The sequence below is a fragment of the Paracoccus sp. JM45 genome, assembly GCF_003590715.1.
Taxonomy (GTDB): Bacteria; Pseudomonadota; Alphaproteobacteria; order Rhodobacterales; family Rhodobacteraceae; genus Paracoccus.
In genome coordinates this window covers 57672-173014 of record NZ_QQVY01000004.1, presented here as the reverse complement: position 1 = coordinate 173014, position 115343 = coordinate 57672, and the positions used below count along the sequence as shown (strand labels likewise).

Below are 115343 nucleotides of genomic sequence, written 5' to 3'. Positions count from 1 at the left end.
CCGCCCATGCCGCCCATGCCACCCATGTCGGGCATGCCGCCGCCGCCGCCTTGGCCTTTCGGCTCGGGCTTTTCGACGATCATGGCTTCCGTGGTGATCAGCAGGCCGGCAACCGAAGCTGCGTCTTCCAGCGCGGTGCGGACGACCTTTGCGGGGTCAATCACGCCGAACTTGAACATGTCGCCATATTCTTCGGTCTGCGCGTTGAAGCCGAAGGCTTTGTCGGTCGATTCACGGACCTTGCCCGCAACAACCGCACCGTCAACACCAGCGTTTTCAGCGATCTGGCGCATCGGCGCTTCCAGCGCGCGACGAACGATCGAGATACCGGCGTCCTGATCCGAGTTTGCACCCGACAGACCTTCCAGAACCTTGCCACCCTGAACCAGGGCAACACCGCCACCGACAACAACGCCCTCTTGGACAGCTGCGCGGGTTGCGTTCAGGGCGTCATCGACGCGGTCTTTACGCTCTTTCACTTCGATTTCGCTCATGCCGCCGACGCGGATGACTGCAACGCCGCCTGCCAGTTTGGCAACGCGTTCCTGCAGCTTCTCTTTGTCATAGTCCGAAGTGGTTTCTTCGATCTGCTGACGGATCTGGGCGACACGTGCTTCGATCTCGGACTTTTCACCAACGCCATCAATGATGGTGGTGTTGTCTTTGCTGATCGTGACTTTCTTGGCGCGGCCAAGCATGTCGATCGTGACGTTTTCCAGCTTCATGCCCAGATCTTCGCTGATGACCTGACCACCGGTCAGGATAGCAAGGTCCTGCAGCATGGCTTTGCGGCGATCGCCGAAGCCCGGTGCTTTGACAGCAGCAATTTTCAGGCCGCCGCGCAGTTTGTTGACAACCAGCGTTGCCAAGGCTTCGCCTTCGACGTCTTCGGACACGATAACCAACGGCTTGCCCGACTGGATCACGGCTTCCAACAGCGGAACCATCGGCTGCAAGGACGACAGTTTCTTCTCGTGCAGCAGGATATAGGCGTCTTCCATATCCGCGATCATCTTGTCGGGATTGGTGACGAAGTAGGGCGACAGGTAGCCGCGGTCGAACTGCATGCCTTCGACGACTTCGACTTCGGTTTCCATGCCTTTGTTTTCTTCGACGGTGATAACACCTTCGTTTCCAACTTTCTGCATGGCGTCAGCAATCTGACGACCGATCGAGGCTTCGCCATTGGCCGAAATGGTGCCGACCTGGGCAACTTCGTCGCTGTCGTTAACGGGACGCGAAGCAGCTTTGATGGCTTCCACAACTTTGGTGGTGGCCAGATCGATGCCGCGCTTCAGGTCCATCGGGTTCATGCCAGCTGCAACGGCTTTCATGCCCTCTTTGACGATGGCTTGTGCCAGAACCGTCGCGGTGGTGGTGCCGTCGCCAGCTTCGTCATTGGTGCGCGAAGCAACTTCGCGGACCATCTGTGCGCCCATGTTTTCGAACTTGTCGGACAGTTCGATTTCCTTGGCAACCGACACACCGTCTTTGGTGATGCGCGGGGCGCCGAAGGATTTTTCGATCACCACGTTGCGGCCTTTGGGGCCTAGGGTGACTTTCACGGCGTCTGCAAGGATGTTCACGCCTTTCAGCATGCGATCGCGTGCGTCGGTGCCGAATTTGACTTCTTTAGCTGCCATTGTAATCTCCTGAAGTTGAGTGGAAGGTAAGGATCTATCCGGGTGATCAGCTGATCACGCCCAGGATGTCGCTTTCCTTCATGATCAGCAGCTCTTCGCCGTCGATCGTGACTTCGGTGCCGGACCATTTGCCGAACAGAACGCGGTCGCCGGCGTTAACCGAGGGAGCGATCAGCTCGCCCGAGTCCTTGCGTGCGCCTTCACCAACCGAGACGACTTCGCCTTCTGCCGGCTTTTCTTTTGCGTTGTCGGGGATGATCAGACCGCCCTTGGTCTTTTCTTCCGACTGGACGCGGCGGACCAGAACGCGGTCTTGCAGCGGTTTAAATGCCATGTGAACACTCCGATATTTCAGGTTACAGTGTTGCGTTGTTGGCACTCACCGGGTGCGAGTGCCAATGCCCGAAGATTTAGGCACGCCACACGACACTGTCAACGGGTTTGATTGCAGATTTTTCATGCCGCTCTGGAACAGAATGGCCTTTTGTGACACCCTGCGCCCATACGCTCCGGGAATAAAGAAAACACCTTATGCGACATGCCCTCAAAGCCGCCGCAGTGGCCCTGTTCAGCCTGTCCTCGGGGGCGGTCGCGCAATCTTGTGACGGGGAAAACCTGTTCAAAACGATGCCACAGGATCAGGTCGCCCGAATCGAGGCTGCTGTTCAGGGTGTTCCTTTCCGCAACGGCCTGTTGTTTCAGGCCACCCGCGATGACCGGCAGATTACTTTGGTCGGGACGTATCACTTCGGGGATGAACGCCATGCACCGATGGTTGACCGGATGCGTCCTTTTATTCGCAATGCCGCCGCGCTTTATGTTGAAGCCGGTCCCGAAGAAGAATCCCGCCTGACCGAGGCTTTGACCACGGACCCCAGCCTGATGGTGGATGCAGAAGGTCCGACATTGCCAGAACGATTGTCTTCTGACGAATGGCAGGTGCTGTCGCAGGCCATGTCCGACCGTGGGTCACCTGCGGTCATCACCTCGCGGTTGCGGCCTTGGTATGTGTCGATGATGTTGGGCATTTCGCCATGCATGATTGATGCGATGGCCAGTGGTGATGGCAAGACCGGCGGTCTGGATCATCTGATGGTACAGGAAGCACAGGCCGCTGACACCCCCATCAAAGCGTTGGAACCTTGGGATACGATCTTCGGCCTTTATGCCGATCTGTCACCGCAGGAAGAACTGGATATGATCCGCGCGGCCCTGCCTGCGGCTTCTTACGCCGATGATTATGCGGTGACGCTGACGGACGCCTATTTTAACGGTGATGTCTGGAAAATCTGGGAATTCGGACGCTTCGACGCCTATCAGAACTCGGGGTTGGATCGAGCAGAGGTGGACCGCCAGATGGTTCTGGCCCAGACGCGGCTGATGGATGACCGCAACCGGAACTGGATCGCGCCTTTGACCAAGGGGGCCACCCAAGCGGCAAAGGAAGGCAAAGGGATTGTCGCGGCCTTCGGTGCGCTGCATTTGCCGGGAAAAGCTGGTGTGCTGAACCTTTTGCAGGAACAGGGCTATACCATCCGCCGGATGGACGACTGATCCCGCGCGTTGCCGCGCGGGCGGGGGATATTATTGGCCGTTCAGAATACCCAACGCATAGGCTTTTCCGCCTTTTTGATAGGTAATACGGCTGTCGCCAATGGCTGAAATCGTGCCGCCGTTGATACGGTCACCGATCCGCAGGGTCAGCACGCGACCATTCGACAGGCGCACCAAAGCACGGCTGGCCTGACCGGCGCCAATGGTGCCAATGATCTGTGTGCTGTTCAAGCGGATGCCGTCCTTGACGGTCGCGCTGCTGGCTGCCGTGCCGCTAGAGCCTTGGGGAATTGCCGCAACAACATCCGGTTCGGCGTCGACTTCCGGCGGCTGGTAACGCTGGTTGCGACTGGCCGCGGCGCGGGCCTCGGCCTCGGCCTGTGCACGGGCGCGGGCTTCGGCAGCGGCACGGGCCTGCGCCTCGGCACGGGCGTCGGCTGCGGCCATATTGCGGGCACGGGCTTCGGCTTGGGCTTGCAGTTCATCATCCTGACGACGCTGCTCGGCTTGGGCGGCGGCAGCGGCCTGTTCGGCAGCTGCCGCACGCTGATCTGCGGCAGCAGGGGCAATCGCTGCTGCAACCGGTGCTGCAGTCGCAACCATCGCGTTCGAGGTGGCGGCCGCGACGGCACGGGCCGACCTGCGCGGTGGTGTTGCCGATGACCGCAGTGACGTCAGCGCCACAGACCCCGCGGCAGGGGCCGTGTCGATGGCAGAGGCGACAGCGCGATCAACCGCAGCCGAAGAAAGACTTGCGGACGCCGCATTGCGCGGCTTGGCATCCGGTCGTGCCGATCGGCTGATTGCACCGGACGAGGTGGCTTGCACGGCGGGCTTGGGAACGGTTTTCGTTTCGGGGCGACCGCTTCCAACAGCCTCGGCCACGGCGGATTGGACTGCTTGCTGGGACGGCCCGCGCACCGACATCGGTTTGCGGGTCGGGCGGGCGTCAGCCAATTGGAACACCAAACCGCGTTCGGCGGGCGTAAAGCCGCTTTGTCCGGCTTGCGCCGTCCGAAGGTCACGCAGTTGCTGTTCCAGCAGATGACGTTCGGCTTGGGTCAACTGGACCGGAGCATCATCCTCGGAGGCGCTGCCTTCTTCCAGCAATGACAGATCCTGCGGACGTGACGGCGGTCGGCTTGTGGTCGAAGGCGCAACGCTGCTTTGTGCAGGCGCGGGTGCAGCAGCCGGTGCTTCGCTGGTTGCGGGACGCGTGGTGCTGGGCGGGCGGCTGCTGCCCACGGTCGGACTGGTCGTTGCCGTCGGGGCCGCCGGCCGTGCCGCAGGTGCTGCCGATGGTCGGGCAGCGCGCGCCGCTGCAGGTTGGCGCGCGGGCGCTTCGCTGCGCGATGCCGTCTGGGTCGGGCGATCCGGAGGACGGATCGACGTCACACGTGGCGCGGCCGATCTGGTAGAATCCTCGAACGGCAAGGGATTGGTGGGCACGCGCGGTTTGTTTTCCGGCGCAGCGGGGGCCGAGGCACGTGCAGGCGTTGTCCGTGGCGGACGGGCCGAACTGTCCAGATTGACCCTGCGGTTAACCGGCGCCGGCTGTGCCCGTGGCGTAGCAGCGGGTGCGGTTGCCGTTACGGCAGGCGCTGGTGTCAACGGCGCAGGTGTCGCTTCGACCGCCGCAGGTGGTGTCTGGACCGGCAGTTGACGTTGCACCAAGGTGGCCGCTGCAATTTGCTGGGGCGTCGGCTGCGGGGCGCTGACAGGCGTTTCGGGTTCAGGGTTCGCTGCGACCGCCTCGGCCAAGGCGCGGGTCAGGGGATCAAGCTCTTCCTCGGCCGTTTCGGGCGCGGGCGCTTCGACGACAGGCAGTTCTGTGGTTGGCGTTTCAGCCTCTGCCTCGGGGGCGTCTGCTTGTTCTTGAACGACGCCTTCACCGATCGGGGCGGGCATTTCGATCGGGGGCAATGCGTTCGGCAAAGTTGCTTCGGGTTCGGGCGTTGGCTCGACCACTTGTGGCGCTGGTTCGATGACGGGATCGGGGGTCAGCGCGGCTGTTTCCACCTTGGGCTGTGTTTCCGTCTGTGGCTCACCACCCAAAAACAGCAGGACCAAGGCCAGCATAACTGCCAAACCACCCACAAGAACCGGCAAGCGCGCCAGATCCAGCTTGGCCAGACGCGCCATCAGCGCCGTGCGGGTGGCACCGGCCTCTGGTTCGGGATGGGGGCGGTTGGCGCGGGCAGCTGCGGCGCGGTTATGCACCGCCTCGGCCCGGGGAGACAGGCGTTGGGCGGTCAACGGTGCGACCTGCCCATGCCGGATCACTGGCGAAGCAGCGTCGACCGCGGTTGCTGCCAAAGGGGGGCGGGCAACGGGATCGGCAGATGCTGCCGCTTGGGGTTCGACCACATGCGCGGTGATCCGTGATACCGTAACAGCAGCGGGTGCTTGCACGGTTGCCGCGACCTCCGGTTCGATAAACGGTGCAGTGACCCGCGCCTGCGACAGATCTGGATCGCTGAAGGGACGCCGGTCGAATTGTTCCTGCGCCAGACGTGATGTGCCAAAATCGGGCTGGCCGTCAAAACGGTCGTCATTCGGGCGGGCCTGAAAGCCGGATGGCCGGAACCCTTGGGCACGGGCAAAATCCTCGGCCTCTTGCAGGGTGCGGCGGGCAACGGCGGCCACACGCAGGGTTTCGATGTCGCCATTGACGGCCGGACACCAGTCAAAGGTAAGATCCTGGGCGCGATAAGGGGTCGATGCCTCAAGCGCGCGGGCAATGGTGGCGGGGGTGTCCGATCCGAAGGGCACTGTCAGCGTGGTGTACAGCACCTGATCGTCGGGAATAACCAGAACGGTATCCAGTTCCCCCCATTTCCCACCGGCCTGATCGCGCAACGCGCTAAGGACCGAGGCCAGATCGTCGCCCGAAAATCGGGCCTGTCCCAAGGACCGCCATTCAGGACCGTCGCGACGTTCCAACTGGACGGCTTCCTGGGTGAAGCTCATGGCGAATTCTGGAGGCGCGGCATGCTGGTTCATCTGTGTGGTTCGCTGCTCGATTTGCACCATGCATTTTAAGCCGCATGATGTCGTTGACCTTACTTATCACTACCGCAAATTGTGCGACGTTAAAAGAAGAACTGGCAGATCTGTGATCTGTTTCGATCCTGCCGGGGCTATGAAACCCGGATCGGCGCGCGCATGAATGGGACAGTGAAGACGCGATCAAAGAGGATTATTGATGTCCCCGACCTTTCACCTTGTAAATCCACGCCGTATGGCACTGACCGTGGCTGCGTTGGCGATGGTTTCTGCCCCTGCAATGGCCGCTGATAACAACTCGGCATGCGGACACATGGCAGAAATGTCACACCTGTCTGTTTCGGGGGATGGTCTTGCCCGCATTGCACCCGACATGGCAACCATCCAGTTGGGTGTGACCGGTCAGGCCGACAGCGCCAATGCGGCAATGGACCAGAATTCCACGCAGCAGGCTGCTGTCATCAAGGCCCTGACAGATACCGGTATCGAGCAGGCGCAGATCCAGACATCCGGTCTGAACCTGAGCCCGTTGATGAAATATGACGAAGACCGCGCGCCAAGCGTCACAGGCTATCAGGCCAGCAACATTGTCACGGTTCGTGTCGCCGATCTTACCCGTCTGGGCGAGGTTCTGGACGCCATCGTCAATGCCGGCGCCAACGAGATCAGCGGCATTACCTTTGCCCGTGAAGACGGTGCCGACGCGCAGGACGACGCCCGCCGTCAGGCCGTGACCGATGCCCGCAGAAAGGCGCAGGTTCTGGCCGAGGCTGCCGGATTGACCCTTGGCCCTGTTCTGACCATCCGCGACAGCCAGTCTGGTGGCAGCACCCCGCGTCCCATGATGCGGATGGAGGCGGCCATGGCGGATTCCGTTCCGGTTCAGGCAGGGCAGATGGAAATGTCGGCACAGGTCGATATTGAATACGCGCTGGTGGGCGACGGGTCGTGCAGTCCCGTCAAAGGCGGCGACGTTCCCTTGCCGGGTGACGGCGCACCCGCGCCTGACGAACCGATCGCCCCCGGCATCGTGGAACCCCTGCCGGACATGGAAGAACCGGCCAACTGAATGGATCGGGGGCCGTCGCGGCCCCCGGTTCTATCAAGCCGTTGCTTTGGCCAGTGCCTGATCCAGATCGGCGATCAGATCATCAGCGTCCTCGATACCCACGGACAGACGGACAATTTCAGGTCCGGCACCGGCGGCGCGTTGCTGGTCTTCGGTCAGCTGGCGGTGGGTGGTCGATGCCGAATGGATCACCAAGGATCGCGCGTCGCCAAGGTTCGCCACATGGCTGAACAGATCCAGTCCGCCGACCAGTTTAACCGCAGATTCGTATCCGCCCTTGATGGCAAAGGTGAAAAGACCGCCAACACCTTTGGGATACAGCCGGTCCGCCGTCGCTTTCCAAGGCGAACTGTCCAGCCCCGCATAGGTGACTGTTTCGACCCGCGGATCTTTTTCCAGCCATTTCGCAACCTTCAGCGCGTTTTCACAATGGCGCTGCATGCGAAGGCCAAGCGTCTCGATCCCCATCAGGGTGTAATGTGCGCCCTGCGGGTTCATCGTCATCCCAAGATCGCGCAGACCGATGGCGATGCCGTGGAAGGTAAAAGCCAGATTGCCGAAGGTCTCGTGGAATTTCAGCCCGTGATAGGCGGGTTCGCGGGCTGACAGGCTGGGGAATTTGTCGCTGGCCGACCAGTCGAACTTGCCGCTGTCAACCACCACGCCGCCGGTGACGGTGCCATTTCCGGTCATGTATTTGGTCAGGCTGTGGACCACCAAGGTCGCACCCATTTCAATGGGGCGGCACAGATAGGGGGTGGCCAGCGTGTTATCGACGATCAGCGGCAGGCCCGCGTCATCGGCAATCGCGGCCACGGCGGGGATATCGGTGACATAGCCGCCCGGATTGCTGATCGATTCGCAAAAGATCGCGCGGGTGTTGTCATCGATGGCATCGCGCAACGCTTGCGGGTCGTCGAAATCGACAAATGTCGCGGACCAGCCGAAACGGCGGATCGTGTGGCTGAACTGGGTGACCGAGCCGCCATACAAACGGGTCGAGGCGACGATATTGCGCCCCGGCTCCATCAGCGGGAACAGCGCCAGAATTTGTGCGGCATGACCTGACGAACAGCAGACAGCGCCAGCGCCACCCTCAAGTGCTGCCACGCGCGACTGCAATGCGGCGACGGTGGGGTTGGTCAGGCGGGAATAGATATAGCCGACCTCTTGCAGGTTGAACAACGCCGCCGCGTGATCTGCGTCGCGAAAGGCATAGGCCGTCGTCTGGTAAATCGGCACCTGCAAAGCGCCCGTTGCCGGATCGGCGGATGCGCCTGCGTGAATGGCGGTGGTGTCAAAGCCTTGGGTCATGGAAACCTCCCGTTTTCGGTTGCGGCGCCAGCCTAGGCGGGGCAGGGGCTGCGCCGCAATCCGAAACGTCAGCGTTGTCGGCGCGCCATAAAGGCCAGCTTTTCGAACAGCGTGATGTCCTGTTCGTTTTTCACCAGTGCCCCGTGCAGGCGTGGCAACATGGACCCCGGGTCGCGCTTCAGATCCTCGGGCTGAAGATCTTCGGCCAGTATCAGTTTCAGCCAATCCAGAAATTCGCTGGTCGAGGGTTTTTTCTTCATGCCCGGCACATCGCGCAATTCGACGAATTGCGACAAAGCCTCATCCAGCAGGCGGGGTTTCAGATTTGGATAATGGACATTCACGATCGCCTTCAGCGTTTCGGCATCGGGAAAGCGGATATAATGGAAAAAGCAGCGGCGCAGAAATGCATCCGGCAGTTCTTTTTCATTGTTCGAGGTAATGATTACCACCGGCCTTTGCGCCGCCTTAACCGTCTGTCCGGTTTCATAGACGTGGAACTCCATCCGGTCCAGTTCCTGCAGCAGATCGTTCGGGAATTCGATGTCGGCCTTATCCACCTCGTCGATCAACAAGACGACGCGGGACGGGGCTTCGAAGGCCTGCCACAGTTTGCCCTTGCGGATGTAATTGCCGACATCGTTGACGCGGGCATCGCCCAACTGGCTGTCACGCAACCGGCTGACGGCGTCATATTCATACAGACCCTGCTGGGCTTTGGTTGTCGATTTTACATGCCATTCGATGATCGGCATGCCAAGGCTGGCCGCGACCTGACGGGCCAGTTCGGTTTTGCCGGTTCCGGGTTCACCTTTCACCAGCAAGGGGCGTTCCAGCGTCACGGCGGAATTGACGGCAACGGCCAGATCAGGCGGCGCGACATAGCGGTCGGTCCCGGTGAATTGCATAAAAACTCTCCTTCAGGGTGAACGGCTTGGCAAAAAACGCCGGATAGGGTGTGGCATGATTTAGGTAAGACACGATTACCTTGATCAAACATAGTGACAAGCAGGCAGTCATACTTTAATGGGGCGCGCAAGGTGCCGGAAATTTTTGCTCCGCCCGGCGCCGCCGGAGGACGTAATGAAAGCCCAGACCTTCCTTCCCAAGGATTATCGTCCCGCCGAGGATGAACCCTTTATGAACGAGCTTCAGCTCGAATATTTCCGTCAAAAACTTGAAGCCTGGAAACAGGAATTGCTGGACCAATCGGCGGAAACGCTTGAAGGTTTGCTGGAAAGTGCACGCAGCGTGCCCGATCTGGCCGACCGCGCAAGCGAGGAAACCGATCGTTCGCTGGAATTGCGCACGCGTGATCGTCAGCGCAAACTGGTCAGCAAGATCGATGCGGCCCTTCGCCGGATCGATACTGGTGATTTCGGGTATTGCGCCATGACCGGCGAGCAGATCAGCCTGAAACGTCTGGATGCCCGCCCCATCGCGACGCTGTCTCTGGAAGCCCAGGAACGGCACGAGCGTAAAGAGCGTGTCCACCGCGACGATTGACGTCGTGGTTTAAAGACAAATTGCCCCGCCGGTGCAGGTCATCAGCGGGGTCTTTTCATTTCGTTATTTCGGGTGTTTCGCCATGGCAGCTGCATTACAGGGCCGTCCCGTGTCCATCATTGGCGGTGGTATCGGCGGACTGACAGCGGCCCTTGCCTTGGCGCAGCGCGGGGCAAGCGTCACCCTGTATGAACAGGCCGCCGAACTGGCCGAGGTGGGCGCAGGCATCCAGCTGTCGGCGAATGTGGTGCGGGTTCTGGATGCGCTTGGACTGGGTCCGGCCATCGCGCCCCATGCCTTGCGTAATACTGCTGTGCATCTGCATGACGCGGCGGGCAGGGCTGTGATGCAGATGGATCTGCTGGCCCACCGCCCGCAGGCCCGCTTTCTGATTATCCACCGTGCGCGACTGATTGCTGTTCTGGCTGCCGCTGCCGCTGCGGCTGGCGTCGATATCCAGCTGGGCACACGGATCGACGCGCCGCCGCAAGGCGGGTTGGTGATCGGGGCTGACGGGCTGAAAAGCCCGATCCGGCAGGTGCTGAACGGTCAGCAGGTTCCTTTCTTCACCGGACAAACGGCGTGGCGGGCGATTATTCCCGATGCCCCTGCACAATCCGCCACAGCACAGGTTTTTATGGGCGCGGGCCAGCATCTGGTCAGCTATCCCTTGGCGCATGGCCAGCGCAATATCGTGGCGGTGGTCGAACGGCATGACTGGCAGGACGAAGGATGGTCGCTGCTTGATGACCCCGACAACCTGCGGCGCGCCTTTTCATCCTTCGGCGGTCCAGTTCCCGAATGGCTGGCCGCAGTGACCGCCACTAATATCTGGGGGCTGTTCAGGCATCCGGTCGCGGAACAATGGCACAATGACCATATCGCCATTCTGGGCGACGCTGCCCACCCGACCTTGCCGTTTCTGGCCCAAGGTGCCGGCATGGCGATCGAGGATGCATGGATCCTGACCGCCTGTCTTGATGCCGAAACCGACCAGCCGACCGCCCTTGCGCGGTATCAGGCGTTGCGCCAGCCAAGGGTCACGCGGATCGTCGAGGCTGCGAATGCCAACGCGCGGAATTACCACCTAAGAGGGCCGAAGCGTCATGCGGCCCATGCGATCCTGCGTATGGCAAACCGCTTTGCGCCAAAGGTCATGCCGTCGAAATTCGACTGGCTATATGACTATGACCCGTTGCAGGCCGTGAAAACCCGAGGGCGTTGAACCGCCCCCGGGTTCCAGGTCATGCGGCGCGTTCAACGGCTGCAACGATGCCGTCCACAACCTCGGTCAGGACAGCTTCATCCTGTGCTTCTGCCATGACACGGATCAGAGGCTCGGTGCCCGATTTGCGGATCAGAACGCGACCAGATCCGGCAAGACGCGTTTCGGCATCCGCAATGACGCGTTTGACGGCGTCCTGCCCCAATGGGTCCGCGCCATTGGCATAGCGCACGTTCTTTAACAGCTGTGGCACGGGCTGGAATTGCGACACCAGTTCGCTGGAGGTCTGGCCGGTTTCGGCCATCGCCGCCAGAACCTGCATCGCTGCGACCAGACCGTCGCCCGTGGTGGCGTAATCGGTCATCACGATATGGCCCGATTGTTCGCCTCCAAGATTAAAGCCACCCTCGCGCATACGTTCCACGACATAGCGGTCACCGACCTGCGTGCGTTCCAGTCGCAGGTTGCGCGCCTGCAGGAAATGTTCCAGCCCAAGGTTCGACATGACGGTCGCAACCAATGCGCCACCCGCCAGACGCCCCTGTTCGGCCCAACGCGCCGCCAGCAGTGCCATGATCTGGTCGCCATCGGCCACTTTACCGTTCTGGTCGACAATCACCACACGGTCCGCATCACCGTCCAGACTGATACCCAGATGGGCGCCATGTTCCAGAACGGCTTTGGCGCACGCCTCGGGGTGGGTGCTGCCCACGCCGTCATTGATGTTGAAACCGTCGGGCTTGACCCCCAGCGGGATCACATCTGCACCCAGTTCCCACAGCACACCAGGTGCCGCGCGATAGGCTGCACCATTGGCGCAATCCAGCACAACCTTCAGCCCGTCCAGCCGCAGGCCCGAAGGCAAAGTGGTCTTGGCATATTCCATATAACGCCCGCGCCCGTCGTCGATACGCTTTGCGCGCCCGATATTACGGGGCTGGGCGGGTTCGATCTCACCCGCGACGATGGCCTCGATTTCCGCTTCGGCTTCGTCGGACAGCTTGAAGCCGTCGGGGCCGAAGAACTTGATACCGTTGTCTTCGGCGGGGTTGTGGCTGGCCGAGATCATGATTCCCAGATCCGCGCGCATTGACCGCGTCAGAAACCCCACCGCAGGTGTCGGCACGGGCCCCAGCAGCAGCACGTTCATGCCTGTACTGGTCAAACCCGCGGTCAAAGCGTTTTCCAGCATATAGCCCGACAGGCGTGTGTCCTTGCCGATCACGACGCGGTGGCGGTTGCGCCCGTCGCGGCGGAAATAGCGACCTGCGGCGGCGCCAAGGCGCAGCGCCATTTCAGCAGTCATGGGATAGGTGTTGGCGCGTCCGCGCACACCGTCGGTTCCGAAAAACTTCCTGCTCATATCCCTGTCTTTCCGTTCTCGTTGAGGGCGGCGATCATGCGCAGCCCTTGTGCGTGTTCCGCGACATCATGGACGCGGTGGATCTGGATGCCCTGCGCCACGGCGGCAAGTGTCAGCGCCAAAGTGCCTGCGACGCGGTCTTCGGGGGCGGGGGCTTTGCCGATCTCTCCGATAAAGCGTTTGCGCGAAACGCCCAGAAGGATCGGACATCCCAGCCCGTGATACAACGAAATGCGTCGCAGAATTGCCAAATTATGCGCCTGTGTCTTGCCGAATCCGATCCCCGGATCGATCACAATCCGGTCTGCGCGAATTCCAGCCGCTTTGGCCCGTGCGATCCTGTCATGCAGCGCATCATAAACGTCCAGAACGACATCGTCATAGCGCGGGTCGTCCTGCATATCATGGGGCAGACCCTGTGCATGCATCAGACATACCGGCAGGCCGCTTTTGGCGACAAGCGCGGGCATGTCGGGGTCGAAATCAAAGCCCGACACATCATTGACCATACCCGCACCCGCATTCACCGTGACGCTTGCCACGGCGGCCTTGCGGGTATCGACCGATATCGGGGCCTGACCGGCCATCGCGGTGATGGCTGGCAGGATGCGGGCGGTTTCTTCGGCGATCGACACCTCGGATGCGCCGGGGCGGGTGGATTCGCCGCCGATGTCCAGAATGTCGGCACCACTTTGGATCAGCATCTGTGCCTGCGTCGCGGCATCATAGGTGCCGCCATCCGAAAAGCTGTCCGGCGTGGCATTCACGATGCCCATCAGGCGTGGCTGATCCAGCGACAGACCCATCAGATCGGCGCGCGGGGCTGTCAGCGCATGCAGCACATCGTCAGGTGCATTATCAACGATTTCTGGCGCGTGCCCCCGCTGCAATCTTTCGAACTGTGTGAACCCTGTCCAGCCGCCGGCCAAACGCCAACGTCCGCCGGTGGCCTGCGGGATCGGGTGATAATATATCCGGTCAGCTGCCATAGACTGCCCCATGCTTCCTATTGCGGGGAAATGCGGCCGATTGCGGCGGCCAAGTCTTCTGGGGGAACAGGCAGCGGGGCATCGGGGCCCAGCACAAAATCGATCCGCGTGGCCTGCAAGCGGGACCCCAGCCAGAAGCCAAGGGTGTCAGGGGTTTGACCCGCCTTTGCATCATCTGCGGCCAGACGTGTCGGGGCCCAGACCACAGGTTGTTGCATCTGGATGGCAGCGTCCAGTTCGGTGCGCGTTTCCGCAACCTCAAGATCCAATGCGGCGGAAAGCGCCCAGGCCGCCTGATCCATCGCCAAAAGCGCGATGCGGCGATGATGTCCGCCTTGCGGCAGCGGCAGGTCGGGGGCCTGAGGAATAATGACCGTTGCGCCCGCAGGACGTGGGGCACCATCGGCATAAACCATGATCACGGCATCGGCCTGCACACCTGTCGCTTGGGTCCGCGCGGCATGGCGGGCGATCGATACCCCAAGCGCCCCCGGCCCGCGATCCAGCTTTTCGACGCTGACGGCAACCTGTTCGGCGCGGGGATGGGCCAAAACCTCGGCCGCGATTTTTTCGGCCAGTGTTTCCACCAGATTATACCGCTGATCCGCCAATGCAGTCGTGACAGCCTGTGTCAGCACATCATAGGACAGGATGTGATCGACGTGGTCATCCGCACCCGCCACACTGTGGCGCAGATCCACGGTCACATTAAAGCGCAGACGTTGATCCAATCCTCTTTCGGACTGGAATGCGCCTATTTCGGCGGACAGCACGTAATCGCGCAAGAAGATACGGTCAGGTTGTTCCATATGCGCCATTCACAGGAATTTGGCGGCGTGGACAAGCCCCACTGGTGCATGGGCGCTTAGTTCGACGCGACGCGCTGTCCGGTGCGATAGAAGATATGGCTGCCGATCTGTACGGTTTTCTGGAACCGGCGGGCCCATGCGGGACGGACCGAGGGGGTGTGGAAATAAGTGGCACCACCGGTCAATTGGCGCGGCGCACCACTTAGCGCATTTTCAGCGATGTCCTTGGCACGCAGATAGGCGGCCTTGTTGCGGATCGGTTTGCGACCCCCAATCGTATAGCTGAACTGGCTTGGCTGGCGAATCACGCCACAGACCGTCGTCGGGAAAGAACGGCTGTCGACACGGTTCAGAATCACCTCGGCGACGGCGCGCTGGCCTTGGGCGCCTTCGCCACGGGCCTCGTGGTAAAGCGCTTCGGCAAGGCAGTTCAAATCTTCGTTTGAATACCGCGTGTTAGCACTGGCCAGATGAAGTTGTTCAATTGGTGCGTCAGGTGCAATTTGCACCTTCACAGGTTCGGCATCCGTGTATAGAAGCGGCGTAGGACGGGGCATATTTGCCGCGGCCTGCAGAGACCCGAAAAAGCCGGCCTCGGACGAAAACAGCGATCCGCTTCCACCCGCGAAGGCGCCGGTCGTGATAAGGGGTATGGCAGTGGCAGCACAAATACAGACGTGCGCCAGCCGTGTAAGCAGCATGGGCATGTGAAGTCCTATACAAGGAACCCGTTGAGAGGGCGTTAATGCGCGGACTTTCAGGGCAGACTGAAAGGGACGCGCTGTCTGACGACGTGCTTAGGTTTTTCCCGACCCGGTTTTCTATCCCACAAGGTCGTGAAAGCTGGAACAGGGCCGGATTCGTGCAATATGGGCAGGTTTCCGCCACCCGCATTTTCGGGTTCCGGCAAGATTCAGCGTAATTGCAAATGTATGCTCATGACGCCACGATCTGGCGGCGCAACTTTACGTTGCAGAATCAAGCCGGTTCGTCGGTCTTTCGACTGCGAATTGCGGATTGCGCGGCGGCAAGTCGTGCGACGGGAACCCTGAATGGCGAACAGGACACGTAATCAACGCCTGCGTCGTGGCAGAAGGCGATGGATTCGGGATTGCCGCCATGTTCACCACAGACCGAAATGGTGATGTCGGGGGACTGGCGGCGGGCGCGTTGAACGCCCGTCAGGATCAATTCACCCACGCCTTCTTCGTCCAGCACATGGAAGGGGTCTTCATCATAGACGCCCTGATTGACATAAATCCCCATGAACCGTCCGGCATCATCGCGTGACAACCCATAGGTCATCTGGGTCAGGTCGTTGGTCCCGAATGACAGAAAGGCCGAATGTGCGGCAATATCCCCCGCCCGCAGCGCGGCACGGGGTGTTTCGACCATGACGCCCAGACGATAGGTGAAATCGGTGCGACGTTCGTTGCGAACGGCGGCGGCAACGGCATCGATACGGGTTTTCACCAGCTCGACCTCGCGCATTGCGCTGACCAGCGGGATCATGATTTCCGGCACCACAGGATCGCCCTTGCGGCTTGCCTCGACCGTTGCCTCGAAAATGGCGCGGGCCTGCATGTCATAGATTTCGGGGACAGTAATCCCCAAGCGCACGCCCCGCATGCCCAGCATGGGATTGAACTCGGTCAAGGCCTCGACCCGCCGGATGACGTCCGACAGGGGCAGGTCCAACGATTCAGCCAATTCGCGCATGCCTTCGCGTTCATGCGGCAGGAATTCATGCAGGGGCGGATCGAACAGTCGGATGGTGACGGGCAGACCTGCCATAATCTCGAACAGGCTGGTAAAGTCGCGGCGCTGCATGGGCAGGACTCGTTCCAGCGACAGCTTGCGGTCTTCGGGACTGTCGGCAAAAATCATCTCGCGCATGGCGGGCAGGCGTTCGGCGTCAAAGAACATATGTTCGGTCCGGCAAAGACCGATGCCCTGTGCCTGAAAGCGGCGGGCCGTCTTTGCGTCTTCGGGCGTATCGGCATTCGCACGGACCTTCAGGCCACCGGCATCTGTTGCCCAATCCATCAGCTGGGTAAATGCATCATCCAGCGCGGGGGGCAAAAGGACCGCGCTGCCCGCCAGCACCTCGCCCGAGCTGCCGTCGATGGTGATCATGTCACCGGCCTTCAGAACGCGATTGCCCGCGCGCAGGGTCTTGTTGCGGGGATCGATGCTGATGCCGCCAGCGCCGACAATACAGGGCAGGCCAAGGCCACGGGCAATCACCGCGGCATGGCTGCTGGTGCCACCGCGTTCTGTCAGCACCCCGACCGAGGCATGCATGCCGCGAATATCCTCGGGCGCGGTTTCGCGCCGGACCAGAACGCAAGCCTCGCCCCGTGCATTGGCGGCCTGCGCCTCGCTTGCGGTGAAAACGATGTAACCCGTAGCGGCCCCGGGACTGGCGTCGATGCCACGGGTAATCAGGTCGCGCGGGGCACGCGGATCAACCTGATGGTGCAGCAGATCGGCCAGGGCGCGGGGTTCGACGCGCATCAAAGCCTCCTCATGCGGAATGATGCCATCGCGGGCCAGACTGACGGCAATGCGGACACTCGCCCGTGAACTGCGTCCGACGCGGACGGCATCAATGACGGATAATTCACCACCCGTCACCACGAATTCGATCTGCATCTCCTCGCGCAGGCGCTTGCGAGCGGCAGCGCCGAAATCACACAGGCGTTCAAACACATCAGGGGCGGTGTCTTCCAGCGCGGGGCCGCGTTCGTCACAGGTCAGATACAGCGTTTCGGCCCCTTCGCCGATGGCGGCGCCGTGATGCTGGCCGCGAAAGCGCCCTGTAACGCGAGGGGTGCCGGTAACGGGGTCGATGCACTGGATGCTGCCCGACCCGCAAAGACCCGGCCCAAGGGCTAGCGCCATTTCCTGTACGACCAGGCCCAAAGGTGCATCGGCAGGCGCACCTTTGGCCTGTCGCAGCAGACGGGCGGTTGGACCATCCCATGCCCGTGCCATGGACCGCAGCACCTGCGACAGCTGTTCGCTGGCATCCTGCGGGAAGGGGGTGTCCATTTCATCCTGATAGCAGCGCAAAGCTTGCGCCAAGGCATCCGGACCGTCCTGAGTGAACATATCGGGATCAAGACGGGCGATATGGATCGCATAGCTTTGGATAAAGGACAGATAGACGGCATCGGCATTCGCCGCGCCTATCTGACCGGTCAATCGCGCATGCAGGTCGTCGTTAATGCCGACATTCAGAACCGTGCCGGGGCCGCCCCATTCAGGCATGACTGCGGAAGGACGCACGCTGACCAGACCGCTGCCTGACAGGATGTTCTGCAGGACATCGGGTTGCAATCTGCGGCCTTGGGCAATCAAACGAACGGTATTGCAGCAAATGGCAAAGCTGCGCGGCACGGGAAGGTCCATACGGACCAGTCTTTGCAGGCATTTCGCCCGCCATCCATGTCGTCCACGATCAATCCGCCCCGATGGGGTGATCAACGTCGCTTCGCTTGGGTTTTGCATATCCATAGTTCGACAGCATGGCCCCGCCATGGCGGTGCTGCAAGTGCGAAAAAGGGGGCCGGAGCCCCCTTTTCAGATCATGTTACGCGTCGTCGCCTTCAGCTTCGGCAATCGTGACGGTCATCATGTAATCGGGTTCGGAAACCGAACCGTTTGCGGCGGAATCGCCCAGCTTGATAGCGTCCAGAACATCCCATCCTTCGACCAGTTGACCGACGATGGTATATTCGCCGTCAAGGAAGGGGGCCGGTGCCAGATCGATGAAGAACTGGCTGTTCGCGCTGTTGGGGTCCATCGAACGCGCCATGCCGACGGTGCCACGATCAAAGGTGGCATCGCTGAATTCGGCGGCCAGATCAGGCTTGTCCGAACCGCCCATTCCGGCTTCAGAGGTGTCTTCACCTTGCTTGCCGTTCTGCACGTCACCGGTCTGGACCATAAAGCCCTCGATCACGCGGTGAAAAACCACACCGTCATATGCGCCTTCTTTGGTCAGCTCGACCAAACGTGCGACATGTTCGGGGGCCAGATCTTCGCGCAGGTCCAGAACTATGGTGCCTTTGGACTCGCCAGCAGCATCAGCGACTTCGATGACCATGTTCGGGCCATCGGTGTCTTCGACCGTCGGATTGGCAGCTTGCGCCAGCGCCGAGGTTGCGCCAAGCGCGATGAAGGCGGGAATAAGGGCCAGATTACGCATCAGCGGCCACCTTGACCGAGATCATGCGGTCGGGGTTCACTGGCGGCTCGCCGCGCTGGATTTTGTCGACATGTTCCATACCCGACACCACGCGGCCATAGACCGTGTACTGACCGTTCAGGAAATGGTTGTCACCAAAGTTGATGAAAAACTGGCTGTTCGCGCTGTTCGGGCTGGCCGAACGTGCTGCACCGATGGTGCCACGGTCATGCGGCAGCTTGGAGAATTCGGCCTCAAGATCGGGCTTGTCCGAACCGCCAGTGCCTGCGCGGCCGGGGTTATAGTCTTTTTCCATGTTCGCGTTCTGGACATCGCCAGTTTGCGCCATAAAGCCGTCGATCACGCGGTGGAACGCGACGTTGTCATAGGCACCGGCGCGGGCCAGTTCCTTCATACGCTCGACATGCTTGGGGGCAACATCGTTCAGCAGTTCGATGACGACGGGGCCGTCCTTCAGCGTGATGATGATGGTATTCTCGGGATCTTTATAGTCAGCCATAAGGCCCTCCTGTGGCATGTTCATTGTCTGATTTAGGGATTGTCAGGCCCAAGGGCAACGCGCGAAACCGTGACGCGTGTTTTGAGTTGGTAAACAGGCAGGAAGATGCGCACCGGTGGTCATTGCCACAGTTGACGTCACCCGCGCCATCGGGGACAAGCCAAAGCAACGCCTCATAGCCCGAAAGGACGCGATATGGCCAAATTCAATACAATCGACGACATGGATATTGACGGAAAGATCGTGTTGACCCGCGTTGATATCAACGTGCCGGTCGAAAACGGTCAGGTGACCGACACGACGCGCATCGACAAGATCGTGCCGACCATCAAGGATATTCAGGCCAAGGGCGGTATTCCGGTTCTTCTGGCACATTTCGACCGCCCCAAAGGCAAGCGCGTCGAAGGCATGAGCCTGAAGCAGGTTGTTCCCGCGCTGGAAGCCGCCTTGGAACAGCCGGTGGTTTTCGCGGAAGACTGCATTGGCGGTCCGGCCAAGCGCGCGGTTGCAGCGCTTGAGGCAGGTCAGGTCGCGCTGTTGGAAAACACCCGCTTTCACGAAGGGGAAGAGGCCAATGATCCGGTCTTTGCCGCATCGCTGGCGGCCCTCGGCGGTGTCTATATCAACGATGCGTTTTCCGCATCACACCGCGCCCATGCCTCAACCGAAGGTCTGGCCAAGCTGCTGCATGCTGCTGCCGGTCGCCTGATGGAGGCTGAACTTCTGGCACTGGACGCCGCCCTTGGTGATCCGCAGCGTCCGGTGATGGCCGTTGTGGGGGGCGCGAAAGTGTCGTCCAAGCTGGATCTGCTGATGAACCTGATCGAGAAAGTCGATCATCTGGTCATTGGCGGCGGTATGGCGAACACCTTCCTTGTTGCCCAAGGCACTGAAGTTGGGAAATCTTTGGCCGAACGCGATATGGCTGAAACCGCCGTCGCTATTATGGAAAAGGCCAAGGCAACGGGCTGCAATATCCACTTGCCGGTCGATATTGTCGTGGCACGTGAATTCAAGGCCGGTGCCGCCAGCGAAACGCTGCCCGTGGGTGAATGCCCCGCAGATGCGATGATCCTTGACGCCGGTCCCGATACGGTAGAGGCCTTGCGTCAGGCAATGACCGCCTGCAAGACGTTGATCTGGAACGGACCGCTTGGCGCATTCGAGATCGAGCCTTTCGACGCGGCCACGAATGCTGCGGCCCAGGCTGCAGCCGAATTGACCCGTCAGGGACACCTTGTGTCCGTGGCTGGCGGTGGCGATACCGTCTCGGCGCTGAACAAGGCCGGCGCATCGGATGATTTTACCTTCATCTCGACCGCTGGCGGTGCCTTCCTTGAATGGATGGAAGGCAAGGAATTGCCTGGCGTTTCGGCGCTTGAAGCGGCCAAGCACTAACAACGAAACAACAATTATACACGGGGCCACCAATATGGTCCCGTGTCTATGTCGGCAATCCTACCAGCGCAGCAGAAGCCCAAGCAAACCACGAGAGTTGCTTGCACCGGTTTGCTGGCTTACTGGTGTCGCTGCCATCGCCGTCGGCTCAGCGACCTTTGCAGCCGGTTCAACGTCCGGCTGTGATGCCGCCGCGACAGGTTCGTCCACCGGTTGCGAAGCAGGCAAAACTCGATCCGGAACAGTCTGTACCGGCGTTGCCACTGTACGTTCCTCAGCGGGTTCACTTACGGCTGGTGCCGCGTTCTGGTTTGCCGGTGAAGTCGCCGCGCTGCGATAGGTTTCCGTCTTGCGCAACCACTCGGACGATTCCTCTGGATTGGCGATGGCTTTGCTCTGATCGGCTGATTGGACAGTATCGGCTTGGGCAAGGGTAACGGGGCGGTCAAAGATATCGCGTTGATCTGCAGTAATATCGGCTGCCGAGGTCGCGCGAACGCTGAATAATGCCAGATGCTGGCTATTGAGAGAGATGCTCATATAGATGCCTTTTGACGACAATGGTTAAAAACCTTCGTCTACTTCGCAGGCTGGCAGTGACGCCAATGAGGGTTTGTTAAGATTTTATAAACCAGTTTCGGGACTGGTGACAAAACAGGGCTGATTTGCAAATACAATCAGTGTTTTATGGATGATTTTATCCGTTTTCAGACCGATAAAATCTTACTTACTTCATCGCCATCTGCATATTCGTTATATTGAAACGGGGGCCAGAACGGCCCCCGTTGTGATCAGACTTCCTCGATGCGCAATTCGACCGGATCGCTGACCAGCACGCCGGTTCGTGGCAGGGTCTCGATGGCGAAGTCGATGGCTTCGGGTGTTGTTTTATGCGTGACGACAAGCACCGGCACGCTGGCAGGCGTGTGCTGGCCATACTGGCGCATCCGGTCGATCGAAATACCGGCATCACCCAGCACTGTCGCCACTTTGGCAAGCGCGCCGGGTTTATCCTGCAATTCCAGACGGATGTAATAGGCGGCGGGAACTGCCGTGCGCGCGGGCAGGGCAGCGGTCAGACCTTCGGCAGGCTGGCCGAAGACAGGCAAACGCACGCCGCGGGCAATTTCGACCACATCGGACAGGACAGCGCTTGCGGTCGGGCCTTCGCCTGCACCGGCACCGCGCAGAACGATCTGGCCGACGGCGTCGCCCTCGATCACGACCATATTCGTGCCACCAACCAATTGGCCCAAGGCGCTGTCCGCCGGCACAAGGCAGGGCGACATGCGCTGTTCCAGACCGCGGGCCGTCATCTGGGCGATACCCAGCAGTTTGATGCGATAGCCCATATCCGAGGCGCGACGGATATCGTCGATGCTGACGCGTTCGATGCCCTCGATCTCGACATCGGCAAAGCTGACCTGCGTGCCGAAGGCGATCGAGGACAGGATTGCCAGCTTGTGACCGGCATCGATACCGCCAACATCCAGCGTCGGATCAGCCTCGAGATAGCCCAGCTGGCGAGCTTCTTCAAAGACAGCCTCATACGGCAAGCCGGCGCTTTCCATGCGGGTCAGGATATAGTTGCAGGTGCCGTTCATCACGCCCATGACGCGGGTGATGCTGTTGCCCGCCATGGATTCCGTCATGGTCTTGATGACCGGAATACCGCCTGCGACAGCCGCCTCGAACCGGATGACGCGGCCAAGGCTTTCGGCCAGTCGGGCCAGTTCATGGCCGTGGATGGCCAGTAATGCCTTATTAGCGGTGACAACGTCCTTACCGGCGTGCAGCGCGGCCTCGATCGTGTCGCGTGCCACGCCTTCGTCGCCGCCGACCAGTTCGATGAAGACATCGACATCCTCGGCGGTGGCAACCGCCATCGGATCGGTTTCCCACCGATAGGTGGACAGGTCCGCGTCACGGTTTTTCATCCGGTCGCGTGCCGAAACAGCGGTAATGCAGACATCACGGCCAGACCGCTTGGACAGCAGGTCGGCATGCTTCTGAATGATCTTGACGACACCGATCCCGACGGTGCCAAGCCCGGCGATGCCAAGGCGGAGGGGGGACGACATATGTGCCTCGCGTCTTTGAGTTGGCAGGTGTTAGCCTGTGCGCCCCTGATCTGCAACGCGCGAAACCGCCCGCCGCCAAGTTCCTGTCAGATCCAGCGGCGGGTGCGTGTGGAAAATGCCGCGAATTGGGCCGGAAAGGCGGTTTCCAGACGGGTTTCTTCGGGGCGGATAAAGCGGGTAGTTATAATATAGACAAATCCCAAGACCAGAAATGGCGTTACCGGCCATGCCCCGAACCACAGACAGGCCCCCGTCAGGATCAGGGCATCCCCCAGATAGATCGGGTTGCGTGACCAGTGAAACGGCCCTGTGGTGACAAGGGCAGTCGGGTTGCCATGCGGATCGACTGTTGTGCGGTGACGCAGCATAAAGATTGCCGCCCAAGCCATCATTGCAAATCCGGCGATGCACAGGATTGTACCTGTCACCGGCCAGCTGGACAGCGGCAGGATACGCCCCGCCATCCACGCCAAGCCCAGACTGCCGGCCAGCCAGACGGGCGGATAATCTGCGGTCAGCCGCATGGTCTAAATCTCCACATCCGACATGCCGGCCCATTGGCCCTCGATTCCGGTCGCGCGCATGATCGATACGACGCGCCGTGCCGCCAGCAAGGTGTCTTCGCGCACGGCATCCACATCACTGGCGGCCATATCGTCGGGGTGACGTTCGCCGCGTGTGTTGATGAAGGTCGGATGCCACATGCCCTGTGTGGCGCCGGGTCGCCATGAGGCGTGGCACAGCAAATTCCGCAGCACCCGCAGCTTTTGCAGATCCTTGGACAGCTGCCCGATGTCCTGCGCCCCCTTGGCCGAGGCGACAAAGCTGTTGATCAGCGTGCCAAGGGTGTCATCGGCCACATCCTCCATCCGGTGCAGCCATGCCTGCAGGGCGTCATCATCGGCGTCTTTCCCCAGCCCCTTACGGGTCAGGGAAAAGATGGCGCGCTTCAAGGCCTCTTCTAGAAAGCCGAAGGCGGCGACGGCGTGCCCGATGGCCAAGGCCATATCGTCGGGCAGGCGGTCAGGGGCGCGGGGCAGACCCATCAGTCACTCGCGCCACAATTTCGCCACCCAAGAGGTCGGGCGGACATAATGGCGGATATGTTTGGTAAATTTCTCGCGCCGGTTGGGGGCAAAGGCGGCTTTGATATGTTCGGACGGGGTGCGAACGGGGTCAGCCTCATCCCAGCGACCGGCGATGGCGTCGGGCGGGTTCAGGTTGCCGGGGAACATCACAATGCGGGTATTCTTCGGAATGCAGGGTTCCTTGAAGTAGTTCATCGGGAAGTTCGGAATGCAATGGAACCGGAAATGCGCCAGCCAGCCTTTGGGCCAGAATTTGACCCCGCCCGGTGCATTGCGGGTCACAAACCGTTGTTCATATTTATACTGGTCTGCAATCCCCTGTGGATCGGCGCGGAAAATCTGCTGCAAGGGTGCCAGATTGCCCACGGTCATCCGGTAAACCGAAGTCTGACCCATCTTTTCCAACGGAGTATTCGGATTGCGGCCCAAAATCGTATCGTTCGGATCGCCGAATTCAAAGAACGGGTCCAGATTTCCAGTAACAATCACGTCCAGATCCAGAAACAGGACCACGCCCGTTACATCGCCCAGATCGCCCCACAGGCGCGACTTGGGCCATTTTCCACGCGTCCGTACCGGCGCGTCATAGGCAAATTCCGGCAAAGGACGCACCGCCACGTTAGGATGCAAACCCGTCCCGTCATCGGTAAAACAGAACAGCCGGAAAGGCGGTGTGATATTGCGCGCCACCATCGCATGCAGGCGGTTGACATATTCGGGGCCGAATTTCGCGCCCCATTTGATGCAGATGATCTGTTTGATCGCCCCGTTGCGTCCGTCGCTCATGTTACATCCTTGCCATTTGACCTTAGGGTTTCACACGACCGCGCCCAAGACAACGCCTAGGGCATTGCCTTGGGTTAAATATCACGCGAGCGTTCAGGGCCGTGTCGCGCGGATCAGCGACAGGATATCGGCGGCGGCTGACGGGATGTTGGTGCCCGGACCAAAGATCGCCTTAACCCCTGCATTTTTCAGGAATTCGTAATCCTGCTGGGGAATGACGCCCCCGCAGATGACCAGAATGTCGCCCGCACCCTGTGCTTTTAGTGCGGCAATCAGCTTGGGGGCCAGCGTTTTATGGCCCGCCGCTTGCGAGCTGATGCCGACGACATGCACGTCGTTGTCCACGGCATCCTGTGCTGCCTCTTCCGGTGTCTGGAACAGCGGGCCGACATCGACGTCGAAACCGATATCGGCAAAGGCGGTGGCGATTACTTTGGCACCACGGTCATGGCCGTCCTGACCCATTTTCACGACCAGCATACGGGGGCGGCGGCCTTCCTCGGTCGCGAAAGTTTCAACGTCGCGCTGGATCTGGGCAAAGCCCTCGTCGGCTTCATATGCAGCACCGTATACACCGGCCAGCGTCTTGACTTCGGCGCGGTGGCGGCCGAATTTTTCTTCCATCGCCATGCTGATTTCCCCTACGGTTGCGCGGGCGCGGGCAGCCTCGACTGCGGCCTGTAAAAGATTGCCGCCCTCATGTGTGCGGCGGGACAGTTCGGCAAGGGCGGCGTCACAGGCCGCCTGATCGCGGGTGGCGCGGATCTGTGCCAGTCGGGCGACCTGACCGTCACGGACCTTGACGTTGTCGATGTCCAGAATGTCGATCGGGTCCTCTTTGTCCTTGCGGTATTTGTTGACGCCAACGATCACCTCATCGCCGCGGTCGATCAGGGCCTGACGACGGGCGGCGGTTTCTTCGATCCGCAGCTTGGGCATGCCGCTGGCGACGGCTTTGGTCATGCCGCCCATCTCCTCGACCTCGGTGATCAGGGCCCATGCCTTATCGGCCAGTTCTGCGGTCAGGCTTTCAATGTAATAGGACCCTGCCAAGGGATCGACGACATTGGTGATGCCGGTTTCTTCCTGCAGGATTAGCTGGGTGTTGCGCGCGATGCGGGCGCTGAAATCGGTGGGCAGGGCGATGGCTTCGTCCAGCGCGTTGGTGTGCAGCGACTGCGTGCCACCAAGCGCTGCCGACATCGCCTCATATGCGGTGCGGACCACGTTGTTATAGGGATCCTGTTCCTGCAGGCTGACGCCGGATGTCTGGCAATGCGTCCGCAGCATCAGGCTGCCAGGCTTCTTGGCGCCGAATTCGGTCATGATACGGTGCCACAGCAAACGCGCGGCGCGCAGCTTGGCGATCTCCATAAAGAAATTCATGCCGATTGCGAAAAAGAATGACAAGCGGCCCGCAAAGGCATCCACATCCATGCCCGCCGCAATCGCCGCGCGCACATATTCGCGCCCGTCTGCCAGCGTATAGGCCAGTTCCTGCACCAAATTCGCGCCAGCTTCCTGCATGTGATAGCCGGAGATCGAGATGCTGTTGAAACGCGGCATCTCATCGCTGGTATATTGGATAATATCGCTGATGATCCGCATGCTGGGTTCGGGCGGATAGATATAGGTGTTCCGCACCATGAACTCTTTCAGGATATCGTTCTGAATGGTGCCCGACAGAACGGCGCGGTCATGGCCCTGCTCTTCACCCGTGACGATGAAGCTGGCCAGAATAGGGATCACGGCGCCGTTCATGGTCATGCTGACGCTGACCTTGTCCAGCGGGATGCCGTCGAACAGGATCTTCATATCCTCGACGCTGTCGATGGCGACGCCTGCCTTGCCGACATCACCCTCGACACGGGGATGGTCACTGTCATAGCCGCGATGGGTGGCCAGATCGAAGGCTACCGAGACGCCCTGCTGCCCCGCATCCAACGCACGGCGATAAAAGGCGTTTGATTCTTCGGCGGTGGAAAAGCCCGCATATTGCCGGATTGTCCAAGGACGGCCTGCATACATTGTCGCACGCGGACCACGGGTAAAGGGACCAATGCCGGGCAGGCCGTCCAGATGGTCAAGATCATTGATATCATCCTGTGTATACAATGGCTTGACAGGAATACCTTCAAGCGTATCCCAGACAAGGCTGTCCGGATCACGACCCTTGAGTTCCTTTTGCGCAAGGCTCCGCCAGTCCCGCAGCGTTGGTTTTGTCATGATCCATCCTTTCCCGCAGCACGTTCCACCCTATATTCAAAGGATGACGAGGTGCCGATGAAGTTGAAATTTCTGTGTTTTGTAATGGCCCTGTCAGCCATGGGTCCTGCGCGTGATGCACCGCCCCCTGATGCTGATGCCCCGGCGGTTGACCAACCCGATAAGGTTCGGCGCAATCCGGCACGGCTTCCGCCCATTGCGCAAAGCAGCATCGAGGCGGATGATCCGGTCGAACCCGCAGCGCCCGAGGCGCGGTTTCTGGCGGCCGCCGACGTCGCGCCCGATGACTTCCTGTGGTCGAAACGGCCCGTCGTGGTCTTTGCCGATACCGAAGGCGATCCCGCATTTGCCGAACAAATCGACGCATTGCAACGCGGGGCAGCTGCCTTGGACGCCCGCGACGCCGTTGTGGTCATCGACACCGATCCGGCGGCCAACAGCATCTGGCGCCAGCAGTTCCATCCGCGTGGCTTTTCCTTGCTGCTGATCGACAAGGACGGGCAGGTCAAGATCCGTAGACCCTCACCTTGGGATGTCCGTGAAATCGGACGCGCCATCGACCGCCTGCCTCTGCGGCGGCAAGAGATCGGGCGCGGCAGCAGATTAAGATAGCCCAAGCTGCGAAACTTGTGGAATTGCGGCGCGTTTCTTATATTGTAATGGGTAACGGGCAGGTCATCTGCCTGAAAATGGGGGTATAACATGCCACAGCCACGCAAAGACCAAAGCATTCCGAACATCGCGAAGTCGCAGCCTGCGCCCGAACGCCGTCCCGAACAAAGCGCCCGCCCCGAGGCGAAGAAGCCCGTGCTGAGCCGTGCCAATGAAATTGTGCGTGCCATCGGCCTGCGCCCCATCACCGGCCTCTCGGGTCCGAAGATCGGCTATTGATCGCATCCAGCTGATCCTGCATCTGTTCCAGATCATCTGGAAGCTGCCGGTTCATCATGGCTATGGCCGCAGCTTCATCGTCATCCAGCATCTTTTCGACAGCCTCGGCCCCGCCACGCAGGCATTCCGTCAGGACACGGATGGCCTGAATGCCGCTGTTATAGGTTTCATCCATCAGTGACAGATAATCCGCCATCATCTGCGCGGCCCGTTCACGGCCATCGGCGGGAATATTGCGCAGGTCGGTAGCCAATGCGCCCATGATCGACAAAAGCCGGTAATAAATCACGATCGGGTCGATGACCGGTGCGGGCAGGATGTGCAACTCGCTGATCACCGCCCCGAAAATCCGGTCATTGGCCTGTTGGGGCAAGGTCGGGACGAAATCTCCCGAATGGATGCGGGCAATCAAATCCTCGGCGTCGGCAGGTGACGGGCTTTGCTGTTCCAGCGACACGACATGGGCCCGTATTTCAGCCAACAGCGCACGTTGGATATCTGCCTCACGCTCTTGGCGGATGCGGGCGTCGCGGCGGCGGGTCTGCCATGCGACAACCACCCAGCCAAAGGATAGAAACAGACCGGCGATCATCGCCTGCTGTGATTGCGGGCTTAAATAGGCATCAAGCGGCGGCATCGCAGCCTCGGGGGTGGAAAGGGGAACCCTTACGGTTGTTCAGGCGTAATCTTGCAGAGCCACAGGAGAAATCGATGAAACAGGCCTGCCTGACCGCGCTGCTTCTGGCGTCTGCACCGACCATGCTGCCTGCTGACACTTTGCGCAGTGGATCGTCCACCTTACGCATCATGCCGATGCAGACCGACACGTTGGATAACTTGCAATGGCAAGCGCGCCCCGTCGTCGTGCTTGGCACCGGCCCCGAGGTCGAAGCGCAGCTGGACGCCCTGCGAACCGAGACCACCGAACTGGTCAAACGCCAAGTCGTCGTCCTGACAGAAGGCCCGGGTGCGGCAGACTTGCGCGACCGTGTCGGATCAGGGTTTGCTGTCTTGCTGATTGGCAAGGACGGGTCGGTCAAGCTGTCGCAAACGACGCTGGTTGATCCGTCACAAATCATCGGTTTGATCGACACTATGCCGATGCGCCAGCGCGAAACAGGGTCGTGATCCCTGCCCGAACGGCCCCGTTGCGCGCAAAACTGCACGACGGACGACCATATGAAGGGCAGGGCGGGTATCATTCGAATTCCATGATAATATCATCAACCCGCAGGCTTTCGCCCGCCGCGGCATTCACCGCTTTCACCACGCCTTTGCGTTCTGCCCGTAAGATGTTTTCCATCTTCATCGCTTCGACAGTGGCCAATGCCTGACCTTCCTGCACCTCGTCGCCTTGCGCCACATTAATTTTTACGACCAGACCCGGCATCGGGCACAGCAGGAACTTCGATGTGTCGGGCGGTAGTTTTTCCAGCATCAAACGCGCCAACTCAGCCGCGCGGGGACGCCGGACATAGACTTTAAGGTCGGCACCACGACTGCGTAGACGGAAACCTGCAGCGATTTTATCGACCTTCAGAACCAGCTTCTGTCCCTCAACTTCTAGTCGCGCCAAGGATTGTCCGGGCAGCCATTCGCTTTCAACGCGGATGTTACGGTCGTTCAGGTGGACATCCGCGCCGTCGTTATCAGCCTCGACCCGGACCTTCCATTCACGGCCTGCTGTGAAAACCACCCAATGCTCGCCAACGCGGCGTTCATGGTTGCCAAGGCGACCGGTGATGCGGGTATCGCGGATTTCCGCGACCCGGTGCATGGCTGCCGCCGCCGCTGCGATACGTTCCATCGCATCATCTTCCAGCGATGCGCCCTGAAACCCGTCCGGATATTCTTCGGCAATGAACGCCGTGGTGATATTGCCCGCGGCGAATTTTGGGTGATCCATCACCGCTGACAGGAAGGGCAGGTTGTGACCGATGCCCTCGACCTCGAATTCGTCCAAGGCGACGCGCATGCCCTGGATCGCCTCGGCGCGGGTGGGGCCCCATGTGCACAGCTTGGCGATCATCGGGTCATAGAACATGCTGATTTCGCCGCCTTCGAATACGCCGGTGTCATTGCGGACCGCCGTGCTGCCATGCGCGATGCCTTGGGCCAGCCACTTGCCGGATGTCAGCATCGGACCTGCCGCAACCTCGGACGGGGGGCGATAGCGTGACAGCCGCCCGATGGACGGCAGAAAATTGCGATAGGGGTCTTCGGCGTAAAGGCGGCTTTCCATCGCCCAGCCGTTAATCTTCAGGTCGGACTGTTCGAAGGGCAGCGGATCGCCCGCCGCGACGCGGATCATCTGTTCGACCAGATCGACGCCGGTGATCAGCTCGGTCACCGGATGTTCGACCTGAAGGCGTGTGTTCATTTCAAGAAAATAGAAGTTGCGGTCGCCGTCGACGATAAATTCGACAGTGCCCGCGCTGGTGTAATCGACCGCTTTGGCAAGCGCCACGGCCTGTTCGCCCATCGCGCGGCGGGTCGCCTCGTCAAGGAAGGGCGAGGGGGCTTCCTCGATGACCTTCTGGTTGCGGCGCTGGATCGAGCATTCGCGTTCGTGCAGATAAATTGCATTGCCGTGGCTGTCGGCCAGCACCTGAATTTCGATATGGCGGGGTTGGGTGACGAATTTTTCAATAAAAATCCGGTCATCGCCAAAGCTGCTGGCCGCCTCGGATTTTGAACTCTCAAATCCTTCGCGCGCTTCATCGGCATCCCATGCGATCCGCATGCCTTTACCGCCGCCGCCCGCACTGGCTTTGATCATGACCGGATAGCCGATCTGGTCGCTGATCTTTGCGGCCTCATCCGCATCGGCAATCAGACCCATATAGCCGGGGACCGTGCTGACCCCGGCTTCCTGCGCCAGCTTTTTCGAGGTAATCTTGTCACCCATCGATTCAATTGCGCCCGAAGGCGGGCCGATAAAGACGATGCCTTCAGCCTCTAGCGCCTCGGCGAACTTGCGGTTTTCGGACAGGAAGCCATAGCCAGGGTGAACAGCTTCGGCCCCCGATTGGCGGATGGCATCCATGATCTTATCGATGACGATGTAAGACTGGTTGGCGGGGGCGGGGCCGATGTGAATCGCCTCATCCGCCATTTTGACGTGCAGGGCGTTGCGGTCCGCGTCCGAGTAGACCGCGACTGTGGCGATGCCCATCTTGCGCGCGGTCTTGATGACGCGGCATGCGATCTCGCCCCGATTGGCGATCAGGATCTTTTTAAACATGGGCCTCCCCCGGGGCGAAACATAAAAAAACCGCCCGAAGCATGGTGCTTCGGACGGTATTCAGAACCGGTCGCGCCTTTGCGCGGATCAGGTGCTTATTGGCAAAGGCGAACGTCGTCGCACAATGCGCCGGCTGCGCCGCCGATGGCTGCGCCTTTGATGACATTAGTGCCACCAACGCTTGCGACGGTCGCGCCGACGCCTGCACCGATAAGGGCGCGGTCAGTGTCGGTCGGGTTGATACCCTGCGTGCACCCGGCGATTGCTGTGGTGCCGACCAATGCTGCGATAGCAAGGAATTTGGACATGGTGAAAACCCTTTTGATTGGTTGGCCGGCGCATGGGATGCGTCCGGCCCGAACGGTATAAAAAGACCGCAGAACTTAGTAGCGGCGCTGGCAAACGCCCGCGTCGTCACAAAGTGCGCCAGCTGCGCCACCCAAGGCCGCGCCGGTTGCGATGTCTTCGTCAAGTGCTTTTGCGATGACTGCACCTGCAACAGCGCCGCCAGCAGCGCGCTGTGCGTCGGGCGAAAGGCCGGTCTGCATGCTGGAATCACAAGCTGCCAGGCCCAGAACCAAGGCCGAGACACCGCCGATACGAAGGATGATGGATTTTTGCATGAGAGACTGCCTGTCTTAAGAGGCCGATTTACGGCCGGTTGTAGATTTAACCCGATTATCCCACACTGGACCCCCACGTCAAACTGACATGCATGTGACTTCAAGGGGTTCAGCGTCAAATCGCGCATTAGTCGTCGATCCCGTCCCCGTCTTCGTCCCCGTCGTCCCAATCCATGTCGTCCCAATCGAATGCGGGCGGCGCGTCTTTGGCGAAAAGTTCGGGGAACGAGGCTTCGGCCAGTTCCATATCGATCTGCAGCAACTGGTCGTAATCGGCGGGATCGAATTCACCCACCGGCTTGACTTCGCGGTTGATCAGCCATGACAGGCGTCCCGCGTCCAGATTGCCGCGTTCGAAGGGCTGGTCGCCAAAATGGGAGATCAGTGCCGAAAGAAACCCCGCATCGGCACGACGGTCGGGCGCACGGCGGTCGCGGAACCGCTCTCTCTCGGTGATGGGGGTGGCACCTTTCTTGCGGTTTTCCCGCCGGATGGTGAACTGGTGGTCGGATCCGGGCAAACGCCCCGGAAAGCCGCGATGCTTTAGCATGGCATGGCCCCTTTGCTGTGATGCACGGGGGCGGCGGCTGCGCGCGGGCAGGCAAACCGCCCGCGCACGATGGTCGGACGGTTCGTCTTAGCCGAATTTGCCCTGATAGACAGGCTCGGTCGTGACGGGGTTTGCAACTGGTGCTGCGGGCGCGGTCGGAACATAGACGTCAGCAGGCTGCTGGCGCTGGCAAGCGGCGAATGCGGAAACCAGCACGAGGCCGAGGATGATTTTTTTGGACATGGAGAAACGCTCCTGTAAAGCGGACGCTGATGCGACCTTCTGCTCGGGTTACGGCCCGCTTGTTTGGTGGCGGACCTGCGCGCGATGATACAATCGGCGCGGTGGTTCAGACAGGTATCGGCCATCGGCGAACCGAAACTGGGCGCGCCCTGTGGCCTTGCTGCATCATTCACGCGTTTGTGCATCACCGCTTGATCCCCGTTCCTTACAGCGGAATGTTGTCGTGTTTTTTCCACGGGTTGGTCAGTTTCTTGCTACGAAGGCTAGCAAAAGCCCGTGCAATACGCCGACGGGTGGAGCGTGGCTGGATCACCTCGTCGATGAAGCCTTTTTCTGCGGCGACGAAGGGATTGGCGAAGCGATCCTCGTAATCCTTGGTGCGGGCCGCAATTTTTTCAGGCTGCCCCAATTCGCTGCGATACAGAATCTCGACCGCGCCCTTGGCCCCCATCACAGCAATTTCCGCCGTGGGCCAAGCATAGTTGAAATCGCCGCGCAGGTGTTTCGAGGACATCACGTCATAAGCGCCGCCATAGGCCTTGCGGGTGATAACAGTAACCTTGGGCACCGTCGCCTCGCCATAGGCGAACAGCAGTTTCGCGCCATGCTTGATGACCCCGCCATATTCCTGACTGGTGCCGGGCAAAAAGCCCGGAACATCGACCAGCGTCAGGATCGGAATTTCGAATGCGTCGCAAAAACGGACAAAACGCGCGGCCTTGCGGCTGCTGTCGATGTCCAGACAGCCCGCCAGCACCATGGGCTGGTTGGCGACGACACCGACGCTTTGCCCCTCGATCCGGATAAAGCCGATCAGGATATTGGCGGCAAAATCTTTCTGGACTTCGTAGAAATCACCCTCATCCGCGATCTTGGCGATCAGCTCTTTCATGTCATAGGGCTGGTTCGGATTGTCCGGGATCAGCGTGTCGAGGCTGGGCTCGATACGCGCGGGATCATCGAAGAAGGGGCGGGTGGGCGCACGCTCGCGGTTGTTCAGTGGCAGAAAATCGAACAGGCGGCGGATTTCGGTCAGGGCCTCGACGTCATCCTCGAATGCGCCATCGGCGACGGATGATTTCTTTGTATGGGTGCTTGCACCGCCCAGTTGTTCCGCGGTCACGACTTCGTTCGTGACGGTCTTGACCACATCCGGGCCGGTCACGAACATATAGGACGTGTCCTTCACCATGAAGATAAAGTCGGTCATTGCGGGTGAATAAACAGCACCGCCCGCGCATGGCCCCATGATGACGCTGATCTGCGGCACCACGCCCGATGCCATGACGTTGCGCTGGAAAACCTCGGCATAGCCCGCAAGGCTGGCGACACCTTCCTGAATGCGCGCGCCGCCCGAATCATTCAGACCAATGACCGGCGCGCCGTTCTGCATCGCCATATCCATGACCTTGCATATTTTCTGGGCATGGGTTTCGGACAGGCTGCCGCCGAATACGGTAAAATCCTGGCTATAGACATAGACCATCCGACCGTTGATCGTGCCCCAGCCCGTGACCACGCCATCACCATAAGGTCGGTCAGCCTCCATCCCGAAATCGGTGGATCGATGGGCAACAAACATATCGAATTCTTCAAAGCTGTCTTCATCGACCAGCAGATCGATGCGTTCACGTGCTGTCAGCTTGCCGCGCGCGTGCTGTGCATCGATGCGGCGTTGACCGCCACCAAGGCGCGCTTCTGTACGCCTACGCTCAAGCTCTTGCAGAATGTCGGTCATGGTCGCCCCTTGATAACATCCGACCACGCTAGCCGGTCATAATCACGCCGCAAAGGAAAATCGGGAATATTTGCAAACGATCGATCATAAGGTGAATGCAAATTGCGAAATTGCAAAACGCGCCAACCTCTTGACCTTATGCGGGCGGAAAGGCACTTCATCCGGCATGGGTTTGCACATCGATATTTCGGCCATTACGGCCAATTGGAACGCGCTTGCGGCGAAAGCCCCCGGCGCGCGGGTCGCAGCGGTCGTCAAGGCCGATGCATATGGATTGGGTGCCGCACGGGTCGTTCCGGCGCTGTATCAGGCGGGGGCGCGTGATTTTTTCGTGGCGCTGGCATCCGAAGGGCGGGCGATCCGGCCTTTGCTGCCTGCCGATGCAACGATCAACGTCCTGTCCGGCCATATGGAGGGTGAAGATCTGACGGGTCTGGTGCCTGTCCTGAACAGCCCTGCACAGTATTTCCGTGATCGCGCCATGCGGCCAGGCCAGCCCTTTGCTATCCAGCTGGACACCGGCATGAACCGTCTGGGGATGGAGGCCGCCGAATGGGCCGCCGTCCGCGCCGAGGTTCTGGCCGAAGGTCCCGCCTTTATCATGTCGCATCTGGCCTGCGCGGATGAACCCGACCACCCTGCGAATGCCGCGCAATTGGCTGCGTTCCGCAAGATGACCGAAAGATGCAATGTCCCGCGGTCGCTGGCCGCGACGGGTGGCATCCTGTTGGGGCCGGATTACCATTTCGAGATGGTGCGTGCGGGTATCGGCATGTACGGCGGCCTGCCGTTTGCAGATGCACGTCCCGCAGTCGATCTATCCTTGCGCGTGATCCAGACCCGCGACGTGAAGGCGGGCGAGATGGTCGGCTATGGCGCCACATGGCACGCGGAACGTGACACGCGGATCGCAACCGTCGATGCGGGCTATGCCGATGGTATCCTGCGGGCGCTTTCCAGCAGCGGTGCCAAGATGTTTGCAGGCGGGGTCGGCTATCCGATCGTCGGGCGCGTCTCGATGGATCTGATCACTGTGGATGTGACGGAGCTGGATGTCGTGCCCGACCGGATGCATCTGATCTGTGACCAGCAGCCCATCGACCGTTTGGCCGATCTGGCAGGCACCATCGGATACGAGATTCTGACCGCCCTTCGCCAGCGTTACCAGCGGACCTATCGGTGACCCCAATCCGGTCTGTCGGTCGGGTTGCCCTGCGGCTGGTGCGCGGGATTGGCGCGGTGGCGATCTTTGCCGCCAAGGGATTGGGCGGTCTGCGCCCGTTTCCGGCCCGCGCGCTGATGATCCAGTTGATACAGATCGGCTGGCTGTCTTTGCCCGTGGTCGGGCTGACGGCGCTGTTTACCGGTGCGGCCCTTGCCCTGCAGATCCATTCGGGCGGCGAACGCTTTCAGGCGGGCGATGTGGTTCCGGCCATTGTCGCCATCGGCATGGTCCGCGAACTGGGGCCGGTTCTGGGTGGCCTGATGGTCGCGGCACGGGTCGCCAGCAGCATAGCCGCCGAAATCGGTACCATGCGGGTGACAGAACAGATCGACGCTTTGGTCACCCTGTCCACCGATCCGGTTCGCTGGCTAGTGACCCCACGCCTATGGGCCGCAATCCTGTCCTTGCCTGTGCTGGTCGCTGTCGGTGATATCATCGGCATCATGGGCGGCTGGATGGTGGGAACCGGATCGCTGGGGTTCAATTCGGTCACCTATATCGCCAACAGCTGGGCCTATCTGGAGTTTTGGGACGTTGCCTCTGGCCTTATCAAGGGGGCGGTGTTCGGGTTGATCGTAGCCACCTCAGGGTGCTGGTTCGGGATGCATTCATCACGCGGTGCCGCAGGGGTAGGGCGGGCCACGACCGGTGCGGTGGTTGCTGCTGCCGTCGGTATTCTGGCCGCAAATTTTGCCCTGACCGGATTGTTTTTCAAATGATCACCATCCATGACCTGTATAAATCCTTTGGCACCAAGCAGGTTCTGTCCGGCGTCGATCTGCAGGTGGAACAGGGCGAGAGCCTTTGCGTGATCGGACAATCTGGAACAGGCAAATCGGTACTTCTGAAATGCATCCTTGGCCTGACGACACCTGATCGCGGGCGTATCACGTGGCAGGGTCAGCCGTTGGACCGTAAGGCGTTCATGGCAGGCTTCGGAATGCTGTTCCAAGGGGCCGCGTTGTTTGACAGCATGTCCGTCTGGCAGAACGTCGCCTTTCGCCTGCGCCAGCGTATGTCCGATGCCAAAGCCCGCAACATTGCACTGGATAAACTGGCGCGTGTTGGTCTAGACGCGGGCGTGGCCGATCTGATGCCTGCCGAATTGTCCGGCGGCATGGCCAAGCGCGTTGGCCTTGCACGGGCAATTGCGGATGATCCGTCGGTGATTTTCTTTGACGAACCGACAACAGGGCTGGACCCGATCCGTGCCCGCGCAATCAACACCCTGATCCGCAGCATCGTTACCGAAACGGGTGCCATGGCAATTACGATTACCCATGATATGGAATCGGTCCGCGCGATCGGCGACAGGGTCGCATTATTGCAGAATGGCCGGATTATCCACGACGGCCCCGTCGCAGAAATGGATCACGCGACGGCCCTTGCGGATTTTCTGGGCGGTGGGGTGGCGAAATAGCTGATGAATGCCAATATCAGATGCAACTTTTGCGCACCTTGGCCAGTTTTGCATGAATCGACAGCAGATTTGCCGCTGGTGCGCCCAACATCGACTTGTGCGAATCCCCGCGGCTCGCCACCATGAAACCAGCCGTCTGAGCAGGAGAAGAATTTGGGTCTTTCCCCAACGCCCCCCGTCACTGCCCCCAAAGCCGAAACCTTGCTGGAATTTCCAGACAACCGGCTTTTAATCGATCTTTGCGGCGCGAATGATCAGCATCTTGCACGCGTCGAGGAATCCCTTGGTGTGCATATCCTGCGACGTGGGAACCAGCTGGCAATCGTCGGCGGTCCCGAAGCACAGGCCGAAGCTGCCCAGATCCTGAACGGTCTTTACGCACGGCTGGAACAGAACCGCCCCGTCACCTCGGCCGAGGTGGATGCAGCCTTGCGCATGGGCATCGACCCCGAAACCGATGTCACAACGGTCGAACAGATTGAAATGTTCGCAAAGGGCAAATACGAACTGCGGACCCGTAAAAAATCGGTCGAACCGCGCACCGATGCCCAGAAAGCCTATGTCCGTGCCCTGTTCGAAAACGAACTGGCCTTCGGTATCGGCCCTGCAGGCACCGGCAAAACCTATCTGGCGGTTGCGGTCGGTGTTACCATGCTGATTCAGGGTGAGGTTGATAAGATTATCCTGTCGCGGCCCGCGGTCGAGGCAGGCGAACGTCTGGGCTTTCTGCCCGGCGATCTGAAGGAAAAAGTCGACCCCTATATGCAGCCACTCTATGATGCGCTGAACGACTTTTTGCCCGGCAAACAGATGCAGAAACTGGTCGAGGAAAAGCGGATCGAGATTGCGCCGCTGGCCTTTATGCGGGGCCGTACCCTATCGCGCGCTTTCGTGGTGCTGGACGAGGCACAGAACGCCAGTTCCATGCAGATGAAGATGTTCCTGACCCGTCTGGGCGAAGGGTCGCGCATGGTCATCACCGGTGACCGCACGCAGATCGACCTTCCGCGCGGGATGCAATCGGGACTGGTTGACGCTGAAAAGATCCTGAACAACGTCAAGGGGATCAGCTTCAGCTACTTCACAGCCGATGATGTTGTGCGCCACCCGCTTGTCGCGCGGATCATCAAAGCGTATGACGCCGAGGAAATCGCGGCAGTCTCGCGTGGCAATTCAGAGGAAGCGCGGGGGCAATATGTTCCCCGCCGGGCAACAAGACACGATGTCTGACGAAATAACCGTCGACTGCGTCATAGAAGACGACAGATGGACCGCCGCCGATCTGGAAGGATTGGCGGCAAAGGCAATCACAGCAACGCTGGAATGGCTGGAAGCAGCCGGCGAGGTTGTGGTCATGGGCTGTGACGACGCTCGAATTTCGGCGTTGAACGCGGATTTTCGCGGTAAACCCAAAGCGACAAATGTGTTATCATGGCCATCAATGGAACATGAACCGCATGAACCGGGTGAACGCCCCGATTTGCCGGATGATGAGGAATTAGGCGATATCGCCATCGCCTTCGAGACCTGTCAGGCCGAAGCCGTGGCGCAGTCCAAACCCTTTGACCATCACGTCATCCATTTGCTGGTCCATGCGACTTTGCATCTGATGGGTTATGACCATCTGAACGATCCTGATGCCGAACTGATGGAAGCATCAGAGCGTTCGATCCTTGCAACCATTGATATTCCAGACCCCTACCGGGAGACAGCCTGATGAGCTCCGAAGCCCGATTACCCGACTATTCCGTCGAGGATTCACAGCAATCGCTGCTGGACCTGACGGAAGCCGAAGAACGCGATACGCCTAATCGCGGATTTTTCGGACGGGTGTTCCACGCGCTGACAAATTCGGAAAGTCAGGAAGAAGAGGAAGAGGACGAGGATGCCCACCATTCGGGCAAGCCGGGCCTTCTGAACCTGCGGCGGATGCGCGTCGATGACGTCGCCATTCCCAAGGTCGAAATCATTGCCGCCCCCGCGAACATCACGCTGCCCGATCTGGTCGAGATGTTTCGCGAACACGGTTTTTCCCGTATTCCGGTCTTTCGCGGTACGTTGGACAGCCCGCTTGGCCTGATCCACCTGAAGGATTTGGCCTTGAAGCACGGATTTGGCGAAGGCGGTAAATTTACCCTGCGCCCGATGCTGCGGCCTTTGCTCTATGTCCCCCCCTCGATGCCGATCGGTGTGCTGCTGCAACAGATGCAGCAAAAGCGGACGCATATGGCCTTGGTGATTGACGAATATGGCGGGGCGGACGGCTTGGTGACCATCGAGGACCTGATCGAACAGGTTATCGGGGAAATCGAGGACGAACACGACGAAGTCGAAGGTGGCCTTTGGGTTCACGAAAAGCCCGGCCAGTGGTTCATTCAGGCCCGCGCCAGCCTTGCCGATATCGAAGCGGAAACCGGCCTGCATCTGCTTGATGCCGAGGTCGACGAAGAGGTTGATACCCTTGGTGGCCTGATCTTTATGCTGGCCGGTCGTGTTCCCTTGCGGGGCGAGGTGATCAGCCACCCCTCGGGTGCCGAGTTCGAAGTGGTCGAGGCTGATCCACGCCGCCTGAAGCGCATCCGTTTGCGGATGCCCAGTGTCGCCACGCCGTCGAACCTGCCGGTCGGAAAGCGCAACGATTCCAACCGCGAGGATTAACTGGCGTGGGCCCTGAAATGGGCCAGCGTTGCTTTAAAAAACTGTTCGCGAAGATCCGGTGTTTCCAGCATAACCTCATGCTTGGCACCGGAAACCATCATCAGCTCGGCGTTAGGCCATTTCGCCACGCGATCATGGATCGCCTGCGGTTGGACAATCTTTTCCTCGCTGCCCAAGGTCACTAGCGCGGGCAGGTCTGGCGACCCAAGACGCTCGATTCGCGCGCATTCGGTCAGCGCCTCGCCGACCCAATGAAAGCTGGCACCGCCGATGGTCAGTTCGGGCCAATGGGCAGCTTCGCGGGCAAGACGGGCCCATTCGTCGATGTCATGCGTCAGAAGATTGGTGTTGAAACCTTCATCCAGCGCATAGGTCGACATGGCACTGCCACTGCCGGGCACGGCCAACCCGCCACGCCCCACGCGGCTTGCCAAATATGACAGGCTAAGTGCCGGCCCGCGACTGAACCTGTGCAGATTGATGCCCCACATCGGCGCCGAGAAGACCGCGCTTGTCACCGGCAACCCGTGATGGAGTGCCGCCAATCCGATACAACCGCCCATCGAATGCGCCAACAGATGCCATGGGCGCGGCAGATCGGCGTCCTGTGCGGCCGCGACCAGTTTTCGCACATCGCGCTGATAGTCGGAGAATTTATCGACATGGCCGGGCAGGGGATCATCCTGAAGGCGGTCGGACAGGCCTTGTCCACGCCAGTCGATGGCAAGGACGTGATAGCCCGCATCGGTCAGTCGACGGGCAACCGGTGCGTATTTTTCGACATATTCGGTACGACCCGGAAACAGAAGGATACTGCCTTGCACGTAATCGCTGTCTGTTTTCCAATGGGCAAGCCGCAGGCGCTTTCCATCATCTGCCTGAACAAAGAACGCGCTGGCCGGGGTCAGCGGATCATCGGGAAGCTGGTGAAAGGGCGCCTGCTGCATGATTGTCAGGACAGTTTCTGGCCAAGCTGCATGGCAACGCCCATAGAACCGTCCACCTTCAGCTTGCCGGTCATGAATGCGGTCGCAGGGTTCACATCGCCGTTCAGGATGCCTTCGAACACATCGCGGCTGGCGGTCAGCGTGACTTCAGCATCGTCGTCACCAGCGCGTACGCCGTCTTCGTCGATCATGATCGCGCCTTCGTCGGTAATGACGAATTTGGCGGTCGAATCGAAGCTGTCGATTTTTTCGCTTAGCTTTTTGACAGCTGCGTTCACAACATCGCTCATTTTATTCCTCTCAGTGCACTTTGGCTGGCACCCCGCCGTCTGGCTGGATACACCCTATTATATGAATGCGCGTTTTCAGGTTTTCCATACTGCCGTAACGGAATTGCGTCGCTGGATGATGACAATTTTCATTGTTCTGGCAACTGCGCTGCCTGTGATGGCCCAAGATGACCCTTTTCTTCGCCTTGCCGAACCGCAAGGCGAAGGCTGGCGTATCGCCGAAAGCGATATCTTGCGCGAATGGTCCAGATCGGGGTCACCGGCGATGGATCTGTTGCTGAAACGCGGGTCCGAAGCTTTGGATATGGGTGATATTCCAACCGCCATTGGTCATCTGACAGCCCTAACCGATCACGCGCCCGATTTTGCGGCTGGCTTTCAGGCCCGCGCCGATGCTTTTTATATGGCAGGGGAATTCGGCCCTGCATTTGCCGACCTTGCCCGCGCTTTGGAACTGGAACCCCGCCAGTTCCAGGCGTTGACCCAAATGGGGGCAATGCTTGAAGAAACAGGTCAGGATGACCGCGCACTTGCCGCATATTGTCAGTCTTTGACGATCCACCCCCACCAGCAAGAAGCGATTGATGGCGTGGCACGTCTGGAACGCAAGGCACTTGGTACCGATATTTAAGTTTATGAACATGACGACGCGCGGACGGGTCACCGCCATATTGGGCCCCACGAATACCGGCAAAACGCATGAGGCGATCTCGCGGATGCTGGGTCATCGCACTGGCGTCATCGGCTTGCCGCTGCGCCTGCTGGCCCGAGAGGTCTATGACCGCATCGTCAAGGCACGCGGCCCGTCGGTCGTTGCCTTGGTCACGGGCGAGGAAAGGATCATTCCCGAAAGGGTGCAATACTGGGTCGCCACAACCGAGGCGATGCCCGATATCGCCGCCGATTTTGTTGCAATCGACGAAATCCAGCTTTGCGCCGATCCGCAGCGCGGCCACGTCTTTACCGACCGGCTGCTGAATATGCGCGGGTCCAAGGAAACGCTGCTGCTGGGCAGCGCGACCATGCGCCCTGCGATTCTGGCGCTGATTCCCGATGTGCATTTTATCCAGCGCGAACGCCTGTCACAGCTGACATGGGCGGGATCGAAGAAACTGTCGCGGATGCCTGCACGCAGTGCGATTGTCGGCTTTAGCGTCGATGACGTCTATGCGATGGCCGAACTGATCCGCCGGCAAAAGGGCGGTTGTGCCGTCGTGATGGGGGCTTTGTCGCCCCGCACGCGCAACGCGCAGGTCGAAATGTACCAGAACGGCGAGGTTGACTATCTGGTCGCCACTGATGCCATCGGCATGGGCCTGAATCTGGACATCAAGCACGTGGCCTTCAGCGCCACACATAAATTCGATGGTCGCCGTGTCCGCCCGCTGTTTCCGCATGAGATGGGCCAGATCGCCGGACGGGCGGGGCGCCATACCGAATCCGGCACCTTCGGCGTCACCGGAGAGGCCGAGCAGCTGGACGAGGGACTGGTCAACGCGTTGGAAAACCACCGCTTTGCGCCGATCCAGCGGCTGATGTGGCGCAATACGCGGCTGGAATTCGGCACGATGGACCGTCTGGTCGAAAGTCTGGAAGCAGGCTCCAGTCAGGAATTGCTAAGCCGTGGCCGTGAAGCCGATGATGTCATCAGCCTCAAGATCTTGCGCGAACTGCCTGAAATCAAGGATCGCGTGCAGGGCGGCAAGGATGTGCGACTTTTATGGGATGTCTGCCGCGTACCGGACTTTCGCGGTATTTCGCAGATGGAACATGCGACATTGCTGGCGCGAATCTATGGCTTCTTGCAGGATGGTGCCATTCCTGCGGATTGGCTGGACCGGTCGATCAAGCGCATCGACAAGACCACCGGCGATATCGACGCCATCTCGAAACGGCTGGCGTATATCCGCACATGGACCTATGTCGCGCAAAGAACCGGTTGGGTTCAGGACGAAAAGCATTGGCGCGGAGAGACTCGCGCTGTAGAAGACCGCCTGTCAGACGCGTTGCACGCGGCGCTGACCCAACGATTTGTGGACCGGCGCACGTCAGTGTTGATGCGGCGGCTCAAGCAGAAGGAGAGCCTTGTGGCCGAAGTGAACGACAAGGGCGAAGTGACGGTTGAGGGCGAGTTTGCCGGCCGTCTTGAAGGTTTCCGTTTCCGTCCCGACCAGACCGCCACGGCGGACGAGGCGAAGATGCTGAACCGCGCCGGCTACGAGGCATTGCGCCCGGAATTCCACCTGCGGGCGGACCGGCTGTATAATGCGCCTGACACCGAAATGGATTTTACCGAACAGGGTGGCCTCATGTGGGGCAATCAGGCTGTCGGGAAACTGGTCAAGGGTGCCGATGCACTGCATCCTGGTGTCCAGGCATTCGTCGACGAAGAAGCCGGTTCCGAGATTGCGGAAAAGGTGACCCGTCGCTTGCAGCATTTCATTGATCGCAAGATCGCTGCCGCGTTCGAGCCGCTGATCACGATGCAGAAAGACGAAGCATTGGCCGGTCTGGCCCGCGGCTTTGCCTTCCGCATGGTCGAATCGCTTGGCGTTCTGCCGCGCGACGGCGTTGCGACCGAAGTGAAAGAGCTGGATCAGGAATCACGCGGCGCGTTGCGCAAGCATGGTGTCCGTTTTGGCCAGTTCACCATCTTCATGCCTGCGCTGCTAAAACCCGCCCCGACGCGTCTGCGTCTGGTTTTGTGGTCGCTGGCGCAGGGTCTGGATGATTTCCCGGAAAGCCCGCCCCCCGGTCTGGTGACGATCCCGCATCTGCCGGATCTGCCCACCGAGGTTTACACCCTGTCCGGCTATCGTCCTGCTGGCGAACGTGCGATCCGCATCGATATGCTGGAACGTCTGGCCGATCTGCTGCGCGCCCAAGACACGCGCGGCGGCTTTGAAGCCAATCCCGACATGCTGTCGATCACCGGCATGACGCTGGAACAATTTTCGGGTCTGATGCAGGGTCTGGGCTATGCTGCCGATAAGGCAGAGCGTCCCAAGGTCAAAGCGGCTGAAACCCCTGTCGTTTCCCCCGCCCCCGAAGGCGAAGGGTCCGACGCCCCCATGACCGAAGAGGAATCGGTTCTGGCCGCCGAAACCCGTGCGAAATGGGAAGCCGAACAGGACGCCAAACGCGCAGCTGAACCCCAGCCCGAAGGCGAAACTGCTGCCGAAACGCCTGCAGAAGACGCCGCACCGGTCGAGATGGAGGTTTTCTATACCTTCAAATGGGCCCCCAAACCGCGCGGCAACCGCCGTCCGCAGGCTGCCAATCAGGGCGAGCGCGCTGAACGCCCCCAAGGGAACCGCGGTCCCCGTCGCGAAGGTGGCAAACCCGCCGGACCGCAGGGCGAACGCCGTGACCGTCAAGGCAAGCCCGGTGGGCCCAAGAAAGGCGGCAAGCCTTCCAATCAGGGGCCCAAGACTTTTTCGGCCCGTCCTGAAAAGAAGGCTGATCCCGATAGCCCCTTCGCTATTCTGGCGGCATTGAAGGACAAGTCCTGAGGTGACCGAGGCGGCTGCAGGGTTGCGGCTGGATAAATGGCTGTTCTATGCGCGGGTTTTCAAGACCCGCGCTCTTGCCTCTGACCTGATTGAAGGCGGCAAGATTCGTGTGAACGGCCAGCCCTGCCGCAAACCTGCCAAGATTGTCCGCATCGGTGATACGTTGCGGATCTCGGCGAACAAGCAGATCCGCAATCTGACGGTTGTCGGGTTCGCTGATCGCCGCGGGCCCGCCCCGGAAGCAAGCATGATGTATCTGGAAGCGGGTGACGGGTTGATTGATCCCGCCGAAGCGACTAGGTGAATTCGCGATCCTTATAAGATAAGAGTGCCCAGATGACCTATGTCGTGACCGACAACTGCATCATGTGCAAATTTACCGACTGCGTCGAGGTCTGCCCGGTAGATTGCTTCTACGAGGGTGAGAACACGCTGGTCATTCATCCGGACGAATGCATCGATTGCGGTGTCTGCGAACCTGAATGCCCCGCTGATGCAATTCGCCCCGATACCGAGCCGGACATGGAAAAATGGGTCGAATTCAATCGCACCTATTCCGAAAAATGGCCGGTTATTACCCAGAAGAAAGATCCGATGCCCAATGCCACCGAAATGGATGGCAAGGAAGGCAAGCTGGAGGAGTTCTTCTCGGAGAAACCCGGCGACGGCGACTGATATAAAGACGGGTGATTCGGTCCGGCAGTAACGCTGCCTGTTCGCGATCATCGGCAGCAGATTGCAGGGACTGGACAACGTCGTCGTCCGGTCCCCTTTTGCAGTTTGTAAGCCAGCGCTTTTTTTAACGTCATTTTTGTGTTATATTCGTTCCAGACGTGCTTCTGGCGAAGGTCAGGGGCACCCTCGGGTCTGTGCCCGATGCTGCTATTCTCTGTCCCTTCTGCCGGAGCAGAGCCAAACATAAAATAAAACGGGCCGAAGGCGGCAATTGTCGCCTGCGGGCCTTTGTGTCCGTCCTTTGGACACCATCCATAAGGAAGCCAAATGTCGAAAGCCAAGAAGAACGAATTCCGCCCTGACGAGTTTGTCGTATATCCGGCCCATGGTGTTGGCCGTATCGTATCGATCGACGAACAAGAGGTCGCTGGCCTGCGGCTGGAAATGTTCGTCATTTCCTTCGACAAGGATAAGATGACCCTGCGCGTTCCGACCGCCCGCGCGACCGAAATCGGCATGCGCAGCCTGTCGTCGCCCGATCTGATCGAACGTGCAATGGACACGTTGAAGGGTAAAGCCCGCGTAAAACGCGCCATGTGGTCGCGTCGCGCGCAGGAATACGAACAAAAGATCAACTCGGGTGATCTGATGGCCATCGCCGAAGTTGTCCGTGACTTGCACCGCAGCGATGACCAGCGCGAACAATCCTATTCCGAACGCCAGCTTTACGAAGCTGCGCTGGAACGTCTGACCCGCGAAGTTGCTGCTGTCATCGGCATTGATGAAGGTGGCGCACAAAAACGTGTCGAGGATGTCCTGACTGCCCGTGTCGCAGCCTAAGCCGATTACGGCAACCAGATGACAAAGGACGCCCCGGAACGGGCGTCCTTTTTCTTATGCCGGACCCGTTGTGCAAAACGTGGACAACGCTTTTCCGGACCCCTATAACCCCCGCAACATATCCATCCTTCAACACGATCGAGGCGCATCATGATCAAGGTATTTGGCCATACTTCCCCCGACACGGATTCGACAGGTTCGCCCATCATCTGGGCATGGTACCTGAACGAAGTCCGCAAGACCCCCGCCGTTGCCTTGTTGCAGGGTGAGCCTAACACCGAAGCCGCCTGGATGCTGAACCGCTGGAACTTGGCCAAGCCGGAAATCTTTGCGGATGTGACCGCTGGCGACAAATGCGTCATCGTCGACACCAACAACCCCGCCGAGTTGCCCGCTTCGCTGGCTGAAGCCGACGTGATCGAGATCATCGACCACCACATGCTGGCAGGCGGCATCAAGACCCGTGCGCCGATCAATATCACCATCCGTCCGCTGGCATGCACCGCGACCATTATGTACGATCTGATCGGTGATGACATTGCCCGTGCGCCCGAAGGCATCAAAGGCGCGATGCTGACCTGCATCCTGTCGGACACGCTGGAATTCCGCAGCCCGACCACCACACCGCATGACCGCGCTGTTGCTGAAAAGCTCGCTGCCGACCTGGGCGTGACGATCAGCGAATTCGCATCCGAAATGTTTGCCGCGAAATCCGATGTCAGCGCCTTTGGCGACGATGCTTTGCTGCGGATGGACAGCAAGGAATACGAATTGGGCGGCAAGCAGCTGCGCGTTTCGGTTCTGGAAACGACCGCTCCTCAGGTTCTGCTGGATCGCAAGGCGGCCTTGATGGCGGCGATGCCTGCTGTTGCTGCGGCTGACGGCGCCGATCAGGTTCTGCTGTTCATTGTGGACATCCTGCGCGAAGAAGCCACGCTTCTGGTGCCCAATGACTATGTCAAACAAGTGGCCGAACGCAGCTTTGCTGTGACTGTCACCGGCGATACCGTTGTCCTGCCGGGCGTCATGAGCCGTAAGAAGCAGATCATTCCGGTTCTGGCCGTCTGATGACCCGTATTATCCATTCGCTGGCCGATATCTCGGCCAGCTACGATGCGCTTTTCTGTGACCTCTGGGGATGTTTGCATAATGGCAAACATCCTTATGCCGCAGCAGTCTCGACATTGCAGGCGTATCGTGCACAAGGTGGCAAGGTTTGCCTGATGACCAATGCCCCGCGTCCGAACCAATATGTTATCGCCCAGCTTGACCGGATGGGCGTGCCGCGGGATGCGTGGGATATCGTCATCAGTTCAGGCGATGCTGCGCAGGATGCCATGTTCGAAGGCGCTGTCGGTCGCAAGGTCTGGCATATCGGCACCGAAAAAGACTTCGGTTTCTTCACTGACATTCCCGCCGAACATGCGGCCAGCCCTGCGGTCGAACGGGTCGAACCGTCCGATGCCGAGGGTATTGTCGCTTCGGGGCCGTTCGATGAATTGAACGAAACGCCAGAAGATTATCGTGACCGTTTCCAGCCCTTGGTGGAGCGGGGCGTTCCGATGCTGTGCGCGAACCCTGATATCGTGGTCGATATGGGGGAAACGCGTATCTATTGCGCCGGTGCCTTGGCCGAGTTTTATGAAAACATGGGCGGCACAACGCATTATTTCGGCAAACCGCATGCGCCGATCTATGACCGAGCGCGTCGCCTGATGGGGCTTGATGCCGATACCCGCTGCCTTGCGGTGGGTGACGGGATCGACACCGATATTCTGGGTGCCATGCAGCAGGGGATCGATTCAATCTTTGTCACCGGTGGTCTTGCCGCGGCAGCCTTCGGGTCTGACGTCGAAAATCCCGCCGAGGCGCAGTTGCATGACTGGCTGATGGAACGTGACCGCAGCCCGACCTATGCCATCGGTCGCCTTCGCTAAGCGCAAACCTTCAGTGCGACTTGAAAGCCCGCTAATGTGCGGGCTTTTTACATTAAATAACAATATTGCTTTAGTTGCCGCCATTCTGATGAATTGTTGCGGCGGAGTGAAAATGCTGCTATGCAGCATTTAGCAGTATTGCGATGGCACAGACGGATCACGATGATGTTGGACAATTATCCCCGCGGCACGATTTATCTGGAAGATCTTGAGGTCGGCATGCGTCGTCATTTGAAAAAACAGATTACCGATCGGGATATCCAGCTGTTCGCCGAAATCTCTACCGATCATAATCCGGTTCATCTGGATGATGATTATGCCGCAAATACCCAATTTGAAGGGCGTATCGCGCATGGCATGCTGACGGCGGGATTGATCTCGGCGGTGATCGGGGAACAATTGCCGGGTCACGGGACCGTCTATCTGGGACAGACGCTAAAGTTCATGGCACCAGTGCGTCCGGGGGATATTGTGCATACGGAAGTTGCGGTCGAGACGATCGACCATGCAAAACGCCGTGTCACGCTTGCAACCCGCTGTCTCGTGGGCGATAGGATCGTGCTGAAAGGCGAGGCGGTCGTGCTGGCCCCAAGCCGCAAATTCGACTGACTGACGGGGCGCATTGGCGTTCCATTGGGGGCGCATTGCAGATCCATCGTGACTGGACCGGACGGCCGTCAGAATCCCGTGGGGCAACTGTTGCCATGGGAAACTTTGACGGCGTTCACAAAGGCCATAGGGCCGTCATCGACGCCGCCCGTGCAGCGGCGGATACCCCTTTGGGTATCGTGACATTCGAACCGCATCCACGGCAGTATTTCATGCCCGATGCCCCGCCATTCCGCCTGATGAACCCCGAAGCGCGGGCGAACCGTCTGGCGCGGCTGGATGTCGATCATCTGTACGAATTGCCCTTTGGTCCTGTACTAGCCGGTCTGACGCCCGAGGCTTTCGCACGTGATGTTCTGGCCGATGGTCTGGGCATTGCACATGTGACCGTCGGCGCGGATTTCTGCTTTGGCAAGGACCGTGGCGGTAACGCGCAGACGTTGCAGGAACTGGGCCAGAAATACGGCTTTGATGTCACCATCGTTCCACTGATCGGCGCGGAAGGCGGGCAATACAGCTCGACCGCGATCCGTAATGCGCTGACGGACGGGCGCACACATGATGCCGAACGGATGCTGGGCCATTGGCACCGCGTCGAGGGTAAGGTTGTACACGGTGAAAAGCGGGGCCGCGAATTCGGTTGGCCAACGGCGAATATGCGGATGGATGATCTGCACTTGCCGCGCCTTGGTGTCTATGCCGTTCTGGTGGATGTGCTGACCGGACCGGACCATATGACCTGTAAGGGCGTCGCCTCACTTGGGGTGCGCCCGATGTTTGGCCGGAATGAACCGAACCTCGAGGTGCATCTGTTCGATTATAGTGGCGATCTCTACGGTCAGCATCTGTCGGTGGCATTGGTCGATTTCATGAGGGACGAGGCGAAATTCGATGGCGTTCAGGCATTGATTGACCAGATCGCCCAAGATGCGCTGGATGCACGCGCTTTATTGGCAGGTCGCTGATGCGTGACGAATTCTGGAAATTGCCGCTGCCCAAGCTGACCCCGACCGAGTGGGAAGCGTTATGTGACGGCTGTGGCAAATGCTGCCTGAACAAGATCGAGTTCGAGGATACGAACGAAATTGCCTTCACCCGCGTGGCTTGCAAGCTGCTGGACGGGGATGCATGCCAATGCGGCAGCTATGCGAACCGGCATGATTTCGTGCCTGATTGCGTCGTCCTGACACCCAAGAAAATCAAGGAAATTGCATGGTGGTTGCCCGCGACCTGTGCCTATCGCCTGCGCCATGAAGGCAAGCCGCTTTACCGCTGGCACCATCTGCTTTCCGGCAGCCGCGATACCGTGCACGAAGCAGGCGCCAGCGTCCGTGGCTGGACTGTCAGCGAAGTCTCGGTTGATGAAGACGATTGGGAAGATCACATTATCGAGGATCTGTCATGAATTTCGCATCTGACAACGTCTTCGCCGCGCACCCCGCAGTCTTTGCCGCGCTGACCAAGGCGAACTACGGGGCGGCTAAAAGCTATGGCGCTGATCATGTCACCGACGAGGCGCAAGAGGCGATGCGCGATCTGTTGCAGGCACCTGATGCTGTTGTGCGGTTTGTCGCCACAGGGACGGCGGCGAATGCTTTGGTCTGCGCCCAATTGTCACCGCCCTATGGCCGTATCTATTGTCATGATGATGCCCATATCCAGACCAGCGAATGTGGCGCGCCGGAATTTTTCACCCATGGTGCCAAGCTGGTGACGCTGCAAGGCGATGGTGGCAACCTGCATCCTGACACCCTGTCGCGTGCGATTGCCGACGGGGCGGACGAAGGGCTGAATGGCGGAATGAACGCCATGGTTTCGATCACCAACGCAACGGAATGGGGGACGGTCTATTCCCCGGATCAGGTCGCAGCTTTGGCGGCAATCAGTCACGATGCCGGTTTGCCGCTGCATATGGACGGTGCGCGCTTTTCCAATGCCGCCGCGCATCTGGGGTGTTCGCCTGCGGAACTAACGTGGAAATCCGGCGTCGATGCGCTTTGCTTTGGTGGGACGAAAAACGGCGCAATGGGGGCCGAGGCTGTGGTCTTTTTCGACCCCGCCCGCGCCGAAGGGTTCGATTATCGCCGCAAGCAGGCCGGTCACGTCTTTTCCAAGAACCGCTTTCTGGCAGCCCAGATGCTGGCGCTGGCGACCGATGGTCTGTGGCTGGATCTGGCGATCCGCGCCAATGCCAAGGCCAGTGTTCTGGGGCAGGCGGTCCAGAACGGCGGCGGGCGGTTATTGCAGCCCGTCCAGTCGAATGGTGTCTTTGCCGCGATTACACCGGAAACAGATCAGCGCGCAAAGGCGGCGGGTGCCTATTATTATCCCTGGCCCGATCCGTCGGTCGCGGGCACGGGATTGGTCCCCATCCGGTTGGTCTGCGCATGGGACACGCCGGATCAGGATATTGCGGCACTTGGCAGCATTCTGGCAGGCTGATCAGCGCAAGGCCGTCAGCAACAGCTGCAAGGCATGTTCAACGGTTGCCGCACGGACACGGTGGCGACCGATGGCCCCGAATTCCACAGTCTCGGTCGTTGTGCCATAGGCTTGGGCCATTCCGAAGCAGACGCGCCCTTCGGGTTTATGTTCTGACCCACCGGGACCCGCGATGCCCGTGACAGCGACCGCGATCCCTGCATCCGAGTTACGCAAGGCCCCCGCTGCCATCTGGGCTGCAACCTGTTCACTGACCGCGCCGAATTCATGGATGGTCTCGGCGTGCACGCCCAGCATCTGTTGTTTGGCGCTGTTGGAATAGGTCACGAACCCCCGATCGAATGCATCCGACGAACCGGGGATTTCGGTCAAGGCACCTGCAATCAGACCACCCGTGCAGCTTTCCGCAGTTGCAATGCTAAGGCCGCGGTCGCGTGCGGCCTGCAAAACATCGGCTGCTTGGCTCATAGCATCATCGGAATGTGATAGGCGGTGGCGGCCACCATGGTGGCAATGCCGGCGAACAGACCGGCCCAAAGGTCGTCGATCATCACACCGGCCGCATCATGGCGGCGATCGGCACGACCGACCAGCCAAGGCTTCCAGATATCGAACAGGCGGAAGAAAAAGAAGGCCGCGACCCAACCCGGATAAGGGAAATTATCGGCAGGCAGGCCCATCATCCAGAACCCGAAGGACGGGAACAACAATGCGATCCACTGGCCCGCAACCTCGTCGATGACGATTTCACTGCGGTCGGGATCGGCCATGCCTTTGGTATGACGTGCAACGACCCAGAAGCCGACAGCCGTGACAATGACAGTCGCGACGGCCAGCAGGGGAAAATTCCCGATCCGGTGGATCAGCAGCCCAAGCGCCACCGCAATCGCAGATCCCCAAGTGCCGGGGGCGGGGCGCAGCAGGCCCGCGCCAAACCAGATGCAAAGCAGGCGTTCCATGGCTTAATCCTTGATCAGGGTAACAGTGGCAATCGAGGCGATGCCTTCACGTCGTCCGGTAAAGCCCAAACGTTCGGAGGTGGTGGCCTTGACGCTGATACGTCCGCCCTCCAGCCCCATAATAGTCGCAAGGCGGTCCTGCATCGCGATGGCATGGGGGCCGATTTTGGGTTCTTCACAGATCAGGGTGACATCGGCATTCCCAAAACGGAACCCGTTTTTACGCGCCAGATTGGCGGCATGTTCCAGAAAAATGCTGCTGTCCGCACCTTTCCATTGTGGGTCCGAGGGCGGAAAATGGCGTCCGATATCCCCCATGGCCAGCGCGCCATAGATAGCATCGGTCAGCGCGTGCATGCCGACATCGGCATCTGAATGGCCCACCAGACCTTTGTCATGGGGAATTTGCACACCGCACAGCCAGACATGGTCGCCCGGACCAAAAGCGTGGACGTCATAGCCATTGCCAAGGCGAATATCCATGCGACCCCCAAGGATGCGTTCAGCCCGCGTAAAATCAGCGGGATATGTGATTTTCAGATTGTCCTCTGATCCGGCAGTGATGTCCACCGCATGACCGGCCCTCTGCGCCAGCTCGACATCATCGGCTGCCCCATCGGGAAAGGCGCGATGAGCGTCAAGAATTGCGTCCAGTTGAAAGCCTTGCGGTGTCTGGGCGCGGAACAGGTTGTCACGCGATGCTGCACCTGCGACCTGATTGCCATTAGCGCGCCACAGCGCATCGCTTAGCGGTAAGGCGGGGGCTGCGGCCACAGACCCTGCTAACAGCGCGTCTATGACCCCTTGAATGACCTGATCGCCCAGCAGCGGGCGTGCGCCATCATGGATAAGGACATGCGTGGCCCGACTCTCGAGCGCCAGCAGCCCCGCACGGACGCTATCCGAACGGGTGTCGCCCCCTGTGACAATCGTCACCGGCCCCGCATAGCGGGTAATGGCCGCGCCCATATCGTCCGGATGAACGACCAGAACGACGCGGTCAAAGCCAGCGAAAGCTGCCAGCGTGTGGTCAAGGACCGGACGGCCCGCGATCTCACGCCATTGCTTGGGATCGCCCGGCCCCGCACGGGTGCCGCGGCCAGCCGCCGTGATGATGGCGGCATATCCCGCGGGGGCTGTGACGGTCATACGTGATCCGGCATGTCGCCTTTGATCGCTTTGGCAAAAGCGCTGCGGTACAACTGGGACAGGCCCGCCAGTGCCGATGCGTCATCACCGAAGCTGACCGTATCCCCGCCAAAGCGCCCAACAGCCGCCACCGGAACGCCAGCCTTTTGGGCCGCGTCGGTCAGTGCCGCAGCGTTATCTGCCGAACATGCGACCAGATAGCGTGCCTGATCTTCGCCAAACAATTGGGCAATGTCGGCATTGTCCAGCGTGACGCCAAGTCCTGCACCTTCGGCCATTTCGAACGCCGCCAAAGCCAAGCCGCCATCCGACAGGTCCGTAGCAGATGTGAACAGCCCGCGATTTTCACGCAGGAATTCGCCGTGCAAGCGTTCAGCGGCCAGATCGACATGCGGTGCGTCACCTGCTTCGATGCCGAAAGCCTCGGCTGCCAAAGCGGATTGACCCAAGTGGCCTGCCGTAGTGCCGATCACCAGTGCGATGTCGCCGTCAACGGGCAGGCCCGCAATCAGATCATCCAGATCGGCAATCAGGCCAACGCCGCCGATGGTGGGGGTCGGCATAATGCCGCTGCCGTCGGTTTCGTTATACAGCGAGACGTTGCCCGACACGATCGGGAAGTCCAGCGCACTGCAGGCTTCGCCGATACCTTTGATCGCGCCGACCAGCTGGCCCATGATTTCGGGCTTTTCGGGGTTGCCGAAGTTCAGGTTGTCGGTGGTCGCCAAGGGCAGGGCGCCCACGGCGGTCAGGTTGCGATAGGCTTCGGCCACGGCCTGCTTTCCGCCCTCGAACGGATTGGCTTTGACGTAACGCGGGGTCACGTCGCTGGTAAAGGCCAGCGCCTTGCGGGTGCCATGAACGCGCACTACACCTGCGCCCATGCCGGGGCGACGGATGGTGTCGGCACCGACCTGAGTGTCATATTGTTGCCAGACCCATGCTTTGTGGGCATAGTTCGGGCTGCCGATCAGCGCCTTCAATCCTTCAATCGGGGTGATGGCGGGCAGGGCGGGCATGTCACCCGCTGCGGGGGTTTCCACCCATGGACGGTCATATTCCGGCGCGCTGGAGGCCAGCTTGGACAGCGGGATATCCGCCATGACGTTTTCGCGGTGGACGATCAGGAAACGATCCTCGGGAATAGTCTCGCCGACGATGGCGAAATCCAGATCCCATTTTTCGAAGATGGCGCGTGCTTCAGCCTCTTTTTCCGGCTTCAGCACCATCAGCATCCGTTCCTGGGATTCCGACAGCATCATCTCATAGGCAGTCATGTTTGTTTCGCGCTGCGGGACATCGTCCAGCACTAGCTTGATCCCCAGACCGCCCTTGTCGCCCATTTCCACGGCGGAACACGTCAGACCGGCGGCACCCATATCCTGAATGGAAATGACCGAACCGGAAGCCATTAACTCAAGGCAGGCTTCCAGCAGGCATTTTTCGGTGAAGGGATCACCGACCTGAACGGTGGGGCGTTTGTCTTCGATGGTGTCATCAAATTCGGCGCTGGCCATGGTTGCGCCACCGACGCCATCACGTCCGGTTTTCGCACCCAGATAAACCACCGGCATCCCCATGCCCGAAGCGGCGGAATAAAAAATCTTGTCGGCATCGGCCAAGCCCGCCGCAAAGGCGTTCACAAGGCAGTTGCCGTCATAGGATGCGTGGAAGCGTACTTCTCCACCAACATTCGGCACGCCGAACGCGTTGCCATAGGCACCGATACCCTCGACCACGCCCTTCACCAGATGCGAGGTCTTGGGATGTTCGGGGCGGCCAAAGGACAGGGCGTCCATGGCAGCAATCGGGCGCGCGCCCATGGTGAAGACGTCGCGCAGGATGCCACCTATACCGGTCGCTGCACCCTGATGCGGCTCGATATAGCTGGGGTGGTTGTGGCTTTCCATCTTGAAGACGACAGCCTGCCCGTCACCGATATCGACAACACCTGCGTTTTCGCCAGGGCCGCAGATGACCTGCGGCCCATCGACCGGCAGGGTGCGCAGCCATTTCTTGGAGGACTTATAGGAACAATGTTCGTTCCACATCGCGCTGAAGATGCCCAGTTCCGTGAAGGTCGGTTCGCGCCCGATGATCTGCAGAATGCTGTCATATTCTTCGGGCTTAAGCCCGTGCGCAGCGATCAATTCCGGGGTGATCGACGGTTCCTGCATGGTTGGGCCCTTCCTACGCATGAAATCACCGGCCTTTTAGGGCCTTGCGTCTGTTATGGGAAGGGCAGCTGTGCCAAAGCCTGAACAAAAAAAGCCGGGCACAAGGCCCGGCCTAAGTCCAACAGGGAGGTAGAAGGTGATCAGCGATTACGCTTAGCATCGCCTTCTAAGCCCGATTTATGTGCATGATGTGAACTGTTCAACCCGTTTGATGCTGCAAATGCAGCATAGGTGCCATGCAGTGGCGTAATGGCTACACCCCAGGGTTGAATTGCTTGCATCATAAGCAAATTTATATCAACACACTGCCTGATAATTGGGCGCATCGGCTATTCAATGCCGGCTTGGCTTTGGTGCCGACGATATGCCTGAATCTCCTCAAGGACGAAATCACGGAAAACGGCGACGCGGCGGGTTTGCCGCAGTTCTTCGGGATAGGCCAGAAACACCGGAACCTCGCCCGATTCGTGGTCGGGGAAGACGCGGACAAGATCGGGATGGCTGGCTGTTAGGTAATCGGGCAGGACTCCGATGCCCAGATTTGCCAGAACGGCCTGCAAAACGCCGAAGTAATTGTTGACCGTCAGCGTCGATCCGACATTTTGCGCCATCAGTTCCTGCACCAGCCGCGCACCTGCGGCCACCTGTGGCACATCGGCCTTCTGGCAGATCAGGCGATGGTCGGTCAGGTCGGGCAGTGCCTCGGGGGTGCCATGCGTCTCAAGATACTTCGGGCTGGCGTAAAGGCGCATGCGGATGTTCAGCAGACGGCGGCGGATCAGGTCGGACTGGCTGGGTTCCTTCATGCGGATGGCGACGTCGGCTTCGCGCATGGGAAGGTCCAGAACGCGTTCTTCCAGCATCAGGTCGATCCGCAGGTCGGGAAATTTTTCATATAGCTTGACCAGACGCGGTGCCAGCCAAAGCGTCCCGAAACCGACGGCGGTCGTGACCTTCAGTTCACCAAAGACGTTTTCCTCGCTGTCACGAATACGGGCCGAGGCGCTGTCCAGTTTGCGCGCCATCGACGATGTCGCCTCGAACAGCAGTTCGCCCTGTTCTGTCAGAATCAGGCCGCGTGCGTGACGGTGGAACAATGTCGTATCCAGACCTTCTTCCAAGGCACGAATTTGACGGCTGACGGCAGATTGGGACAGATGTAGGACATCACCCGCATGCGTCAGACTGCCCGCATCCGCGACCGCGTGAAAGATTCTGAGCTTGTCCCAGTCCATAGTTATTACATTCCTGTCATATCAGCCATGCGCTTAATGCAGACCTAACCCGCAGAGGGCCTTCCTGCAAGATAACCTCAAGCACAGTTTTTTAACTTCGTCGGTCAACCTTTCTGACCTATAATGCCGGACAGGTCATCAGGCATTGGAGGATAGGCAGGATGAGCAAGCATGAATTTTCGCTAGCAGACCGGCTGGATTTATCAAAGCAGCATGTTTTGTTGAACGGAACGCAGGCATTGGTTCGCTTGATGCTGATGCAATCGGCACGCGACAAACTTGCGGGTCTGGACACGGCGGGGTTGGTCACAGGGTATCGCGGGTCGCCGTTGGGGGCGGTGGACCTGCAGATGATGCGCGAAACAAAGCGTCTGGCCGAGGCGCAGGTCCTGTTCCAGCCCGGTCTGAACGAGGATCTTGCGGCAACGGCTATCTGGGGCAGCCAACAGGCCGAACTGCGCGGCGAGGGCCGCCATGACGGTGTATTTGCGTTATGGTACGGCAAAGGGCCCGGTGTGGACCGCACGGGCGATGTGATGAAACACGCCAATATGGCCGGATCGTCGCGGCATGGCGGCGTCGTGATGGCGATGGGCGATGACCACACGGGCGAAAGCTCGACCGTGCTGCATCAGTCGGATTGGGCGATGATCGACGCCTATATGCCAGTGCTGTCGCCTGCCGGTGTGCAGGAAATCATGGACTATGGCCTATATGGTTTTGCGCTGTCACGGTTTGCCGGTGTCTGGGCGGGTCTGAAGACAATGAAAGACACGGTCGAGGCGACAGCCGTCGTTAATGGCGACCCGCACCGTCTGAACTTTGTGACGCCCGATTTCCTGATGCCCGAGGGCGGGTTGAATATACGCCTTGGCGACACCCCTGTGGCGCAAGAAGCGCGGATGATCGACCACAAACGTTGGGCGGCCGAGGCATTTTCGCGTGCCAACCGCATTGACCGTCAGGTTTGGGGCAAGCCGGGTGCCAAGATCGGTTTTGTCGCCGCGGGCAAGAACTGGCTGGACCTGATCCACGCGCTGTCACTGCTGGGCATTGATGAGGCCGAGGCGGACCGGCTTGGCATCACCACCTATAAGGTCGGGCAGACATGGCCGCTGGACATCAAATCCATTCAGGAATGGTCCGAAAATCTGGAGCTGGTCATTTGCGTCGAAGAAAAGCGCAAACTGATCGAGGTCCAGCTTAAAGAAGCGATCTTTGACAACCGTCATGGCCGTCGCGTCCACGGCTGGAAGCATGATCGCACCAAGGAAGAGCTGTTCCCGACCCGCTATGCGCTGGATCCGGTGATGATCGCGCAGAAGATCGGCGGCATCCTGATCGAGGAGGGGCGTGGCACCGACCGCATCCGTTCCGGCCTAGACCGCTTGAACGAGGTGCGCCTCAACGACAATGCCCCCGAAATCGCCACACGCACGCCGTGGTTCTGTTCGGGATGCCCGCACAACAGCTCGACCAAAATTCCCGAGGGAAGCCGCGCTTATGCGGGGATCGGCTGCCACTATATGGTCCAATGGATGGGCCGCGACACCGAAGGCTTTACCCATATGGGTGGCGAAGGCGCGAACTGGATCGGCGAAGCGCCTTTCAGCACCAGAAATCATGTTTTTCAGAACCTTGGCGACGGAACCTATAATCATTCGGGGATCTTGGCCATCCGCGCGGCGTTGGCTGCGGGGACGAATATCACCTTCAAGATCCTCTATAACGATGCCGTCGCGATGACCGGCGGCCAGCCGAACGAAGGCGGGCTGTCCGCGCCGCAGATCGCGCGTGAACTGGTGGCGATGGGGGTCGATCCGCTGGTTGTCGTCTATGACGAAAAAGAGGATGTCGATCGCGACCAGTTCCCCAAAGGTTTGCGGTTCGAGGAACGTGCCGAAATGATGGCCGTCCAGCGCGGCTTGGAAACGGCAAAAGGCGTCAGTGCCATCCTCTATATCCAGACCTGCGCTGCAGAAAAACGCCGTCGTCGGAAAAAAGGCCATTTCCCTGATCCGGATCGCCGTCTTTGGATCAATCCCGAGGTTTGCGAGGGCTGCGGCGATTGCTCGGTCCAGTCGAACTGCGTGTCGATTGTGCCCTTGGAAACCGAATTGGGACGCAAGCGTCAGATCGACCAATCCAGCTGCAACAAGGATTACAGCTGTGCGCAGGGCTTCTGTCCCAGCTTTGTATCCGTTCGAGGCGGCAAGTTGCGTAAGCCGAAAGCCGAGACTTTCGATCTGCCCGATCTGCCGATGCCCGTCCTGCCGGTGATCAATGGTACCCATAACCTTGTGATCACAGGTGTTGGCGGCACGGGCGTCGTAACTATCGGCGCGGTTCTGGCGCAGGCTGCCCATATCGATGGAAAAGGGGCCGGCATGATGGAAATGGCCGGGCTGGCCCAGAAGGGCGGCGCGGTGCATATCCATTTGCGTCTGGCCGAAAAGCCTGAAGATATCAGCGCCATTCGTGTCGCCGTGGGCGAGGCTGATTGTGTCATTGGCGGTGATCTGGTTGTGACCGCAGGGTCGAAAACCATTGGCCTGATGACCCAAGGGCGCACGGGTGCGGTGGTCAATGACCATGAAATCATCACCGGCGATTTTACCCGTTTTCGCGATTTTCAGGTGCCTTCGGACCGGTTGCGCGTGTCGCTTGAGGCGCGGTTGCAGGATAAGGTCACATTTTTTGACGCCAATGATCTGGCGCTGCGGATGTTGGGGGATTCGATCTATTCCAACATGCTGGTGTTCGGGGCTTGCTGGCAGCGCGGTCTGATCCCGTTGCCGTTAGAAGCGATCATGGAGGCGATCCGTCTGAACGGTGCCAAGGTCGACGAAAACCAGCGCGCCTTTCAGATTGGTCGTTGGGCGATGGCCTTTCCGGAACAGACAGGAAAGCCCGCGCCGGTTACCCAACTGCCTGCCGATCCGGTGGCGATACGCGCCGAACGGTTGGTTGCATATCAGGGTAAGCGTTTGTCGAAACGCTTTGCGAATCTTGTCAATTCCGCACCGGAACCGATGCGCGAAAGCGTCGCAGAGGGTTACTATAAGCTTCTGGCATATAAAGATGAATACGAGGTTGCGCGTCTGCATCTGACCAGCGCCGAACAAGTGGCTGCAAAATGGGAAGGGGATGTAACGCTGTCCCTGCATCTGGCACCGCCCATGTTGACGGGTAAGGATGCCAACGGGCGACCAAGAAAGCGCGAATTCGGGCCGTGGATCCTGAAAGCCTTCAAGGTAATGGCTGCGATGAAGGGACTGCGCGGCACGCCGCTGGACCCTTTTGGATACTCCGCTGAACGCAAACGTGAACGTGCCATGATCCGCGAATATGAAGCCGATATGGCCGAGGTTATTGGCGCGGTCACCGATGCGACAATGCCCGTGGCCATTGAACTGGCGCAATTGCCGCTGTCGGTACGCGGCTATGGTCCGGTCAAGGATCAGGCGGCTGATGTAGCGGCTGAGCGCCGGTTAGACCTGCTTGAACAATTCCGCAGCGGTTACGCACCTTTCCGTGAAGCTGCTGAATGATCTGAAGCATTTTCAAATCCTTCGTGTCGCCCTATGAAGGGCGGCACGCGATACACGGGGGGCAGGTGATGGCGGTCGGAGTTTTCGATTCAGGTCTTGGCGGACTGACGGTGCATCAGGCAATTGCGGCACGTTTGCCCGATCTGCCCTTGGTCTATCTGGGCGACAACGCCCATGCGCCTTACGGGGTGCGGACGCATGGCGATATCTATGATCTGACGCGCGCGGGTGTGGAACGCCTGTGGTCCGAAGGTTGTGATCTGGTCATTCTGGCGTGCAACACCGCCAGCGCCGCCGCACTGCGCCGGATGCAGGAAACATGGCTGCCTGACGACAAGCGCGTGCTTGGCGTCTTCGTCCCCATGATCGAGGCTTTGACCGAACGCAACTGGGGCGACAATTCGCCGCCCCGTCGCGTCGCCGTCAACAATGTCGCCCTATTCGCAACCCCCGCCACAGTCGCCAGCCGTGCGTTCCAGCGCGAGCTGTCATTCCGTGCGGTCGGTGTCGACGTCGAGGCACAGCCCTGTGGTGGTGTTGTCGATGCCATTGAAATGGGTGACGAAATTCTGGCAGAGGCCTTGGTTCACAGCCATGTCGAAGCCTTGCTGCGTCGCATGCCCCACCCCGAGGCTGCTATTCTTGGCTGCACGCATTACCCCTTGGTTCAAAGCGCGTTCCAAACTGCGCTTGGCGATGGCGTCAAGGTTTACAGCCAAGCAGGGCTGGTGGCCGAAAGCCTTGCCGACTATCTGGAACGCAGACCCCAGTTCATCGGGTCCGGTCAGGTATCAAAATATCTGACAACGGGCGATCCGGTGCGCGTTTCGGGCAAGGCAACGCAATTCCTGCGCCGTTCGATCCAGTTCGAGGCGGCCTGAGGGGACAGATACCGATGGCTGGCATGAAGTCACTGAAGAAACAGCGCCGCATTCAGGTGGTTGCAGCAGCTGCCGTGGCATTGGTCATCGCTGTCGCGCTGATCGGGTACGGGTTCAGTGACGGGATCAACCTTTATCGGTCGCCCACGCAGGTCAGCGAAGCCGCGCCGCAACCGGATGAATTTTTCCAGCTTGGTGGTTTGGTCAAGGACGGTTCGATGGTCATGGGGACGGGTGTCGCCTTTGATTTTGTCATCACGGATGGCGTCGCCGATATCCCCGTCAGCTATATCGGCAAGGACCCCAAGCCCGATCTATTTAACGAAGGCCAGGGCACGATTGCAAAGGGCTGGTATCGCAATGGCAGGTTCGAGGCGCGCGAATTGCTGGCCAAGCACGACGAAACCTATATGCCACGAGAGGTGATCGACACGCTGAAAGCCTCAGGTCAGTATAAGCCTGACAGCTGATGCAACGCGCGGTTGGTTAACCCAAGGTTAACCGAGCACGCCCAGCTTCCCGTATCGGGGCGGCATCTGCCTGCTGCCCGAAACGGGGGTATCATGCAAAGCGTCGAACAAATTGCACAGCAGATCGTCATGCGTGAAGGGGGTTATGTTAATGATCCCGATGATCCGGGCGGGGCGACCAACTTCGGTGTGACCATCGGCACAATGAAAACGCTTGGCCTTGATTTGAACAAGGACGGACGGGTGGATGCCGCAGATGTGCGGGCGCTAACCCGCGCACAAGCCGAACAGATTTTTGTCGAGCATTATTTTCGTAAACCTCGTCTGGCCGAACTGCCGCAAAGCGTTCAGGCAAGTGTCTTTGATATGTATGTCAACGCAGGCGCGAATGCGGTGACAATCCTGCAAAAGCTGGTGACGCGTATGGGGTTTGCAACCTCGGCTGACGGGGCGGTGGGGCCGAACACGATTGCCGCAGTCCGACAGGCCGATGCGGCAGCGCCTTCGCATTTTATGGATGCTTACGGGATTGCACGGCGCAATTATTACTATGCGCTGGCCGACCAACGTCCCACCAGCCGCAAATACGCACGCACGAATGCCGGTGGAAAAGGCGGATGGATCACCCGCGCCGAGGAATTCATCAACCCGCGCTATCATCTGTCGCAGGCCGAGCATCGTGAGAGGACCGCAAAATGGGCGTGATCGACAGATTTATCGGCGTTGCGCCCACGGTCACGGCACTGGGCAGTGCCGCATCCGGCATGGCCGAGATTTTCACCCAGAATGCCACCCGCAAGATGGAGCTGAACGAAGAAGCCTATGCCCGCGCGATGTCCCAATACGGACAGGAATTCATCGCGGCACCACGCGGCTGGTTCGATGGCTTTGTTAACGGATTGAACCGAATGCCCCGACCATTGCTGGCGCTTGGGACGATGGCGCTGTTCATCTATGCCATGATCGATCCGGCGGCATTCAGCCTGCGGATGCAGGGGTTGCAGCTGGTGCCGGAACCCTTGTGGTGGTTGCTGGGGGCCATTGTCGGCTTTTACTTCGGCGCGCGCGAGGCGCATCATTTCCGCGACCGCGTCTGGCCCAGCCAACCCGTTGCCGAAGCCGTCACAGTTGCTGCCGCAGTTGCCGTGCCAAGCGAAGATTTCGCAGATAACGCCGCTTTGCGGGACTGGGCGGCCACGCTGCGCGAATAGGCCGCGGCATCGACACATAAAACTGACCTGCAAAGACGAAGGGGGGACTTTTCCCGCCTTCGTCACATGCCTATGCTGCGACCAACAAAGGATATTCCCTGATGATCGCAGAACTTGGCCATTTCGCCCTGATATTGGCCTTCATGGTCTCACTCTACCAGATGACGGTGCCGATGGTCGGGGCGTCGAAGGGGTGGCATGGCTGGATGGATAGCGCGCGGCCAGCGGCGCTGGCCCAGCTGATCCTGATGGCCATCAGCTTCGGCGCACTGACGATTGCCTTCGTCACCTCGGATTTTTCGGTCCTGCTGGTTTATGAAAATTCGCATACGACGAAGCCTATGCTGTATAAAATCAGTGGCGTCTGGGGCAACCATGAAGGATCGATGCTGCTGTGGGTGACAATTCTGGCATTGTTCGGTGCAGCAGCGGCGATGTTTGGCGGCAACCTGCCACCCAGCCTGCGGGCAAGGGTGCTTGCGGTTCAGGCGTCGATCAGTGCGGCCTTCTATGCGTTTATAATTTTCACCTCCAACCCGTTCTGGAGGCTGGGAAATCCGCCGTTTGACGGTCAGGATCTGAACCCGTTGTTGCAAGACCCGGGTTTGGCTTTCCACCCGCCGTTCCTTTATCTTGGATATGTCGGCCTTTCGATGGCTTTCAGCTTTGCCGTGGCCGCGTTGATCGAAGGACGCGTCGATGCTGCGTGGGCACGCTGGGTGCGCCCGTGGACATTGGCTGCATGGGTCTTTCTGACCATCGGCATCGCACTTGGATCATGGTGGGCCTATTACGAACTCGGCTGGGGCGGCTACTGGTTCTGGGACCCCGTCGAAAACGCCAGCTTTATGCCATGGTTGCTGGCCGCGGCGCTGGTCCATTCCGCCGTTGTTGTCGAAAAGCGCGAGTCGCTGAAAAGCTGGACGATCCTGTTGGCGATCATGGCCTTCGGGTTTTCGCTGATCGGGACGTTTATTGTGCGTTCGGGCGTTATCACTTCGGTCCACAGCTTTGCGAACGACCCTGAACGTGGCGTATTTATTCTTGGAATTCTGGCGTTCTTTGTCGGGGGGGCGTTAACGCTGTATGCCGCCCGCGCATCGGTGATGACCGCCAAGGGCGTCTTTGCGCCAGTGTCCCGCGAGGGCGCATTGGTTCTGAACAACATCCTTTTGGCAGTCTCGGCTTTTGTCGTGTTCATCGGCACCATCTGGCCCTTGGTGGCCGAGATGGTCTGGGGCCGTGTCCTGTCCGTTGGGCCGCCGTTCTTTGATCAGGCATTTACGCCCTTTATGATCGTACTGGCGCTTGTCTTGCCGATCGGATCGATCATTCCATGGAAACGGGCAAATCTGCGCCGGTCCCTTCGCCCGTTGCGCGGGGCTTTGGTGCTGGCCGTTGCGGTGATGGTGCTGGTCTTTGCTGTTTCGACTGGCCATTCGGCGCTGGCGATCATTGGAACCGGGCTGGGGTCGTGGCTGATTTTTGGCGCGATGGCTGATCTTTGGTCACGGACCGGCAATTCGGGTGCGTCGCGACTGCTGCGGTTGCCGCGCGCGGATTGGGGAAAGGCCATTGCCCACGCGGGCCTTGGCGTCACTTTCATCGCCGTTTCACTGATTCAGGCATGGCAGGTCGAGGATATTCGCGTTGCCCAAGTGGGTGAGACATTCCCCGTTGGCAACTATGAATTGCAGCTGACGTCGGTCGAACGCCATGACGGTCCGAACTATCTGGCCCAACGTGCCACGATCAATGCCACCCGCGACGGCAAGACTGTTGCTGTGCTGCATCCGGAAAAGCGGGTTTATCCCGTGCAAAGTATGCCAACGACCGAAGCGGCCATCGATTATGGTTTCCTGCGCGACCTTTATGTGGTGATCGGTGACGAACAGCCCGCAGGGGGGTGGGCCGTCCGGACCTATATCAAGCCATTCGCCAACTGGATCTGGGGTGGTGCATTGTTGATGGCCCTTGGCGGGTTCATCAGCCTGACCGACCGTCGCTATCGCGTCGCAGCAGGTGCGAAAAAGGCCGTCTCTGGTAAAGCAGTGCCAGCAGAATGAACGTATTGCTTCGCCTTCTGGCCCTGCTGACCCTTCTGTCCGGACCGGTTTTGGCCGTCCAACCAGACGAAATCTTGCCTGATGCAGGCTTGGAAGCCCGCGCCCGCAGTCTGTCGCAAAAGCTGCGCTGTCCGGTCTGTCAGGGTGAGAATATCGACGATTCCAACGCCGCAATCAGCCGCGATTTGCGGCTTTATGTGCGCGAACGGTTGGTGGCGGGTGATAGCGACGCCGAGGTTATGGACAATGTCGTTGATCGTTTCGGCGAATTCGTCCTGTTCGAACCTCGCGCCACAGGCAGCAACCTGATCCTATGGTTGGCTGGCCCCTTGATGGCGCTGATCGGAGCTTTGTTTGGCTGGCGTTTCCTGCGCACCCGAAACATTGCCCCGCCCGAAGTGTCCGAGTTGACGCCTGAAGAACGCAGACGTCTGGATGAAATCATGCGACCCCGTTGCGAGGACTGACGCAGGGTCGCCCTTTCGCCACCAGCTTATTCCTGCATGATCCCGTTAAAACGGGAGAGAGTTATGGGCTTCGAGACGATTGATTTCGAAATTGCAGACGGGGTGGCGACCCTGACATTGAACCGTCCTGCGGTCATGAACGCGCTGAACCGGCAGATGCGCGCCGAAATAACCAAAGCACTTAGCACTTTGCCTTCCGGGGTGCGCTGTGTCGTCCTGACAGGTGCCGGTCGTGGTTTTTGTTCGGGACAGGATCTGACAGATGGCAGCGCCGCTGCAAATCTTGAAGCGACACTGCGCGATGAATACGAACCGATGTTGCGCGCTGTAACCCAATGCGAGGTTCCTGTCATTGCAGCGGTGAACGGTGTGGCGGCCGGTGCGGGTGCAAACCTTGCTTTGGCTGCCGACGTTGTTATTGCCACGCAAAGCGCAAGCTTCATTCAGGCGTTCACACGGATCGGCCTGATCCCCGATGCGGGCGGAACGTGGATTATTCCGCGCAGTATCGGCCTGGCCCGTGCAATGGGGATGATGCTATTTGCAGAACCGGTCACTGCCGATCAGGCACAGGAATGGGGCATGATCTGGCAATCGGTCCCCGACACAGAGTTTCAGAACGCAGTCAAAGCCCGCGCTGCCGCATTGGCAAAGGGCCCGACACAGGCCTATCGTGCGATCCGCGAGGCTTTGGCCGCCTCTTCCGCAAACGACCTTGACGCACAATTGCAGCTTGAGGCCCGCTTGCAGGGGCAGGCAGGACGCAGCGCGGACTTCATCGAGGGTGTGACTGCATTCCTGCAAAAACGCCCCGCTGCCTTCACCGGTCGCTGATCAGGCAATCTGGCAAAAGCGCGGCACGTCGGTCCTGTTATCAAAGAACGGGACCGTCGTCGGGCAGGGGATCGCCACATCATAGGGCAGGTTATCGACCAACTGCGTCAGTTCGGCCAAGGCAACCTCTGTGATGAAGGGCAGGTCCAGTTGCCCCGCCTGATCCAATGGAACCCAGTGCAGATGCGAAAGCTCGTCGCAGGCGCGGCTAAAATCATCAGGATCGCCGGTGATGCGGGTGGTATCTGCGACGAAAAAATATGCGTCAAAGCGTCTGGGGCGACCGGGCGGCGTGATGGCGCGGAACAGATAGGTCAAGGCCGAGGCGTCGGGTGCTAGCCCCGCCTCGGCATAGCCCGGCCACGGGCAATCACCTGACCGGCCAATCAAAAGGCCCGTTTCTTCCGCAAGTTCCCGCAAGGCAGCGGCGGCAATTGTATTGGGACGGGTCGAATGGCCCTGCCGCGGTTCCGCCAGCAGACGGCTGTAGCATTGGGGCGCCAATTGTCCGGACAGGGCGATCGAGGCATCCTCGGGATCGACAGCACCGCCGGGAAACACGAATTTCGATGGCATGAAGACCGCATTCGCACCCCGCATCCCCATCAGAACCGAGCTTTTATCGGCATCCCGTCGCAGCATAATAATTGTGGCGGCGTCGCGTATCGGGATCATGCGTTGATACCATCCGCCCGCTGTTCGAACCCGTGCATCCTGCGGGCCCATTGAAACCCGACCATCGCGCCCTTGATCACCGGCAGCAGCAGCAGTGACAGCACAATCGCACCAAAACTGAACGACAGCAGCAGCGTCATCGCACTTGGACGATATGCCACGAAGCAAGCCAGAAGCAATGGCGCACCCAGATGCGATACCAGTAGAATTGTCAGATAGGCAGGCCCGTCATCGGCGCGCTGATGGTGCAGGGCTTCGTTGCAATTGGGGCAATGATCGTTGACCTTCAGGTATTTACTAAACAACTTGCCTTCACCGCATGCAGGGCAGCGCAGCATGGCCCCACGCAGCATAGCAGGCTTGGTCGGACGTTCGATGCTGGTTTCATGGGTCATACGACTGCTCCTTGCAAGGTCGGGATTGCGTCGCCCGATCACGTCAATCTAGGCAATCGACCAAGGCATTGAAAGTGCCGCCTAGACCATAGTCTCGGCACGCGAACATATGACGCGGTTGCGGCCCGCTGCTTTGGCCGCCAGCAGCGCCTGATCGGCACGTTCCAGCGTCATACGCGCAACCTGATCCGGCCAGCCATCGCATTGCAAAGGTGCAACCGTTGCAACACCGATTGATGCGGTCACGCAGATTTCGCCGCCTTTGACATGGGGCAGCGTAACGGGGCGCGATTGGATAACGTGAAGCAGCGTATTGGCCGTCTTCGCAGCTCTTGTATCGCAACAGTTTGGCAGAACACCAAGGAATTCCTCGCCGCCCATGCGGGCTGCAAAGCCGGTTGATCCAAGCGTATCACGCAGCCGACCGGCTATATCGGTCAGGACAGCATCGCCGGCCCCGTGACCATAATTGTCATTCACCCTTTTAAAATGGTCCAGATCAATCGCGATTACTGCAAAGCCCTGATTGCCCAGAAGCGCCTCACGCGTAATTTCGGACAGTTTGGGAATGGCATAGCGCCGGTTATAAAGTCCGGTCAGAGGGTCGGTCATGGCCCAGACCATATTTCGCTGTGCTTCGGCGCGGCGCTGGTCACTGCGGGTCTTGCGCGACAATAACATCTGCAATGACATAGCGACCGCGCCCGCTCCATCATCCCCGCCCAGATCGACTGGTACCACATCACCCGCGCCCAGATCCAAGGCGAAGGCTGCCATTTCTTCGGCATTCTCGGCGATGGCAATGACAAAGCCTGCATCGCGCGATCCTTGGCGCGACCGTAATTCCGACAGCAGCCGCAATCCGTCGCCATTGCCACGAATATCGGCCGCAATCAGATAGACATCGGCGTTCCGTCCGGCGGTTGCTGCGCCCAAAGCCTCATCCGGGTCCATCACCTCGAAACGGCAGTTTGTCCGTGTCGCAAGCAATTTGCGCCACTTTTGCGCCCGTAGCGCATTGTCCGCAATCAGGGCAATCAGCGGGCGTGCCACGTGGGAAAACGTTGCCTGAGCCTCGGCCATACCGAACTCTGCAGGGCGGCAGGGTTCGGCGTCACGCAGGATGCCGCGGACACGGGCCATCAGCATATGATCCTCGACCTCGGGGGGGAGGGTTGCTGTGGCACCGGCCTTTAACGCGGCAAGGCGTTGTGCTGGTGGAACAAGCATGACCACCGGAATATTCGACGTCCGCGCATCCTGCGCCAGTGCCGTCCCGATCTGGATCGCCGAACTGTCGCCCGCACTGCTGCCAAGGATAATTAGCCCGGGGCGCTGCTGGTCAACCAGCTGGAAAATTTCGTCAAGGCAACTGGCAGCCACCACATCATAGCAGACCGACGCCAGCCGGACTTTCAATGTGATGCGGGCAGTTGCCACGGCATCAGCAACAAGGATACGAGTCGTCATCTACCCATCCGGAAAGTCTAGATTTCAGAACTTCATTGTCGTCTTAAATGTTTAACAAACTGTTTCGGATTGGGTATCGGAAAAGTTTTTTAAATGAAGGATCAAGCTGATGGCCATTTCATCCGAACGCGCCCATGAACTTGCCACGGAAATCCTGCTGGCCCTTGCCGAACGCCCCGAGGAGTTAACCTCGTTTTTAGGATCAAGCGGCCTTTTGCCTGCCGATTTGCGCCAGATTTCGGAACGGCCCGATATCGCGGTGTTCATGCTGGATTTCGTAGTCGAAAACGATGAACGGGTTCACGAATTCGCCCATGCCCTGCAGCTGCGTCCTCAGGATATCATGGCGGCGCGCACGGCATTGGTGGGGCCTGGCAACTATGGCTGGGAAAGCGACTGATTCCCGTTTCCGATTTCTTTACCGCCGCAAGTTAGCCTGATCGCGAATCGAGGTGCGGCATGAATTCTTTGATAAATCGCGGGATCGAGGAGTTTCTTCGAACCACCTATGGGGACACGCTGGTACAGGCGGTGGCGCAGGACACGCATTCCCATTCAGGAATGGTTGCACCCTTAGGGGCGGGCTTCGGTCTTTCGGCTCTGCATCGTGCAGCCATGCGCCTGTGCAAGCCGTTCACAGAACTGGTCGAGGATATGGGTGCCTGGATGACCCGCATCGAACCCGTGCGGCGGCTGTTGCGGTTTTCGGGGCGGGATTTCAAGGATTTCCTGTTGAGATTGGAGGAATTGCCCGGTCGCGCGCATCTTGTCCTGCCAAGTCTGCAACTGCCCCGCCTGCAGATCGACGCGGTCGACGATTCGGTCTGGGTCAAAATGCTGGACCCAGATGACCACTGGCGGTTTGTTCTGGTGGGACTAATTCGCGGGATGGCCGATGATTATGGCGCGCTCTGTCTGATATCGACAGTCGACCAACTGATCCGCATTGATATCTGGGACGAAAAATTCTCGGAGGGGCGGATGTTCACCCTGTATAATACAGCGGGGTGATGGCATGACAAATCAGGCGATCCTCTGCGAGGTGGCATTGGCGAAACTACTGCCGATGCATCTTTTCCTGACCGATCAGGGCCGCATTCTGTCGATCGGACCAACCTTGTCCAAATTGCTGCCAATGCTTTCTAATGGGCTGCATGGTGTTCTGGCAAACGCCCGCGCAGGTCAGAAACCCGAACCGCTAGAGGCTATTCGTAAGGCTGTCGATAAACAGACGCGATTGTTTTTGCGGGTCCAGCAAAGCGCCGATCTGGTATTGCGCGGGCATGGCGTTCGTGTCGCACCGGATAGAATGCTGGTCAATCTTGGTTTCGGAATCGGTCTGCACCATGCCGTCCGTATCGCAGATCTGGACGACGCTGATTTCGCCCCCAGCGAACTTGCCATGGAATTGCTGTTCCTGCAGGAAGCAAACCGTGGCGTTCTGACCGAATTGTCACGCTTTAACCAGCAACTTGCATCAGCGCGAGAGGTTGCCTTGCTTGAGGCGCAGACTGATCCGTTGACGGCGCTTGGCAATCGTCGTGCCCTTGAAACGGTATTGGCGCGCGCTTTGCGAAGTGATCTGAAACAACGGCCCTTTGCCCTGATGCATATGGATCTGGATCATTTCAAACAGGTCAATGATCGGTTGGGGCATAAGGCGGGCGACGATCTGTTGCAGGCGGTCGGGCAGGTCTTGCGTAACCACATCCGGCGAGAGGATGTGGCCGCGCGCATCGGTGGTGATGAATTTGTCATGGTGCTTCGGGGAATGACCTGCCAGACGGCGCTTGCCCATCTGGCGGACCGTATCATCTGTGTCATTCAGGATCTTTCACCGCCGGAATTAGGCGATCTGGGCGTGTCAGCAAGCATGGGGATTATCATCTGGACCCATGTCAAAGAAGAAACACCGATGGGCCTATTGGAACTGGCCGATGCCGCGCTGTATCAATCTAAACGCACGGGGCGCGGGCGGGCGACATTCTGGACATAGCGACCACGCGGATGCCGCATCCGACCGGATGCGGCATCAACGCCATTTCAACGAAACAACAGCACCGGCACTTTGCAGGCAATCAGCATCTGCGTTGTTGTCGACCCGATGATCATGCTGCGGATGCGACTGTGGCCATAGGCACCCATGACAAGCAGATCGTAACCTTCGCTTTCGATCTTGGCGCTAAGGGCGGTATCAGCAGCACCTTCCAGCAGTGATGAATATGCGTTCAGGCCTGCCGCGCGCAGCCGCAGCAATGCTTCCTCTAGCGCGGTTTGCGCGTTGTTATTGGCATTGCCGGCCATGGCCAGATCAATGGTCAAATCGGCAAAGATAGGGTTTGCAGCAATATGTTCGACCGCCTTCATCGAGGATGCACCCCCGTCAAAGGCCACCAGCACCTTCCGGATAGGTTTGAACGCACGCGAGGCGACAAGAACCGGTTTGCGCGCTGACCGAACGATGCGTTCCAGATTCGAGCCCAGATGTCCCTTGGCAAAATCCGCCGCAGTGCCACGTTTGCCGATAACGATCATGGCCGTATCGGCAGCCTCATGGCCAACGGTGCGGTCGATCAGGTCGCCTTGTTCCAAACGCGTGGTGACGGTTGTTGCACCGGCACCTTCGGTCAGCTGGCGGGCATCATCCAGAAGCGCGCGACCGGCTTCGTTTGCGATACGCGCGCGCTGGCTGTCCAGCTTGGCCAGTTCGTCCAGCAGGGCGGTGCGGGCACCCAGACGGATGGCGCCAGAAAGATCCTGAGGACCGGCAGCGTCGCGTCGACCCATCACATGCAGCAACTGCACGGGCGCACCCGTCAATTGCGACACCCAGGCAGCGTGTTCGCAGACCGAGGCTGCATAGCCCGATCCGTCGACCAAAGCGATGATATTCTGCGTCATGTCGGTCCCCCCCGTTAATGTGTGCCCAGTTTATCCATCGCGCCGGGTTTGTCATGTATTGCAAGCTTGTCGACAATGGTTTCTGACGCGCGGTTCATGCCCAGCACCTCGACACGGGCACCTTCGCGGCGGAACTTCAGGATCACCATATCCAAAGCCTGCACTGAACTGATGTCCCAGATATGCGCACCGGTGACATCGATGATAACGCAGTCCAATGCCTCGGAAAAGTCGAATGCCGTCGAGAAATCCTCGACCGAGCCATAAAACAGCTGACCTTCGACGACATAGCGACGTTCACGCCCGTCCGCCGAGATGGTCGAGGTCACACCGAACAGCTGTGCGATTTTTGCGGCAAAGAAGATGCCCGACAGCAGCACGCCGACCAGCACGCCAATGGCAAGGTTATGCGTCCAGACGACAGTTGCGACGGTAGCCAGCATGACAATCGAAGACGACCGCGGATGCGTCCGCAGGTTCCCGATCGATGACCAGCTGAACGTCCCGATCGACACCATGATCATGATCGCCACCAGTGCAGGCATCGGAATTCGGCTGACCAGATCACCAAGGCCTACCACAAGGATCAACAGGAAAACACCGGCCACAAAGGACGACAGCCGTCCGCGACCACCGGATTTGACGTTGATCATCGACTGGCCGATCATCGCACAGCCTGCCATGCCGCCGATAAAGCCGGTCGCCGTATTGGCAAGACCCTGACCGATGCATTCCTGATTTCGGTTCGTGCGGGTGTCCGTCAGTTCGTCCACCAGATTTTGCGTCATCAGACTTTCCAGCAGGCCGACGACAGCAACCGCGACGGAATAAGGCAGGATGATCTGCAAAGTTTCGAGGTTGAAGGGCACATCGGGCAGCAGGAAGATCGGCAACGTATCGGGCAGGGCGCCCATATCGCCAACGGTCCGCACATCCCAACCCAATAGCATCGCCAATGCGGTCAGCACGACAATGGTGACCAGCGGCGACGGGATTGCCTTGGTCACATAGGGGAACAGATAGATAATCGCCAGTGCGACCGCGACCAGCACATAGGTGAACCATGTGACGCCCGGTGTAGCGAAATCCAGTTCGGGCAGCTGTGCTAGAAAGATCAGGATCGCCAGCGCGTTCACAAAGCCGGTCATCACCGATTTTGACACATAGCGCATGACAAAGCCCAGCTTGAGCGCTCCGCAACCAATTTGGATCAGGCCGGCCAGAACGGTCGCGGCTAACAGATATTGCAGGCCATGTTCGCTGACCAAGGTCACCATCAACACGGCTGTCGCCGCAGTGGCGGCGGAAATCATCCCGGGGCGACCACCGGTAATGGCAGTGATCACGGCAATGGAAAAGCTGGCATAGAGGCCGACTTTGGGGTCCACGCCCGCAATGATGGAAAAGGCGATGGCTTCGGGGATCAGCGCAAGCGCCACCACAAGGCCCGACAGAATGTCAGGGCGGATATTGCCCAGCCATTCCCGCTTGTATTGTTCAATTGAAAACATGATTCATCCGTTCCTGACCTTGGCGATGCATGCGGCATCGGGTCTAGCATTCGATCTGCAGGTTCGATTTGTCCGGCGGATCGGCGGCCGGAAGAGCCACCCGGATTCTCACCGGGTCCAGTCGTTTGACAGGCTGATAGCCGTAACCACAGCGTGATCGCAAGCCTTAGGGGCGTTTGTGGGCCCTAAAATGGCAAAACCGCCACCCCCTGAGGGATAGCGGTCACATTTTTCAGGCAATCGCGCCGGTTCAGCGGCGGGTGCGCAGCAGGCCCATGATGTCTTTGGTGCGGTCAAGGATCGGCGTGGCGATCGCATCGGCACGTTCCGCACCATCCGCCAGAATCCTGTCGATCTGGGCCGGATCGGACATGAATTCCGACATTTTGCGGGTGATCGGGGCCAAAGCCTCGACCGCGACCTCGGCCAGGGCGGGTTTGAAGGCGCCAAAGCCCTGACCCTCGAACCGTGCCAGAACCTGATCGGGGGTTTCATCGGTCAGGGCGGCATAGATGTTAACCAGATTGCGCGCCTCGGGGCGGTCTTTCAGACCTTCCATCAGGCCGGGCAGGGGCTCTGCATCGGTGCGGGCCTTGCGGATTTTCTGGGCGATGGTGTCGGAATCATCCGTCAGATTGATCCGGCTTGCGTCCGAGGGGTCCGATTTCGACATCTTCTTGCTGCCGTCACGCAGCGACATAACGCGCGTCGCCACGCCTTCGATCAACGGTTCGGTCAGCGGGAAATGTTCCACACCGTAGTCATGGTTGAATTTGGCGGCGACATCACGGGTCAGTTCCAGATGCTGCTTCTGGTCTTCACCTACCGGCACTGCCGTCGCCTGATAGGTCAGAATATCGGCGGCCATCAGCGCGGGATAGGCCAACAGGCCAAGGCTGACGTTTTCGCTGTTCTTGCCGGCCTTATCCTTGAACTGCGTCATCCGGTTCATCCAGCCGACACGTGCGATGGTATTGAACAACCAAGCCATTTCGGCATGGGCGCTGACCTGGCTTTGATTGAACAGGACCGACTGCACCGGATCAACGCCTGATGCCATAAAGGCCGCAGCAGCCTCGCGCGTGCGGGCATGCAGGACCTTGGGGTCTTGCCAGACGGTGATCGCGTGCAAATCAACGATGCAATAGACCGTTTCGGCCTGATCGCCCTGCAGGGCCGCAAAACGCTTGAGCGCGCCCAGATAATTGCCAAGCGTTAATCCGCCCGACGGCTGGATCCCCGAAAAGATACGCGGGCGGAAGGTGCTGTTGATGGGTTCGGACATGACCGGCCTGCCTTGGAATTTCTTGCTGGCTGGCTTAGCGGTTGGTGGCAACTTCCGCAACCGTCAAGGAACCGCCATGCGACAAGGCCTAACCGAATCCCCGCTGAACCCTTTGCCGCCGGTTATCTGGTTGCTGACCCTGCCTGTCATCGCCTCCGAGGCGCTGTTTATGCTGGGCCGTTCCGGTCTGGTCGGCGGTGCCGAAGGCGTGGGGCTGCGGCTGAACGCAATCCGCATGACCGCGCTGCCGCCTGAACTGTTGCAACGCGTCTGGACCTTTGGTGCATTCGATGTCGACCAGATGTATCGGGCGTTGTCCTTCAGCTTTATCCATACATCCCTGACACATGCGCTGTTTGTCGTGGTCTTTACGCTGGCGCTTGGCAATCTGGTCGCGCAGCAGTTTCGCCCGCTGGCGGTGCTGACGCTTTTCTTCGGGTCGGCCATTGGCGGCGCGATTATCTATGCCGCCGTCTTGCAGATTATCGGGGCACGGCCTTCCTTGCTGATCGGTGGCTATCCGGCGGTTTACGGGCTGGTCGGCGCATTCACCTTTCTGCTGTGGACCAAGCTGGCGGCGGTAAACGCCAACCGCCTGCGGGCCTTCAGCCTGATCGGCATGCTGCTGGCGTTCCAATTCGTCTTCGGCATGCTGTTTGGTGGCGCAGGCACCGGTTGGATCGCCGAGATTGGCGGGTTTGCCACCGGTTTCGCGCTCAGTTTCCTGCTGGTTGATGGCGGTATCCGCCGCACGCTGACGCAATTGCGTCAGCGCTGACCACGGCGGGTTGCGGCCTTCAGTTCCGACAGGCGATAGGCCCCTGTGACGAACGCCAGCGTGAAATAGATCGCCGCCCCGCCAAAGACCAGAACAGCAAGGCCGACCCCCTTGCTGGCATCCGCCGCATAAAGCCAGTTTCGCAGCCCCCACAATGCAGCCGCCATCAATGCCGAGGCGGCAAGAATGCGCGGGAAGGCACGGCGCAAGCGGGCATCGGCGCGCGCTGCCTGACCCATGGCCCGTGTGCCCATCCACAGCTGGACAACCATGATCCATGCCGCGATCGTGGTGCCAAGCGCCGCCGCCAGAAAGCCAAGAAACGGCATCAGGCTGAAGGCCGCAACAGCGTTTACCACCATTGAAATGACCGCAAAGCGCAGCGGGGTGCGCGTATCCTCACGCGCGAAGTACAGCGGTTGCAGGATTTTTTGCAGCACGAATGCCGGCAGACCAATGGCATAGACGACCAGCGCCGCCGCCGTCTGCTGCGTGTCGAATGCCGAAAACGCCCCGCGTTCGAACAGGGTCGACACCATCGGCTGCGCGATCACGGCAATCGCAAATGCAGCGGGCAGGGTCAGGAACAGGCCGAATTCGGTTGCGCGGGAATAGGCCGATTGGCCGCCCGCATGGTCACCCGCACGGATACGCCGCGCCAGTTCGGGCAGCAAAACAACCGCCACTGCCGCCCCGACGACGCCGAGCGGTAATTGATACAGCCGGTCGGAATAGGACAGCCAGCCGATTGCACCGTCAAAGCGCGATCCGACCTGACGACCGACCAAAAGATTGATCTGCACGACACCGCCCGCAAAAGCAGCGGGCAGGGCGACGGCGATCAGTCGGCGCATGTCCGGCGTCAGACGGGGCATGCGGGGCCGGAAGGTCCAGCCTGTGCGATGTGCATCCCACCAGACAAGTGCAAGCTGGGCGATACCGGTGACCGGCGTGGCCCAAGCCAGCGTCAGCCCCAGATCCCAGCCTTGCCACCGGCCAAGCGCCATCGCCACGATGAACAGCAGGTTCAGCAGCACAGGGGCCGCCGCTGCCGCCGTAAAGCGACCATTGGCATTCAGCACCCCCGATATCATCGAGGCCATCGAAATCAGCAGGATATAGGGGAAAGTGATCCGTCCGTATTCGACCGCCAGATCGAAACGTTCATCCCCGACAAAGCCCGATGCCATCAGCCAGACCAGACCCGGCATGGCGATCATCGCCACCGCTGACAGGACCATGACGGTCGCCAGCAGACCCGAAAAGGCCTCGGAGGCGAAACGTTGCGCGTCCTTGGGATCTTCGAGTTTTTTCGAGAACATGGGCACGAAGGCGGTGTTGAACGCGCCTTCCGCGAAAAACCGGCGGAACATATTGGGCAGGGACAAGGCGATCAAGAACGCCTCGGCCACTGGCCCTGTTCCCAGCCATGCGGCCATCAGGATGTCCCGCACAAAGCCCGAAGCGCGCGAAATCAGCGTCCAGCTTCCGACTGCAAGGAAGCCACGCACAAGTCCGGATTTCATAGTTATTCTGCCTCTGCCCGTTTCACGCCGTCGGCGATCGCCGTCCGCAGTTTCTTTTCCAACGCTTCCCGTTTTGAATCGCTGTGGAGTTTCAGTCCGAACATGTCTTTGACATAGAAACTGTCAACGACCTGCGCACCGAATGTGGCGATGACCGCGCTGACGATCTGAATATGGCTTGCTGCCAATGTCCGTGTCAGATCGTAGAGCAGGCCGGGCCTGTCGCGGGTGTCCACCTCGACGATGGTATAGATATCGCTGCCTTCGTTGTCGAAGGTGATATGCGTCGGGAACTTGAATTCCCGATTGCGCTTTTTCGGCTTGTCGCGGCTGGCAAATGCCTCGCGTGCGACGATTTCCCCGCTGAGGGTGCGGGTGATGGTCTGGCGCAGTTTCGGCAGACGGTCTTCGGCAAAGGGGTGCCCTTCGGCGTCCTGTATCCAGAAAACTGCCGTCGCATAGCCGTCCCGCGTCGTATAGGTCCGCGCATCGACGACATTCGCCCCCGTCAGCGTCAACGCACCCGCAAGGCGCGAGAAAATCCCCGGATGATCGGACAGCACAAAGGCCGTGCGGGTGGCGTCACGGTCGGCATCCGCGCGCAGGTCGATACGGATTTCATCGGGGCCGATCCCACGAAGAAGTTCGGCAAAGATGGCATGGGACTGGGTCGGCAGACCCGGCCAATAGGCGTCATAATGGCGGGAAATTTCAGCACGGATTGCCTTGGCCTCCCACCCTTTGGCGACCAGCATGTGGCGCAGGGACCGTTTTGCCTCGGTCTGGCGCTTGTCGCGGTTCAGTTCCTCCAGCCCGTTTTCAAGGGCGGCGGCGGTTTCCTGATGCAGTGTCCGCAGCAGCGCGGCTTTCCAGTTGTTCCATGTGCCCGGGCCCACACCGCGGATGTCGCAAACCGTCAGGACAAGCAGCTTGTCCAGACGCTTGCGGGTTTTGACCGCCTTGGCGAAATCGCGCAACGTGCGCGGGTCCGAAATGTCGCGCTTTTGTGCCACATCGGACATTAGCAGGTGATTGCGGACCAGCCATTCGACGGTATCCACATCTTCCTGACTGAACCCGAAACGGGTGGCGATGCGCCGCGCGATGCGAGCGCCAAGGATCGAGTGATCCTCTCGGCGACCCTTACCGATGTCATGCAGCAATGTCGCCAGATAGATGACGCGCCGGTTCACGCCCGCTTTGATGATTTCGCTGGAAAGCGGCAGATCCTCGGGATGTTCGCCACGTTCGATTTCGGCAAGCGCGGCGATGCACTGGATCGAATGTTCGTCCACCGTGAAATGGTGATAGACGTTGAACTGCATCATGGCCACGACCGGTTCGAATTCCGGAATGAACGCAGCCAGCACGCCCAATTCGTTCATCCGGCGCAGGGCACGTTCGGGGTTTCCATGCTTAAGTAGCATGTCCATGAAAATCCGGATTGCCTCGGGGTCGGATTGGACCTTTTCGTCGAACAGGTCCAGATTTGCGGTGACAAGCCGCATGGCATCAGGGTGGATCAAGACGCCTGTTCGCAAGGATTCCTCGAACAGGCGCAGGATGTTCAGAGGATCGGCCAGAAAGGCGGTTTCCGTTTCATAGGTCAAGCGGCCCTGCTGGTCGATAAATCCCGGGCGCATCTTGCGGCGGCGGCGGAACAGGCGGCCAAGAAAGGGGGCGGTGCGGACGTGGCGTGTTTCCAGTTCGGTCAGGAAAACACGGGTCAATTCACCCACGCGGGTCGCATGGCGGAAATAATCCTGCATGAAATATTCGACGCCCCGCCGCGCCGAGGTGTCGTTATAGCCCATGCGGCGCGCCACCTCGACCTGCATGTCGAATGACAGCACATCGACAGGGCGTCCCGCGATCAGATGCAGATGGCTGCGGACGGCCCATAAAAAATCCTCGGCCTGCCAGAAGGCCAGATGTTCATCACGCGCAAAGACGCCCATATCGACCAGCTCGACCGCGCGGTCGACGCGGTGGATATATTTGGCGATCCAGTAAAGTGTCTGAAGGTCGCGCAGGCCGCCCTTACCCTCTTTGACATTAGGTTCCAGAACATAGCGCTGCCCCCCTTGACGGGCATGGCGGGCCGAGCGTTCGTCCAGCTTGGCCTCGATGAATTCGGGCACGGTGCGGTCGAATAATTCGTCCCAAAGACGGTGGCGCAATTCTTCGGCCAAAGGCGCGTGGCCGGTTACCAGCCGGTGTTCGACCAGCGATGTGCGAATGACCATATCGGCTTCGCCCAGACGCAGGCAGTCATCGACGCTGCGGATCGAATGGCCGATCTTCAGTTTCAGATCCCACATCATATACAGCATCGACTCAACGACGCTTTCCGCCCAAGGGGTAATCTTCCAAGGCGTCAGGAACAGCAAGTCGACATCGGATGCAGGGGCCATTTCCGCACGGCCATAGCCGCCGACAGCCAGTACGGCCAGACGTTCGCCATCGGACGGGGAATACTGGGGGTGCAGTTTTGTGACCGCCACATGATGGATGGCGGTCACGATTTCATCGGTCAGATAGGCAATGGCACGGACGGTTTCACGGGCTGCGCGGGGATGGGTGGCAAAGGCTGCCGTGATCTTTTCCATCTGGTCGACACGGGCCTGCGCCAGCATCGCCACGGTCTGGCTGCGGATCTGCTTGGGTTCGGTCGTTTCTGCCAGATGGGCGTCCAGCGCCCGCAGCAGCTCCTCTCCGTCACGATGGAATTGCGCCCCGGGTTCCGAGGCGCTCTCTGTCATGCCAATGCTTGCCATCTTGTCCTGTGCCGTTCCGGATTACGACCCGAAGCCGCGGGTGGTGCGCGGTGCAGGGTCCAGAATAACCAGCTTTTTGTCACGGATTGTGGCAACTGCAAGGCTGCGCTGCGTTGTTCCGTCACGCTTCAGCTGGAAAACGCCCGCCACGCCTGCAAAACCGGCACGTTGGGTCAGACCGGTGGTGGTCACGGCATTGCGTTTGCCGGCCCGCGCAAGGGACGCGATGGCGGCAACACCGTCATAGGACAGTGATGCCAGCTGATGGGGCGCTTCGCCATAGGTCTGTGCATAGCGTGTCTCGAACTGGCGCTGCAGACCTTGGTCGGGAATGGCAAACCATCCTTCGGCCAGCTGCGGCATGCCAAGACGATCACCGGGCTGGTCCCAGCGGGTCAGGCCCATCATCTGCGATACGGGCGAACGCACGCCCGCTTTGGCAAGGTTTTCGGTCAGATAGGGCAGAACAGCCTGATTGTTCGCGGTCATAAAGATCGAATCCACCTGACCCGATTTTGCTGCCTCGGCGATGCGGGGGGTGGCGGCATCAATGCCCGACACCGAAACAGGGTGATCGACGCGCCCCGCAAGACGGGCACCGTTGCGCGCGATCGCGGTTTCAATGGCCCGTCCGCCCAACTGTCCTGCAACATCGCTTTCTGCGACGACCAGAACATTGCGCTTGCCCTGTTTCACACCGTATCGGACCAGACGGTCGGCGATGTTGTCAAAGCTGTTGCCAAGCGTAAAGACGTTACCGCCCGCGACCTGCGTGTTGTTGGAAAATGTCAGTACGTTGATATTGCGCGGCAACATGGCGTGGCCAACGGCATTCGCGCTTTCGGCAAACAGCGGGCCCAGAATGATTTGTGCACCTGCATCAGCAGCAGCATTGGCTTGGGCCACTGCCTGATCTGCCGATCCTGCAGTGTCATAGATGCGCAGGTCGATATTGGCACCCTGCGCGTCGGCAGCTGCCATCTTGGCCGAGTTTTTAAGGCTGCGTGCCAGCCACTCCAGATCGTCGGACTGCGTGCCACCGGGCACCAGCAGGGCGACGCGGACCGGCTGTGCGGGGTCGATCAGCTGTCCGATTTCGGGACCGGTTGCCTGTTGCGTCATGCCGGCGGGATCGCATGCGGCAAGAAACAGCGCCGAGATCACGGCAGTCGTTCGGGTCACGGCCCGGCGCAGGCCCTGCGCGGGCCGGGTTGTGGCGGATGCAAACATGTGAAACTTCCCTGACAAGTAAGACTAAGCGCGCTTATTGTCGCAGACTATGACGTGTACCCGTGATTGGCAATCGATCCGCCCCTTGGCGCGGAACAGGAGGCTTTGATGAACGCCCGTAACGACCGCCCCGAGGCCGAGCCCGCCCGCCGCCTGACTGCCCATGTCGAGGCCCCGCGCCTTGAGGGTGGTCTCTATCTAGTGGCAACGCCCATCGGGGCCGCCCGTGATATCACCCTGCGGGCGCTGGATGTGCTGAACAGCGCAGATATGTTGGCCGCCGAGGATACGCGCGTTTTACGCCATTTGATGGACATTCACGGCATTCCGCTGCGTGGTCGGCGCGTGCTGCCCTATCACGACCATAACGGCAATCGCGCACGTCCGGCGTTGCTGGCGGCATTGGCCGAAGGGGCCAGCGTGGCCTATTGTTCGGATGCGGGTACACCGCTGATTGCCGATCCCGGATACCGACTTGCGCTGGATGCCGCCGAGGCTGGCGCCCGCGTGAATGCCCTTCCGGGACCTTCGGCATCATTGGTCGCGCTGTCGCTGTCGGGTCTGCCAAGCGACCGCTTTATGTTCTTGGGCTTTCCACCTTCGACGGCGACTGCCCGCCAGACGTTTCTGAAAACATGGACGGCGGTTGATTCGACGCTGATCCTCTATGAAAGTCCGCGCCGCGTGAACCGGACGCTGACCGATCTGGCGGCCATCGATCCGAATCGCATGACCGTGATCGCCCGCGAACTGACCAAGAAATTCGAGGAGGTGATCCGCGGCACCGCTGCCGAACTGGCCGCCGATCCGCGGATGTCCACCCTGAAGGGCGAGGTGGTGATGGTGCTGGATCGCCCTTCGGCGGTCGAGGTGGACGATGAAAAGCTTTGCAAGATGCTGGAACATTACATGGCGCTGATGTCGGTCAAGGATGCCGCCAAAGAGGCATCGCAGCAATTGGGCCTGCCAAAGCGCGATGTCTATCAACGCGCGCTGGAACTGGCGGATAAGAAATAGATGCGCCAGCAGCGCGGTAAGATTGCATCGCTGACGGGGCGGATGGCCGAAGAAAACGTCACCCGTGTGTATCAGTCGCACGGTGCCACCCTGTTGGAGACCCGTTGGCGCGGCAAGGCAGGTGAAATTGACCTGATCCTGCGTGATGGCGATGAACTGGTCTTTGTCGAGGTCAAGGCATCGACCACCCATGCCGCCGCCGCCCAGCGTTTGCTGCCCGCACAGATGCGCCGCATCATGCAGGCGGCATGTGAATATTGCGCGGTGACGGGGCTGGGACAGGATGTTGCGATGCGCTTTGATGCGGCACTTGTCGACGAACTGGGCCGCGTCGACTTGATCCCGAACGCCTTCGACGCCACCTAAGACCCCCTTAGGCTTGCATCCATCCAAGGCGCAGGTCAAATATCCCCCAAATTTCAGGAGGACAGCATGAGCCTTTACGTCGCCTTGCAGATGGACCCGATCGAGGCTGTCTCGATCGATGCCGACAGCACATTCCGCATCGGGCTGGAGGCCGAGGCCCGTGGTCACCGGCTTTTCCAATATACAGCCGACCAGCTGCGCTACGACGAAGGGCGCATCATTGCCCGCGGTCGTCCCGTCACCCTGCGCCGCAAGCAAGGCGACCACGTCACCTTCGGCGATTGGGCCGAGGTTGATCTGACCGAATTCGACGTCGTCTGGCTGCGTCAGGACCCGCCCTTCGACATGGGCTATGTCACCACGACCCATTTGCTGGACCGTGTGCATCCGGGCACATTGGTGGTGAACGATCCGTTCTGGGTCCGCAACTGCCCTGAAAAGCTGATGGTGCTAGACTTCCCCGACCTGACGCCCCCCACGATGATCGCCCGCGATCCGGCTGCTTTTCGTGCCTTCCGCGAACGTCACGGTGAAATCATCGTCAAGCCGCTTTACGGGAATGGTGGCGCGGGCGTGTTCCACCTGAAGCCCGGCGATCCGAACCTGTCGTCGTTGCTCGAGGTTTTCGCGGGCATGAACCGCGAACCGATGATTGCACAGAAATATCTGTCCAAAGTGACCGAAGGTGACAAGCGCATCATTCTGGTCGACGGCGAGCCTATCGGCGCAATCAACCGTGTCCCGTTAGAGGGTGAGGCCCGGTCGAATATGCATGTCGGTGGCCGCGCCGAACAGATCGGCCTGACCGAACGTGAATACGAGATCTGCAAGCGCATCGGGCCCGTCCTGCGTGAAAAGGGTCTGGTCTTTACCGGCATCGACGTCATCGACGGCTGGCTGACGGAAATCAACGTCACCTCGCCCACGGGTATTCAGGAACTGGAACGCTTTGACGGTATCAACGCCGCCGAGGCGATGTGGGAAGCGATTGAACGTCGTGTGGCCGACAAGGCTTAACCACCCGCGACGAAAGGCAGGCGATAGCTGATCGCCTCGGCCAGATGGTAGACCTGCACTTGGTCCACCCCCTCAAGGTCAGCGATGGTGCGGGCACTTCGTAAAATACGGTGGTAACCCCGCGCCGTCAGTCCCAGCTTTTCCGAGGCTTTGCCGATCAACGCCCGTCCGGCATCATCAGGCGCAGCGATCTGTTCCAGCAGCGCGCCCGACGCATCGGCGTTGACCGTCACCTGCGGGTGGTCCCTGAAGCGTTCCGCCTGCACCTGCCGCGCCTGCGCCACGCGCGCCGCCACGGTCGCGGATGTTTCGCCACCTGCGGCGCGGTCCATATCCTGATAGCTGACGCCCGGCACCTCCAGCCGCAGGTCGAAACGGTCCATCAACGGGCCTGATATCTTTGACATGTAATCGCCGCCGCAAACGGGGGCACGCGAACAGGCCCGCGCAGGATCGGCCAGATAGCCGCAGCGGCAGGGGTTCGCCGCCGCCACCAACAAGAAACGGCAGGGATAGCGGACATGGGCGTTGGCACGCGACACCATCACCTCTCCGCTTTCGATGGGCTGGCGCAGGGTGTCCAGAACCTGACGCGGAAATTCGGGCAATTCGTCCAGAAACAGCACGCCGTTATGGGCAAGGCTGATCTGGCCAGGTTTGGCCCCACGCCCGCCGCCGACAATCGCGGGGACGGATGCGGTGTGGTGGGGTTCCTGAAATGGCGCATGACGCGAAATGCCGCCATCGGTCAGCGTTCCCGCCAGCGAATGCACCATCGAGGTTTCCAGCGCCTCTCGTGGGGACAGTTGGGGCAGCAGGCCTTGGATGCGCGCGGCCAGCATGGATTTTCCGGCACCGGGCGGGCCGACCATCAACAGGTGATGCCTGCCTGCTGCGGCAATCTCTAACGCGCGTTTGGCACGTTCTTGTCCTTTCACCTCGGACAGGCAACCGCGGGGGGTGCTTTCGCTGGCAAGGCCGGGTTTGGCGGGGGTGATCGGGTGGCGGTCGGTCAGATGGTCGATAACCTGCCGCAGGTTTTCCGCACCCAGCACGGGAACGGCGGTGATCCAGGCCGCCTCGGGTCCGCAGGCGCGGGGGCAGATCAGGGCGCGGTCATCCTCGGACGCGGCCATTGCCGCGGGCAGGGCGCCGTTGACGGTCACCAGCCGCCCGTCCAAGGCAAGCTCGCCCAATGCCACACAGCGCGAAACCTCATCCTGTGGGATGATTTGCAGCGCGGCCAGAACGGCCAGTGCGATGGGAAGATCGAAATGCGATCCTTCTTTCGGCAGGTTGGCTGGGGACAGGTTCACCGTGATGCGGCGGCTTGGCATGGCAATCGACAGCGCACCAAAAGCCGCTTTGACCCTTTCGCGCGCTTCACTGACAGCTTTGTCAGGCAAGCCGACGATGGAAAAACCGGGCAGGCCTGCGGCGACGGCGCATTGCACCTCGACCAGGCGGGCCTCGACGCCATCAAAGGCCACGGAATATGCGATGGCGACCATAGTGTTCCCCGAATAATCGCCGAATGGTTAACGCGGGCGGGTTAAGGATGGGTTAACGCGCCCGCTTCCTTGCGGCATCGGGGTCGGGCGGTTATCTGTGCAGGGGAATGGCACAGGGCGGGCAGATGCACGGCAAGCGAATATTGTTGATCGTGGGCGGAGGGATCTCGGCCTATAAAATCCCGCAATTGATCCGGCTGATCCGTGCGCAGGGTGCAGCTGTGACGCCAGTACTGACCGCATCGGGGGCGCAGTTCACCACGCCGATGACCCTGTCGGTTCTGGCTGGTGAACCCGTCCACGACACCCTGTGGGACCGCAATTCCGAGGCCGAGATCGGCCATATCCAGCTGTCGCGCAATGCCGATCTGGTTGTTGTCGCGCCTGCGACCGCCGATCTGATGGCCAAGATCGCGCAGGGGCAGGCGAATGATCTGGCCTCGACCCTGTTGCTGGCGACGGACAAGCGGGTGCTGATCGCGCCTGCAATGAATGTGCGGATGTGGGACCATCCCGCAACGCAGCGCAATCTGGCGACGCTAAAAGATGACGGCATCCTGACGGTCGGTCCCGATAATGGCGACATGGCCTGCGGTGAATATGGCGCAGGCCGCATGGCCGAACCGGAAACGATTGTAGCCGCCATCCGTGATGCCCTGACACCCGCCGCGCGGCCTTTGACGGGGCGGCATGTCATTGTCACATCCGGCCCCACCCATGAACCGATTGATCCGGTGCGCTATATCGCCAACCGGTCCAGCGGGGCGCAGGGGACGGCGATTGCGGCGGCCTTGCGCGATCTGGGTGCGCAGGTCAGTTTCGTGACCGGTCCGGCAACGGTTGCACCGCCAGAAGGGGTCAGCGTTATCGCTGTCGAAACCGCCCGTCAGATGCATGATGCGGTGCAGGCGGCCCTGCCTGCCGATGCGGCTGTCATGGCGGCAGCGGTGGCGGATTGGCATGTCGTCGGCGCATCGGACCGCAAGATGAAGAAAGACGGGTCCGGCCAACCGCCCGCATTCGAAATGGCCGAAAATCCCGACATTCTGGCGTGGATCAGTCACGCTGATGACCGACCCGATCTTGTCGTGGGATTTGCTGCGGAAACAAACGATGTCATTGCCCATGCGACGGCCAAGCGGTTGCGTAAGGGCTGTGACTGGATCATGGCCAATGATGTCAGCCCGCCTACGGGAATTATGGGGGGCAGCGAAAACGCGGTGACCCTGATCAGCGATACGGGGGCCGAAGAATGGCCCCGCATGGGCAAGGACGCAGTGGCAGGCTGTCTGGCCGAACGCATCGCGGCCCATCTGAACGGAAAGACGATATGAGAACCTATCTGGACTGGAACGCCACAACGCCTCTGCGCCCCGAGGTGAAGGCGGCCATCACCGAGGCGCTGGAGATTTCGGGCAACCCCTCGTCCGTTCATACAGAAGGGCGCGCGGCCAAAATGGCGCTGGAACGGGCGCGCGAACAGGTGTCCATCGCATTGGGGGCGGAAGGGGCAGATGTGGTCTTTACCTCGGGAACGACCGAGGCGGCAGCGATGATTTTGGCCAGCAAAAATATCCGCTGCGCCGAGGTGGAACATAGCGCGATCAAGGTCTGGTGCGACGCCAGTTTGCCGGTCGACCGCAATGGCATCGTTGCGGTGGATGATCCGGCGATGACGACGCTGCAACTGGCCAACAGCGAAACCGGCGTGATTCAGAACTTGCCGCAGGGGTTGGCCTCCAGCGATTTGACGCAGGCGTTCGGTAAGATGCCCTTCGCGTTTAACTGGCTGGGCGTGACGGCGGGCTTTGTCAGTGCGCATAAGCTGGGTGGCCCCAAGGGCATTGGTGCGCTGGTCTTGAAAAAGGGAACTGATGTGCCTTCCCTGCTGCGGGGGGGCGGTCAGGAACAGGGGCGTCGTGCCGGTACGGAAAACATGATCGGCATTCTGGCCTTTGCTGCCGCTGCACAAGCCGCGCAACGTGATCTGGAAAACGGTGTCTGGGAACAGGTTGCCGCCCGCCGCGACCTGCTGGAAGCCCGTCTGTGCGACATTGCGCCCGGTGCTGTCATTGCAGGAAAAGGCGCGCGGCGCTTGCCGAACACCACCTGCCTTCTTACATCGGGGTGGAAGGGCGAAACCCAGGTCATGCAGATGGACCTCGCCGGGTTTGCGATTTCCGCAGGTTCGGCTTGTTCATCGGGCAAGGTTCGGGCAAGTGGCACGTTGCAGGCGATGGGATATGACGATCAGCTTGCGCAATCAGCAATACGGATCTCGATAAGCCCTTCTTTGGGCGATGATCAGATCAACCGATTTGCGGATGCGTGGGAAAAAGCGTATTCACGCTGGCACGGCAGAAATGGCGTGACGGGACTGGTTGGGCAGGGGCCCACCACCAAGGAAGGATAAGAGATGACGGGTACCACCGATCTTGAAGTGCGCGAAGGTGTCGACCGCGAAACGGTCGAAGCCGTGCAAAACATGGGCAGCTATAAATACGGCTGGAACACCGAGATCGAGATGGAATACGCGCCAAAGGGCGTGAACGAAGATATCGTCCGTCTGATCTCGGAAAAGAATGGCGAACCGGAATGGATGACCGACTGGCGGCTGGAAGCATATCGCCGCTGGGTCACCATGACCGAACCCAAATGGGCGATGCTGAACTATCCTGAGATCGATTATCAGGACCAGTATTACTATGCGCGTCCCAAAAGCATGGAAGAAAAGCCCAGGTCGCTGGACGACGTGGACCCCAAGCTGTTGGCGACCTATGAAAAGCTGGGCATTCCGCTGAAGGAACAGATGATCCTTGCGGGTGTCGAAGGTGCGGAAGATGCGCCATCCGAAGGCCGTAAGGTTGCTGTGGACGCTGTTTTCGACAGTGTCAGTGTCGGGACAACCTTCAAGGATGAACTGGCAAAAGCCGGTGTGATCTTCTGTTCGATCAGCGAAGCCATCCGTGAGCATCCCGAACTGGTCAAGAAATACCTTGGCAGTGTCGTGCCGCAATCGGACAACTATTTTGCGACGCTGAACAGCGCGGTCTTCTCGGACGGTTCGTTCGTATATATCCCCGAGGGCGTTCGTTGCCCGATGGAATTGTCGACCTATTTCCGGATCAATGCGGAAAACACCGGTCAGTTCGAACGCACGCTGATCATTGCGGAAAAAGGCAGCCATGTCAGCTATCTGGAAGGATGTACCGCACCGCAGCGTGACATCAGCCAGCTGCACGCGGCTGTTGTGGAAATCGTCATTCTGGAAGACGCCGAGGTAAAATACTCGACCGTTCAGAACTGGTTCCCCGGTGATGAAGAAGGCAAAGGCGGCATCTATAACTTTGTGACCAAGCGGGCCGATTGCCGCGAGGCTCGGGCAAAGATCATGTGGACGCAGGTCGAAACCGGTTCGGCGATTACGTGGAAATACCCGTCCTGCATCCTGCGCGGCGATGACAGCCAGGGCGAATTCTATTCGATCGCCATCGCGAACAACTGGCAGCAGGCCGATACGGGCACCAAGATGATCCATCTTGGCAAGAACACCAAGTCGCGCATCGTGTCCAAAGGGATTTCCGCCGGTCAGGCGCAAAACACCTATCGCGGGCTGGTGTCGATGCATCCGCGCGCGACCAACAGCCGTAACTATACCCAGTGCGACAGCTTGCTGATCGGCGATAAATGTGGCGCGCACACCGTGCCCTATATCGAGGTCAAAAATAACAGCAGCCGCGTCGAACACGAGGCGACCACCAGTAAGGTTGATGACGATCAGCTGTTCTATTGCCGCTCGCGCGGCATGGACGAAGAAGAGGCTGTGGCCTTGGTCGTCAACGGCTTCTGCCGCGAGGTTCTGCAGGCGCTGCCGATGGAATTTGCCATGGAAGCACAGGCGCTGGTTGCCATCTCGCTGGAAGGCTCGGTTGGTTAATATATCTGGCAGGACCTTGGGGGTCATGCCATCCGACATCACGGCGCCTATGGGGCGCCTATGCCGTTTGAGGGAAATATGCTGAAGATCAACAACCTGCACGTTAAACTTGAAGAAGAGGACAAGCAGATCCTGAAGGGTCTGACCTTGGAAGTGCCCGCAGGTGAAGTCCACGCCATCATGGGCCCGAACGGGTCGGGCAAATCGACCCTGTCCTATGTCCTGTCGGGCCGCGACGGTTACGAAGTCACCGATGGTGAGGCTGAACTGGACGGTGAAGACCTGCTGGACATGGACCCCGAGGTTCGCGCCGCTGCCGGTCTGTTCCTTGCGTTCCAATACCCCGTCGAAATTCCGGGCGTCGGCAACATGACCTTCCTGCGGACCGCTGTGAACGCACAGCGCAAAGCACGCGGAGAGGCCGAGCTGACCGCAGGTGAATTCCTGAAGGAAGTCCGCGTCAAGGCCGCCGAATTGCAGATCAGCCCCGATATGCTGAAGCGTCCGGTCAACGTCGGTTTCTCGGGCGGTGAAAAGAAGCGCAACGAGATTTTGCAGATGGCGATGCTGTCACCGCGCATGTGCATCATGGATGAAACGGACTCGGGTCTGGACGTTGATGCAATGCGTCTGGTGTCCGAAGGCGTGAACGCCCTGCGTTCGCCGGATCGCAGCTTCTTGGTCATCACCCACTATCAGCGTCTGCTGGATCACATCAAACCGGATGTCGTCCATATCATGTCGAACGGTCGTATCATCAAATCGGGTGGCCCCGAACTGGCGCTGGAAGTCGAACAGAATGGCTATGCCGATCTGCTGGCGGAGGCCGATTGATGTCGGATATCGCTGTGAAATCCAAGGCAGAGGTGACGCCGCAGGTTTCGGGCAATCCGAAAGCTGCCGCCGCACTTGATGATCGCCTTGCCGCGATCACCATGCCCGATGCGGGCTTCAGCGCCGATGCGCGTGCAGATGCAATGGTGCGTCTGCGTGCCATGGGCCTGCCCGCACCGCGCGATGAATACTGGCGCTATACCAACCCGAGCGCGTTCAATGCTGCCACCGCAACGGCATTGCCTTTCGACGCCGATGGCGCTGAATCGCCGCTGTTTACCGGTCGCGACAAGCTGACTTTGGTGTTTGTGGATGGCGCTTTCGATGCTGCTGCATCCGACGATTTGTCGCTGGAAGGGGTCGAAATCACGACTTTGGCCAAGGCTGACGCAGCTGGCGACCATTGGGCGGCTGGTCTTTATGGTCAGCTGGAGCTGGCAGGCCAGACACCAGTCAAGCGCCCGTTTGCGGCGCTGAACACAGCGGTTGCCCATGACGGCCTGCTGATCCGTGTGACCGGCAAACCCTCGAAGCCGGTCCATGTGCTGTACCGTCGTGGCACCGCCGATGCCGATGCTGTCTGGCATCATGTCATCCGTGTCGAAGACGGCGCAGAACTGACCCTGCTGGAATCAGGGATGGTCGGCGCACGCTCCAACGGTATGTTGGAGGTTGATCTGGCCAAGGGCGCCAAGCTGCATCACATTGCAGCCAAGCGTGCCAATGACCCCAAGGTCGGCCTGTCGCATATCTTTGCCCGCGTTGGGGCCGAAGCGCAGCTGAAAAGCTTTACGCTGGCCGTGAACGGGACGCTGATGCGCCACGAAGGTGCCATCGATATCGTTGGTGACGACGCCGTTGCCCATATCGCCGCAGCTGTGCTGGGTGATGGCAATGTCGGTCCGTTCCACCATGACGATACCGTCTTCATCACCCATGGGGCCGAACGCGGTGAAAGCCGTCAGGTCTTTAAAAAGGTGCTAAAAAACGGCGCGACGGGCGTGTTTCAAGGCAAGATCTTGGTCAAGCAGGGCGCACAAAAGACCGACGGTTACCAGATCAGCCAGGCGCTGCTGCTGGATGACAACAGCCAGTTCCTTGCCAAGCCCGAGCTTGAGATCTATGCCGATGACGTCAAGTGTTCGCATGGTTCGACGACCGGTGCGATCGACGAAGAGGCATTGTTCTATCTGCGTTCGCGGGGCGTGCCCTATGACCGCGCGATTGTCTTCCTTGTGCTGTCCTTCCTTGCCGACGCCCTGTCCGAGGTCGAGGATGACGATCTGCGTGACGACATCAACGATCGGTTAGAAGCGTGGCTGACGACACCTCCGCAAAATTAAGGGCTGCGCGCGGCGGTATTGTGCTGCGCGTGATCGAAAGCTGGTGGGCTCCGCGCCGTGTGGTGCGGGGCCTTTCCGGCATGCCGGACCCTGCTATGCTGGCCGTGCTGATGGTAGCCATGCTGATATCGCTGATCGCGCAGGCCCCTGCCAATGCAAGGGCGGCGCAACTTGACCCCTCGATCCCGATGGATGCGCGGATGGGCGGGGCGGTGATGGGCACTGTTTTTATGATGCCATTGCTGGCCTATGCCGTTTCCGCGCTGGTGTCGCTTGCCAGCAGATTGACGCCTTATCGCCTTGATCCGCAGGATTCGCGACTGGCGCTGTTCTGGGCGCTTCTGGCTGTTGCACCGGCGACATTGCTGGCGGGTATGGTCGCGGGGCTGATCGGTGCCGGACCCGCATTGACCCTGACGCGCGCGATTGCGGGTCTGGGATTCCTGTTCATCTGGGGTGCCGGTATGTTGGCATTGGCGAGACGCTCATGAGATTTGACGACTTCAAGGCGCTGGTGCGTTTGACCCTTCGCAACCCCGAACAGGGCGCGCAAGTGCTGATGGCGCAGGGCCTGCCGATGTCGGTGCGCTGGATGGCACTGTTTCTGGCGGTGTCGGTGTCGGGCCTGCTTGCCTATCTGGCAGCCGTTCTGTTCCCGATCCCCGACGCCGAAGTTCCGCAGATGTATACACTGGTCCAGCAGCCATTGGCGCTGGCCACAATGCAGCTGGCGGCCATCGTCGTAGGGGCAGGGCTGATGACCGGCGTCGGACGTCTGTTCGGAGGCTTTGGCGTCTTTGCGGATGCGTTGCTGCTGACTGTGTGGATCGAGGTGATGCTGTTGATCGTACAGGTCGGTCAGATCGTGCTGTCCTTGGTCATGCCCGCCTTTGCCAGTCTGCTTGGAATTTTGGCCATTGCCATGTTCCTGTGGCTGACCGTTCACTTCACCAAAGCCCTGCACGGGTTTGCCAGCGGCCCTAAAGTGCTGCTGGGACTGTTTGCCACATTGTTGGCGATGGGCTTTGTGATGTCCTTTTTCGCAGCCTCGTTTGGCCTGCTGCCGGAGATGCCGCAATGAATTTCGATGTAAATGCCGTCCGTGCCGACTTCCCGATCCTGTCCACGCAGGTAAATGGCAAGCCCTTGGTCTATCTGGACAATGGCGCCAGCGCGCAAAAACCGCAGGTGGTGATCGACGCAATCAGCCGCGCCTATGCGGGGGAATATGCCAATGTTCATCGCGGGCTGCATTACCTGTCGAACCTTGCGACGGATAATTACGAAAAGGTCCGTGGCACCATCGCCCGCTTCCTGAACGCCCCGCAAGAGGATGAGGTGATTTTCACCTCTGGTGCGACCGAGGCGCTGAATATGGTCAGCTATGCCTGGGCTGCGCCGATGCTGAAGGCAGGCGATGAGATCGTTTTGTCGGTGGCAGAGCATCACGCCAATATCGTGCCGTGGCATTTCCTGCGTGAACGTCAAGGTGTCGTCCTGAAATGGGTCGAGCCTGAGGCCGATGGCAGTCTGCCCCCCGAAAAGATTCTGGCAGCAGTTGGCCCGAAGACACGGCTGATTGCCGTGACCCATATGTCCAATGTCACGGGCGCTGTGGTTGATGTGGCTGCTGTTGCGGCAGGAACCGATGTGCCCGTGCTGGTCGATGGCAGTCAGGCAGCGGTGCATATGCCGGTCGATGTGGCGGCACTTGGTGTCGATTTCTACTGCATTACGGGGCATAAGCTTTACGGCCCTTCGGGGTCGGGCGCGATCTGGATCAAGGCCGAACGTCAGGCCGAAATGCGGCCATTCATGGGCGGCGGTGATATGATCCGCACAGTTACCCGTGACGAGGTGACCTATAACGATCCCCCCTTGCGGTTCGAGGCTGGCACCCCCGGCATCGTCAACCAGATCGGCCTTGGCGTCGCGCTGGAATATATGATGAATCTGGGGATGGAAAACATCGCCGCCCACGAACGCATCTTGCGCGATTACGCCCGCGACCGGTTGCGTTCGTTGAACTGGTTGCAGATGCAGGGTGATGCGCCGGATAAAGGCGCGATCTTTTCGATGATGATGCAGGGCGCGCATGCGCATGACATCTCGACCATTCTGGACAAGCGGGGAATCGCTGTTCGGGCAGGCAGCCATTGTGCAATGCCCTTGATGGAGTTCTTTGGTGTCAATGCAACGGCCCGTGCTTCCTTTGCGATGTACAACACTGTTGAAGAAGTAGACGCCTTGGTCGAAGGATTAAGCTTCTGCCACGAGCTTTTCGCCTGAATCTTGCAAAGATTCGGGCAGTCACCGAAGATTGCCCGATAATTCTTGCCCAAGGCCGCCGTTATCTGCATCCCTGACCCATAGTCAGCTAGGAGACAGTCATGGCAGAGGTTCTTGTTCTGGGTGCAGGCATGGTCGGCGTGACCACAGGGCTTGCGTTGCAAGCACGTGGCCATCAGGTCACCATCCTTGATCGCGGTGCACCGGGGCGCGAAACCAGCTATGGCAACGCCGGTCTTATCCAGACCGAAGCCGTCGAACCCTATGCCATGCCGCTTGCCCCCGCTGCCTTGATGCAGATCGCGATGGGACGCGGCTATGACGTCAAGTGGAACATTCCGGGCCTGATGTCGCAAATGGGTGCGGTCTGGAAATACGCCATCAATTCGTTGCCAGCATCGCACAAGCGCGCCTCGGTTACTTGGGGCAAGATGATCCGCCAATCGACGGATCTGCACGGTCCGCTGATCAAGGCAGCAGGCGCGGATAACATCATTCGCCGCGACGGTTACATCGAATTGCACCGCACGCCTGCCAAGCTGGAAAAGGCCCGGAAAAACGCTGAACGCTTTTTGACCGAATTCGGCGTGCAGGCACGCATGATGAACGGTGCCGAACTGCGCGCGATGGAGCCTTCGATCAAGGCTGATATACTTGGCGCAACCCATTGGTCCGACAGCTGGAATTGTTCCGATCCTGGCGCGCTGGTGGCATCATATGCGGCGCTGTTCCAGAAACAGGGCGGGCAGATTGTGAACGGCGACGCGGGCGATTTGCATCGCAAAGGCAGCGCTTGGGTCGCGGATGAGGTGACGGGCGAACATGCGGTCGTGGCGCTTGGCCCGTGGTCGCCGATGCTGACCGCCCGCTTCGGGTTGAAGGTGCCGATGGTCTATAAACGCGGCTATCACCGCCACTACCATATGGACATGCCGCTGCATCACCCGATCGCGGATTTCGGCAATTCGGTCGTCCTGTCGCCGATGCGTCGCGGTTTGCGGATTGCCACCGCCGCCGAATTGACCCTGCACCCGCGCATGACCCCGCCGCAGCTGCGCCATGGCGAACAGGCCGCGCGTGAACTGTTCGATCTGGGCGCACCGGTCGAGGCGGAACCATGGACGGGCCGTCGCCCCTGTATGCCCGATATGCTGCCGCTGGTTGGCCGTGTGCCGGATCAGCCGAACCTCTGGGCGCATTTCGGACATGGCCATCAGGGCTTTACCCTTGGCCCCGTAACTGCCGAAATTCTGGCCGAGGAAATGGACGGCGGCGCCGGTTGGGACGCTTTGCAGCCTTCGCGACTAATGCGGTGACGCCTGCCTGTTGATCTTTGACCTGACCGCACACATCTTGGGGATAACCTCGAACGGATCAGGAACCTCATGGGTCACAATAACACCAGCGCGCCTGTGACGCGTTTTGCAGAAGTGACCCGCCCCAAGCTTGAGGGCGGGAAGCGCTTTTCGATGAACAGCGGCTTTAGCCCCGCAGGCGATCAGCCGACCGCCATCAAGGAATTGTCGGCCGGTGTGATATCAGGCGAACGCGATCAGGTTTTGCTAGGTGCGACGGGGACCGGCAAGACCTATACGATGGCAAAAGTCATCGAGGAAACGCAACGCCCCGCGATTATTCTGGCCCCCAACAAGACCCTTGCCGCGCAGCTTTACGGCGAATTCAAAGGCTTCTTTCCGGACAACGCGGTTGAATATTTCGTCAGCTATTACGACTATTACCAGCCCGAGGCATATGTCGCGCGGTCCGACACCTATATTGAAAAAGAATCCCAGATTAACGAAGCCATCGACCGGATGCGCCACAGTGCCACCCGGGCGCTGCTGGAACGTGATGACGTGATCATCGTCGCCTCGGTCAGCTGCATTTATGGCATCGGCTCGGTCGAGACGTATTCGGCGATGACGCAGGATATGGTTGTCGGCGAAAGCTATGACCAGCGCGAATTTCTGGGGCAGTTGGTGGCGCAGCAATACAAGCGTCTGGACGCCTCTTTTGTGCGCGGCAGCTTCCGCGTACGGGGCGATCTGGTCGAAGTCTGGCCCGCCCACCTTGAGGATCGCGCGTGGCGGTTCGATTTCTTCGGGAACGAACTGGAAGGGATTACCGAATTCGACCCGCTGACGGGCGCGAAATCCAGTACCTTCAAGCAGATCCGTATCTACGCCAACAGCCACTATGTAACCCCGCGTCCGACGATGCAGCAGGCGGTCAAGGGCATCAAAACCGAATTGCACCACCGCCTGAAACAGCTTGGCGATGAAGGAAAGCTGCTGGAAGCGCAGCGTCTTGAACAGCGCACCAATTTTGATATCGAGATGCTTGAGGCGACCGGCGTTTGCAATGGCATCGAAAACTACAGCCGCTATCTGACCGGACGCGCACCGGGCGAACCACCCCCCACACTTTTCGAGTTTATTCCCGATAACGCCATTGTTTTCGCTGATGAAAGCCACGTCAGCGTGCCGCAGATCGGTGGCATGTACAAAGGCGACTTCCGGCGTAAATTCACGCTGGCCGAACATGGCTTCCGTCTGCCCAGCTGTATGGACAACCGCCCCCTCAAGTTTGAGGAATGGGACGCCATGCGCCCCCAATCGGTCTTTGTCAGCGCCACACCTGCACAGTGGGAAATGGACCAGACAGGCGGTGTCTTTACCGAACAGATCATCCGCCCGACGGGTCTTCTTGATCCGGTAATTGAAATCAGGCCCGTCGAAACGCAGGTGGATGATCTGCTGGACGAAGTGCGGCGCGTGACGGCGGCAGGGATGCGTACGTTGTGCACAACGCTGACCAAACGCATGGCCGAAGATCTGACCGAATATATGCATGAACAGGGCATCAAGGTCCGCTACATGCACAGCGATATCGACACCATCGAACGGATCGAGATTTTGCGCGACCTGCGGCTTGGTGCCTTCGACGTGCTGATCGGCATTAACCTGCTGCGCGAGGGGCTGGATATTCCCGAATGCGGTCTGGTCGCCATTCTGGATGCTGATAAGGAAGGGTTCTTGCGTTCGACTACGTCGCTTATCCAGACAATCGGGCGGGCTGCGCGGAATTCGGACGGGCGGGTCATCATGTATGCTGACCGCATTACCGGCAGCATGGAACGCGCGATGTCGGAAACCGAACGTCGTCGGGAACGGCAGATCGCCTATAACGAAGAACATGGGATTACGCCGCAAACCGTTCGTAAGAATGTAGAGGATGTTCTGGCGGGGCTGTGGCAGGGTGATACCGATCAATCGCGGATCACAACCAAAGTCGATAAGCCGCTGATCGGTGCCAATCTGGCGGCCCACCTTGATGCGATGCGTGTGCAGATGCGTAAAGCCGCTGAGAACCTAGAATTCGAGGAAGCCGCCCGCCTGCGAGATGAGGTCAAGCGCCTTGAGGCGGTCGATCTGGCGATCTCGGATGATCCGATGGCGCGCCAATCTGCTGTGGAAGAAGCCGCCGAGGCCGCCGTCAATTCATCGGGGCGGTCAACAGCAGGCCGCGCCGGTCAGCGCGGCGGTAATAAACGGTCCAAGCGCAGCAGTCGTTAACCGCAGGCGACCTGCACAATCCAGCCCTTTGCGTCGACAAACATCGTCAGGCGCGAAGGGTCATTTGCCATCTGCGGGCGGCTACCGAACTGCACCTCTTGTTTGCGAAGGCTGGGGGGCAGGGTGATGCCACCAACATTCTGTCCGACCAGCGCCCGATGCTTACTAAGGTCGCACCGTTGGGCATTGACGTCATAACTGGGACCAGCGCAGGCTGCCAAAGTCAAAAGCAGTCCGGGAAGGGCACAGGCCATCGTGCGGTTCATAATTTGCATTTCACCATACTCTTTTTATGACTGGGGCGTCCGGAAACGGCATAGATATGCAACAAGGATAAACTGTAACCGTTCCATTCCTAAGGAAAAACTGTTGTTGATGGGCGGAATTCCTGCGTTCTATGACATCGGGACAGGATTGGCCGCATCATTTGGGGATATGATCATACCTGTTTCCATGTGAAATTTCCCTATGTCCTATCCTTTTGCAGTGAAGGGGTTTGAATGAAAATCGCACTTTCGCAATGGCAGTGTCCTGTTGAAGACCGCTTTGCCAAGCTGGAACGTGATGCGGCGATTGCAGCCTTGGCAAGCTGCGATCTGCTGTTGGTCCCCGAACTGGCTTTTCCTGGCTATAACTGCGCTGAACGGCATGTGCAGGATGCCCAGCTGATGGATGGCCAATGGATGCAAGGTGTTGCCAGAATTGCACGCAGTAACGGTGTGGCGATTTGTTTTGGCTGGGCGGAACGCGATGGCGATATTGTTTACAACGCCACCAGCGTGATGTCGAAAAAGGGTATCTGTCTGGCGCATTACCGCAAGCTGCAACTGTTTGGCGCGTTCGAGCGTCGCAGTTTCACCCCGGGAAACACCCCCCCGCCGGTGTTCGATCTGGACGGGACGCCATGCGGTTTACTGATCTGCTATGATATCGAATTTCCCGAACATGCGCGTGATCTTGCCCGACGCGGCGCGCGGGTTATTCTGGTCCCGACCGCCAACCCGAAGGGGTTTTCGCAAGTGCCTGATGTGTTGGTACCGGCGCGCGCCTATGAAAATGGTGTGTTTGTTGCCTATACGAATTACGCAGGCGAAGACAGCGGACTGAAGTTTGGCGGCGGGTCTGTCATCTGCGGGCCTGATGGCGGCGTTCTTGCCGTGGCGGGGAAGGGGGATGCAATGCTGATGGTCGATATTGGCGGCATGGATGCCTATGCGACCGACCGGCTTTCCACGCAATTGCAGGATCTGCTTAGACCCTAAAGAGGCGGGTGCTGTGATAACTGATCGAAACTGCGCATCGATCTGCGAAACCCGCGCGCCTCTTGCTGAATCCACCGGATGAAATCCCGTGCGCCGTGAATGTTTGCCCGCGTTTCTGGCTGCACCAGCCAGTAACTGTCGTCGGTTCTGACGGGGGCGCCCATAACCTGAACCAGCTTTCCGTTGCGTATTTCCTTTGCCACATAAGGAAAAGGCACCACGGCCAACCCGATACCGGCGCAGGCTGCTGACACCAGCATTTCGCTTTGAGGAAAGCGTGGACCCCTGATCGCGCCGCGATGTTCACGCCCCGCGCCGCGCAACCATGTCAGCCATAGGTCGGGCCGGCTGGCATTCTGCAATGTCGGCATGGTGTCGAAATCGACGGTGGCATCATTGGAAACCCGAACCGCGATGTCAGGTGCACAAACGACCACCAGTTCTTCCGGAAACAACTCGAACGCGCGGGCTCCGGTCCATGACCCGCGTCCGCGCAAGATGGCGATATCGATTTCGGTGTCGGTAAAGTCGATATCCTGTGTGGTCGTTATGAAATTCACAAGGCGGTTCGCCCCGCGCTGCATGTAGGTGCCCATTCGCGGCGTCAGCCAGCGTGCGGCAAAGGTTGGATGTGAACAGACTGTCAGGGCATCGTCCAGCGTACCACCACGAACGCAGCTGATGGTTGCCTGTTCAATGATATCGAAGCCTTTGCGGACTTCGGCCAGATAGGTCCGGGCCGATCCGGTTAGGATCAGTCTGGACCCGACGCGTTCGAACAGCTTGGTCCCCAAACGCGCTTCCAAGGTCGAAATCTGGCGGCTGATCCCGCTTTGGCTGATCCCAAGTTCTTTGGCGGCTTTGGTAAAGTTCATATAGAAGGCTGCAGCCTCGAAGGCGCGAAGTGCGGAATGGGATGGAAGGAACCGTTTCATCGACAGACCTGTCATGAATAATAATCATCGTGGTCTGACGGATTACACGGTTTTCAGGTAAGGTCATGCCAGCGTAGGGTCGCAGTCGGAAATTAAATTGCATCCGGACGCAGGCAGGACAGGCATACCGGCAAATGCACAATATCTGTGCAATTCGTCGCCATGACCGGATGTCATAGGGGATCAAGGCGAAGAAGATGGCCCAAGGACAAGAAAAGCATGTCGTCGTCATTGGCGGCGGGATCGTCGGGGTGGCGTCAGCAGAACGGCTGTTACAGGCAGGGTGCCGCGTGACGCTGGTCGAACCGGGCGAGGCCGGAGGACCGCAGGCCGCAAGCTATGGAAACGGTGCCTTCCTTAGTCCGGCCTCGATCATTCCAATGTCGATGCCAGGGCTGTGGAAGCAGGTGCCGGGCTATCTGATGAACCGCACGGCCCCTTTGACGGTTCGTTGGCAATATCTGCCGCGACTGTCGTCATGGCTGCTGCGGTTTCTGCAGGCAGGATCAAGCAAATCGCGCGTGACGCGCACGGCATCCGCATTGGCGCAGCTGCTTCGGAATGCCCCGCAGCACCATCTTGATCTGGCGATGCGGATCGGCGCGCCATGGATGATCCGCAGTCAGGGCCTGTTCTATCTGTACACCGACCGTGCCGCCTATCACGCCGATCGCCTTGCGTGGGACCTTCGCCGCCAGAACGGTGTCGTCATGCAAGAGCTGGAGGGGGCAGAGCTTTCGGCGCAGGTTCCGGGTCTTGCCAACCGCTATGGCTTTGCGATCTACCTGCCCGATGGTAAGCATTGCGTCGATCCGGGGGGCTATACGCAGGCTGTTGCACGGTGGTGCGAAACGCAAGGCATGTCACGGAAATACGCCCGTGCAACAGGGCTGACGCATGATAATGGCCGCATTGTGGCAGTCAGAACCGATCAGGGTGAAATTCCCTGCGACGCGGTGGTAATTTCAGCGGGCATAAGCTCTGCCGTGCTGGCGCGGATGGCGGGCGACCGTATCCCGCTGGAGACTGAGCGTGGTTATCATGTCGAACTTCCCGATGCCGATCTGGACCTGCCGGTGCCTGTTATGCCGCAGGATCTGAAGGTGGCCATCGTGCGGACCACAGGCGGTTTGCGCGTGGCGGGACAGGTGGAATTCGCCTCTGCTTCGGCACGACCCGATTGGGCGCGGGCTGATCTGCTGCGTGATAAGTTGTTTTCATGTTTTCCGGCATTGTCCGGAACCGATCCGGCCAAAGTCAAACGGTGGCAGGGCAACCGACCTTCGACACCTGACGGATTGCCGGTTATCGGTCCGGCCAGTGGGATCAAGGGTGTGTTCTATGCCTTTGGTCACGGCCATATCGGCCTGAACTCGGCCCCTGCAACAGCCGCCATAATTGCTGAAATGGTGGCAGGCATCCCGTCCGCATTGGACCCAACGCCCTTTGCGGCAGGCAGGTTTCGCTAAAGCCCATGCTTAGGACCGTCCATCATGCATGACCATAAGCGGCGTCGCTTACACCACCGCGCCTCATACCCGATTGTCGCAATATTTTCAGGCGTTTCGCCATCACGGGTTGCCCGTCGCCTGAATGCGGGCTTAGCTGTGCGTCACAGCCTGTACTGTAGCGGTTGTCACAACAAAACGGGGGGATAATGCCTGACTCCGAAACAGACCCACCCAAGCTAAGTGCCTATGGTCCGGATTTTCCCTTTGCCTATGACGACTGGATCAACCATCCGGCGGGCCTTGGGAAAATTCCACAGCATAAACACGGTGCCGAGGTTGCGATTATCGGATCGGGCGCCGCAGGAATTATCGCCGCCTACGAGCTGATGAGGTTGGGTCTGCGGCCCGTGGTTTATGAATCCGGCAAGTTCGGTGGCAGGTTGCGGTCGCAGGAGTTCGAAGGTGCCAAGGGCGTTATTGCCGAACTGGGGGGAATGCGGTTTCCCGTTTCTTCGCTTGGGTTCTATCATTATCTGGACCTTGTCGGGCTGGACACATGTCCATTTCCGAACCCCCTGACAGATGCTGCCGGTTCAACGGTCATCGACCTTGAGGGTAAAACCCATTTCGCCCGCAAATTGTCCGATCTGCCAACCCTGTATCAGGAAATCGCGCAAGCCTATCAAGAGGCGCTGACGGAGCAGGCGGATTTCACCACGCTACAGGATGCCGTTCGCCGCCGCGACATTGCTGCCATCAAGGCCATCTGGGACCCGCTGGTCACAAAATGGGACGAACGCACCTTTTACGATTTTATCGCCAATTCGGCAGCGTTTCGTAAATTGGGGTTCCGCCACCGCGAGGTCTTCGGACAGGTGGGTTTCGGGACCGGTGGATGGGACAGCGATTTCCCGAACTCGATGCTGGAAATCCTGCGGGTGAACCTTTTGGGGCTTGATGACGAACAGCGCTATGTGGTGGGGGGGGTCGAACAGCTTTTGCACCGGCTTTGGAACGCCACGCCCGACTGTGCACATTGGCCCGCAGGGACATCACTGGCAGGTCTGAACGGCGGCATCACCCGCAGTCGCGTTACCGCGCTGCAAAGGGCAGGCGACCGCATCATGCTGCGTGATCAATGGGGCAACGAAACGATCTATCCGGCGGTTCTGGCGACATGCCAGTCCCACCTGTTGACCACCGCCATAGAGGTCGAGGAAAGCCTGTTCGATCAGAAAACGTGGATGGCGCTGGACCGGACCCGCTATATGCAGGCGGCAAAGACCTTTGTGGCTGTGGACCGGCCATTCTGGAAGGATATCGACAGTGTGACCGGCCTGCCGGTGATGTCGATGACCCTGACCGACCGTCACACGCGCGGGACCTATTTCTTTGATAACGGTCCGGACAAGCCAGCGGTCATCTGCCTTAGCTATGCATGGATGACGGATGCGCTGAAGGTTCTGCCACTGCCACCCGAACAGCGTGTCGATCTGGCGTTGCGGTCCCTTAAGCAGATCTATCCCGATGTCGATATAGCAGCCCATATCCGCAGCGCACCCATTTGTGTCAGCTGGGAAGCGGACGAGAATTTTTTGGGCGCTTTCAAAGGCGCGTTGCCCGGTCATTATCGCTATAACCATCGGATCTACGGGCATTTCATGCAGTCGAGCATGCCCGAACGGGAACGCGGCATTTTTCTGGCCGGTGACGGCGTCAGCTGGACACCCGCTTGGGTCGAAGGCGCGGTGCAGACGGCGCTGAATGCGGTCTGGGGGATCATGACCCATTTCGACGGCACCAGCTTTGCCGACAACCCCGGGCCGGGTGATCTTTATCCGCAGCATGGGCCGGTTAGTCTGACAGATGCTGCAGGTTAGGCACATTGCCCGTTCTGCAGCAGGATGAGATTTTGTCATACCGAACCCCGCATTAACAATTTCCGGCGGTGCCAATAATCTGACATCGTCCATCCGGAAGACAAATGGGGCATCAAAGACCCCTGATATCACCAGCACAGAGGACCAGTTATGAAATTCTTGTTGATCACCACCGTCAGCAGCCTTGGCCTGACCGTCGGCGCATCGGCCTTTGCCGAAACATGGGACATGCCGGTCGCCTATGGGGCCAGCAATTACCAGACCGAAAACGTCATGTCGTTCGTCGAAGGCGTCGATGCCTGTACCGAGGGCAGCCTGAAGATCAATGTCCATGCCAACGGATCCTTGTTTAAAGGTGATGAAATCAAGCGGGCCGTCCAGTTGGGCGAAGCGCAGATCGGTGAACGTCTGTTGTCGGCCCACGCCAATGAAAACCCGATTTTCGCCTATGACTCGGTCCCCTTCCTTGCCAGCTCTTTCGAGGCCTCGGACGCCCTGCGCGATGCGGCCGCCCCGACGTTGGAAAAGGTATTGTCCGCACAGAACATCCACCTGCTTTATTCTGTACCATGGCCACCACAGGGGCTTTATCTGTCTCAGGACGCCGCATCACCTGATGATCTGAAGGGTGTCAAGTTCCGCGCGTATAACGCCACAACCGCACGTGTGGCCGAATTGCTGGGCATGATCCCCACCCAGATCGAGGCGGCGGATCTGAAGCAGGCTTTGGCGACAGGTGTCGTGTCATCCATGATTTCGTCGGGCTCGACAGGGGTCGATGAACAGGTCTGGGAAGATATGACCACCTTCTATGACGTAAAGGCATGGTTGCCGCGCAATACGGTCTTCGTGAACAAGGACGCCTTTGCAGGCCTGAACCAGACCCAGCAGGACTGCCTGACATCCGAGGCCGCAACCGCGCAGACGCGTGGAACCGACATGGCCGAACAGTTGACGGGCGGTTTTGTCCAGACATTGGCCGATAACGGTATGAGCACGGGTCAAGCCCCCGATGCAATTGCCGCCGAGCTGGCGAAGATCGGTGAAACAATGACCGCCGAATGGGTCGAAAGCGCAGGTTCAGACGGCAAGGCGATTTTCGACGCCTATCTGGCAGAATAACCGCCTTTTATCTGGTCATTGCCACTGATGACCGTCGCCCGGGCTTTGGCATGATATGCCGAACGATGGCCCGGGCGTCCTGCCACCTCTGCCAGATCGGTATTTGCCATGATCGCCATCGCGTCACCCGGCCCGCCTGTCGGCCATAACCGCAAGCGAGGCTATATGCGTCGTCTTCTTGACACGACCTATAACATATCCGGTTTTGCCGCCGCGGTATCCCTGATTGCCATTCTTTGTCTGATTATCGCCCAGATGGTGTGCCGATGGCTTGGGGTGATGTTTCCGGGGTCGGCGCAATATGCCGGCTATGCGATGGCTGCTGCCTCATTTCTGGCGCTGGCGGATACTTTCCGGAAGAACGAACATATCCGCGTCAGCATGCTGATCGAAAAAACCGGCAGTTATCGCCGCGGTGCCGAGATCTGGGTCTATACCCTGTCGGCTGTCATTGCGGTGTTCTTCGCGTGGTATGCGATACAGGCCCCGATCCTGAGCCATAAGATTAATGACATCAGTCAGGGACAGGATGGCACACCCTTGTGGATACCGCAGCTGTCCATGGCCATTGGCGCGGTGGTGCTGGCGATTGCTTGCATCGATACCCTTCTGTCTGTGGTCCTGACCACGGATCTGGGCGTTGACCCGCCGCGTAAACCGCTGCTGCAGGATCTGTTCGGATCGATACGGGCACGGCTGCTGGTGCTTGGGGCCAGTTTGCTGGTGATCTATGCCGCAATCTCTTTCATGACGGGTTTCGATGCAGACGCGACAGGGTTGAAGGTCGGCATCTTCCTGTTTGTAATGTTTTTCCTGCTGGGAACGGGGCTTTGGGTTGGACTGGCGCTGATCGGCGTGGCCTATATGGGGATGATCGGCTTTACGCCGCGCAATCCGGGCAGTTCGATGTCCATCACCATCTGGTCCTCTGCCTCCAGCTGGACGCTGACTTCGCTGCCGTTGTTCATCTGGATGGGCGAAATTCTTTACCGGTCGCGCCTGTCCGAGGATATGTTCAAGGGTCTTGCCCCATGGCTGTCAGGCTTTCCGGGGGGATTGCTGCATGCCAATGTCGTCGGCTGCACGGTCTTCGCCGCAGTTTCGGGTTCGTCGGCGGCGACCCTGACCACCGTCGGCAAGATGTCCATCCCCGAGTTGCGGCAACGCGGCTATCCCGAATTCATGATCGTGGGCACCCTTGCCGGTGCCGCGACCCTTGGGTTGATGATCCCGCCATCGCTGACGTTGATCGTCTATGGCGTGACCGTCCAGCAAAGCATAACGGCTTTGTTTATGGCGGGCATTATCCCCGGTCTGGTTCTGGCCGCGATGTTCATGATCTATATCGGCGCGTGGTCGTTCATCCGCCCCGAACAGGTGCCCGCCGCCGAACCGCGGATGGGCTTTGGCCAGAAATGCCGCGCCTCGGTTGTGCTGCTTCCTGTCGTGGCGCTGATCGTCGTGGTCATCGGATCGATGTACACCGGCATCGCAACAGCGACCGAGGCAGCCGCTTTCGGTGTTGTCGGCGCATTGGTTCTTGCCGCCATCCAGCGGTCGCTGACATGGCAGGCCCTGCGTGAAAGCCTGCTGGGTGCGACGCGAACCTCGGCCATGATTGCGCTGATCCTGATGGGGGCCAGCTTTCTGACACTTGCGATGGGCTTTACAGGTGTGCCCAATGCACTGGCGATCATGATTGCCAAGCTGGATCTGTCGCCGATTGCGCTGATTGCGGCGCTGACGGTGTTTTATATCATCATTGGCATGTTCCTTGACGGCATTTCGGCTGTGGTACTGACGATGGCGATCGTCGATCCGATGCTGCGCGCGGCAGGTATCGACCTGTTGTGGTTCGGCATCTTTATCGTCGTCGTGGTCGAGATGGCGCAGATTACACCGCCGGTCGGCTTCAACCTGTTCGTGCTGCAGGGCATGACACGTCATGACATGGGCTATATCGCGCGGACGGCATTGCCCATGTTCGGCATCATGATCCTGATGGTGGGACTTCTGGTGGCCTTTCCGGGGTTGGCGACATGGTTGCCGTCGGTGGTCAAGGGGCAGCCATGAGGTCTCTGACATGGGCGGGCCGGCATGCGTCGGCCCTTTTGCTGGTCGGTTTTTGCGTGATACCCTTTGTTCCGGTGTCGCCCCAATTGTTCCGCCCGATGCTGCCGCCGCTGGTCATTCTGGTCACGGCCCTTGCGGTGATCCGCCAGCCGCTGACGTTCGGCGACCTTGGCCAATTGTTCAGTCGCAAAATGCTGTGCCATGCAATCGCCTTTGTCATCGGCGGCCAGCTTGCTCTTGCCCTGATCCTGCGGGCGGCGGCATTGGCAACAGATATGCCGATGGTTGTTTTCCTGACTGTCGCGGCGTTTCTTGCCGCGCCGCCGTTAAGTTCCGGACCCAATCTTGCCAGTCTGCTGGGTTATGATCACCCGCGCGCACTTGTCCTAACCCTGACAGGCACGCTGCTGGCACCACTGACGATACCGGCTAGCCTGTCTATTGCCGGATTGCCTTTCGACGCCCATATCTTGTCTATTGCCGCAGAGGTTTTTTCATTGCTGGCAGGGGGGATTGTCCTTGGAATTTTTCTGCAGGCGGTTTTCGGAATGTCCCGCATTCACGCCGCACGCCAGCATCTGAACGGCCTGGCCGCGATTGCCATGATCATTTTCCTTATCCCCTTGGTCGGGGGAACAGCACTTTTAATGCTCCGCGATCCCGTAATCGCATTCAACCTGTTCCTGCTTGCAGTTGCCCTGAATCTCGGAGGAAACATTCTGTTCCGAACCATCGCGCGGCGTGCATTCGCAGCATCCGACGCCGCATCGCAGGGGCTGATCTTTGGCAACCGCAATATGGCACTGCTTCTGGCAATACTGCCCTTTGATCCGCGCCTGTCACTGTTCGTCGCCGTCATGCAGGCACCGATTTATATGAGCCCGTTCATCTTTTCTTGTTTTAAGGTAAAAGACCGACCATGCGCGACTTCATCGGCATCCTAAGCCTTGATACGGCTTTTCCACGGATACTTGGCGATGCGGGAAACCCTGCAAGTTACCATCTGCCGGCGCGTGTGCGGGTGGTTTCAGGTGCCGATAGCCCGCTGATCGTGCGCGACGGACAGCCGACACCCCAGCTGATCGGGGCATTCATCGACGCCGCCCGCCAGTTAGAGGCCGAGGGCGCCTGCCTTATCACGTCGACATGCGGTTTCCTGATCCAGATACAGGACAAGGTTGCGGCGTCGGTATCAATTCCCGTAATGCTTTCAAGCCTATCACTGCTGCCGACAATTCGGGCGATGACGGGCAAGGGTCCTATCGGAGTTATCACCGCCTCGGCACCTGCACTTGGCAATGCTGCCATCACAGCAGCCAGAGTTCCGAAGGAGGCGGTCCGGATTATCGGGCTTCAGGATAGCAACCTGTTCTCGCGAACGTTTCTATTGCCCAAGCGCGATCAGATACGCGCTTTCCAACCCGCTGATATGGCAGCCGAGGTTGTTTCCGCCGCGCAAATACTTGTCACCCGATCACCTGAGATTGCCGCCATCCTGTTCGAATGCGGCAATCTTCCCCCTTACGCAAAAGAGGTCGCCCAAGCCACCGGATTGCCCGTTTTTACAATGCTAGATGGGGCCAGATTGATCTTGAGGCACTAAACAGGTATCTATTGACCGCAAAGAACAACAATATTTGTGGAAAAATACCGATAAGTTTTCACGCAATTACGAACAGAAAATACGGCCAAATTTTATCGTGAAATCAACCACAGTCTTCAAAAATATCTTTCAATATTAAAGAAGAAGTGGCGGAGAGACAGGGATTCGAACCCTGGGAACCCTCTCAGGCTCAACGGTTTTCGAGACCGCCCCGTTCGACCACTCCGGCACCTCTCCGCGCTTCTTGGGTGGTTGAGGCGGGGATTAAATTGAGAGGGGTTGAAGCGCAAGGGGGTTTCGGCGAAAAAAAGCATAACTATCGAATTTTTCTTTGAAAGGTGCGGCTGATGCTGAAGATTTTTTATCTCGGGGCCGTGCTGGTGGCAGGTCCGCTTTATGCTGACGCTGTGAACCTTGAATCGGTCCGGTCCGGTCCGACATTTGTGCAGGGCACAACCTCGACCGCGAATGTGCAGGACCGGATCTGGCAGGTCTTGGGCCTTGGCCGGCAAATGCAGATTTTCCAACAAGAGGCGACGGATGAGGCTGCTGCCTTTGCGGCAGAGGGGATGATTGCCGGCAGTGGGGAACCCTGGGCCGAAACGGTTGCCCGCATCAATCAACCAGCCAGATTGCAAACGCTGTTCCGTCAGGGCATGGGCAAAGTCCTAATGCGTTCCGATCTGTCGCTTCTGAACACGGCACTTGGTTTTTACGAAACCGGCTTGGGTCGACAGCTTGTGCCATTGGAAATTTCCGCGCGGATGGCGATGCTGGACGATACCGTTTCCGAAAACGCACAAGACGCATTCAGGCGTGCCGCAGCGCGCAATGATCCTCGGGTCGACCAGATCAACCGCCTGATCGAGGTGGCTGATCTGGTGGAGCCGAATGTGACCAGCGGGCTGAATGCCTCGGTCGCGTTTTCACGCGGCTTCGGCGAAGGCGGGGGCTATGACATGCCATTGTCCGAAGGCGAAATGCTGTCGGAAACCTGGTCGCAGCAGGACCAGATAGAGGCCGATACTCGTGACTGGCTGCAATCCTTTCTGATGCTGGCCTATTCCTCACTCAGCGATGAACAGCTGGACGAATATATCGCCTATGCCGCGTCCCCTGAAGGCGATGCATTGGCCCGTGCCCTGTTCGCTGCCTATGACGAGGTTTTCCTGCAGACATCCTATGACATGGGGCTTGCCGCAGCACTTCGTCTACAAGGGCGCCAGCTATGAGAGTTATACTTGTCGGCCAATTGGCACAGCCATTGCTGATGCAGGCGCTTGATCTTGCCGGACAGCCGATCCAGCTGAATGGCACGCTGCTGGGCGGGACAAGGGCGGGTATTGATCGTGACGGTTGGCCGGTCTTTAAAACATCGGATCAGGTGCTGGACGGGGTGGCGGTGACGGTTGGACCCGAACTGCTGCGCTATTCCAAAATCATGGGGCTGCGGGTGATCCATATTGCCGGCCATCCTTTGATCGGGATTACGGGGCAGGGTGATGACAACGCCCCTTGGCATACTGATCCCGACCATGATGCGCTTGCTGCGGAAATCGCGCGGCAGCTGCTGTCGGTTTCTGCCGATACAGACGTGAATGGACTGATCGCGCGACTGCCGATGGTGGGGATATGGGCCGCAAGCCGCATACGCGGGGCGCGGATGCCTGTGTCGGGGCAAGGGGTGGTCAAGGAACGTGGGCGCAATGCGGTGCAGGTGATCACGCAGCATCAGCGGTTTCAGGGCTATTTCGCGGTTCAGGAAATCCGGCTGACCCATGATTTGCACGAAGGTGGCCGAACCGCACTGATGAAGCGCGAAGGCTTTCTGATGGGCGATGCCGTAGTTCTGTTGCCTTGGGACCCTGTGCGGGACAGGGTGATGGTCATTGAACAGTTTCGCGTCGTTCCCTATCTGCGCGGTGACCCACAGCCGTGGTTGCTGGAACCCATCGCCGGTCGCGTCGATGCCGGTGAAACCCCCGAAACCGCCATGCGCCGCGAGGCGCAAGAGGAAGCGGCATTGGACATCAGCAGCCTGCATCCGTGCTTCAGCTATTACCCCAGTCCCGGTGCTGCTTGCGAATTTCTTTATCAATTTATCGGTATTGCCGACCTGCCCGACGAGGCGACAGGCATTCACGGGCTGGAGTCCGAGTCCGAAGATATTCGAAGCCATATCATGGACCGCGCGCAGCTGACGGCGCTGGTCGAACAGGGCCAGATCAGCAATGGTCCGCTGGCAACCTTATCGCTGTGGCTGGATGCGCGTGTGGACCGGCTGCGCGCGGAACTTGGGGTGGGTTAAGCCGTTCGGGATAATCGTGCTGCCTTGCGGCGGGGTTGCCCACCGGTGGCCTGCATGTGTAGGTATTCATGATATTGAACCCATCCTGAAAGAAGGTCGATCGCCATGCGAATCTGTTCTGATCTGGCCGACGCGATCGGCAACACGCCGCTGGTCCGTCTGAACCGCGCCAGCGATGAAACCGGCTGTGAAATCCTTGGCAAGGCCGAGTTTATGAATCCTGGCCAGTCGGTAAAGGATCGCGCCGCGCTGTATATCATCAAGGATGCCGTCGCACGCGGGGAACTGCGTCCGGGTGGTACGATTGTCGAAGGGACCGCAGGCAACACCGGTATCGGTCTGGCACTTGTCGGTGCCTCGATGGGGTTCCGGTCGGTTATTGTCATTCCTGAAACGCAAAGTCAGGAAAAAAAGGACATGCTGCGCCTTGCAGGTGCGACCTTGGTCGAGGTTCCGGCAGCGCCCTATAAGAACCCCAACAACTATGTCCGCTATTCGGGCCGTCTGGCCGAGGAACTGGCGCGGACCGAACCCAATGGCGCGATCTGGGCCAACCAGTTCGACAATACCGCCAACCGTCAGGCGCATCTGGAAACAACCGGACCCGAGATCTGGGAACAGACCGGCGGCAAGGTCGACGGCTTTATCTGCGCTGTCGGTTCGGGTGGCACGCTGACCGGTGTCGCGGATGCCCTGCAGTCCAAAGGCGTCAAGATCGGTCTGGCCGATCCCGAAGGGGCCGCATTGCATTCCTTCTATACCACCGGTGAATTCGACAGCCCCGGAAGTTCGATCACCGAAGGGATCGGGCAGGGACGCATTACGAAAAACCTTGAAGGGTTCACCCCTGATTTCAGCTGGCGCATTTCCGACAGCGAAGCGCTGCCGATCGTGTTCGACCTGCTCAAGGACGAGGGACTGTGCCTTGGCGGTTCTTCGGGGATCAATGTCGCCGGCGCGATCCGTCTGGCACGCGAAATGGGGCCAGGCCATACCATCGTCACGATCCTGTGTGACTACGGGAACCGTTACCAGACCAAACTGTTCAACCCCGAGTTCTTGCGTGCCAAAGGACTTCCTGTGCCCGAATGGCTGACCAAGCCCGCGCCGGACCTGCCAACAGTCTTCGAAGGTTAACCCCAACTTATGAGACATCTTATCGCAATGCTGATGGTGGCGTTATTCGCCATCACAGCAACGCCGCTTCTTGCCCAGCAAGGGCTGACCCCCGATTACGACGAATGGGAAGAGGTCGCAGAACGCGTCGAAGCGCTTTCCGTGGACCCCCAAGCGACCAATGCCGAACTAAGCAAGGCCCGCGACACGATCAGCGAATGGCGCGAAGACCTGCAGCCTGCACAGAACGTCAACGCAGACCGCATTGCGACCGTTCGCAACCAGATCGAGGCCCTTGGCGCCGCTCCGGCCGAGGGTGAGACTGAAGATGCCGATATCGCCGCACGTCGCGAAGAACTGAACGAACAGCTTTCCGAAGCACAGGCCCCGCGCCTTGCCGCCACACAGGCCGCCAGCCGCGCCAGCTCTATCATCGCACAGATAGACGAGGTTGTGCGTCGCCGTCAGGCATTGGCATTGGCCGAACAGACAGAATCCCCCTTATTACCCTCTAGCTGGACCGCCGCATTGGTCGACGGCTACGAGCTGTTGGAAGGCGTCGGCGCCGAGGCGTCCTTGCAAGGGGCATCAGCGGATATATGGGAACAGGTTCGACCCAAGTTGCCCTTGGCGGGGGCTTATCTGGTCGCTGCGCTATTGCTGCTGACTTTCGGTCGCATGTGGATCACCAGTCTTCCGTCACGCCTGTCTGCACGTGCCACCAGCTATTCCCGCGCCGTTCTGGCGTTCGTCGTGTCACTGGGCCAGATCGCAATTCCGATGGCAGGCGTCTATCTTGCCATCAGCGCCATTCAGGCAACCGGTTTGCCAGGGCCCTGGACGACGCCGTTCCTGAACGCCCTGCCTGTTGCCGCCATTATCCTGTTCGGCGGTATCTGGCTGGCCCGCGCAATCTTTCCGCGCGAGGCGATCGCCTATAACACACTGCACATGAAGGAATCCGCACGGGTTTCAGCAGCTCATATGGTCAGCGTGCTGGCATGCATCATGACCGTTCACCACATACTGACGCGGGCAGTCCTGCCTTTGTCGGGTCTGTATGAACGGGGCGAAGCGCAAGTTGGCCGTGTTCCCATGGTCTTCAGCGATGCAGCTGCGGGCGTCTGGCACAGTATCATGATCGTGCTGGCCGGTCTGGCGATGTTCCGTCTGGGCAATATCCTGCGCCGCCTGACGCGTGATTCCATCACGCAGGATCTGGCCTATCGCCATTGGATCGTGGCATGGGCGGGTGAGTTGACGCGCATTGTCCCGATTATCGCGATTTTCGCCGCGGCACTTGGCTATATCAATGTCGCCAACCTGTTTGTCTGGCCGTGGCTGTTGTCACTGGCGCTGATCGGTACGTTGATCCTGTTGCAGGACTTCATCGCGGATGTCTTTAACATGCTGCAACGCGGGGCCGAGGGCGCGCGCGACGGGTTGGCTCCCCTGTTGATCGGCTTTGCGCTGGTCGTCCTGTCGGTGCCGCTGTTCCTCTATATCTGGGGGGCATCGCTAGAGGAGCTGGGTGAATACTGGATCAGTTTCCGGTCCGGGGTCAGCCTGGGTGGCATTACCCTGTCGCCCGGTGCGATCATCACTTTCCTGATCGTGTTCAGTATCGGCTATGGCCTGACACGCACCATTCAGGGGGCTTTCCGCACCTCGATCCTGCCCAAGACCAAACTTGACCCCGGTGGGCAAAACGCCTTGGTGTCCGGCCTTGGATACGTCGGTATTGTCCTTGCCTCGGTCATGGCAATCACATCGGCGGGCATCGATCTCAGCTCGCTTGCGATTGTTGCCGGTGCACTGTCGGTCGGTATCGGTTTTGGTCTGCAAAACATCGTGTCCAACTTTGTGTCGGGCATCATCCTGCTGATCGAACGCCCTGTCAGCGTTGGTGACTGGATCAGCGCGGGTGGCCAACAGGGTATCGTCAAGCGCATCTCGGTCCGCTCGACGCAGGTTGAAACCTTTGACAAGACCGAGGTTATTGTCCCCAACAGCGACCTGATCAGTCAACCGGTAACAAACTGGACGCGCCACAACAAGGTTGGCCGGATCATCATTCCGGTGGGCGTGGCCTATGGCACGGATACCCGTAAGGTCGAACGCATTCTGCGCGAAATCATCGAAGATCAGGCGATGGTTGCGATTGATCCACCCCCGTCGGTCCTGTTCCGCGGGCTTGGGGCGGATTCGCTGGACTTTGAAATCCGTGCGATTCTGGCAGATGTGGGGGCGGGTCTTGGTGTCACCTCGGACGTGTTACACGAAGTTGTTCGTCGTTTCGCAGATGAGAACATCGAGGTTCCGTTTGCGCAGCGCGACATCTGGCTGCGTAACCCCGAGGCTTTGACCAACGGTCCCAAACCGGAACCCGAGGGACCGTCATCCACGCGAAAGCATGACCCCGGTCTGACATTCGATGACGCGGATGACGCAACGGGTCTGCCCGATACCGGTGACGGCGACCGCTAGGTTACAGTGAACAAAAAAAGGGGCGCACCAATCCGGTGCGCCCCTTTTTTGATAGGTGGATATCAGGCTGCCCGCGGACTGTCCTGCCGGTCGCTGCTGCCGTCATCGGGAAGTCCTTCGCGTGACAGCATCACCGCAACAGGCCGCAGCCACGGGATATGGGCGCAAACGATCATCAGCGCGACCATGATCGGCACCGCCAAAAACATCCCCGGAACGCCCCAGACAGCACCCCAGAAGGCAAGGCTGAGGATGATTCCGAAGCTGGACAACCGCAATGTCTGGCCCAGCAGCATCGGATCAATAACATTGCCAATGACGAATTGGACCAATGTGCAAAGCAGACCGACGATCAATGTCATTGTCATATCCCCCGTCAGCACAAAGACCAGAATGGACGCTATGACAGTCGCCACAATCGACCCGATCGAGGGGATGAAGTTCAGCAGAAAGGTAATAATCGCCACAGCGGTCGCCAGCTCTAGCCCGGCGACGCTGAAGATCAGCCAGACCAGCGTGGCAGTCACCATGCTGACCGCCGTTTTCACAACCAGATAGCGGTTCACGCGATGCATGATCGAGGTGATGATCCGGCGCACCTGACGGGCCTGATCGGCGTCTTCGGACAGGCGAAGCACTTTTTGTGGAAACCAGACCTGTTCGGCAAACATGAAGCCGACAAACAAAATCACCAGCACGCTGCCCGACAAAATTCCCGAGGCTTGCCCCGCGAGCGACCTGATCCAGCCGGTAATGTTGAAATTTGTCAGCGCGGTGATGATCCGTTCCTGCGCCTCGGGTCCAAGGCGTTCTGTCAGGGCCGGAATGGCGGCTTGGGCACGTTCGGCATAGCTGATGGACAGAAAGACAATCTCGTTTACCTGTGCGACGATGGTTGTCGAGACCCACAGGATGCCAAGGGCGATGCCGATCAGCGCCAATGTGGTTGCCAGCCAGTTCGGCACCTTTAACCGTGAAGAGATTGCATGGATGGCATCGGATGTCATGGAAAACAGGATGATCGCGATGGCCAGTGATATCAGGATGAACCGCGCCTGAACCAGCATGAAAAGTATCAGGGAAAATGCGATGATCCCCAGAAAGCCGGTTTGCAGTCGTTCACGCAAGACCGTTTCGTTCGATTGATCCAAGGCAGTCCCCGCCACTTATGAAGAACCCGCCCCTGATGTCAGGGGCGGGTATTGATGTTTCAGTCCTGATCTTCGTCCGGCAGCGCATCAGCATCGGCCTGTTCCGCGATGCGGGCGACCGAAACGACGATCTCTCCGCTGCTGGTATTGAAGACCTTGACCCCGCCAGCCGATCGCGACCGGAAGCTGATGCCTTCCACCGGAACGCGGATCGATTGTCCAGTCGAGGTTGCCAGCATGATCTGGTCGTCGTTTTCGACAGGGAAGCTGGCCACGATCGCACCGCCGCGCATGGCGCGGTCCATGGCGCTGACACCCTGACCGCCACGACCCCGCAGCGGATAATCGAAGCTGGAGCTGATCTTGCCCGCACCATTCGCGGTGATGGTCAGGATCAGATCCTCGGCAGCCGACATCTGGGCATAGCGTTCCTGAGTGATCGTGCCTTCGGCGACGTTGTCTTCGTCCTCATCCGCCTCGGCACCGTCATCCAATGCACCGGCAACCGCGCGGCGCATTTTCAGATAGGCAACGCGCTCTGCCGGATCAGCCTCGAAGTGGCGGATGATCGACATGCTGACAACGCTGTCGTCATTGCCCCGACGGATGCCGCGCACACCTGTTGAATCGCGGCCTTTGAAGACGCGCACCGCAGTTGTGGAAAAGCGGATGGCACGACCCGATGCCGTCATCAGCATGACATCATCTTCTTCGGTCGCCATACGCGCGCCGATCAGGCTGACGCCTTCGGGCAGTTTCATCGCGATTTTGCCGTTCGACCGGACGCTGGCAAAATCGGACAGCGCGTTGCGGCGGACATCACCCTCCGAAGTCGCGAAGATGACCTGATAGGCTTCCCATTCGGTTTCCGGCGCATCAACGGGCATCAATGCGGCGATGGACACGCCGGGATCAATTGGCAGGATATTGACGATGGCCTTGCCCTTCGAGGTCCGGCCACCCAGCGGCAGACGCCATGTCTTCAGGCGGTAAACCATGCCGTCGGTCGTAAAGAACAGCAATTCGGTATGGGTATTGGCGACGAACAGGGTGGTGACGACGTCGTCTTCCTTGGTCGCCATGCCCGACAGGCCTTTGCCACCGCGACGCTGCGCGCGGAATTCGGCCAAAGCCGTGCGCTTGATGTAACCACCCGAGGTGATGGTCACGACCATATCCTCACGCTCGATCAGGTCTTCGTCCATCATGTCGCCGGACCAATTGACGATTTCCGTCCGACGGGGGACAGCAAACAACCCGCGGATTTCGCGCAGTTCGTCGCTGATAATTGCCATGATCCGATCGCGCGATGCAAGGATGGCCAAGAATTCGCGGATGGATTCCGCAAGGCTTTGCAATTCGTCGGTGACTTCCTTGACACCGATCTGCGTCAGGCGCTGCAGGCGCAGGTCCAGAATGGCACGTGCCTGCGTTTCCGACAGGTTATAGGTGCCGTCTTCGTTCACGGGATGCAGCGGATCGTCGATCAGGCGAAGGTATTCGACAATGTCATGGGCGGGCCAGCGACGTTCCATCAGGCGGGCGCGTGCCTCGCCTGCATCGGCAGAGGACCGGATGGTCGCGACGACTTCATCGACATTGCTGACCGCGACGGCCAGACCACACAGCACATGGCTGCGTTCGCGGGCCTTACGCAGTTCATAGGCGGTGCGGCGCGCAACAACTTCTTCGCGGAAGCTGATGAAATATGTCAGAAAATCGCGCAGCTTCAATTGTTCCGGCTTGCCGCCGTTCAGCGCCAGCATGTTGCAGCCAAAGCTGGTCTGCAGCTGGGTGAAACGGAACAACTGGTTCAGCACAACCTCGGGGGTGGCATCGCGCTTCAGTTCTACGACAACGCGGACACCCTGACGGTCGGATTCATCCTGAACGCTGGAAATCCCC

General features: G+C 59.4%; 107 protein-coding genes, 1 tRNA gene, 1 pseudogene and 1 other annotated feature (2 of these 110 cut by a window edge). Of the genes and pseudogenes, 62 read left to right on the top strand and 47 right to left on the bottom strand.

Annotated elements, in window-relative coordinates:
• A protein-coding gene (gene groL, locus DWB67_RS08305) for a chaperonin GroEL (RefSeq protein WP_119807070.1) crosses the window boundary here: on the bottom strand, window positions 1–1643 show its 5' portion. 10 nt of this gene lie to the left of the window's left edge; the window shows 1643 of its 1653 coding nt (coding positions 1–1643); the start codon lies at window positions 1641–1643; its stop codon lies beyond the left edge, outside the window.
• Window positions 1644–1689: 46 nt separating this feature from the next.
• A complete protein-coding gene (groES, locus tag DWB67_RS08300; protein ID WP_119807069.1) occupies window positions 1690–1977 on the bottom strand; it encodes a co-chaperone GroES in 288 nt (95 codons plus the stop codon).
• A gap of 197 nt (window positions 1978–2174) precedes the next feature.
• Between groES and DWB67_RS08295 the strand changes: the two genes are divergently transcribed.
• Window positions 2175–3197, top strand: coding sequence for a TraB/GumN family protein (locus DWB67_RS08295; protein ID WP_119807068.1), 1023 nt, complete (start codon window positions 2175–2177; stop codon window positions 3195–3197).
• Between the two features lie 30 nt (window positions 3198–3227).
• Here the strand turns inward: DWB67_RS08295 and DWB67_RS08290 are convergent, their stop codons facing one another.
• Window positions 3228–6167 (bottom strand): hypothetical protein, encoded by a 2940-nt coding sequence (locus DWB67_RS08290; protein ID WP_119807067.1) that lies wholly within the window; start codon window positions 6165–6167, stop codon window positions 3228–3230.
• Window positions 6168–6402: 235 nt separating this feature from the next.
• Here DWB67_RS08290 and DWB67_RS08285 point away from each other — a divergent pair, with 235 nt between their 5' ends.
• Window positions 6403–7272, top strand: coding sequence for an SIMPL domain-containing protein (locus DWB67_RS08285; protein ID WP_119807066.1), 870 nt, complete (start codon window positions 6403–6405; stop codon window positions 7270–7272).
• A gap of 33 nt (window positions 7273–7305) precedes the next feature.
• Here DWB67_RS08285 and DWB67_RS08280 read toward each other — a convergent pair whose 3' ends face one another.
• Entirely contained in the window at window positions 7306–8586 is a 1281-nt protein-coding gene (locus tag DWB67_RS08280; RefSeq protein ID WP_119807065.1) for an O-acetylhomoserine aminocarboxypropyltransferase/cysteine synthase family protein, read from the bottom strand.
• A gap of 68 nt (window positions 8587–8654) precedes the next feature.
• Window positions 8655–9494 carry a MoxR family ATPase gene (locus tag DWB67_RS08275; protein ID WP_119807064.1) on the bottom strand — a complete coding sequence of 280 codons (840 nt, stop codon included), beginning with the start codon at window positions 9492–9494 and terminating at the stop codon, window positions 8655–8657.
• A 175-nt stretch (window positions 9495–9669) separates the two neighbouring features.
• On the opposite strand from DWB67_RS08275, the gene dksA reads away from it, so the two are divergent.
• Both dksA and DWB67_RS08265 read left to right on the top strand, forming a co-directional pair.
• A complete protein-coding gene (dksA, locus tag DWB67_RS08270; RefSeq protein WP_119807063.1) occupies window positions 9670–10092 on the top strand; it encodes an RNA polymerase-binding protein DksA in 423 nt (140 codons plus the stop codon).
• Window positions 10093–10174: 82 nt separating this feature from the next.
• A complete protein-coding gene (locus DWB67_RS08265) occupies window positions 10175–11317 on the top strand; it encodes an FAD-dependent monooxygenase (protein WP_119807216.1) in 1143 nt (380 codons plus the stop codon).
• 19 nt (window positions 11318–11336) lie between these two features.
• On the opposite strand, the gene glmM is transcribed toward DWB67_RS08265, so the two are convergent.
• The 7 genes from glmM to DWB67_RS08230 form a co-directional block, all read right to left on the bottom strand.
• The gene (gene glmM / locus DWB67_RS08260; protein WP_119807062.1) at window positions 11337–12680 is read right to left on the bottom strand and encodes a phosphoglucosamine mutase; all 1344 of its coding nucleotides are present in this window, start codon (window positions 12678–12680) and stop codon (window positions 11337–11339) included.
• Complete coding sequence (gene folP / locus DWB67_RS08255) at window positions 12677–13669, bottom strand: dihydropteroate synthase (protein ID WP_119807061.1); 993 nt, start codon at window positions 13667–13669, stop codon at window positions 12677–12679. The genes glmM and folP overlap by 4 nt, the downstream gene beginning before the upstream one ends.
• A 17-nt stretch (window positions 13670–13686) precedes the next feature.
• On the bottom strand, window positions 13687–14478 hold the full coding sequence (locus tag DWB67_RS08250) for a dihydroneopterin aldolase (RefSeq protein ID WP_255418598.1): 792 nt from the start codon (window positions 14476–14478) through the stop codon (window positions 13687–13689).
• A 56-nt stretch (window positions 14479–14534) separates the two neighbouring features.
• A complete protein-coding gene (locus DWB67_RS08245) occupies window positions 14535–15185 on the bottom strand; it encodes a cell wall hydrolase (RefSeq protein ID WP_255418597.1) in 651 nt (216 codons plus the stop codon).
• 271 nt (window positions 15186–15456) lie between these two features.
• Window positions 15457–17997, bottom strand: a complete 2541-nt coding sequence (locus tag DWB67_RS08240) for a putative PEP-binding protein (RefSeq protein ID WP_182911530.1) — start codon at window positions 17995–17997, stop codon at window positions 15457–15459.
• 76 nt (window positions 17998–18073) lie between these two features.
• Window positions 18074–18691, bottom strand: a complete 618-nt coding sequence (locus tag DWB67_RS08235; RefSeq protein WP_119807058.1) for a peptidylprolyl isomerase — start codon at window positions 18689–18691, stop codon at window positions 18074–18076.
• Window positions 18684–19190, bottom strand: coding sequence for a peptidylprolyl isomerase (locus DWB67_RS08230; protein ID WP_119807057.1), 507 nt, complete (start codon window positions 19188–19190; stop codon window positions 18684–18686). Before DWB67_RS08230 ends, DWB67_RS08235 begins: the two co-directional genes overlap by 8 nt.
• Before the next feature lie 195 nt (window positions 19191–19385).
• Between DWB67_RS08230 and pgk the strand changes: the two genes are divergently transcribed.
• The gene (gene pgk, locus DWB67_RS08225) at window positions 19386–20588 is read left to right on the top strand and encodes a phosphoglycerate kinase (RefSeq protein ID WP_119807056.1); all 1203 of its coding nucleotides are present in this window, start codon (window positions 19386–19388) and stop codon (window positions 20586–20588) included.
• Window positions 20589–20648: 60 nt separating this feature from the next.
• On the opposite strand, the gene DWB67_RS08220 is transcribed toward pgk, so the two are convergent.
• The 6 genes from DWB67_RS08220 to scpA form a co-directional block, all read right to left on the bottom strand.
• Entirely contained in the window at window positions 20649–21128 is a 480-nt protein-coding gene (locus tag DWB67_RS08220; RefSeq protein WP_119807055.1) for a hypothetical protein, read from the bottom strand.
• Between the two features lie 251 nt (window positions 21129–21379).
• Complete coding sequence (locus DWB67_RS08215; protein ID WP_119807054.1) at window positions 21380–22669, bottom strand: homoserine dehydrogenase; 1290 nt, start codon at window positions 22667–22669, stop codon at window positions 21380–21382.
• 86 nt (window positions 22670–22755) lie between these two features.
• Window positions 22756–23193, bottom strand: coding sequence for an isoprenylcysteine carboxylmethyltransferase family protein (locus tag DWB67_RS08210; RefSeq protein ID WP_119807053.1), 438 nt, complete (start codon window positions 23191–23193; stop codon window positions 22756–22758).
• Between the two features lie 3 nt (window positions 23194–23196).
• Entirely contained in the window at window positions 23197–23715 is a 519-nt protein-coding gene (locus DWB67_RS08205; RefSeq protein WP_119807052.1) for a hypothetical protein, read from the bottom strand.
• A 3-nt stretch (window positions 23716–23718) separates the two neighbouring features.
• Window positions 23719–24543 carry a glycosyl transferase gene (locus DWB67_RS08200; protein ID WP_119807051.1) on the bottom strand — a complete coding sequence of 275 codons (825 nt, stop codon included), beginning with the start codon at window positions 24541–24543 and terminating at the stop codon, window positions 23719–23721.
• Window positions 24544–24636: 93 nt separating this feature from the next.
• Window positions 24637–26769, bottom strand: a complete 2133-nt coding sequence (gene scpA, locus DWB67_RS08195) for a methylmalonyl-CoA mutase (protein ID WP_119807050.1) — start codon at window positions 26767–26769, stop codon at window positions 24637–24639.
• 57 nt (window positions 26770–26826) lie between these two features.
• Between scpA and DWB67_RS08190 the strand changes: the two genes are divergently transcribed.
• Entirely contained in the window at window positions 26827–27381 is a 555-nt protein-coding gene (locus DWB67_RS08190; protein WP_119807049.1) for a DUF4174 domain-containing protein, read from the top strand.
• A gap of 90 nt (window positions 27382–27471) precedes the next feature.
• Window positions 27472–27660, top strand: a complete 189-nt coding sequence (locus tag DWB67_RS08185; protein ID WP_119807048.1) for a hypothetical protein — start codon at window positions 27472–27474, stop codon at window positions 27658–27660.
• Here the strand turns inward: DWB67_RS08185 and DWB67_RS08180 are convergent.
• Window positions 27626–28297, bottom strand: a complete 672-nt coding sequence (locus DWB67_RS08180) for a hypothetical protein (protein WP_182911529.1) — start codon at window positions 28295–28297, stop codon at window positions 27626–27628. The genes DWB67_RS08185 and DWB67_RS08180 overlap by 35 nt on opposite strands.
• Window positions 28298–28371: 74 nt before the next feature.
• On the opposite strand from DWB67_RS08180, the gene DWB67_RS08175 reads away from it, so the two are divergent.
• On the top strand, window positions 28372–28788 hold the full coding sequence (locus DWB67_RS08175; protein ID WP_182911528.1) for a DUF4174 domain-containing protein: 417 nt from the start codon (window positions 28372–28374) through the stop codon (window positions 28786–28788).
• A 70-nt stretch (window positions 28789–28858) separates the two neighbouring features.
• Here DWB67_RS08175 and DWB67_RS08170 read toward each other — a convergent pair whose 3' ends face one another.
• The 6 genes from DWB67_RS08170 to DWB67_RS08150 form a co-directional block, all read right to left on the bottom strand.
• The gene (locus DWB67_RS08170) at window positions 28859–30904 is read right to left on the bottom strand and encodes an acetyl/propionyl/methylcrotonyl-CoA carboxylase subunit alpha (protein ID WP_119807045.1); all 2046 of its coding nucleotides are present in this window, start codon (window positions 30902–30904) and stop codon (window positions 28859–28861) included.
• 95 nt (window positions 30905–30999) lie between these two features.
• Window positions 31000–31212, bottom strand: coding sequence for a hypothetical protein (locus tag DWB67_RS08165; protein ID WP_119807044.1), 213 nt, complete (start codon window positions 31210–31212; stop codon window positions 31000–31002).
• A 75-nt stretch (window positions 31213–31287) separates the two neighbouring features.
• Complete coding sequence (locus DWB67_RS08160; protein WP_119807043.1) at window positions 31288–31527, bottom strand: hypothetical protein; 240 nt, start codon at window positions 31525–31527, stop codon at window positions 31288–31290.
• A gap of 127 nt (window positions 31528–31654) precedes the next feature.
• Entirely contained in the window at window positions 31655–32077 is a 423-nt protein-coding gene (locus DWB67_RS08155; protein WP_119807042.1) for a hypothetical protein, read from the bottom strand.
• Window positions 32078–32164: 87 nt separating this feature from the next.
• A complete protein-coding gene (locus DWB67_RS18015; protein ID WP_182911527.1) occupies window positions 32165–32320 on the bottom strand; it encodes a hypothetical protein in 156 nt (51 codons plus the stop codon).
• Window positions 32321–32525: 205 nt separating this feature from the next.
• The gene (locus DWB67_RS08150; protein WP_119807041.1) at window positions 32526–34058 is read right to left on the bottom strand and encodes an acyl-CoA carboxylase subunit beta; all 1533 of its coding nucleotides are present in this window, start codon (window positions 34056–34058) and stop codon (window positions 32526–32528) included.
• A gap of 166 nt (window positions 34059–34224) precedes the next feature.
• On the opposite strand from DWB67_RS08150, the gene alr reads away from it, so the two are divergent.
• The 6 genes from alr (at window position 34225) to DWB67_RS08120 (ending at window position 39361) form a co-directional block, all read left to right on the top strand.
• Window positions 34225–35241: an alanine racemase gene (gene alr / locus DWB67_RS08145; protein ID WP_119807214.1), complete on the top strand. Its 1017-nt coding sequence runs from the start codon at window positions 34225–34227 to the stop codon at window positions 35239–35241.
• Window positions 35238–36002, top strand: a complete 765-nt coding sequence (locus DWB67_RS08140; RefSeq protein ID WP_119807040.1) for an ABC transporter permease — start codon at window positions 35238–35240, stop codon at window positions 36000–36002. Before alr ends, DWB67_RS08140 begins: the two co-directional genes overlap by 4 nt.
• Window positions 35999–36703, top strand: coding sequence for an ABC transporter ATP-binding protein (locus tag DWB67_RS08135; protein WP_119807039.1), 705 nt, complete (start codon window positions 35999–36001; stop codon window positions 36701–36703). Before DWB67_RS08140 ends, DWB67_RS08135 begins: the two co-directional genes overlap by 4 nt.
• Before the next feature lie 153 nt (window positions 36704–36856).
• Window positions 36857–37933, top strand: a complete 1077-nt coding sequence (locus tag DWB67_RS08130) for a PhoH family protein (RefSeq protein WP_119807038.1) — start codon at window positions 36857–36859, stop codon at window positions 37931–37933.
• Window positions 37926–38420 carry an rRNA maturation RNase YbeY gene (gene ybeY / locus DWB67_RS08125; RefSeq protein ID WP_119807037.1) on the top strand — a complete coding sequence of 165 codons (495 nt, stop codon included), beginning with the start codon at window positions 37926–37928 and terminating at the stop codon, window positions 38418–38420. The genes DWB67_RS08130 and ybeY overlap by 8 nt, the downstream gene beginning before the upstream one ends.
• Window positions 38420–39361: a hemolysin family protein gene (locus DWB67_RS08120; protein WP_119807036.1), complete on the top strand. Its 942-nt coding sequence runs from the start codon at window positions 38420–38422 to the stop codon at window positions 39359–39361. The genes ybeY and DWB67_RS08120 overlap by 1 nt, the downstream gene beginning before the upstream one ends.
• Here DWB67_RS08120 and DWB67_RS08115 read toward each other — a convergent pair.
• Window positions 39358–40308 (bottom strand): alpha/beta fold hydrolase, encoded by a 951-nt coding sequence (locus tag DWB67_RS08115; RefSeq protein ID WP_119807035.1) that lies wholly within the window; start codon window positions 40306–40308, stop codon window positions 39358–39360. The two genes, DWB67_RS08120 and DWB67_RS08115, sit on opposite strands and share 4 nt — an antisense overlap.
• Window positions 40309–40313: 5 nt before the next feature.
• Window positions 40314–40598: an SCP2 sterol-binding domain-containing protein gene (locus DWB67_RS08110; RefSeq protein ID WP_119807034.1), complete on the bottom strand. Its 285-nt coding sequence runs from the start codon at window positions 40596–40598 to the stop codon at window positions 40314–40316.
• Window positions 40599–40659: 61 nt separating this feature from the next.
• Between DWB67_RS08110 and DWB67_RS08105 the strand changes: the two genes are divergently transcribed.
• The 11 genes from DWB67_RS08105 (at window position 40660) to DWB67_RS08055 (ending at window position 50613) form a co-directional block, all read left to right on the top strand.
• Window positions 40660–41229 carry a hypothetical protein gene (locus DWB67_RS08105; RefSeq protein ID WP_182911526.1) on the top strand — a complete coding sequence of 190 codons (570 nt, stop codon included), beginning with the start codon at window positions 40660–40662 and terminating at the stop codon, window positions 41227–41229.
• Window positions 41230–41239: 10 nt separating this feature from the next.
• Window positions 41240–44110, top strand: coding sequence for a helicase-related protein (locus DWB67_RS08100; protein ID WP_119807213.1), 2871 nt, complete (start codon window positions 41240–41242; stop codon window positions 44108–44110).
• A gap of 1 nt (window position 44111) precedes the next feature.
• Window positions 44112–44414, top strand: coding sequence for an RNA-binding S4 domain-containing protein (locus DWB67_RS08095; RefSeq protein WP_119807032.1), 303 nt, complete (start codon window positions 44112–44114; stop codon window positions 44412–44414).
• A gap of 32 nt (window positions 44415–44446) precedes the next feature.
• Window positions 44447–44785, top strand: a complete 339-nt coding sequence (fdxA, locus tag DWB67_RS08090; RefSeq protein WP_119807031.1) for a ferredoxin FdxA — start codon at window positions 44447–44449, stop codon at window positions 44783–44785.
• 327 nt (window positions 44786–45112) lie between these two features.
• On the top strand, window positions 45113–45625 hold the full coding sequence (locus tag DWB67_RS08085) for a CarD family transcriptional regulator (protein ID WP_119807030.1): 513 nt from the start codon (window positions 45113–45115) through the stop codon (window positions 45623–45625).
• 150 nt (window positions 45626–45775) lie between these two features.
• Window positions 45776–46693 carry a manganese-dependent inorganic pyrophosphatase gene (locus DWB67_RS08080; RefSeq protein ID WP_119807029.1) on the top strand — a complete coding sequence of 306 codons (918 nt, stop codon included), beginning with the start codon at window positions 45776–45778 and terminating at the stop codon, window positions 46691–46693.
• Window positions 46693–47562, top strand: a complete 870-nt coding sequence (locus tag DWB67_RS08075; protein ID WP_119807028.1) for a TIGR01459 family HAD-type hydrolase — start codon at window positions 46693–46695, stop codon at window positions 47560–47562. Before DWB67_RS08080 ends, DWB67_RS08075 begins: the two co-directional genes overlap by 1 nt.
• 165 nt (window positions 47563–47727) lie before the next feature.
• Window positions 47728–48171 carry a MaoC family dehydratase gene (locus DWB67_RS08070; RefSeq protein ID WP_119807027.1) on the top strand — a complete coding sequence of 148 codons (444 nt, stop codon included), beginning with the start codon at window positions 47728–47730 and terminating at the stop codon, window positions 48169–48171.
• A gap of 35 nt (window positions 48172–48206) precedes the next feature.
• Window positions 48207–49136, top strand: a complete 930-nt coding sequence (locus DWB67_RS08065; protein WP_119807026.1) for a bifunctional riboflavin kinase/FAD synthetase — start codon at window positions 48207–48209, stop codon at window positions 49134–49136.
• Window positions 49136–49576 carry a YcgN family cysteine cluster protein gene (locus DWB67_RS08060; protein WP_119807025.1) on the top strand — a complete coding sequence of 147 codons (441 nt, stop codon included), beginning with the start codon at window positions 49136–49138 and terminating at the stop codon, window positions 49574–49576. Before DWB67_RS08065 ends, DWB67_RS08060 begins: the two co-directional genes overlap by 1 nt.
• Window positions 49573–50613, top strand: coding sequence for a low specificity L-threonine aldolase (locus DWB67_RS08055; RefSeq protein WP_119807024.1), 1041 nt, complete (start codon window positions 49573–49575; stop codon window positions 50611–50613). The genes DWB67_RS08060 and DWB67_RS08055 overlap by 4 nt, the downstream gene beginning before the upstream one ends.
• On the opposite strand, the gene DWB67_RS08050 is transcribed toward DWB67_RS08055, so the two are convergent.
• The 5 genes from DWB67_RS08050 to DWB67_RS08030 form a co-directional block, all read right to left on the bottom strand.
• The gene (locus DWB67_RS08050; RefSeq protein ID WP_119807023.1) at window positions 50614–51081 is read right to left on the bottom strand and encodes a CinA family protein; all 468 of its coding nucleotides are present in this window, start codon (window positions 51079–51081) and stop codon (window positions 50614–50616) included. It lies immediately after the preceding gene.
• Window positions 51078–51572, bottom strand: a complete 495-nt coding sequence (locus DWB67_RS08045) for a phosphatidylglycerophosphatase A (RefSeq protein ID WP_119807022.1) — start codon at window positions 51570–51572, stop codon at window positions 51078–51080. Before DWB67_RS08045 ends, DWB67_RS08050 begins: the two co-directional genes overlap by 4 nt.
• A 3-nt stretch (window positions 51573–51575) precedes the next feature.
• On the bottom strand, window positions 51576–52721 hold the full coding sequence (locus tag DWB67_RS08040; protein ID WP_119807021.1) for a bifunctional 2-C-methyl-D-erythritol 4-phosphate cytidylyltransferase/2-C-methyl-D-erythritol 2,4-cyclodiphosphate synthase: 1146 nt from the start codon (window positions 52719–52721) through the stop codon (window positions 51576–51578).
• Window positions 52718–54898, bottom strand: a complete 2181-nt coding sequence (purL, locus tag DWB67_RS08035; RefSeq protein WP_119807020.1) for a phosphoribosylformylglycinamidine synthase subunit PurL — start codon at window positions 54896–54898, stop codon at window positions 52718–52720. Before purL ends, DWB67_RS08040 begins: the two co-directional genes overlap by 4 nt.
• Before the next feature lie 329 nt (window positions 54899–55227).
• Complete coding sequence (locus DWB67_RS08030) at window positions 55228–56133, bottom strand: LysR family transcriptional regulator (RefSeq protein ID WP_119807019.1); 906 nt, start codon at window positions 56131–56133, stop codon at window positions 55228–55230.
• A 161-nt stretch (window positions 56134–56294) separates the two neighbouring features.
• On the opposite strand from DWB67_RS08030, the gene DWB67_RS08025 reads away from it, so the two are divergent.
• From DWB67_RS08025 to DWB67_RS07990, 8 genes are all read left to right on the top strand, one after another.
• The gene (locus tag DWB67_RS08025; RefSeq protein ID WP_119807018.1) at window positions 56295–59684 is read left to right on the top strand and encodes an indolepyruvate ferredoxin oxidoreductase family protein; all 3390 of its coding nucleotides are present in this window, start codon (window positions 56295–56297) and stop codon (window positions 59682–59684) included.
• Between the two features lie 68 nt (window positions 59685–59752).
• Window positions 59753–60565, top strand: a complete 813-nt coding sequence (locus DWB67_RS08020; RefSeq protein WP_119807017.1) for a glutamate racemase — start codon at window positions 59753–59755, stop codon at window positions 60563–60565.
• 23 nt (window positions 60566–60588) lie between these two features.
• Window positions 60589–61035 carry a cytochrome c maturation protein CcmE gene (ccmE, locus tag DWB67_RS08015; protein WP_119807212.1) on the top strand — a complete coding sequence of 149 codons (447 nt, stop codon included), beginning with the start codon at window positions 60589–60591 and terminating at the stop codon, window positions 61033–61035.
• Between the two features lie 93 nt (window positions 61036–61128).
• Window positions 61129–61740 (top strand): holin-associated N-acetylmuramidase, encoded by a 612-nt coding sequence (locus DWB67_RS08010; RefSeq protein WP_119807016.1) that lies wholly within the window; start codon window positions 61129–61131, stop codon window positions 61738–61740.
• Window positions 61731–62246, top strand: coding sequence for a holin family protein (locus tag DWB67_RS08005; RefSeq protein WP_119807015.1), 516 nt, complete (start codon window positions 61731–61733; stop codon window positions 62244–62246). The genes DWB67_RS08010 and DWB67_RS08005 overlap by 10 nt, the downstream gene beginning before the upstream one ends.
• A gap of 101 nt (window positions 62247–62347) precedes the next feature.
• A complete protein-coding gene (locus DWB67_RS08000; protein ID WP_119807014.1) occupies window positions 62348–64312 on the top strand; it encodes a heme lyase CcmF/NrfE family subunit in 1965 nt (654 codons plus the stop codon).
• On the top strand, window positions 64309–64779 hold the full coding sequence (locus DWB67_RS07995; RefSeq protein ID WP_119807013.1) for a cytochrome c-type biogenesis protein: 471 nt from the start codon (window positions 64309–64311) through the stop codon (window positions 64777–64779). Before DWB67_RS08000 ends, DWB67_RS07995 begins: the two co-directional genes overlap by 4 nt.
• Before the next feature lie 63 nt (window positions 64780–64842).
• Window positions 64843–65613, top strand: coding sequence for an enoyl-CoA hydratase-related protein (locus tag DWB67_RS07990; protein ID WP_119807012.1), 771 nt, complete (start codon window positions 64843–64845; stop codon window positions 65611–65613).
• Here DWB67_RS07990 and DWB67_RS07985 read toward each other — a convergent pair whose 3' ends face one another.
• The 3 genes from DWB67_RS07985 to DWB67_RS07975 form a co-directional block, all read right to left on the bottom strand.
• The gene (locus DWB67_RS07985) at window positions 65614–66288 is read right to left on the bottom strand and encodes an NUDIX domain-containing protein (RefSeq protein WP_119807011.1); all 675 of its coding nucleotides are present in this window, start codon (window positions 66286–66288) and stop codon (window positions 65614–65616) included.
• Window positions 66285–66683 (bottom strand): DUF983 domain-containing protein, encoded by a 399-nt coding sequence (locus DWB67_RS07980; RefSeq protein ID WP_119807010.1) that lies wholly within the window; start codon window positions 66681–66683, stop codon window positions 66285–66287. The genes DWB67_RS07985 and DWB67_RS07980 overlap by 4 nt, the downstream gene beginning before the upstream one ends.
• An 81-nt stretch (window positions 66684–66764) precedes the next feature.
• Window positions 66765–68153, bottom strand: coding sequence for a diguanylate cyclase (locus DWB67_RS07975; RefSeq protein WP_119807009.1), 1389 nt, complete (start codon window positions 68151–68153; stop codon window positions 66765–66767).
• Between the two features lie 109 nt (window positions 68154–68262).
• Between DWB67_RS07975 and DWB67_RS07970 the strand changes: the two genes are divergently transcribed.
• From DWB67_RS07970 to DWB67_RS07960, 3 genes are read left to right on the top strand one after another with little or no spacing between them, the layout of a single operon-like run.
• Window positions 68263–68553 carry a DUF3572 family protein gene (locus tag DWB67_RS07970; RefSeq protein ID WP_119807008.1) on the top strand — a complete coding sequence of 97 codons (291 nt, stop codon included), beginning with the start codon at window positions 68263–68265 and terminating at the stop codon, window positions 68551–68553.
• A gap of 59 nt (window positions 68554–68612) precedes the next feature.
• Window positions 68613–69164 carry a heme NO-binding domain-containing protein gene (locus DWB67_RS07965; protein WP_119807007.1) on the top strand — a complete coding sequence of 184 codons (552 nt, stop codon included), beginning with the start codon at window positions 68613–68615 and terminating at the stop codon, window positions 69162–69164.
• A gap of 4 nt (window positions 69165–69168) precedes the next feature.
• A complete protein-coding gene (locus DWB67_RS07960; protein ID WP_119807006.1) occupies window positions 69169–70149 on the top strand; it encodes a GGDEF domain-containing protein in 981 nt (326 codons plus the stop codon).
• Window positions 70150–70196: 47 nt separating this feature from the next.
• Here DWB67_RS07960 and DWB67_RS07955 read toward each other — a convergent pair whose 3' ends face one another.
• From DWB67_RS07955 to trpS, 3 genes are all read right to left on the bottom strand, one after another.
• Entirely contained in the window at window positions 70197–71054 is an 858-nt protein-coding gene (locus tag DWB67_RS07955) for a universal stress protein (protein WP_119807005.1), read from the bottom strand.
• A 14-nt stretch (window positions 71055–71068) separates the two neighbouring features.
• Window positions 71069–72565 carry a SulP family inorganic anion transporter gene (locus tag DWB67_RS07950; protein WP_119807004.1) on the bottom strand — a complete coding sequence of 499 codons (1497 nt, stop codon included), beginning with the start codon at window positions 72563–72565 and terminating at the stop codon, window positions 71069–71071.
• Between the two features lie 66 nt (window positions 72566–72631).
• Window positions 72632–72687, bottom strand: a sequence feature (sul1 is cis-regulatory element that is thought to sense ions involved in sulfur or methionine metabolism; They are found in Alphaproteobacteria).
• 128 nt (window positions 72688–72815) lie between these two features.
• Complete coding sequence (gene trpS / locus DWB67_RS07945; protein WP_182911525.1) at window positions 72816–73850, bottom strand: tryptophan--tRNA ligase; 1035 nt, start codon at window positions 73848–73850, stop codon at window positions 72816–72818.
• A 76-nt stretch (window positions 73851–73926) separates the two neighbouring features.
• Between trpS and DWB67_RS07940 the strand changes: the two genes are divergently transcribed.
• Window positions 73927–74628 (top strand): rhomboid family intramembrane serine protease, encoded by a 702-nt coding sequence (locus DWB67_RS07940; RefSeq protein WP_119807210.1) that lies wholly within the window; start codon window positions 73927–73929, stop codon window positions 74626–74628.
• Here DWB67_RS07940 and murJ read toward each other — a convergent pair.
• Genes murJ through DWB67_RS07925 form a run of 3 tightly spaced genes read right to left on the bottom strand, consistent with a single transcriptional unit; the run spans window position 74619 to window position 80161 of the window.
• Window positions 74619–76154 carry a murein biosynthesis integral membrane protein MurJ gene (gene murJ / locus DWB67_RS07935; RefSeq protein ID WP_119807003.1) on the bottom strand — a complete coding sequence of 512 codons (1536 nt, stop codon included), beginning with the start codon at window positions 76152–76154 and terminating at the stop codon, window positions 74619–74621. The two genes, DWB67_RS07940 and murJ, sit on opposite strands and share 10 nt — an antisense overlap.
• A gap of 2 nt (window positions 76155–76156) precedes the next feature.
• Entirely contained in the window at window positions 76157–78916 is a 2760-nt protein-coding gene (locus DWB67_RS07930) for a [protein-PII] uridylyltransferase (RefSeq protein WP_119807209.1), read from the bottom strand.
• A gap of 36 nt (window positions 78917–78952) precedes the next feature.
• Window positions 78953–80161, bottom strand: a complete 1209-nt coding sequence (locus tag DWB67_RS07925; RefSeq protein ID WP_119807002.1) for a penicillin-binding protein activator — start codon at window positions 80159–80161, stop codon at window positions 78953–78955.
• Between the two features lie 108 nt (window positions 80162–80269).
• Between DWB67_RS07925 and rsmI the strand changes: the two genes are divergently transcribed.
• The 3 genes from rsmI (at window position 80270) to gshB (ending at window position 82561) form a co-directional block, all read left to right on the top strand.
• The gene (gene rsmI, locus DWB67_RS07920) at window positions 80270–81178 is read left to right on the top strand and encodes a 16S rRNA (cytidine(1402)-2'-O)-methyltransferase (protein WP_119807001.1); all 909 of its coding nucleotides are present in this window, start codon (window positions 80270–80272) and stop codon (window positions 81176–81178) included.
• A complete protein-coding gene (locus DWB67_RS07915; RefSeq protein ID WP_119807000.1) occupies window positions 81179–81544 on the top strand; it encodes a YraN family protein in 366 nt (121 codons plus the stop codon).
• A 66-nt stretch (window positions 81545–81610) separates the two neighbouring features.
• On the top strand, window positions 81611–82561 hold the full coding sequence (gene gshB / locus DWB67_RS07910; RefSeq protein WP_119806999.1) for a glutathione synthase: 951 nt from the start codon (window positions 81611–81613) through the stop codon (window positions 82559–82561).
• Here the strand turns inward: gshB and DWB67_RS07905 are convergent.
• On the bottom strand, window positions 82558–84072 hold the full coding sequence (locus tag DWB67_RS07905) for a YifB family Mg chelatase-like AAA ATPase (RefSeq protein WP_119806998.1): 1515 nt from the start codon (window positions 84070–84072) through the stop codon (window positions 82558–82560). The genes gshB and DWB67_RS07905 overlap by 4 nt on opposite strands.
• A 125-nt stretch (window positions 84073–84197) precedes the next feature.
• Between DWB67_RS07905 and coaBC the strand changes: the two genes are divergently transcribed.
• From coaBC to uvrB, 10 genes are all read left to right on the top strand, one after another.
• Window positions 84198–85406 (top strand): bifunctional phosphopantothenoylcysteine decarboxylase/phosphopantothenate--cysteine ligase CoaBC, encoded by a 1209-nt coding sequence (gene coaBC / locus DWB67_RS07900; protein WP_119807208.1) that lies wholly within the window; start codon window positions 84198–84200, stop codon window positions 85404–85406.
• Window positions 85403–86485, top strand: a complete 1083-nt coding sequence (locus DWB67_RS07895) for a cysteine desulfurase family protein (protein WP_119806997.1) — start codon at window positions 85403–85405, stop codon at window positions 86483–86485. The genes coaBC and DWB67_RS07895 overlap by 4 nt, the downstream gene beginning before the upstream one ends.
• 3 nt (window positions 86486–86488) lie before the next feature.
• Window positions 86489–88009, top strand: a complete 1521-nt coding sequence (sufB, locus tag DWB67_RS07890) for a Fe-S cluster assembly protein SufB (protein WP_119806996.1) — start codon at window positions 86489–86491, stop codon at window positions 88007–88009.
• 78 nt (window positions 88010–88087) lie between these two features.
• A complete protein-coding gene (sufC, locus tag DWB67_RS07885; protein ID WP_119806995.1) occupies window positions 88088–88843 on the top strand; it encodes a Fe-S cluster assembly ATPase SufC in 756 nt (251 codons plus the stop codon).
• Window positions 88843–90186, top strand: coding sequence for a SufD family Fe-S cluster assembly protein (locus DWB67_RS07880; RefSeq protein ID WP_119806994.1), 1344 nt, complete (start codon window positions 88843–88845; stop codon window positions 90184–90186). Before sufC ends, DWB67_RS07880 begins: the two co-directional genes overlap by 1 nt.
• Window positions 90159–90677, top strand: coding sequence for a hypothetical protein (locus tag DWB67_RS07875; protein ID WP_119806993.1), 519 nt, complete (start codon window positions 90159–90161; stop codon window positions 90675–90677). The genes DWB67_RS07880 and DWB67_RS07875 overlap by 28 nt, the downstream gene beginning before the upstream one ends.
• On the top strand, window positions 90674–91267 hold the full coding sequence (locus DWB67_RS07870) for a YIP1 family protein (protein ID WP_119806992.1): 594 nt from the start codon (window positions 90674–90676) through the stop codon (window positions 91265–91267). Before DWB67_RS07875 ends, DWB67_RS07870 begins: the two co-directional genes overlap by 4 nt.
• Window positions 91264–92475 carry a cysteine desulfurase gene (locus tag DWB67_RS07865; protein ID WP_119806991.1) on the top strand — a complete coding sequence of 404 codons (1212 nt, stop codon included), beginning with the start codon at window positions 91264–91266 and terminating at the stop codon, window positions 92473–92475. The genes DWB67_RS07870 and DWB67_RS07865 overlap by 4 nt, the downstream gene beginning before the upstream one ends.
• A gap of 101 nt (window positions 92476–92576) precedes the next feature.
• Entirely contained in the window at window positions 92577–93791 is a 1215-nt protein-coding gene (locus tag DWB67_RS07860) for an FAD-binding oxidoreductase (RefSeq protein WP_119806990.1), read from the top strand.
• A gap of 69 nt (window positions 93792–93860) precedes the next feature.
• Window positions 93861–96050 (top strand): excinuclease ABC subunit UvrB, encoded by a 2190-nt coding sequence (gene uvrB, locus DWB67_RS07855; protein ID WP_119806989.1) that lies wholly within the window; start codon window positions 93861–93863, stop codon window positions 96048–96050.
• Here uvrB and DWB67_RS07850 read toward each other — a convergent pair.
• On the bottom strand, window positions 96047–96316 hold the full coding sequence (locus DWB67_RS07850; protein WP_182911524.1) for a hypothetical protein: 270 nt from the start codon (window positions 96314–96316) through the stop codon (window positions 96047–96049). The genes uvrB and DWB67_RS07850 overlap by 4 nt on opposite strands.
• 234 nt (window positions 96317–96550) lie before the next feature.
• Here DWB67_RS07850 and DWB67_RS07845 point away from each other — a divergent pair, with 234 nt between their 5' ends.
• A complete protein-coding gene (locus DWB67_RS07845) occupies window positions 96551–97312 on the top strand; it encodes a carbon-nitrogen hydrolase family protein (protein WP_119806987.1) in 762 nt (253 codons plus the stop codon).
• Here DWB67_RS07845 and DWB67_RS07840 read toward each other — a convergent pair.
• On the bottom strand, window positions 97309–98247 hold the full coding sequence (locus tag DWB67_RS07840) for a LysR substrate-binding domain-containing protein (protein ID WP_182911523.1): 939 nt from the start codon (window positions 98245–98247) through the stop codon (window positions 97309–97311). The genes DWB67_RS07845 and DWB67_RS07840 overlap by 4 nt on opposite strands.
• A 197-nt stretch (window positions 98248–98444) precedes the next feature.
• On the opposite strand from DWB67_RS07840, the gene DWB67_RS07835 reads away from it, so the two are divergent.
• From DWB67_RS07835 to DWB67_RS07810, 7 genes and pseudogenes are all read left to right on the top strand, one after another.
• Complete coding sequence (locus DWB67_RS07835; RefSeq protein WP_119806985.1) at window positions 98445–99716, top strand: FAD-binding oxidoreductase; 1272 nt, start codon at window positions 98445–98447, stop codon at window positions 99714–99716.
• A 188-nt stretch (window positions 99717–99904) separates the two neighbouring features.
• Window positions 99905–101578, top strand: coding sequence for an NAD(P)/FAD-dependent oxidoreductase (locus tag DWB67_RS07830; RefSeq protein WP_119806984.1), 1674 nt, complete (start codon window positions 99905–99907; stop codon window positions 101576–101578).
• Between the two features lie 150 nt (window positions 101579–101728).
• Window positions 101729–102700, top strand: coding sequence for a TRAP transporter substrate-binding protein (locus DWB67_RS07825; RefSeq protein WP_119806983.1), 972 nt, complete (start codon window positions 101729–101731; stop codon window positions 102698–102700).
• Between the two features lie 108 nt (window positions 102701–102808).
• Window positions 102809–103306: pseudogene (locus DWB67_RS18295) on the top strand (TRAP transporter small permease); the annotation flags it as partial.
• Window positions 103307–103447: 141 nt separating this feature from the next.
• Entirely contained in the window at window positions 103448–104773 is a 1326-nt protein-coding gene (locus DWB67_RS07820) for a TRAP transporter large permease (RefSeq protein WP_255418611.1), read from the top strand.
• Window positions 104770–105717 (top strand): hypothetical protein, encoded by a 948-nt coding sequence (locus DWB67_RS07815; protein WP_119806981.1) that lies wholly within the window; start codon window positions 104770–104772, stop codon window positions 105715–105717. Before DWB67_RS07820 ends, DWB67_RS07815 begins: the two co-directional genes overlap by 4 nt.
• On the top strand, window positions 105693–106376 hold the full coding sequence (locus tag DWB67_RS07810; RefSeq protein ID WP_119806980.1) for an aspartate/glutamate racemase family protein: 684 nt from the start codon (window positions 105693–105695) through the stop codon (window positions 106374–106376). Before DWB67_RS07815 ends, DWB67_RS07810 begins: the two co-directional genes overlap by 25 nt.
• Before the next feature lie 147 nt (window positions 106377–106523).
• Here DWB67_RS07810 and DWB67_RS07805 read toward each other — a convergent pair.
• Window positions 106524–106613 (bottom strand) — tRNA-Ser (locus DWB67_RS07805).
• 110 nt (window positions 106614–106723) lie between these two features.
• On the opposite strand from DWB67_RS07805, the gene DWB67_RS07800 reads away from it, so the two are divergent.
• From DWB67_RS07800 to DWB67_RS07785, 4 genes are all read left to right on the top strand, one after another.
• On the top strand, window positions 106724–107608 hold the full coding sequence (locus DWB67_RS07800; RefSeq protein WP_119806979.1) for a hypothetical protein: 885 nt from the start codon (window positions 106724–106726) through the stop codon (window positions 107606–107608).
• Complete coding sequence (locus DWB67_RS07795) at window positions 107605–108684, top strand: NUDIX domain-containing protein (protein WP_119806978.1); 1080 nt, start codon at window positions 107605–107607, stop codon at window positions 108682–108684. The genes DWB67_RS07800 and DWB67_RS07795 overlap by 4 nt, the downstream gene beginning before the upstream one ends.
• Before the next feature lie 105 nt (window positions 108685–108789).
• Entirely contained in the window at window positions 108790–109821 is a 1032-nt protein-coding gene (locus tag DWB67_RS07790) for a cysteine synthase A (protein WP_119806977.1), read from the top strand.
• A gap of 9 nt (window positions 109822–109830) precedes the next feature.
• The gene (locus DWB67_RS07785; protein ID WP_119806976.1) at window positions 109831–112287 is read left to right on the top strand and encodes a DUF3772 domain-containing protein; all 2457 of its coding nucleotides are present in this window, start codon (window positions 109831–109833) and stop codon (window positions 112285–112287) included.
• A 62-nt stretch (window positions 112288–112349) separates the two neighbouring features.
• On the opposite strand, the gene DWB67_RS07780 is transcribed toward DWB67_RS07785, so the two are convergent.
• Window positions 112350–113438: an AI-2E family transporter gene (locus DWB67_RS07780; RefSeq protein WP_255418595.1), complete on the bottom strand. Its 1089-nt coding sequence runs from the start codon at window positions 113436–113438 to the stop codon at window positions 112350–112352.
• 59 nt (window positions 113439–113497) lie between these two features.
• On the bottom strand, window positions 113498–115343 hold the 3' portion of the coding sequence (gene gyrA / locus DWB67_RS07775) for a DNA gyrase subunit A (RefSeq protein ID WP_119807206.1). Its footprint extends 848 nt past the window's final position; only the last 1846 of its 2694 coding nucleotides appear in the window; the start codon falls outside the window, past its right edge; it ends in the stop codon at window positions 113498–113500.

Excerpts from the sequence above, each read along its gene's own strand:
- DWB67_RS08295 (WP_119807068.1), top strand. The coding sequence starts at position 2,175 with ATGCGACATGCCCTCAAAGCCGCCGCAGTGGCCCTGTTCAGCCTGTCC.
- DWB67_RS08030 (WP_119807019.1), bottom strand. The coding sequence starts at position 56,133 with ATGGACTGGGACAAGCTCAGAATCTTTCACGCGGTCGCGGATGCGGGC.
- DWB67_RS08005 (WP_119807015.1), top strand. The coding sequence starts at position 61,731 with ATGGGCGTGATCGACAGATTTATCGGCGTTGCGCCCACGGTCACGGCA.
- DWB67_RS07850 (WP_182911524.1), bottom strand. The coding sequence starts at position 96,316 with ATGAACCGCACGATGGCCTGTGCCCTTCCCGGACTGCTTTTGACTTTG.
- DWB67_RS08055 (WP_119807024.1), top strand. The coding sequence starts at position 49,573 with ATGAATTTCGCATCTGACAACGTCTTCGCCGCGCACCCCGCAGTCTTT.
- DWB67_RS08120 (WP_119807036.1), top strand. The coding sequence starts at position 38,420 with ATGAGCTCCGAAGCCCGATTACCCGACTATTCCGTCGAGGATTCACAG.
- DWB67_RS07930 (WP_119807209.1), bottom strand. The coding sequence starts at position 78,916 with ATGACAGAGAGCGCCTCGGAACCCGGGGCGCAATTCCATCGTGACGGA.
- glmM (WP_119807062.1), bottom strand. The coding sequence starts at position 12,680 with ATGAGCAGGAAGTTTTTCGGAACCGACGGTGTGCGCGGACGCGCCAAC.
- DWB67_RS08185 (WP_119807048.1), top strand. The coding sequence starts at position 27,472 with ATGCCACAGCCACGCAAAGACCAAAGCATTCCGAACATCGCGAAGTCG.
- DWB67_RS07870 (WP_119806992.1), top strand. The coding sequence starts at position 90,674 with ATGAGATTTGACGACTTCAAGGCGCTGGTGCGTTTGACCCTTCGCAAC.
- DWB67_RS08165 (WP_119807044.1), bottom strand. The coding sequence starts at position 31,212 with ATGTCCAAATTCCTTGCTATCGCAGCATTGGTCGGCACCACAGCAATC.
- DWB67_RS07810 (WP_119806980.1), top strand. The coding sequence starts at position 105,693 with ATGCGCGACTTCATCGGCATCCTAAGCCTTGATACGGCTTTTCCACGG.
- DWB67_RS07785 (WP_119806976.1), top strand. The coding sequence starts at position 109,831 with ATGAGACATCTTATCGCAATGCTGATGGTGGCGTTATTCGCCATCACA.
- DWB67_RS07825 (WP_119806983.1), top strand. The coding sequence starts at position 101,729 with ATGAAATTCTTGTTGATCACCACCGTCAGCAGCCTTGGCCTGACCGTC.
- uvrB (WP_119806989.1), top strand. The coding sequence starts at position 93,861 with ATGGGTCACAATAACACCAGCGCGCCTGTGACGCGTTTTGCAGAAGTG.
- DWB67_RS08280 (WP_119807065.1), bottom strand. The coding sequence starts at position 8,586 with ATGACCCAAGGCTTTGACACCACCGCCATTCACGCAGGCGCATCCGCC.
- DWB67_RS07960 (WP_119807006.1), top strand. The coding sequence starts at position 69,169 with ATGACAAATCAGGCGATCCTCTGCGAGGTGGCATTGGCGAAACTACTG.
- DWB67_RS08160 (WP_119807043.1), bottom strand. The coding sequence starts at position 31,527 with ATGCAAAAATCCATCATCCTTCGTATCGGCGGTGTCTCGGCCTTGGTT.
- DWB67_RS08045 (WP_119807022.1), bottom strand. The coding sequence starts at position 51,572 with ATGGAACGCCTGCTTTGCATCTGGTTTGGCGCGGGCCTGCTGCGCCCC.
- DWB67_RS07925 (WP_119807002.1), bottom strand. The coding sequence starts at position 80,161 with ATGTTTGCATCCGCCACAACCCGGCCCGCGCAGGGCCTGCGCCGGGCC.
- DWB67_RS08265 (WP_119807216.1), top strand. The coding sequence starts at position 10,175 with ATGGCAGCTGCATTACAGGGCCGTCCCGTGTCCATCATTGGCGGTGGT.
- DWB67_RS08075 (WP_119807028.1), top strand. The coding sequence starts at position 46,693 with ATGACCCGTATTATCCATTCGCTGGCCGATATCTCGGCCAGCTACGAT.
- DWB67_RS08155 (WP_119807042.1), bottom strand. The coding sequence starts at position 32,077 with ATGCTAAAGCATCGCGGCTTTCCGGGGCGTTTGCCCGGATCCGACCAC.
- DWB67_RS08275 (WP_119807064.1), bottom strand. The coding sequence starts at position 9,494 with ATGCAATTCACCGGGACCGACCGCTATGTCGCGCCGCCTGATCTGGCC.
- DWB67_RS08235 (WP_119807058.1), bottom strand. The coding sequence starts at position 18,691 with ATGCGTAATCTGGCCCTTATTCCCGCCTTCATCGCGCTTGGCGCAACC.
- DWB67_RS08180 (WP_182911529.1), bottom strand. The coding sequence starts at position 28,297 with ATGCCGCCGCTTGATGCCTATTTAAGCCCGCAATCACAGCAGGCGATG.
- DWB67_RS08060 (WP_119807025.1), top strand. The coding sequence starts at position 49,136 with ATGCGTGACGAATTCTGGAAATTGCCGCTGCCCAAGCTGACCCCGACC.
- DWB67_RS08000 (WP_119807014.1), top strand. The coding sequence starts at position 62,348 with ATGATCGCAGAACTTGGCCATTTCGCCCTGATATTGGCCTTCATGGTC.
- DWB67_RS07905 (WP_119806998.1), bottom strand. The coding sequence starts at position 84,072 with ATGGTCGCCATCGCATATTCCGTGGCCTTTGATGGCGTCGAGGCCCGC.
- DWB67_RS07790 (WP_119806977.1), top strand. The coding sequence starts at position 108,790 with ATGCGAATCTGTTCTGATCTGGCCGACGCGATCGGCAACACGCCGCTG.
- DWB67_RS08100 (WP_119807213.1), top strand. The coding sequence starts at position 41,240 with ATGACGACGCGCGGACGGGTCACCGCCATATTGGGCCCCACGAATACC.
- DWB67_RS07965 (WP_119807007.1), top strand. The coding sequence starts at position 68,613 with ATGAATTCTTTGATAAATCGCGGGATCGAGGAGTTTCTTCGAACCACC.
- DWB67_RS08220 (WP_119807055.1), bottom strand. The coding sequence starts at position 21,128 with ATGAGCATCTCTCTCAATAGCCAGCATCTGGCATTATTCAGCGTTCGC.
- DWB67_RS08070 (WP_119807027.1), top strand. The coding sequence starts at position 47,728 with ATGTTGGACAATTATCCCCGCGGCACGATTTATCTGGAAGATCTTGAG.
- DWB67_RS07820 (WP_255418611.1), top strand. The coding sequence starts at position 103,448 with ATGACGGGTTTCGATGCAGACGCGACAGGGTTGAAGGTCGGCATCTTC.
- DWB67_RS08200 (WP_119807051.1), bottom strand. The coding sequence starts at position 24,543 with ATGAGCGACGGACGCAACGGGGCGATCAAACAGATCATCTGCATCAAA.
- DWB67_RS07815 (WP_119806981.1), top strand. The coding sequence starts at position 104,770 with ATGAGGTCTCTGACATGGGCGGGCCGGCATGCGTCGGCCCTTTTGCTG.
- DWB67_RS07970 (WP_119807008.1), top strand. The coding sequence starts at position 68,263 with ATGGCCATTTCATCCGAACGCGCCCATGAACTTGCCACGGAAATCCTG.
- ybeY (WP_119807037.1), top strand. The coding sequence starts at position 37,926 with ATGTCTGACGAAATAACCGTCGACTGCGTCATAGAAGACGACAGATGG.
- DWB67_RS08010 (WP_119807016.1), top strand. The coding sequence starts at position 61,129 with ATGCAAAGCGTCGAACAAATTGCACAGCAGATCGTCATGCGTGAAGGG.
- trpS (WP_182911525.1), bottom strand. The coding sequence starts at position 73,850 with ATGTCCGAACCCATCAACAGCACCTTCCGCCCGCGTATCTTTTCGGGG.
- murJ (WP_119807003.1), bottom strand. The coding sequence starts at position 76,154 with ATGAAATCCGGACTTGTGCGTGGCTTCCTTGCAGTCGGAAGCTGGACG.
- DWB67_RS07950 (WP_119807004.1), bottom strand. The coding sequence starts at position 72,565 with ATGTTTTCAATTGAACAATACAAGCGGGAATGGCTGGGCAATATCCGC.
- pgk (WP_119807056.1), top strand. The coding sequence starts at position 19,386 with ATGGCCAAATTCAATACAATCGACGACATGGATATTGACGGAAAGATC.
- DWB67_RS08175 (WP_182911528.1), top strand. The coding sequence starts at position 28,372 with ATGAAACAGGCCTGCCTGACCGCGCTGCTTCTGGCGTCTGCACCGACC.
- DWB67_RS07985 (WP_119807011.1), bottom strand. The coding sequence starts at position 66,288 with ATGATCCCGATACGCGACGCCGCCACAATTATTATGCTGCGACGGGAT.
- DWB67_RS07975 (WP_119807009.1), bottom strand. The coding sequence starts at position 68,153 with ATGACGACTCGTATCCTTGTTGCTGATGCCGTGGCAACTGCCCGCATC.
- DWB67_RS08085 (WP_119807030.1), top strand. The coding sequence starts at position 45,113 with ATGTCGAAAGCCAAGAAGAACGAATTCCGCCCTGACGAGTTTGTCGTA.
- DWB67_RS18015 (WP_182911527.1), bottom strand. The coding sequence starts at position 32,320 with ATGTCCAAAAAAATCATCCTCGGCCTCGTGCTGGTTTCCGCATTCGCC.
- DWB67_RS08105 (WP_182911526.1), top strand. The coding sequence starts at position 40,660 with ATGAATGCGCGTTTTCAGGTTTTCCATACTGCCGTAACGGAATTGCGT.
- folP (WP_119807061.1), bottom strand. The coding sequence starts at position 13,669 with ATGGCAGCTGACCGGATATATTATCACCCGATCCCGCAGGCCACCGGC.
- DWB67_RS07835 (WP_119806985.1), top strand. The coding sequence starts at position 98,445 with ATGGCCCAAGGACAAGAAAAGCATGTCGTCGTCATTGGCGGCGGGATC.
- DWB67_RS08150 (WP_119807041.1), bottom strand. The coding sequence starts at position 34,058 with ATGACCGACATTCTGCAAGAGCTTGAGCGTAGGCGTACAGAAGCGCGC.
- DWB67_RS08080 (WP_119807029.1), top strand. The coding sequence starts at position 45,776 with ATGATCAAGGTATTTGGCCATACTTCCCCCGACACGGATTCGACAGGT.
- DWB67_RS07880 (WP_119806994.1), top strand. The coding sequence starts at position 88,843 with ATGTCGGATATCGCTGTGAAATCCAAGGCAGAGGTGACGCCGCAGGTT.
- gshB (WP_119806999.1), top strand. The coding sequence starts at position 81,611 with ATGAGCCTTTACGTCGCCTTGCAGATGGACCCGATCGAGGCTGTCTCG.
- DWB67_RS08115 (WP_119807035.1), bottom strand. The coding sequence starts at position 40,308 with ATGCAGCAGGCGCCCTTTCACCAGCTTCCCGATGATCCGCTGACCCCG.
- DWB67_RS07830 (WP_119806984.1), top strand. The coding sequence starts at position 99,905 with ATGCCTGACTCCGAAACAGACCCACCCAAGCTAAGTGCCTATGGTCCG.
- DWB67_RS07990 (WP_119807012.1), top strand. The coding sequence starts at position 64,843 with ATGGGCTTCGAGACGATTGATTTCGAAATTGCAGACGGGGTGGCGACC.
- DWB67_RS07980 (WP_119807010.1), bottom strand. The coding sequence starts at position 66,683 with ATGACCCATGAAACCAGCATCGAACGTCCGACCAAGCCTGCTATGCTG.
- DWB67_RS08230 (WP_119807057.1), bottom strand. The coding sequence starts at position 19,190 with ATGGCTGACTATAAAGATCCCGAGAATACCATCATCATCACGCTGAAG.
- DWB67_RS07845 (WP_119806987.1), top strand. The coding sequence starts at position 96,551 with ATGAAAATCGCACTTTCGCAATGGCAGTGTCCTGTTGAAGACCGCTTT.
- DWB67_RS07800 (WP_119806979.1), top strand. The coding sequence starts at position 106,724 with ATGCTGAAGATTTTTTATCTCGGGGCCGTGCTGGTGGCAGGTCCGCTT.
- DWB67_RS07795 (WP_119806978.1), top strand. The coding sequence starts at position 107,605 with ATGAGAGTTATACTTGTCGGCCAATTGGCACAGCCATTGCTGATGCAG.
- DWB67_RS07840 (WP_182911523.1), bottom strand. The coding sequence starts at position 98,247 with ATGAAACGGTTCCTTCCATCCCATTCCGCACTTCGCGCCTTCGAGGCT.
- scpA (WP_119807050.1), bottom strand. The coding sequence starts at position 26,769 with ATGACAAAACCAACGCTGCGGGACTGGCGGAGCCTTGCGCAAAAGGAA.
- DWB67_RS08040 (WP_119807021.1), bottom strand. The coding sequence starts at position 52,721 with ATGACCGTCACAGCCCCCGCGGGATATGCCGCCATCATCACGGCGGCT.
- DWB67_RS08245 (WP_255418597.1), bottom strand. The coding sequence starts at position 15,185 with ATGCCCATGCTGCTTACACGGCTGGCGCACGTCTGTATTTGTGCTGCC.
- DWB67_RS08170 (WP_119807045.1), bottom strand. The coding sequence starts at position 30,904 with ATGTTTAAAAAGATCCTGATCGCCAATCGGGGCGAGATCGCATGCCGC.
- DWB67_RS08215 (WP_119807054.1), bottom strand. The coding sequence starts at position 22,669 with ATGTCGTCCCCCCTCCGCCTTGGCATCGCCGGGCTTGGCACCGTCGGG.
- DWB67_RS08110 (WP_119807034.1), bottom strand. The coding sequence starts at position 40,598 with ATGAGCGATGTTGTGAACGCAGCTGTCAAAAAGCTAAGCGAAAAAATC.
- sufC (WP_119806995.1), top strand. The coding sequence starts at position 88,088 with ATGCTGAAGATCAACAACCTGCACGTTAAACTTGAAGAAGAGGACAAG.
- DWB67_RS07860 (WP_119806990.1), top strand. The coding sequence starts at position 92,577 with ATGGCAGAGGTTCTTGTTCTGGGTGCAGGCATGGTCGGCGTGACCACA.
- dksA (WP_119807063.1), top strand. The coding sequence starts at position 9,670 with ATGAAAGCCCAGACCTTCCTTCCCAAGGATTATCGTCCCGCCGAGGAT.
- fdxA (WP_119807031.1), top strand. The coding sequence starts at position 44,447 with ATGACCTATGTCGTGACCGACAACTGCATCATGTGCAAATTTACCGAC.
- DWB67_RS08290 (WP_119807067.1), bottom strand. The coding sequence starts at position 6,167 with ATGAGCTTCACCCAGGAAGCCGTCCAGTTGGAACGTCGCGACGGTCCT.
- alr (WP_119807214.1), top strand. The coding sequence starts at position 34,225 with ATGGGTTTGCACATCGATATTTCGGCCATTACGGCCAATTGGAACGCG.
- DWB67_RS08210 (WP_119807053.1), bottom strand. The coding sequence starts at position 23,193 with ATGCGGCTGACCGCAGATTATCCGCCCGTCTGGCTGGCCGGCAGTCTG.
- groES (WP_119807069.1), bottom strand. The coding sequence starts at position 1,977 with ATGGCATTTAAACCGCTGCAAGACCGCGTTCTGGTCCGCCGCGTCCAG.
- DWB67_RS08190 (WP_119807049.1), top strand. The coding sequence starts at position 26,827 with ATGAAGTTGAAATTTCTGTGTTTTGTAATGGCCCTGTCAGCCATGGGT.
- DWB67_RS08285 (WP_119807066.1), top strand. The coding sequence starts at position 6,403 with ATGTCCCCGACCTTTCACCTTGTAAATCCACGCCGTATGGCACTGACC.
- DWB67_RS08250 (WP_255418598.1), bottom strand. The coding sequence starts at position 14,478 with ATGGAACAACCTGACCGTATCTTCTTGCGCGATTACGTGCTGTCCGCC.
- DWB67_RS07955 (WP_119807005.1), bottom strand. The coding sequence starts at position 71,054 with ATGACGCAGAATATCATCGCTTTGGTCGACGGATCGGGCTATGCAGCC.
- purL (WP_119807020.1), bottom strand. The coding sequence starts at position 54,898 with ATGCAGGAACCGTCGATCACCCCGGAATTGATCGCTGCGCACGGGCTT.
- DWB67_RS07995 (WP_119807013.1), top strand. The coding sequence starts at position 64,309 with ATGAACGTATTGCTTCGCCTTCTGGCCCTGCTGACCCTTCTGTCCGGA.
- coaBC (WP_119807208.1), top strand. The coding sequence starts at position 84,198 with ATGCACGGCAAGCGAATATTGTTGATCGTGGGCGGAGGGATCTCGGCC.
- ccmE (WP_119807212.1), top strand. The coding sequence starts at position 60,589 with ATGAAGTCACTGAAGAAACAGCGCCGCATTCAGGTGGTTGCAGCAGCT.
- DWB67_RS08205 (WP_119807052.1), bottom strand. The coding sequence starts at position 23,715 with ATGGGTCTGCCCCGCGCCCCTGACCGCCTGCCCGACGATATGGCCTTG.
- rsmI (WP_119807001.1), top strand. The coding sequence starts at position 80,270 with ATGAACGCCCGTAACGACCGCCCCGAGGCCGAGCCCGCCCGCCGCCTG.
- DWB67_RS07865 (WP_119806991.1), top strand. The coding sequence starts at position 91,264 with ATGAATTTCGATGTAAATGCCGTCCGTGCCGACTTCCCGATCCTGTCC.
- DWB67_RS07915 (WP_119807000.1), top strand. The coding sequence starts at position 81,179 with ATGCGCCAGCAGCGCGGTAAGATTGCATCGCTGACGGGGCGGATGGCC.
- DWB67_RS07895 (WP_119806997.1), top strand. The coding sequence starts at position 85,403 with ATGAGAACCTATCTGGACTGGAACGCCACAACGCCTCTGCGCCCCGAG.
- DWB67_RS08240 (WP_182911530.1), bottom strand. The coding sequence starts at position 17,997 with ATGGATATGCAAAACCCAAGCGAAGCGACGTTGATCACCCCATCGGGG.
- DWB67_RS07940 (WP_119807210.1), top strand. The coding sequence starts at position 73,927 with ATGCGACAAGGCCTAACCGAATCCCCGCTGAACCCTTTGCCGCCGGTT.
- DWB67_RS08025 (WP_119807018.1), top strand. The coding sequence starts at position 56,295 with ATGAGCAAGCATGAATTTTCGCTAGCAGACCGGCTGGATTTATCAAAG.
- sufB (WP_119806996.1), top strand. The coding sequence starts at position 86,489 with ATGACGGGTACCACCGATCTTGAAGTGCGCGAAGGTGTCGACCGCGAA.
- DWB67_RS08020 (WP_119807017.1), top strand. The coding sequence starts at position 59,753 with ATGGCGGTCGGAGTTTTCGATTCAGGTCTTGGCGGACTGACGGTGCAT.
- DWB67_RS08135 (WP_119807039.1), top strand. The coding sequence starts at position 35,999 with ATGATCACCATCCATGACCTGTATAAATCCTTTGGCACCAAGCAGGTT.
- DWB67_RS08050 (WP_119807023.1), bottom strand. The coding sequence starts at position 51,081 with ATGAGCCAAGCAGCCGATGTTTTGCAGGCCGCACGCGACCGCGGCCTT.